We start from the raw sequence: 112,717 nt of genomic DNA, 5'->3' as shown, positions 1-112,717 counted from the left end.
CGCCATCGACATGGTCGGCCCCGCACGCGGTGTGCTGGCCGAGCTCATGATGTACGGCCGACGTTGACCTGAGAATACACATAGGGGGTACCTTGCGCGCTCCCTTCGACGAAGCCTTCTATTTCCGCCCTCTCGTTCCCATTCGTTTTCTCTATTTTCTTCTGAGATTCGCAGACAGCCGAACGCAGATAAGAATCAAGAAAAATAGAAGGGAATAGAGAGCCGGAATAGTATCGTTCCCAGAAGGGCCGTGCAGATACCCCCCCCATACATATACCCTGCGCCGTTCCAGGCTCAGGTACGCGTGATCGAAGCGCCGCCATCGACCAGCGAGGCGGTGCCGGTAACGAACGACGAATCGTCCGAAGCCAGATACAGCACCGAGCGCGCCAACTCCTCCGGCTGCGCCACGCGCTTCAGCGCATGCAGGTTGGTGACAAACGAAGCCGCCTCCGGCGTGTTGTTCATATCGCGATACATCGCCGTATCGACCGCGCCCGGCAACACCGAATTTACCCGCACGCCCTGCGCGCCATACTCCGAAGCCAGCGCCTGCGTCAGGCCGATCAGGCCCGCCTTGCTGGCCGCATACGCCGCCACGCCGGGGAAGGCAAAGCTGTAGCCGACGAAGGTCGAAGTGAAGATCACCGAACCGCCGCCATGCTTGATCATTTGAGGAATCTGATGCTTCGCGCCGAGGAAGGCGCTGGTCAGGTTGGCGGCGATGGTCTCGTTCCAGCCCTGCTCCGAAACGCCGGTGGACTCGCCCATCTCGCCCAGCGTACCGGCGTTGTTGTAAGCGATATCCAGCCGCCCGAACGCCTCGACGGCGGCGGCGACCAGTTGTGCATTGAACGATTCGGAAGTGACATCGCCAGCCAGCGCGATGGCGGTGCCGCCATCGGCGGCGATCTCCGCCACCAGCGTATCGAGTTCGGCGCGGCGGCGCGCCGCAACGACAACGCGCGCGCCCTCAGCTGCAAACAGTTTGGCGGTAGCGCGGCCGATGCCCGACGATGCGCCGGTAACGATGGCGACTTTGTTTTGTAAGCGGTTCATGGTGAATCTCCTTGAGGTGGGTTGATGTAGCCATCGTATGCCCCATCAATCCCACCATCAATCGGCTAAAAGCCAATGAACCGTTCACAAAAGATGAATCAAACTTACTCCACGGCCTTGACCATGTCCTCGATGACCTTCTTCGCATCACCGAACACCATCATCGTATTGGCCTGATAGAACAGCTCATTATCCAGCCCCGCATAACCGGAAGCCATCGAACGCTTGTTGACGATGATGCTCTTGGCCTTGTACGCCTCCAGGATCGGCATGCCGGCGATCGGCGACTTCGGATCCTTGGCGGCCGGGTTGACCACGTCGTTGGCGCCCAGGATCAGCACCACGTCGGTCTGGCCGAATTCGCCGTTGATATCCTCCATCTCGAACACCTGGTCGTACGGCACCTCGGCCTCCGCCAGCAGCACGTTCATGTGGCCCGGCATGCGGCCCGCCACCGGGTGGATCGCATACTTCACGGTCACGCCCTTGTGGGTCAGCTTCTCGACCAGCTCCTTGAGCGAGTGCTGCGCGCGCGCCACCGCCAGGCCGTAGCCCGGCACGATGATCACGCTTTCCGCATTGGCCATGATGAAGGCCGCGTCGTCGGCCGAACCGGATTTGACCGGACGCTGCTCCTTCGCGCCGCCCGCACCCGCCTCCGCCGGAGCGCCGCCGAAGCCGCCCAGGATCACGTTGAAGAACGAACGGTTCATCGCCTTGCACATGATGTACGACAGGATCGCGCCGGACGAGCCGACCAGCGAACCGGCGATGATCAGCATCGCGTTATTCAGCGAGAAGCCAATGCCCGCCGCAGCCCAGCCGGAGTAGGAGTTCAGCATCGACACCACCACCGGCATGTCCGCACCGCCGATCGGGATGATGATCAACACGCCCAGCACGAAGGCGATCACGGTCATGATCAGGAACGGCATCCACGCCGGCTCGGTGCCGCCGGCGAAGCAGAACGCCAGGCCCAGGCCCACCATGACGATGGCCAGGATCAGGTTCAGCATGTGCTGGCCTGCGAAGCTGACCGGCGCGCCCTGGAACAAGCGGAACTTGTACTTGCCCGACAGCTTGCCAAACGCGATCACAGAACCGGAGAACGTGATGGCGCCGACGAAGGTGCCGATGAACAGCTCGATGCGATTCCCGAACGGCAGCGCCTCGCCCACGGCGGCGATGCCGAAGGCGTGCGGCTCCGACACCGCCGCCACCGCGATACACACGGCGGCCAGGCCGATCAGCGAGTGCATCGCCGCGACCAGTTCCGGCATCTTGGTCATCTCGACCTTCTTGGCCAGCACCGCGCCGATGCCGCCGCCGACGATCACGCCCAGCGCCACCAGGCCCAGGCCCATGCCGCCGGACGCGCCGGCGGTCGCCGCCGCAGCGGCTTCCGCCTTGAGCTTGAGGATCAGCGCGATGGTGGTCACGGCGGCAATCGCCATGCCGGACATGCCGAACGCATTACCGGTGCGCGCCGTGGCCGGCGACGACAGTCCTTTCAACGCCTGGATGAAGCACACCGATGCGATCAGGTACATCATCGTCACCAGGTTCATGGAGATGAAATTCATGCGTGATCTCCCTTCTTCGCTTTAGGCTCTTTTTTCTTGAACATCTCCAGCATGCGCTGCGTGACCAAAAAACCGCCGAACACATTGACGGCGGCCAGCGCCACCGCGACGGTGCCGGCGACCTGGCCGATGACGCCCTCGGTCAGCGAGGCCGCCAGCATGGCGCCGACGATGATGATCGCCGAGACGGCGTTGGTGACCGCCATCAGCGGCGTATGCAGCGCCGGCGTCACGGTCCAGACCACGTGGTAGCCGACATAAATGGCGAGCACGAAGATGATCAGATTGATGATGGTGTGGCTGACTTCCATGTAGTTTCCCCTATTATTTTCTAAGCAGCTCGCCGCCGCTGCACAACAGCGTGGCCTTGATGATTTCGTCTTCGCGATCGATCACCAGCTTGTCTTCCTTGTCGATGATCAGCTTGAGGAAGTCCAGCACGTTGCGCGCGTACAGCGCCGACGCGTCGGCCGCCACCAGCGTCGCCAGATCCGGCTCGCCGACGATGTGCACGCCGTGCTTGACGACGGTCTTGTTCAGCTCCGACAGCGGGCAGTTGCCGCCCTGCGACACGGCCAGGTCGACGATCACCGAGCCCGGCTTCATGGCCTTCACGGTCTCCTCGGAGATCAGCACCGGCGCCGGCCGGCCGGGGATCAGCGCGGTGGTGATGATAATGTCGGCCAGCTTGGCGCGCTCGTGCACCAGCTCCGCCTGACGGCGCATCCAGTCCGCCGGCATCGGCCGCGCGTAGCCGCCCACGCCCTTGGCGATTTCCTTCTCCTCGTCGGTCAGGAAGGGCACGTCGATGAACTTGGCGCCCAGCGACTCGACCTGCTCCTTGACCGGCGGGCGCACGTCGGACGCCTCGATCACCGCGCCCAGCCGCTTGGCCGTGGCGATCGCCTGCAGCCCGGCCACGCCCACGCCCATGATCAGCACCCGCGCCGCCTTGACCGTGCCAGCCGCCGTCATCAGCATCGGCATGAAGCGCTGGTAGGTGTTGGCCGCCACCATCACCGCCTTGTAGCCGGCGATGTTGGCCTGCGACGACAGCACGTCCATCGACTGCGCGCGCGTGATGCGCGGCACCGCCTCCAGCGCGAACGCCTGCAGGCCGGCCGCCGCCATCGCCGCGTTGTTGTCCGCGTCGAAGGGATTCAACATGCCGATCACCACCGTGCCGGCCGGGATCAACGCGCGCTCCTCGGCGTTGGGGGCACGCACTTTCAACACCACCTCCGCCGCAAAGGCTTGCGCCGCGCTGCCGATCTGTGCGCCGGCGGCCGCGTAGGCCTCGTCGGTGACCGAGGCCGATAACCCGGCGCCGGCCTGCACGATCACTTGATGCTTGGCTGCGAGTTTCTTGACTGTCTCGGGCGTTGCCGCCACCCGGGTTTCTCCCGGCCGCGTCTCGGCCGGTATGCCTACTCTCATGGTGCCTCCAAATGATTAATAAACTGACTAGAATCTAACACGGAATGCCGGGACAGCAACGCCCCTCGTTGGCCCCATCATACTTAATATATATTTATCAATAAATAGCGCATTTATCACATCATTTATTACTATTTATCACGAATTGCCGTTAAAACACTGAATTTTTCGCAAGGCAGTCAGTCAAACACGGATTAACACAACAAACCTTGCGAAATTTCAATACGAACCCACCTTTCCGTGCAGGCGGGCTCAAACCAAATGGCCGGAACAGGCTAAAATGTCGGCTCTTTCAAGGATGACTCATGCCGCGTATCTGGAAACCCTCTGTTACTGTTGCCGCCATCGTCGAAAAAGATGGCAAATTCTTGCTGATCGAAGAAGAGACCAGCGATGGCATCCGCATCAACCAGCCTGCCGGCCACCTGGACCCGCACGAATCGCTGGAGCAGGCCGTCATCCGCGAAACGCTGGAGGAAACCGCGCACGACTTCACGCCGACCGCGCTGGTGGGCATGTACATGTCGCGCTACACCTCCAACCGCACCGGCGAGGAAGTGACGTATTTGCGCTTCACCTTCTGCGGCGTGCCGGGCGCCAAGCACGACCGTCCGCTGGACGAAGGCATCCTGCGCACCATGTGGCTCACGCGCGACGAACTGGCCGCCTGCGCCGACCGTCACCGCAGCCCGACGGTGCTGCAATGCGTGGACGAATACCTGGCCGGGCGCCGCGCCCCGCTGGAACTGATACAAACCCACACCTCGGTGTACAAGGAAGCGGCCAACGCCGCGAATGGATGAAAGTAAGATGAGCAAGAAAAAGGTCGTGATCGGCATGTCGGGCGGGGTGGACTCCTCGGTCGCGGCGTGGATGCTCAAGGAACAGGGCTACGACGTGGTCGGCCTGTTCATGAAGAACTGGGAAGACGACGACGACTCCGAGTACTGCTCCACGCGCCAGGACTGGATCGACGCGGCCAGCGTGGCCGACGTGATCGGCGTCGACATCGAGGCGGTCAACTTCGCCTCCGAATACAAGGACCGCGTGTTCGCCGACTTCCTGCGCGAATACCAGGCCGGCCGCACGCCCAACCCGGACGTGCTATGCAACGCCGAAATCAAGTTCAAGGCCTTCCTCGACCACGCGATGCACCTGGGCGCCGACCTGATCGCCACCGGCCACTACGCGCGCGTGCGCCGGAACGGCGACCGCCACGAGCTGCTCAAGGCGGTCGACCACACCAAGGACCAGAGCTACTTCCTGCACCGCCTCAACCAGGCGCAGTTGTCCAAGACCCTGTTCCCGCTGGGCGAGATCCCCAAGACCGAGGTGCGCGAGATCGCCGCGAAGCTGGCCCTGCCCAACGCCGCCAAGAAGGATTCGACCGGCATCTGCTTCATCGGCGAGCGGCCGTTCCGCGAATTCCTCAACCGCTACCTGTCGTACAAGCCGGGCCCGATGAAGACGCCGGACGGCAAGGTGGTGGGCGAGCACGTGGGCCTGAGCTTCTACACGCTGGGCCAGCGCAAGGGCATCGGCGTGGGCGGCATGAAGGCGTACAAGAACCCGGACGGCAGCAGCGACGCCTGGTACGTGGCGCGCAAGGACGTGGCCGAGAACACGCTGTACATCGTGCAGGGCCACGACCATCCGTGGCTGCTGTCGTCGACCCTGCGCGCCGACCAGGCCAGCTGGATCGCCGGCGAGGCGCCGGCCGCGCGCGCGCTGTCGGCCAAGACCCGCTACCGCCAGGCCGACGTGGCGTGCGAGATCGCTCCGGAAGGCGATTCCGATTTCGCGTTGAAGTTCATGGAAGCCCAGTGGGCGGTGACGCCGGGCCAGTCGGCCGTGCTGTACGACGGCGACGTCTGCCTCGGCGGCGGCATCATCGCCGGCTCGACCTTCGCCGCCTGATCACGCCTCGCCGGATTCGCCGGCGTCGGGCGGGGCCTCGGCGCTGTCCTTGGCCAATGCCGCGCGCTGGCGCTTGACCATGGCGATCACCGTATTGCGTATCGTGTTGAGCACGGTGTCTGCCTTGAACGGCTTGACGATGAAGCCGTTCACGCCCATGGCGTGGGCGGCCTGGATGGTGGCGGCGTCGAATTCGCTCGAGACCATGAAGATCAGCGTCTTCGGCCAGTTGGTCTTGATCTCGCGCACAACGTCCTCGCCGTTCTCGATCTGCTCGCGGGCGATGCAGACGATGTGGGGATGATGCTTGATCAGCAGCGCCAGGCCGCTGGCGCAGGTGTGGCTCTGGCCCACCACGTCGTAGCCGCCATCGAGCAGGACCGTGTTGAGCAGGCCGCGCGCGATCGCGCTGGTGTCGATAATGACCGCTTTTAACATCTTGCAAACCTTGTCTTAGTGGGCGCGCTCAGTTCCGGTCCCACGCCAGCATATTCCAGCTCACGCCGACCCGCACGTCCGTTTTTAATTGCACCAATTGTTTCGAAAGATACAGCATTTCGCGTTCTTTTCGTAGAGTTTCGCCCAGCGTGTCCTTCAGAATGCCCGCCCCGGCCATGATCCCGTCCAGAGTGCCGTATGTACGCAACAGTCGCGCCGCCTTCTTGACGCCGACTTTTGACACGCCGGGAATGGAGTCGGTGGGGTCGCCCATCAACGCCAGCAGGTCCGGCAGCTGCTCGGGCGGCACGCCCCACTTGCGCTCGACCCAGGCGTGGTCGTGCCACTCGCCCTTGAAGTGGTCCCACACGCGCGCGCCCTGCGCGATCAGGCCGTGCAGGTCCTTGTCGGTGGTGGCCACGGTGGCCTCGCCGCGGCCGTCGGCCAGCCAGCGCAGCACCACGGTGCCGATCACGTCGTCGGCCTCGACCTCGGGCAGCGACACCACGTGCAGGCCGATGCCGCGCAGCTTGTCGTAGAAGGCCGGCAGCGCCTCGCGCAGCGGCGTGGGCATCGGCGCGCGGCCCTCGCGGTAGCCGGCGTACAGCGCGTGGCGCCAGGTGGGGCCGCCGAAATCGAAGGCCGGCAGCACGTGGGTCGGTTCGTGGTCGTTGACCAGTTTGCGGAACGAGGACAGCGCGTGGCGCAGCGCGATCTCGGCCTTCTCGGCGCTATCGGGTTCGGGGCTGGCTTCGTAGACGCGGCGCACGATATTGAGGCCGTCGATGGCAAGGAGTCTACCCATGTTCAACATCATCCGGGCTTGTTCAATCCATCATTTTACCCGACCGGACCGCGCTGTCGGCCTGATATGACGCAAAGCCGGCACGAACGCCGCTTGCGGCAGCCGATAAGCGGCGTAAGCTGGGAGGTTGGATAAGCCAAGGAGACAGCCATGTGGCCGACAATTCCTCTTGAAAAATTCCTGGAAAATCCCCTCGCGGTCATCCGTGAAATTGCCGCGTCCGAGAAGATTTTCTTTATCACCGAAAACGGCAAGCCGATCCTGGATGTTCGTCCATACCGCTCGGTGCCGATTGAAAAGCTGCGTGGCAGCGTCATCTACTCCGGCGATATCGTCTCTGCATTGGAACCAGCAGGATACGAGCCGTCGCCATGATACTGCTGGATACACACGCATTCATCTGGTGGCACGAGGCCGACTACTTCAGCAGCTCGTACGGCCCGCCGCGCTCGAGCGCGCGCTGGAAGGCCGGGCGGCTGTGGATGCGCTTGAGGAAGGCCATCAGGTTGGGCCGGCGCGCGTCCAGCCCGGCGCGCGCGGCGGCCGCCTCCAGCGGAAAACTCATCTGGATATCGGCCGCGCTGAACTCGGCCCCGGCGAACCACGGGCACTTGTTCAACTCGGCCTCCAGGTAGTCCAGGTGGGCGGCGATCTGCGGCTCGATGTAGCCGGCCTTGACCTTCCGCGCGATGCCGCGCGCGATCGGCTTGACGAAGAACGGCGCCGGGCTGTTCTCCACCCGGTCGAAGATCAGCTTCATCAGCAGCGGCGCCATCGCCGAGCCTTCCGCGTAGTGCAGGAAGTAGGTCCAGCGGCGGCGCTCCTCGGTGCCGGCCGGCGGCACCAGCCGGCCATGGCCGTAGGTCTCCACCAGATACTCGATGATCGCGCCCGACTCCGCCACGACCACGTCGCCGTCGCTGATCACCGGCGACTTGCCCAGCGGGTGGATGGCGCGCAGCTCGGGCGGCGCCAGCATGGTCTTCGGATCGCGCTGGTAGCGCACGATCTCGTAGTCCAGCCCCAGCTCCTCGAGCAGCCAGAGCACGCGCTGCGAGCGCGAATTGTTCAGATGATGGACCACGATCATGGCGAGCTTCCCGCGAAAAAGCGGCATGGCGCCGCGACCCCGCTACTGTAGCATCGTTGTCCATCTTGCGCCCCCGGCCACAGACCGATGGATTCCAGAAAGGAACAGCAGTACACTGCGCCATCAGCCGCCCACCGGAGTGTCCATGAACCTGTTGTCCCCGCGTTACCTCGTCTTCACCGCCGCCATCGTCACGCTGGCCGCCTCGCTGGCCCTGGCCGCGCCCTGGTGGATCCCGCTGACGGCCGCCGCGCTGACCGTGGTCGGCATCACCGACCTGCTGCAGACCAAGCGCGCGCTGCGCCGCAACTACCCCATCCTGGCCCACTTCCGCTTCTTCTTCGAATCGATCCGCCCCGAGATCCGCCAGTACTTCCTGGAGGACGACACCGTGGCCGAGCCGTTCTCGCGCAACCAGCGCAGCATCGTCTACCAGCGCGCCAAGATGGACACCGACAAGCGCCCCTTCGGCACCCAGCTCGACGTCTACGCCCCCGGCTACGAATGGATCAACCACTCGATCAGCCCCGCGCCCGAGCAGCACCACGACTTCCGCATCGAGATCGGCAACCATCCCGACTGCCCGCGCGCCCAGCCCTACTCGGCCAGCGTGTTCAACATCTCGGCCATGAGCTTCGGCGCGTTGTCGGCCAACGCCATCCTGGCGCTCAACGGCGGCGCCAAGGCCGGCGGCTTCATGCACGACACCGGCGAGGGCAGCATCAGCCCCTACCACCGCCAGCACGGCGGCGACCTGGTGTGGGAGATCGGCTCCGGCTACTTCGGCTGCCGCAACCCCGACGGCACCTTCTCTGAGGCGAACTTCGTCGCCAACGCCACCACGCCGCAGGTCAAGATGATCGAGCTGAAGATGTCGCAAGGCGCCAAGCCCGGCCACGGCGGCGTGCTGCCCGGCGCCAAGGTCACGATCGAGATCGCCACCACGCGCGGCGTGGCCATGGGCCAGGACTGCATCTCGCCGTCCAAGCACTCGGCCTTCGGCACGCCGCTGGAGATGCTGGCCTTCATCGACCGCCTGCGCACGCTGTCGGGCGGCAAGCCGACCGGCTTCAAGCTGGCCATCGGCCACCCGTGGGAATTTTTCGGCATCGTCAAGGCCATGCTGGCCACCGGCATCACGCCCGACTTCATCGTGGTCGACGGCGGCGAGGGCGGCACCGGCGCCGCGCCGGTCGAGTTCACCGACCACGTCGGCACGCCGCTGCAGGAGGCGCTGCTACTGGTGCACAACACGCTGGTGGGCGCCAACCTGCGCGACAAGATCAAGATCGGCGCCTCGGGCAAGATCGTCACCGCCTTCGACATCGCCCGCATCCTGGCGCTGGGCGCGGACTGGTGCAACTCGGCGCGCGGCTTCATGTTCGCGCTGGGCTGCATCCAGTCGCAGAGCTGCCACACCGACCGCTGCCCGACCGGCGTGGCCACCCAGGACCACAGCCGCCAGCGCGCGCTGGTGGTGCCGGACAAGACCCGGCGCGTGGCCAACTTCCACGAGAATACCCTGAAGGCGCTGGCCCAGCTGATCGCCGCCGCCGGCCTGACGCACCCGTCGCAGCTGAAGGCGCACCACCTGGTGCGGCGCATCTCGCCCAACCAGGTCAAGCTGGCGTCGGCGCTGCTGCCCTACCTGGAGCCGGGCGAACTGCTCGACCCCAGCCAGCTGTCGCGCCTGCCGCCGGTGTTCGGCCTGTACTGGCCGATGGCGCAGGCGGAGTCGTTCAATCCGGTTTGCTAGGATCGCCGGCGTGCGCGAGGCGATAGGCATCGCCCAGCGTGTCGGCCACGTAACCGCGCTTGACCGCCCATTCGCGCAGCACGGCGTTGATGCCCTGCTGCCAGTCGTCGCCCTGCCGCTTGAAGGCCTCGATGGTGTCGCGGTCGAACTCCATGCTCAGCGTCACTGTCGGAGAGCCGGGCGGCGCCAGAAACCGGGTCCGCCAGGGACGAAATTGTGCCAGCTCCTCCTCAGTCGGCGGAAACGCATCCGGGTCCGACAAAGCGGCGGCCATGATGCGGGCATCCTCCTCCGGTGTTACAAATATGATTTTACGTTTGTCCACCATACAGTCTCCCCCCCTTGCGCTGGTTGAGCTTGTCTTTCTTGGGATCGAAGGTGATCACCATGTTTCATCTTATCCGCAAAGATTAAGAAATCAATCACTATGCGGATAGATTAAACAGGCTGTGGCCGGCGCGTTTGCGCCGGCGCAGAGGGGGGAAGGATCAGCGCTGCACGCGCAGCATGATCACGCGCTTGAGCGGCGCGGAGCCGGACGATGCCGGCGGCGTGGTTTCACAGGAACCGCAGCTGGCGCAGCCGTCGCCGCAGCTCGATTTCGTGTTAAACAGTTTAGCCAGTTTATTCTGGTCGAAGCCGCGCCGCGACAGCACATAGACGATCTGCTTGCGCAACGCCGCCGGCAAATACTTGGTGCAGAAATGCGCCAAGGCCGCCACCACGATCAACACCACGATCACTTGCTGCCACATGCTCAGCCTCCGATGAAGAACAAGGAAATACGATACGTCAGGAACGACGCCGTGTACGCCAGCGCGAACATATAACCGGCCATCATCAGCGGATAGCGGATGCTGTTGGTCTCGCGCCGCACCACGCTCAGCGTCGACATGCACTGCGGCGCGAACACATACCACGCCAGCAGCGACAAGGCGGTCGGCAAGGTCCACGAGCTGGCGATGATCGGCGTGAGCGACTGCGCCAATTCCTCGCCGCTCTGCGACAGCGCGTACACCGTGCCCAGCGCGCCCACCGCCACCTCGCGCGCGGCCAGGCCCGGCACCAGCGCGATGCAGATCTGCCAGTTGAAGCCGATCGGCGCGAACACATATTCCAGCCCGCGCCCCAGCATGCCGGCCATGCTGTAATAGATGGCCGGATGCGTCGCCCCCTCGGGCGCGCCGGGGAAGGAACTGAGGAACCACAGCAGCACCATCAGGGTCAAAATGATCGTCCCCACGCGCGACAGGAAGATCTTGCAGCGCTCCCACAGGCCCAGCGCCAGGTTCTGCAGATGCGGCCAGTGATAGGCCGGCAGCTCCAGCATCAGCGGCTGCTTGTGGTTCGCGCCCATGGTGCGCTTCATGAAGTAGGCCACCGCCATCGCCGACGCGATGCCGGCGAAGTACAGCGCGAACAGCACCAGCCCCTGCAGGCTCATGAAGCCGCCCACTTCGCGTTCCGGGATAAAGGCCGCGATGATCAGCGCATACACCGGCAAGCGCGCCGAGCACGTCATCAGCGGCGCGATCATGATCGTCACCAGCCGGTCGCGCGGATTCTGGATGGTGCGCGCCGCCATGATGCCCGGAATCGCGCACGCAAAGCTCGACAGCAGCGGAATGAAGGCGCGCCCCGACAGGCCGACGCCGCCCATCAGCCGGTCGAGCAGGAAGGCGGCGCGCGGCAGGTAGCCGCAGTCCTCCAGGATCAGGATGAAGAAGAACAGAATCAGAATCTGCGGCAGGAACACCAGCACGCTGCCGGCCCCGCCCAGGATGCCCTCCACCAGCAGGCTGCGCAGCAAGCCGTCCGCCATCGCACCCTTGATCATGGCGCCGACGCCGTCGACGCCGGCCTTGATCATGTCCATCGGCACATTGGCCCAGCTGAACACCGCCTGGAACACCAGGAACATCAGCACCGCCAGGATCACCGGGCCCAGCACCGGATGCAGCACCACGTTGTCGATCTTCTCGGTCAGGTTGCCGGTGTCGCGCGCGTCGCTGCTGACCAGCGCCAGGATGCGGCGCACCTCGCGCTGCGTCTCCTCCACGCCGACCGCGTCGATCGCCGACAGCGGCTCGGGCTTGACCTCGCGCAGCGGCCACATGCCGTCGAGCGCGCGCAGCAGCGACTTCTCGCCGCCGGCCTGCACCGCCACCGTCTCCACCACCGGCATGCCCAGCTCCTGCGCCAGGCGCGCGGCGTCGATCTCGATGCCGCGCTTCTTGGCCACGTCGACCATGTTCAGCGCCAGGATCATCGGCAGGCCGAGGCGCTTGATCTCCAGCACCAGCCGCAGGTTCAGGCGCAGGTTGGTGGCGTTGACCACGCACACCACCACGTCCGGCGACTGCTCGCCCGCGCGCAGGCCGGCCACCACGTCGCGCGTGATGGCCTCGTCCGGCGTGTGGGCCGACAGGCTGTAGGCGCCCGGCAGGTCCAGCACGCGGAATGCGCGGCCCTCCGGCGACGTGAACGAGCCTTCCTTGCGCTCGATGGTCACGCCGGCGTAGTTGGCCACCTTCTGGCGCGCGCCGGTCAGGCGGTTGAACAGCGCGGTCTTGCCGCAATTCGGATTGCCCAGCAAGGCCACCATCGGCGTCTTCGACAGGACCGGCGCCAGCGGCGCCGCGATATCAGCTGCACCCATGGCTTATTCCGGCTGGATCGATGGTTGAACCGACACCAGCGCCGCCTCGAAGCGGCGCAGCGCGAAGGTGGAGTTGCCGACCTTGATCGCCAGCGGCTCGCCGCCCGGCATGCCGCGCTTGAGCATGCGGATTTTTTCGCCCGGCACGAAGCCCAGCTCCATCAGGCGGCGCGCCAGCATGGCGCCGTCGTGCGCCGCGTCGCCGGGGGCGATGTGCACCACGGTGGCGCTGTCGCCGACCGTCAGGGTATCGAGGGTGATCAGGGGAGCTGCATGCGTCATGGCAAAGTCCGTTCAAATCGCCGCCCGGCCAAAGCCGCGGCGGCTTGCCGGCGAACTGCAAGATCGCGTTCTGGCCGGAAATAAGATAGTAGCATTATAAACGGTAATGCGAATTACTTCTATTTGCGCTTGCATCCCGCTCAAACTTGAGGCAGTATACGATTAATGATAATGATTCGCATTAAGTAGCCAAATGCCAATCATGTCCTTTTTTTATAAAGCCTAGCCAGAAGGTGTATCGATGATTGTATGTGTCTGCAACAACATATCTGATCGTGAAATCCGTCAAGCCGTGGAATTGGGATTGACCTCGATGGACGAACTGCGCCGCGACCTGGGCGTGTCCACCTGCTGCGGCCAGTGCTTCGCCTGCGCCGAGGAAATCCTCAACGAGCACCTGGCGGCCACCGCCGAAATCCAGGAAACCGTCCTGAAGCGGCCCGTCTTCAGCAACTAAGCGCAGTAACCAAGAATACTCCGATGAACACACTGAGCTATGGCCGCGCGGCGACGCCGGCGGCGCACGACAGCGGCCTGGCCGCCCTCCTCAAGCAACATTGGCAGGCGCGCGGGCGCAAGTTCGCGCCGCTGGCCGCCATCGTCATGGTGCACACGTTCGGGTTCTACATGTTCCAGTCGGGAATGATGCGCCAGGTGTCGCACGCCATCCTGCCGCAAGTGGTCAACGTGACCTTTGTCGCGTCGCCGGAGCCGCTCAAGCCAGCCCCGCCGCCGCCCAAGACCGTGCCGGTGGTGCGCCAGGCGCCCGCCTTCATTCCGCCGATTCCGCTGGTGAGCGTGGTCCAGACCGAGCCGACCATCACCGTGCCGCCGCCGCAGGCGCGCCCGAGCGAACCGGCCGCCGTGGCCGCGCCGCCCGCCCCGCCGGCGCCCGCCCACGTGGCCGCGCCGTCCGCGCCGAAAACCGTGTCCGGCGTCGAATACATCCGCGCGCCGCAGCCGGTCTACCCCAGCATCTCGCGCCGCATGGGCGAAAGCGGCACCGTCATACTGCGCGTGCTGATCGGCGACAAAGGCCAGGCCGAGCAAGTGGTGATCCACAAGTCGTCCGGCTCCAGCAACCTCGACGAGGCCGGCCGCCAGGCCGTGCTGCGCGCCCTGTACAAGCCCTACATGGAGGACGGCAAGTCCGTGCCCGTGTACGCGCTGGTGCCGATCAACTTCCAGCTGGGCTGATCCTTCAGACGTCCAGCCTGCCCTCGACCGAGTCGTCGAGGGGCTTGCCGAGCACGGCGCCGAGCAGCATCTTGACGCTGGCCACCGCACGGCCATGCCGGGTATCCCAATAGTAGCCGTAGGTCGGCGCGAACTTGATCAAGGTGATGCGCGGATCGTCCTCGCCGCCGGCGAACCAGGTCTTCATCGTAAAACTCCACAACTCCTTCAGCTTGACCGGATCGCGCAGCACCGTGGCGATGCCCTCCAGATGCATGTACTCGGCGTTGCCGGCGCCCTGGAAATACAGCGTGGCCGACGGCTCGGCCGCCAGCTCCAGGTTCTTCAGGCTGTCGCTGGCGCTGACGAACCACAGGTTGCCCAGCGTATCGACCTGCAAGGCGGTCATCGGCCGCGCGTCGCCGGGGCCGCCGTCCACGTCGCTGGTGCAGAAGAAGCAGCCCGGCGAACTGTCGACAAAATCGCGGATCTTCCTGACGGCGTCCTCGCCGACCAGGTCCTGATGGTGGTGCTCGGTGCTGGAGTCCATGATGGTGCCCTTCGTTAAAAACGGAATCCCCATCCTATCCCTGACACCGCCACGCCTCAGTGGGTTTCCTCACACTTCGGCCCACATGCGCAGCAGGTTGTGATAATGGCCGGTCAGGTCCACCGCGATGGCATCGTCGCCGTGGGCGGCGCGCAGCTTCTGGATGTTCTGGTCCAGCTCGAACAACATGCCCCGCTTGGCATCGTCGCGCACCATGCTCTGGCTCCACAGGAAAGCCGCCACCCGCTCGCCGCGCGTGACCGGCGCCACCCGGTGCACGCTGCTGGACGGATAGACGATCAAATCGCCCGCCGCCAGCTTGACCTCGTGCGTGCCGTAGGCGTCGCTGACGATGAGCTCACCGCCGTCGTATTCCTCCGGCTCGCTGAGGAACAAGGTCGACGACACGTCGGCCCGCATCGCGTTGGCCGTGCCGGGCCGCATGCGGATGGCGCCGTCGATATGCATCCCGTAATGCTCGCCGCCGGCGTAGCTGTTGAAATAAGGCGGCAGTATGCGCAGCGGCAGCACCGCCGCGAAGAACAGCGGATGGCTGGCCAGCGCCTGCGTGATGAAGCCGCCCAGCTCCTGCGCCAGCGGCGACAGCTCCGGCAACTGGCGGTTGTGCTTGACCTGCGTGCTCTGCGCGCCGGCCGTGGCGCGGCCGTCCACCCACTCGGCCTGCGCCAGGCGGTGGCGGAATTCCTGCACCTGCGGCTTGGTCAACACGGCGGGGATATGCAACATCATGGGGACATCCTTTCATCACGGCGATATGGGAATGTTAATTGTTTTCATTTGCCCCAACAATCTCACTCCGCCTATATTGGTACACTTTGCACGCATTGCGCCACGCGAGCACGGCGTTCGTGGCAAAATGTCAGTATTCCACCACCATTTTAGAAAGCATCCCATGAAGGGTGACCCAGAAGTTATTCGCCTGCTGAACGCTCAGCTGACCAACGAACTCACCGCCATCAACCAGTACTTCCTGCACTCGCGCATGTACCGTCACTGGGGTTTCGAGAAGATCGCGAAGAAGGAATACGAAGAATCGATCGGCGAAATGAAGCACGCCGACAAACTGATCGACCGCATCCTGATGCTGGACGGCCTGCCCAACCTGCAAGCCATGCACAAGATCATGATCGGCGAGAACACCGAAGAAATGCTCGGCTGCGACCTGAAGCTGGAAAAGGGCGCGCAGATCACCGTCAAGGAAGGCATCGCCGCCGCCGAGAAGGCCGCCGACTACGTGTCGCGCGACCTGCTGCTGATGATTTTGGAAGACACCGAAGAACACATCGACTGGCTCGAAACGCAGCTGGACCTGATCGGCAAGGTCGGCATCCAGAACTACCTGCAAAGCCAGATGAACGATTAAGCCGTCCTGGCCTCTTCAACAAGCCGCAGCTCCGCCTGCGGCTTTTTTATTTTCACCGCCAGCACGGCCAGCGCGCCGCACAGCATCAGCCCTCCGGCCAGGCGGATCACGTTCTCCGGATTCCCGCCCAGCAGGCTGCGATAGTACAGCGGCAGCGTGAAGATCTGGATGATCATCGGGATCACGATGAACATATTGAAGATGCCCATGTAGACGCCGGTGCGCTCCGGCGGTATGCAACCCGCCAGCATCACATACGGATTGCCCATGATGCTGGCCCACGCCAGCCCGATGCCCACCATCGGCACGAACAGCAGCGCCGGCGTATGAATCATCGGTATCGACAGCATGCCGATGCCGGCCAGCGCCAGGCAAACACTGTGCGTGATCTTGGGACCATGGCGGCGCGTGAACGGCACCAGCGCCAGCGCGCCCACGAACGCGATGAAGTTGTAGAACGCCCCCACCTGCCCCGCCAGCAGGCCGGCGTCGCGGAAGCCCTGCGAGGCCTGGTCGGTGGTGCCGTAGATGGTGGTCGACAGCGACAGCATGATGTACTGCCAATAGCAGAACATCGCATACCACTGGAACAGCTTGACCCAGGCCAGCTGCTTCATCGTCGGAGGCATCTCGCGGATCGCGCTGGCGACATCGCCCAGCGTGTGCCGCCAGCCGGCCGGCCGCGCGCGGATCTGCGCCAGCTCCTCGCCGGTCAACGGATATTCGGGCGTGGTCTTCAAGGTCCACAGCACCGACGAAATCGAGAACACCGCGCCGATCAGGAAGGCCACGATGACGATGTGCGGAATATGGCTGCCGTTGACGGCGTCCTTGTTCATGCCCACCCACACCAGCAGCGACGGCGTCAGGTAGGCCAGCGTCTGTCCCAGGCCCGTGAAGGCGCTCTGCGTCAGGAAGCCGACCGAATGCTGCGCGGGATCGAGCTTGTCGCTGACGAAGGCGCGGTATGGCTCCATCGTCACGTTGTTGGCCGCGTCCAGTATCCACAGCAGGCTGGCCGCCATCCACAGCGTGGGGCTGAACGGCATCGCCAGCAGGCCAAGGCTGCACAGGATGGCGCCGATCAGGAAGTACGGCGTGCGCCGCCCCCAGCGCGTGACCGTGCGGTCGCTCATGGCGCCGATCAGCGGCTGCACCAGCAGGCCGGTCATCGGCCCGGCCAGCCACAGGTAAGGCAGGCTGGCCTCGTCCGCGCCCAGGTATTTGTAGATCGGGCTCATGCTGCTCTGCTGCAGGCCGAAACTGAACTGGATGCCGAAGAAGCCGATGTTCATGTTCACGATCTGCCAGAACGACAGCCGCGGCTTCATGCGACGGCTCCGGGCATGACCGCGTCGCCGCGCCAGGCCGCGATCCACGGCTGGTAGAACGCGATATCGGCCGGCACCGCGCCGGAAATGCCGCAGATGGCGCCGGCGAAGGCGTTGGCGCGCGCCAGCGTCAGGCTGACCGGCCAGCCCTGCGACTGCCCGAACAGGAACACGGCGGAGAAGGCATCGCCCGCGCCCACCGTGTCGACGATGCGTACCGGCGCGTGGCAATCCTGGTTGGCGATGACCGCGCCGTCGGCACCGAAGTACAGCGCGCCGCGCTCGCCCAGCGTGACGATCAATCCCTTCAGCGTGAAGCTGCGCATCAGCGCCTGGCAGGCCTCCACCATCTCGGCGCTGTCGATCGCCTTGGTGCCTGGCTTGGTGTGGGTGTACCAGCTAAACAGGTCCTTCAGCTCGTCCTCGTTGACCTTGACGATGTCCGCCAGGTGCAGCGACTCGAAGGCGCAGCGCTCCGTCACCTGGCCGTCGCGCACATTCAGGTCCAGGTAGCGCTGGACGTTGAACGCGCCGGACGCATCGAGCATCGCCCGCAGCGCCGCGCGCGAACGCTCGTGCCGCTGCGCCATGGTGCCGAAGTAGATCGTGCCCGGCGCGGCCTGCGCCAGCGCCGTCAACGCAGGCGCGGTTTCCACGTAATCGTAGGCCTGGTCGGGAAGGATGATGAAGCGGTGGCCCTCCGCGTTGCGCTCGACCACCACGCGGCCGGTGGCCTCTTGCGGATCGAGCTGCAGGCCAGCCTCGCTCATGTCGAAGCGTTCGAACTCGTTGCGCACCAGGGCGCCGTTCTTGTCCGTGCCGATGCGGGTGACCATCAGCGTCGCGACGCCGAAGGCGGCCAGATTGCGCGCAACGTTGAACGGCGCACCGCCGACAACCTGCTCGGTGATGAAATCGTCAACCAGCGCTTCGCCGAATACGGCAATGGTTTGTTGGGTCATGCTTGTCTCCACGCCCTGTTTGGGCGATTCTATATTATTCGCGTTCCAGCCAGTACATCGCATACGGCTCCAGCACCAACGTGCCGCCCGTCGCCTGCTCCGCGATGCAATCGCGCCACGCGCCTTGCAGCGCATAGCTTTGCGGCAGGCCGGAGAAATTCATCAGCGTCAGGAAGCGGTCGCCGCGCGCCAGCGCCAGCATGCCGTCCGGCGCATCGGCCAGCAGCGTGCGGGGCGCGTTGGCCGCCAGCGCGTCGTGCCGGCGGCGTATGCGCACCAGCCTTGCCAGCGCCTGATGCATCAGGCCCGGCACGGTCGATACGTCGTAGCGGTGCTTCCAGCGCTGCTGGTCGAACACCGGCCGTTGCAGCCAGCGGCTGTCCATCGCGTGCTGCGGGCGTTGCAGGTAGCTGTAGTCGTTCTCCATCGCCAGCTCGTCGCCCATGTACAGCACCGGCAGCGCGCCGAAGCTCAGGGCCAGGCCGTGCAGCAGCAGCATGCGGCGCAGCGCCAGTGCGCGTTCCTCGTCGCTGCCCGCAGACTGCAGACCCGCCAGCGACGCGGCCATGCCGTTGCTGCCGTGCGCCGCGTTTGGATCGGTGCTCTGGAAGGCCGCGCCGACGGCGTAGCTGCCTTCCGCGCCGCTGAAGAAGCGCGCCACGCGCGCCAGCCGCGCCGCGCTGTCGCTGCCGTCGGCCGTAGCCTCGGCGCGCAGCACGTTCCAGCCGATGTCGTCGTGGCAGCGCACGTAGCTGAGCCACGTCGCGGCGGCCGGTAGCGCCGGTGTGTTGCGTATCACTTCGCGCAGCACGCCGGTGCCCTGCTCCGCCAGCGCCACCCAGCCGGCCGCCATCAGGCTGCTGTGATAGGCGATATGGCACTCGGGCGCCTGTGCGCTGCCCAGGTAGGCCGGCAGCTCGCGCGTCGGCACGATGGCCTCGGCCTTCAGCAGCACGCCAGGCGCGACGATATCGACTATCGCCCGCAAGGCTTGCAACAACTGATGCGCCTCCGGCTGGTTCATGCTGTTGGTGCCCTCGCGCTTCCATAGGAAGGCGGTGGAATCAAGGCGGAACACCTCGATTCCGCGATTGGCCAGGCGCAGCATCGCGGCGGCCATCTCGGCGAACACCGCCGGGTTGGCGTAGTTCAGGTCCCACTGGTACGGATAGAACGTGGTCCACACCCAGCCGCCCATCGCTTCCACATGGGTGAAATTGCCCGGAGCGACCTGCGGGAACACCTGGCCCAGCGTGCGCTCGTGGCGGTCCGGCATGTCGCGGTCGGGGAACACATGGAACATCGCGCGCGCCGCCGCGTCGCCGGCCTTGGCCGCCTGCGCCCAGGCGTGATCGTCGGCCACGTGGTTCAGGATGAAGTCCGAGCACAGGCTGACGCCGGCCGCGCGCAGCTGCGTGGTCAGCGCATCCAGATCGGCATTGCTGCCCAGCGCGGGATCGACTTCGTCGAAACTGGAGACGGCGAAACCGCCGTCGTTCTCGCCCGCGCGCGGACGCAGGAACGGCAGCAGGTGCAGATAGCTGACGCCCAATTCCCGCAGATACGGGATACGCGCCGCCACGCCATTCAAATCGCCGCCGAAGTTCTGCACGTAGGCACAGTAGCCCAACATGCGCTGGCTGAGGAACCACTCCGGCTGCGCGGCGCGTTGCGCGTCGAGCGCCCGCAGCTCCGGCGGCCGCGCCGAATACAGCGCACCCAGCGACTCCATCAGATCACCCAGCCACGCATCGAAATCGGCGCGCTCGCCATACAGGCCGGCCAGCAGCCGGCGCAGCACCGGCTCCGCCGCCGCCAGCCGCTGCGCGGCTTGCGGGCGCAGGTCGTCGGGCAGGACCGCCAGCAGGCGGTCCGACATTACTTTAGAAGGCATAGGACAGGCTGACTTTCGCGGCGCGGCCGGAGATGGAGCGGGCGGCATGGCCGTCGCCTTCGACTTCGGTGTAGCCGATCTTGTTGAACAGGTTGTTCACGCTCAGCGACAGCGTGGCTTTCTCCGTCACCCGGTAGTTGACGAAGGCGTTCACCACTTCATACGCCGGCAGCACGATGGTGTGCGCGTCATCGCCCCACGACTTGCCGGTGCCGATCAAGCTGGCGCCAACGGTGGCCTGGCCGAAGGTGTAGGTCGGCGCGATCTGGTACACCACCTTGGCCTGGCGGCGCGGCGTGTTGCCGATCACCGCCACATCGCCGGGCGCGGTGCCGGTGATCTTGGCGTCGGTGTAGGTCATGCCGCCGGTGACGCGGAAGTCGTTCAAGGCATACGCGCCTTCCAGCTCCACGCCCTTGGCGTCGTACTTGTTGGAGGTGCTGCGCTGCGTGGTCGCCTCGTAGTTGCTCTCGTCGGTCTTGGCCTGGAACAGCGTCACGAAGGTGCTCACGCCGCCGCTGCGCCATTTCACACCGCCCTCGATCTGCTTGACGGTGTTGATGTTGATCGGCGCGCTGCCGTCCAGCGGAGTGCCGAACAGGATGCGGTCCGCATTGAAGGCCACGCCATCGCTCACACGCGCAAACGCCGCCAGGCTGCTGGTGATGCGGTAGTTGCCGCCGACCGAGTACGAGTTGTGGTTGATCTTGTAGTCCACCAGCTGCTGCGTGGCCGGATCGTAGCGCAACGCGCCGCCGCTCATGGTCGCGATGTTGGCCGTGCCGCTGGCGCGCTGGCGGTCCTGGCGCACGCTGGCGTCGATGTTCAGCGGACCGGTTTCATAGCCCACGTTCAGGTAAGGCGAGGTCAGTTTGTATTCCATGTCGACCGCGCGCGAGCAGCAGCCGCCGAAGGCCGGTCCCACCAGGCCTGGCGTGGCGCTGGCCGTCTGCAGCAGCGCGGGCTTGTCTCCGCTGGCCTGCATCAGGTACTCGTTGAAGTTCCAGGTCAGCGCCAGCTTCTGCGTCGACAGGTACAGGCCGGCGGTGGTGGTCAGCTTGGAGCCGTCGGCCAGCTTGAAGGTCTTGGCCAGCTTGGTGTCGTTCAGCGTATTGCCGGCATCGTCGATCGAGGTGTTGAACACCACGGCGGAGAAGGCGCGGCCATTGTAGGCCTGGCCCTTGTTCGGCCCCGTCGCGAACACATAGCTGCCCACCGTGCCGTTGTTGCCCGCGAAGACGCCGGTGAAGCGCCCGCTGTTGCTGGAGGTGCGGAACTTGTCGCTCAGGTTCCAGCCGTCGCCCAGGTCGAACGAGCCTTCCAGGCCGACCGTGTCGCTCTTCACTTTCAGGCCGTCGTTGACGTTGGTCGACACCGGCGTGTTGTTCTTGCCCAGCGTGACATCGCGCACCCAGTACGGCGAGTAGAACGTCACCTTGCGCGGATCGATGCCGGGGATTTCCTGGATCTGCTGGTTCACCACCTGCACCGGCACAGGCAGCGCGGTCGGCGACTTGTCGTCCACGTGCTTGAACGATACGCGGATAAAGCCGTTGTCCAGATCATGCGTCAGGTTGCCGCGAATCTGGCCGCCATCCTCGGTGCTCATGCCGGTGTTGCGCACGCCTTCGCCGGTGCGGTAGTTCCCGCCGATGAAGAAGCGCGTCTTGTCCGAGATCGGCGCGCCGTAGTCGAAGTCCAGGCGGGTCTCGTCGTAGCCCAGGCCGTGGCTGATGCCAACATGGCCGCCCTTTTCCTCACCGGTCTTGGTGATGAAGTTGATGATGCCGCCCGGCGCGTTGGTCGCCAGCGTGGAGGCCGAACCGCCGCGCACCACTTCCAGATGGTCCAGCGTGCCGTCGATCTTGACGAAGCTGTCCGGCGTGATGAAGTTGAAGTCGCCCGATTGCAGCACCGGCAGGCCGTCTTCCTGGATCTGCACGTAGCGCGCGCCGCCGGCCGAAATCGGCACGCCGCGCACGGTGATGTTGGCGTTGCCCTCGCCGCCCGACGATTCCGAGCGCACGCCCGGCACCGAGCGCAGCACCTCGGCCGCGCTCAACGGCGCGCTGTTCTTGATGGTGTCGCCTTCCAGGGTGCTGATCGACACGCTGGTCTTCATCTTGGTGGAGCCGCCGGAGGTGCCGGTGACGACCACGCGCTCCATGTTCAGGCCATCGGCCGGGGCGGCCGGTGCGGCCTGCTGCGCCGAGGCGCTACCCATGTGCAGGACAGCCGTTGCAACAGCGGCAGCGATGCCGCCCATTTTGAATGTGCGTTGTTCCATTGTCGTCTCCAGATATTGTCGTTTTGATCTGCCGTTTAATTGAGCAGGTACGCCATTATTCCTCGGTTTTCGATTTAATGCAATCGATTGCATAACGATGCAAAAATATATTTGCAGTGCTTACTGGTGAGCCTATGCAATCGGTTGCATAAATCAGACAGAACTGTTGCGGACGATCAATTGGGTGGGAATTTGCAGCGAAGCCGCCGGACGGCCGTCGACCAGCTCCAGCAGCTGGGACACCAGCGCGCGGCCAGCCTCGCGTATCGGTTGCTGCACGGTGGTCAGCGGCGGATGGAAGTAGCCGGCCAGCTCGATATCGTCGTAGCCGACCACGGCGACCTGGCCCGGCACGTCGTAGCCGTGATGGCGCAGCGTGTTAATCGAGGTCATGGCCATCAGGTCGCTGCCGGCGAACACCGCGTCGAACGGCACGCCGCGGCGCAGCAGTTCCTGCACCGCCTCACGGCCGCCCTCCGGCAGGAAGGACACCGACACCTGCAGCGCCGGATCGACTTTCATGCCGGCCTTGCGCAGCGCGCGGCACTGGCCCTCGTAGCGCTGGCCCACCTCGGGCAGGTTGATGTCGCCGAAAAAGGCGATGTGCTTGCGGCCCTGCGCGATCAGGTGCGCGGCCGCCAGCTCGCCGCCGGTGACGTTGTCGCCGCCGACGGTGCAGTACAGCTGCTGCGGCAGCTGCGCGCCCCACACCACGATGGGTACATGGCGCGCGGCCAGCTGGTTCAGTTGTTCATGGTGGCGCCACTGGCCGATCAGGATGATGCCGATCACGCGGCCCGTGTCGAACGGCGCGGCGGCCGCATCGAGCTCCTCGGCGTCCACGCGTGAGACCAGCATGTCGAAACCGAGTTCGGTGAGCGCGTCGGCCAGGCTGCCCAGCATCGACAGGAAGAACGGGTCGGACAAATGCTGGCGCGTGGCCGAGTCGTACGGGATCACCACGCCGACGGTGCGGTTCTGCTTCATGCGCAGGTTCTGCGCGCCGATGTTGATGGTGTACTTGAGCGAGCGCGCCAACTCCATGATACGCACCCGCGTCTCCTCGCTCACCAGCTTGCTGCCGGCCAGCGCGCGCGACACCGTCGACGTCGACACGCCGGCCAGCCGCGCGATGTCGGCCATCTGCAGGCGCCGCTGCTGGGCGGAGTTGTCCGCGTCGGGCGGCGTGGTCTTGGGCATGGCTTACTGAGGGACCGTGTCCTTGAACGACTGGCGTTCGGACAGCTTGTCGAACAGGCGGGCCAGGTTGGGGTGGTCGTCGCGCCAGGTGATTTCCGGGAAGCGGAACGACAGCCAGCCCAGCGTGCAGCCGACCGCCACGTCGGCCAGCGAGTAATGGATGCCGGCGCAGTAGGGCGACTCGCCCAGCTTTTCCGACAGCGACTCCAGGCCCAGCTGCACCTTGCGCATCTGGCGCGCCATCCATGCCTCGCTTTGCTGCTCGGGCGGCCGATGCAGGCGTTCCAGGCGCACGATGATGGCGGCGTCCAGCATGCCGTCGGCCAGCGCTTCCCAGCACTTGACGTCGGCGCGGTCGCGGCCGTTCGGCGGCAGCAGCTTGCAGACCGGGGTCAGCGTATCGAGGTATTCGACCATGACGCGCGAATCGATCATGACGGTGCCGTCTTCCATGATCAGGCTGGGCACCTTGCCGAGCGGGTTCAGCTTGTCGATGGTGGTGTCCTTGGCCCACACATCTTCCAATTCAAACTGATAGTCGAGCTTCTTTTCGGCCAGGACAACACGAACTTTGCGTACATAAGGACTGGCGAGGGAACCGATGAGTTTCATAGAGGCTTAGAGTGGAAGATCAGACAACAGTATAACATCGGAGGCCTGATGCCCGGCCAATGGTAAAATCTACCTTTGCGCAATTTTAACCCTGCCTCCTTCCCATCATGACCACTACTCCTTACTCCACGCTGTCGGCGCTGTCGCCTCTGGACGGCCGCTACGCCGGTAAAACCGACCTGCTGCGTCCCATCCTGTCCGAATCGGGCTTCATGCACCACCGCGTCAAAGTAGAAATCTCCTGGCTGCAAGCGTTGTCGCTGGCCGGTTTCGCTGAAATCAAGCCGTTCTCGGCCGCGGGCACCGCCCTGCTGGACAAGATCGCCAACGAGTTCACCGAACAGGACGCCGCCCGCATCAAGGAAATCGAAGCCGTCACCAACCACGACGTCAAGGCTGTGGAGTACTGGTTGAAGGAGCAGGTCAAGGACGTGCCGGAGCTGGTGGCCGCGTCGGAGTTCATCCACTTCGCCTGCACCTCGGAAGACATCAACAACACCTCGCACGGCATGATGCTCAAGGCGGCCCGCGACAGCGTCATGCTGCCGTCGCTGAACAAGGTCATCGCCCGCCTGAAGGAAATCGCCATCGACAACGCCGACGTGCCGATGCTCTCGCGCACCCACGGCCAGACCGCCAGCCCGACCACCCTGGGCAAGGAAATGGCCAACGTCGTGGCCCGCCTGCAGCGCGCCATCAAGCGCATCGAACAAGTCGAGATCCTGGGCAAGATGAACGGCGCGGTCGGCAACTACAACGCCCACCTGTCGGCTTATCCATCGTTCGACTGGGCTTCGTTCTCCAAGAACGTCATCGAGCAGCGCCTGGGCCTGGTGTTCAATCCGTACACCATCCAGATCGAGCCGCACGACTACATGGCCGAGCTGTTCGACGCCTTCGCCCGCGTCAACACCATCCTGCTGGACCTGAACCGCGACATCTGGAGCTACGTCTCGCTGGGCTACTTCAAGCAGAAGACCAAGGCCGGCGAGATCGGCTCGTCGACGATGCCGCACAAGGTCAACCCGATCGACTTCGAAAACTCCGAGGGCAACCTGGGCCTGGCCAACGCCGTGCTCAAGCACCTGTCCGAGAAGCTGCCGGTCTCGCGCATGCAGCGCGACCTGACCGATTCGACCGTGCTGCGCAACATCGGCGTCGGCCTGGGCTACACCTTGCTGGCCTACGACAGCTGCCTGCGCGGCCTGAACAAGCTGGAAGTGAACCACACCCGCCTGGCCGCCGACCTGGACGCCAACTGGGAAGTGCTGGCCGAGCCGGTGCAGACCGTGATGCGCCGCTACGGCATCGAGAATCCGTACGAGCAGCTGAAAGAGCTGACGCGCGGCAAAGGCATCTCGAAGGACGCGCTGCGCGACTTCATCACCGGCCTGGCGATTCCGCAGGACGCCAAGGACCTGCTGCTGGCCATGACCCCGGCCAACTACATCGGCATCGCGACGGCTCTGGCTAAAGCCATCTAAGCAAACCAGCCAAACTGTTTTACACTAGCCCCCGCCGACCATAGTCCCGGGGGCTTTTTTTCGCCTGTCCAGCGCGCATCGCATTTCTTTGGTATATTAGTCCTAACACGTACTATTTTCTGGAGTTCAAGCTTATGCAACGCTACACCAAAACGGCCATGTTGCTGCACTGGCTGACCGCCCTGCTGATCATCGCCGCCTTCTTCCTCGGCCTGACCATGGTGGACATCCACGGCATCACGCCGACCAAGCTCAAGTACTACTCCTGGCACAAATGGCTGGGTGTGACGGTGCTGGGCGTGGCCGCCATCCGCCTGCTGTGGCGCAAGGCCAATACCCCGCCGCCGCCGCTGGCCAGCATCCCTGCGTGGCAGCACAAGGTGGCCGACGGCATGCACTACCTGCTGTACTTCTTCATCTTCGCCGTGCCCATTTCCGGCTACCTGTACTCGTACGCGGCCGGCGTGCCGGTGGTGTACCTGGGCCTGTTCCAGCTGCCGGCCGTCATCGAGCCGAACGCCGAGCTTAAGCCGATCTTAAAAACCGTTCACTATGTTCTGACCATGACGATGGCCGCCGCCGTCGTGGCGCACGCGCTCGCCGCACTCAAGCATCACTTCATCGACCGCGACGCCACGCTCAAACGCATGCTGCCGTAATCCCCACCCACATCACCGGAGCTTCTATGAAAACCATGAAAAAACTCGCCCTCGTCTCGATGATGGGTATCGCCCTGGCCGCCAGCGCCGCCGCGCTGAAGACCGATCCGTCCAAGTCCACCGTATCGGCCGTGTTCAAGCAAATGAACGTGCCGGTCGAATCCAAGTTCAAGAAGTACACCGTCGCCATCGACTACGACGCGGCCAAGCCGGACGCCTCCAAGGCCACCGTCGAAGTCGAGACCGCCAGCCTGGACGTCGGCGACGCCGACATGAACAAGGAAGTGGCGAAGAAGGAATGGTTCAACTCGGCCCAGTTCCCGAAAGCGACCTTCGTCTCGACCGCGATCAAGAGCACCGGCGCGGGCAAGCTCAACGTCACCGGCAAGCTGACCATCAAGGGCAAGACCGCCGACATCAGCTTCCCGCTGACGGTCAAGGCCGACGGCGGCAAGCAAGTGTTTGAAGGCGCGCTGCCGATCAAACGCCTGGCCTACAACATCGGCGAAGGCGAATGGAAAGACACCGGCATGGTGGCCGATGAAGTAACCATCAAGTTCCACGTCGTAGCCCAATAAATTCGGAGACCGTTAAATGAAACTGCAAATCCTGATCGCCACCTTGCTGGCCGCCTCGGCCACGTCCGCCATCGCCGCCACCTACAACATCGACCCGACGCACACCTACCCGAGCTTCGAAGCCGACCACATGGGCCTGTCGGTCTGGCGCGGCAAGTTCGACAAGACCAGCGGCACCGTGACGATGGACCGCGCCGCCAAGACCGGCGCGCTGGACATCGCCATCGCCGCCGACTCGATCGACTTCGGCATGGACAAGATGAACAGCCACGCCAAGACGGCCGACATGTTCAACGTCGAGAAATTCCCGACCATCACCTACAAGAGCAAGTCGTTCAAGTTCGAGGGTGACAAGCTGGTCGGCGTGGATGGCGAGCTGACCTTGCTGGGCGTGACCAAGCCGGTGGCGCTGAAGGTGGACAAGTTCAACTGCATCATGCACCCGCGCTACAAGCGCGAAGTATGCGGCGCCAACGCCGTGGCCGAGTTCAAGCGCACCGATTTCGGCCTGAACTACGGCACCCCTGCCTTCGCCCCGGAGGTCAAGCTGGCGATCCAAATCGAAGCCATCAAGGCCGATTAACTTTCGTAAACTTTGGGGTCAAGTCTGACATTCGGACACGAGCTCTGCCGTAGTGCGCGCACTACGGCAGAGCTCGTGTCCGAATGTCAGACTTGACCCCAATTTTTGTTGCTATACTCGCGTCGTTGTTCCCTTTCCCATCACTTCAACAACGACAAAAATGCATAAATCACTGATCGCGCTCGCCATCCTGAGCACCGCAGCCCACGCCGATGAAGGCATGTGGATGCCGCAACAGCTGCCACAAGTAGCCAAGCAACTGAAGGCCGCCGGCCTGAAACTCGACCCCGCCAACCTTACCAAACTGACCGAGTTCCCAATGGGCGCCATCGTCAGCCTGGGCGGCTGCTCGGCCTCCTTCGTGTCGCCGCAAGGCCTGGTCGCCACCAACCACCACTGCGTCTACGGCAGCGTGGCGCACAACTCCACGCCGGAACGCGACCTGCTGGCCAATGGCTTCCTGGCCCACAGCTTCGCCGAGGAATTGCCGGCCGCCCCGGGCAGCCGCATCTTCGTGACCAAGGCCGTCACCAATGTCAGCAAGCAGGTGGTCACCGCCGATGTCGCCAAACTGAGCGGCAAGAAGCGCAGCGACGCCATCGAGAAGAACCAGAAGGCCATCCAGGCCGAGTGCGAAAAAGACGAAGGCCATCGCTGCACCGTGTCGTCCTACTACGGCGGCCTGGAGTACTACCTGATCAAGCAACTGGAGATCCGCGACGTGCGCCTGGTCCATGCGCCACCGGCCGGCGTCGGCAAGTTCGGCGGCGATACCGACAACTGGATGTGGCCGCGCCACACCGGCGACTACGGCTTCTACCGCGCCTACGTCAGCAAGGACGGCAAGGCCGCCGACTTCAGCAAGGACAACGTCCCCTACATTCCGCAACACTACCTGAAGCTGGCCAAGGAAGGCGTGAAGGAAGGCGACTTCGTCATGGTGCTGGGCTACCCCGGCCGCACCAACCGCCACCGCCTGCCGTCGGAAGTGGCCTACACCTTCGACTGGAGCTACCCGGCCTTCGTCAAGACCTCGGCGGAAAACCTGGCCATCATCGCCGACGCCACCAAGGACAACAAGGACACCGCGCTGAAATACGCGTCGCAGGTCGCCGGCATCAACAACTACTACAAGAACCGCCAGGGCATGCTGGACTCCTACGCCGGCAGCGATATGCTGCAGCGTAAAACCGCCGAGCACGAGGCGCTGAAGACCTGGATCAACGCCACGCCTGCCCGCAAGGCCGAATACGCCGGCGACATCGAGCTGGTGGAAAAGCTGATCGCCCAGCGCGACGCCGAAACCAAGCGCGACTACTTCCTGGCCTCGTCCAAGCCGCGCCTGCTCAACACCGCGCGCATGCTGTACCGCCTGGCCAACGAGAACACCAAGCCCGACGCCGAACGCAAGTCCGGCTACCAGGTCCGCGACGTGCCGCGCATCAAATCGTCGGTCGCCGCGCTGGTGCGCAACTACGACGAGAAGGTCGACAAGGCGCTGGTGATCAACAGCCTGTCGAAGTACGCGGCCCAGCCGGCGGCCCAGCGCAACGCCAGCTTCGACGCCATCTTCGGCATCAAGGACGGCATGGGCAAGGCTGACCTGCAAGCCGTGCTGGACGCGATGTACGCCGGCAGCAAGCTGGGCGACGCCGCCGAGCGCACCAGCTGGATCGGCAAGACCCCGGCCGAGTTCAAGGCCAGCAACGACGCCTTCATCAAGACCGCCGTCGCCATGTACGACATGGACATGAAGGACGAGGCCGACGAGGAAGAACTGGGCGGCAAGCTGCAGCAAGCCTACGCCAACTACATGAAGGCCAAGATCGCCTTCATGCAGAGCAAGGGCCAGGCGGTCTACCCTGACGCAAACAGCACCCTGCGCGTGACATTCGGCCAGATCGCCGGCCGCGACCACGGCGCCGACGGCACCACGTGGAAGGCCTTCACCACGGTCGAAGGCGTGGCCGCCAAGGCCACCGGCGTGGGCGAGTTCAACGCACCGAAGGCCCAGCTGGCCGCGATCAAGGCCAAGGACTTCGGCAAGTACGTCGATCCGAAACTGAAGTCGGTGCCGGTCGCCTACCTGGCCACGCTGGACATCACCGGCGGCAACTCCGGCTCGGCCGCGCTGAACGCCAAGGGCGAGTGGATCGGCCTGGCCTTCGACGGCACGCTCGACTCCATCATCTCGGACTGGGACTTCAACAAGGCCAACACCCGCGACATCCAGGTCGACCTGCGCTACATCCTGTGGAACATGAAGCACGTCGACCACGCCGACAACCTGCTCAAGGAAATGCACGCGGAATAAGCCTTCCCGCGTCAACCACGAAACCACGCCCCGGCAACGCGGCGTGGTTTTTTTCATGGATCGGTTACATTAAGGACTTCCCACAACCGTCTTCAGGAGAAGTCATGGCCGCGAAAAAAGTCGCCGTAGTGATCGGCAGTCTGCGCAAGGATTCGCTCAACCGCAAGTTCGCCCACGAGCTGATCGCGCTGGCGCCGCCGTCGTTGCAGCTGGAGATCGTCGAGATCGGCGAACTGCCGCTGTACAACCAGGACCTGGAGGAGAACGGCGCCACCGCGCCGCAGACCTGGACCCACTTCCGCCAGCGCATGCAGGCCGCGCAGGCCGTGCTGTTCGTCACGCCGGAATACAACCGCTCGGTGCCGGCGCCGCTCAAGAACGCCATCGACGTCGGCTCCCGCCCCTACGGCAGCAGCATCTGGAGCGGCAAGCCGGCCGCCATCGTCAGCGTGTCGCCGGGCGCGACGGGCGGCTTCGGCTCCAACCACCACCTGCGCCAGTCCATGGTGTTCCTCGACATGCCGCTGCTGCAGCAGCCGGAAGCCTACATCGGCGGCGCCGCCAAGCTGCTCGGCGACGACGGCAAGTTGAACAACGACAGCACCCGCGAGTTCCTGCAAAAGTTCATGACCGCCTTCGCCGCCTGGGTAGACACCAACGCCAAGGCCTGATCAGCGCTTGATCGCCTTGAAGGCGTGGCCGGCCTCGGTCAGCGCGGCCGGCCTGACGGCGGCCCCGGCCGCCGCCGGCGCCGCGCGTTGCAGCGCCAGCAGCAGCGGCGCATTGCGGTCGGGCAGCAGCGCCAGGTCCGCGCCCGGCAGGCGTTGGGCCAGCACGCCCGCCGCGTCCGCGCCCACGGGCTCGCAACTGACGTACAGCCGGTACGACGACCAGCTGTTGCCCACCTCCAGCATGAAGCCCGCCACGTTCACCGAACCCGGCGGACCGGGCAGCGCCGTCACGCGCAGCCGCGTCTTGCCCTTGCGCAGATGCAGCGAGTCCCAGGTCTGCATCGGATAGAACTGCGGCGGCCGCAGCACCGACTTGGCCGACGCCAGCCCGGCGGCCACCGGCTCCACCACGATCACCGGCAGCTTGCCCAGCGACGCCAGCGGCGCCACCCCGCCGTAGTGGCCGGCGCTGGCCGGCGTCACCAGCAGCAGGTCGGCCGTCGGCCACTGGCGCGCCGCCTCGGCGCTATAGGCGTCGGCATCGGCGCCCACGGTCAGGATGGTCAGCCCCTGGAAGCGGATCATCGCCAGGCCCTTGCCCGCCAGCTGCACCCGCCCCGGCGCGGTCGGCGCCGCCTGCGCCGCCCCGTCCAGCTCGATCACATAGCGCGGCCCGATCTGCGCCAGCCCCACCCTGCACCCCAGCGCCAGCAGCGCCACCACGATCACCGCGCGCCATCCGTAACGGTTGCCCATCGCTTCCTCCCGGCCAAGTTCCAGTTCTCCAGTAGACCACCAGCCGCATAAGGTTCTCTTGAAGCAACTCAATACGCGCGCAGGACCGGGCTGGCGCCGCTCAAAAATCGGGCACGAATGATACAATTCCGCCCTCGGCAGCGCGCTGCAATGCTTACCAAGCGCGGCGTGCCCTCCCCCCAACTCCCTCTGAGATCCAGACTGCCATGCACCCAGACATGCCCACGCCTTACGAAAAAGGCAATCAAAACCAGACCACCCTGTGGAGCGAGTGCATCGCCTTCTACCAGGAGCTGGCGCAACGCTTCCCGCAGGTACTGCGTTTCGAGCAGATCGGCACGTCCGACGGCGGCATCCCGGTGCATGCGGGGGTGGTCAGCGCGGACGGCGTGTTCGACCGCGCGCAAATCAAGGCCGAAGGCCGCACCGTCTTCTTCAACAACAACGGCATCCACCCCGGCGAACCCGAAGGCGTGGACGCCTGCATGGCCATCGTGCGCGACCTGTGCTTCGATCCGGCCCGCCTCGCCGCGCTGGGCAAGACCGTGCTGCTGTTCGTCCCGCTGTACAACGTCGACGGCGCGCTCAACCGCGCCAACACCTCGCGCGTCAACCAGGACGGCCCGGAGCAGTTCGGCTTCCGTGGCAACAGCCGCCACCTGGACCTCAACCGCGACTTCATCAAGTGCGACACGCTCAACGCGCAGCTGTTCAACCAGCTCGTCACCAGCTGGGACCCGGACGTGATGGTAGACACCCACACCTCCAACGGCGCCGACTACCCGTACACGATGACGCTGATCCACACGCAGGCGGACAAGCTGGGCTACGGCCTCGGCCCCTTCCTACGCGAGACCATGCTGCCGCACATCTACGCGCAGATGGAAGCGAAAGGCTGGCCGACCTGCCCCTACGTCAACCCGGTGCAGGACACGCCGGACGACGGCATCGCCGAATTCCTGGAGGTGCCGCGCTTCTCGACCGGCTTCGCGGCGCTGCATCACGTGATCGGCTTCATGCCCGAGACGCACATGCTCAAGCCCTTCAAGGACCGCTACGAATCGATGCGCGCGCTGCTGGACGTGACGATGGTCTTCACCGTCACCCACGGTGAGCAAATCCAGAAGCTGCGCGCCGACGCGCACGAGCAGGCCGCCAACGCCAAGGAATGGACCGTGAACTGGAAGATGGACGAGGCGAACCCGTCGACCTTCCGCTTCAAGGGCTACGCGGCCAAGCGCAGTCCAAGCCTGCTGGGCGACTACATCCGCCTGTCCTACGATCGCAGCCAGCCATGGGAAAAGGACATCGCCTACTACAACAGCTTCGTGCCGTCGGCCACCGTGCGCGCGCCGAAAGGCTACGTGGTTCCGCAAGCCTGGCGCGAAGTCATCGAGCGCCTGCAATGGAACGGCGTGGAGATGGCGCGCTTCGACGAAGCCTCCACCTTCGAGGCGCAGTACTACCACATCGCCGCCGTCACCTCGCGCCCGAACGCCTACGAAGGCCATATGTACCACGACGTGGTGGAACTGGAAGCGCGCACCGGCAGCTTCACCGTGCAGCCGGGCGACTACTTCATCCCGCTCAAGCAGGCCAACGCCCGCTACGCCGTCGAGACGCTGGAACCGCAAGGCCACGACTCATTCTTCCGCTGGGGTTTCTTCAACAGCGTGCTGGAGAAAAAAGAAGCCTACTCCGACTACGTGTTCGAAGACCTGGCGATGGAGATGCTGGAAACCGAGCCTGAACTGAAGGCGAAATTCGAACAATGGAAGGCCGCCAATCCGGCGCTGCTGACCAGCCAGGACAAGGTCCTCGGCTTCATCTTCGAAAACGGCAAGCGCCACGCGGAGCCGGAATGGCGCCGCTACCCGGTGCTGTCCGTCCTCTAAAAAAATACCGCAACAACCAGCATCACCCCATGCGCGCGGCGGCGATCCCGCCCGCGCGCATGCTAGCTGCCCACAAGGCCATAGCCATGCATTACGCACTGAACCTGCGCACCTTTTTCTACAGCCATTACTTTTACCTGGGCCTGCGCTTCGCTGCGGGCCTGGTCGGCGTCACCCTGATCACGCTGCAATTCGCCGACCTGGCCACCGCCATGACGGTGTGCATCGGCGCGCTCTGCACCGCGCTGATGGACATGCCCAGCCCCCTGCGCCACAAGTTCAACGAGATGAGCGCCTCGGTCCTGCTGTGCAGCGCCGTCACGCTGTTGATCAGCCTATGCGCGCCGGTGCACTGGCTGCTGATGACGATGCTGGTGGCGATCAGCTTCCTGGCCTGCATGATGGTCGTCTATGGCAAGAAGTCGATGCCGCTGCAATTGGCCACGCTGTTCATCATGACCATGTCGATGGAACACGACATGACGGTGCGCCAGTCCTTCATCCACACCGGCCTGTTCACGCTGGGCGCGGTGGCCTACCTGGCCTACGCGATGGGCATCTCGTGGATACTGCGCCACCGCATCAAGCAGCAGGTGCTGGCCGAGGCGCTGTTCGAACTGGCGGCCTACATCGACATCAAGGCCGACTTCTACGACACGCGCTACAACCTCACCGAACAATTCAACAAACTGGTACGCCACCAAAGCCTGCTGGCCGACCGCCAGCAAGCCTCGCGCGACCTGATACTGCGCAGCCACCAGAACAGCAAGGACGCCATCGTCGTGCAGACCCACGTCTGCATGCTGGACCTGTATGAGCTGGTGCTGTCCACCCACACCGACTACGCGCAGCTACGCGTGCACCTGGCCGATTCGCCGGTGCTCAAGACGCTGCACGACCTGGCCTACAAGGCGGCGCGCGATATCGAATCGGTGGCCTACGACGTCACGCGCAAGAAGGCCTCCTACCCGGAGATCAGCTACGAGCCGGAACTGGCCGCCATCGAGGCGGAGCTGGCGGCGCTGCAGCGGCGCGTGGACGAGGACAAGCCGGCTCACGAAGCGCTGGCCGTGCTGCGCGCGCAGCGCAACAAGGTGCGCGCCATCATCAAGATGATCGGAGAGCTGCACCAGGCCAGCCAGAAGGCCTACGACACCACGCCGTTCTGGGTCGACGCCGACATGGGTCCCTTCTTGTCGCAGCAGAAGTACGAGCTGCGCATGATCCTGTCGCACCTGCGTTTCGATTCGCCGATCTTCCGCTTCTCGCTGCGGGTGGCGATGGCGATCTCGGTCGGCCTGGCGGTGGCCTCGTGGCTGCCGTATGCGGCGCACAGCTACTGGATCGTGCTCACCATCGTCATCATCCTCAAGCCCAGCTTCAGCATGACCAAGCAGCGCCGCAGCGACCGCATCGTCGGCACCATCATCGGTTGCGTTATCACGGCGCTGATCATCAAGTACCTGAACTATCCGGCCGCGATCCTGGGCTTCCTGATCTTATCGACGGTGGCCACGCCGACCTTCATCTATGTGCGCTATCGCTACGCGGCCATCGCGGTCAGCATCATGATCCTGCTGCAGATGCACCTGATCGCGCCGGGCAACCACGACCTGATCGTCGAGCGTTTGATCGACACCTTCATCGGCGCTGCGGTGGCGACCGCGTTCAGCTTCGTGCTGGCCACCTGGGAATACCAGACCCTCCCCCGCCTGATCCGCGAAGTGCTGGACGTGAACCTGCGCTACATGGAGGCCAGCTTCGATCTGTTGCAGGGCAAAGGCAAAGACGATTTCGCGTATCGCATCGAGCGTAAGCGCCTGATGGACAGCCTGGCCGCGCTCAGCTCCGCGCTGGTGCGTATGCTCGACGAGCCAACCAGCAAGCAGCGCGCGGTGGAGGACATCAACCTGTTCATCGTGCAGAACTACCTGCTGGTGGCGCACGTGGCCGCGCTGCGCGCCATCCTGCGCCGCCACGTGAAGGAGCTGCCGACGGAGCCGGTCAACGCCATGCTGCGCGAGAGCCACGAGCAGGTCATGCACACGCTGGCGCAGGCGTTGGCGCCGCAAGCCGCAGGCGCTACGGCTGCTGCGGCGGCCACTGCGCCCGTCGCTGCACTCGCCTCCGCGCCAGCCATCGCGCCGGTCGCCGGCGAAGGTGCCGCCATGCCGTGGTCCGGCTGGCCGCTGGTGCAACGGCGCATCCGCCTGCTGCAGGCGGACGCCCTCAAGATCATCGTCCACAGCGAAGCCATCGTCCGCAACGTGGCCTGATCCGGCCCAGCGCCAGCAGCCCTGGCGCAGGCCTGTTAAGATGAAGGGATGAGCGCCACCTCCCCGTCTTCCTTCAGCACCCGCGACCTGATCTCCGCCCTGTTCGTAGTCCTCATCTGGGGCACCAACTTCGTCGCGATGAAGGTCGGCCTCCGCCACCTCACACCGTTCCAAATGGGCGCCGCCCGCTACGTGTTCGCCGTGCTGCCGCTGATCCTGTTCATCCGCCCGCCCAAGCTGCCGGCGAAATGGATCATCGCCTACGGCTTGTGCCAGGGCGTCGGCCAATTCGGCCTGCTGTTCCTGTCGCTGCGGATCGGCATGTCGGCCGCGCTGGCCTCCGTGATCCTGCAAACGCAAGTCTTCTTCACCGCCTTCTTTGGTTTCGCGCTGCTGCACGAACGCGCCAGCCGCCAACTGCAAGCGGGCCTGCTGCTGGCCGCCGTGGGCCTGGTGTGCTTCGGCATGAACTACGTGCAGCCCGGCCACGCGGGCGGCACCACCGCCGGCGGCTTCGTGCTATGCCTGGCCGCCGCCGCGATGTGGGCGGCGTCGAACATCGTCGTGCGCCGCACGCAGCAGGCCACGCCGCAGTTCGATGTGGTGGGATTCATGGTCTGGTGCAGCCTGGTGCCGATACTGCCGTTCGTCGGCCTGTCGCTGGCCTTCGACGATCCGGCCACGCGCTGGAGCTGGACCAGCGCGCCATTGGACACGTGGATCTCGGCGGCCTACCTGGGCTGGATGGCGACCATCCTCGGCTACGCCATGTGGACACGCTTGCTGAAGCGCCATCCGGTCAACCGCGTGGCGCCGTTCAGCCTTGGCGTGCCGGTGGTTGGGATCAGCGCCGGCATGATCGCGCTGGGCGACGTCATCACCGGCTGGCAGTGGGCCGGCATCGCGCTGATCGTCGCCTCACTGATCTGCACCATGTTCGGCGGACGCTGGCTGGGCCGGCGCAGCTAATCAGGCGAAGCAAACCCGGTTGCGGCCCGTCTGCTTGGCGCGGTACAGCAGCGCGTCGGCCTTTTGCAGCATCGCTTCCGCCGTGCCTGCGGCCAGGTCGGCGTACACGCCCATGCTCATCGTGACCTTCAGGTCGGGATGCACCTCGTGCCACGGGAAGCCTTCGATCAGGTTGCGCAGCTTGTCGCACAGCGCGGCGGCTTGCGGCAGCTCGGTCTCCGGGAAGGCGATCACGAATTCCTCGCCGCCGTAGCGCGCCACCAGATCGCTCAGGCGCATATGGCTGCGCAGGATCTCGCCCACCTGGCGCAGCACCGCGTCGCCGGTGGCGTGCGAGAACTGGTCGTTGATGCGCTTGAAGAAATCGATATCGCCGATCACCACGCTCAATGGCCGCTTGTGGCGCACCGCATGGCTGAACAGCGTGGTCGCATGCTCGTCGAAGTGGCGGCGGTTGTGCAGCTTGGTCAGCGCGTCGCGCACACTCAGTTCGCGCATCTGCTCGGCCTGCGCCAGAATGGTCTGGTGCGATTCCTTCAGCTCCTCGTGCGAACGGGCCAATTGCTCGCTCATGTCGTTGAAGGCACTCGCCAGCGCCGCCACTTCATCCTTGCCCTCCACCGGCACCCGCTGCAGCAGCGAGCCGCCGTGCATGGCGCGCACCGCGCCGGTCAGGTGACTGAGCTTGCGGCTCAGGCCCCGGCTTAACAGTACGCCCAGCAGCACCGCCAGCGCCGCCGCAGCGGTCACGCCGGCCAGCAGCGCCTCGCGCATCGCGTCTATGTACTGCATTTCCTGTTTGCTGGGCGTGAACACCCCTTCCGGCGAAATGTAGGCGGCCACGCGGCCGTTCACCATGACGGCTCGCGCATCCTTGCGGGCCGACTCGGGCAGCAGCTCACCGTGCCGGTACGCGCCGCCGCCCAGCAGCACGCGGTAATCCTGATCGGCCGCGATGAAATGATACGGCGGCTCACCACCGCGTCGCGGCGGCGGCGGACGGTCGTCGCCGCGCGGAGATTCATCGCCCTGCGGCGGCCCTTGGCGCTCCTCTCCCTGCGGCGGGCCCGGGTGATCGTCACCTTGCCGTGCCCCCGGGCGCTCGCCCCCCTGCGGCGGCCCCGGACGCTCCTCGCCATCCTGCCCGGGCGGTGGCGGACGGTTGCCCTGCGCACCCCGCCGGCTGTGCATGAACTCATCAAAGGCCTCTTGGCCGCCGGCGGCCTGCCAGCTGCCGTACTTTTGCAAGTAAGCGCTCATGCCCTCGTAAAAGGTATCGGCGGCGTGCTGGCGGCGGATCACATCCACCTTCTTGGTCATGCCCACGTAGGCCAGGCCGCCCACCATTGCCACCGCCGCCAATCCGGTCAGCAGCAAAGCCAGCATGAATTTCGTGCGCAGGGACATCGGAGCTCCGTCAAATTATTGCCAGTTGGACAGTAATGATACCTGATGGACGCCCCGCCGTAAAAAATCCAGGCTTAAAAAGTTACTCTTAAGAACGCATTCTTCATAGGGAAACTCGTCAGTTATATAAAATATTTATGGCTAGTATCACAAATCAAAAGTTTGCTTATTACTGAAAGACGCGCATACTGCACTGCAACAAACAAACATTTAAAGGAGCTTGCCATGAGCGCATCGAACAACCTGACTTACACCGACTTCGCCACCCCTGGCTATGCCAGCAATGTTGCCGCCGCAGCGCGCCAGCTGGTTGCCGCACTGTTCGCCGTCAAGCCACGTCCAGCCGTTGTGGCGGACGAAGTTGTCTCGCCGCGCCAGAAGGCATCCTCCGCCGCCTGGCTGAACAGCATGGCCAATGACTGCGAACGTCATTCCCCTAGCCTGTCCGCCGAACTGCGCTTCCTGGCGTCGCGCGGCTAATTGAACCGAATTTAACTTCCTGGAGATCACCATGCTGACCATCATCGAAAACCTGCCTGCCGCCATCGCCCTGTCGGGCCTCGTACTGCGCCTCTACCTGGGCGCCAACCCAGGCAAAGACGAAGCATAAGCTGCCACACCAAAGTAAAAAGCCCCGGCAACGCGCAAGCGCCCGGGGCTTTTTTAACGTCGCGACGCTTTACGCGGCGTGATTCAATCGCGAATTGCGCATGCCGTACAGGAAGTAGGTCAGCACCGCCGCGCTCATCCAGATGACGAAGATGGTGTAGGTCGTCATCGACAGGCCGAACATCAGGTACAGGCAGGCGGCGATGCTCAGGCCCGGCACCACGTACGGGCCGAACGGCACACGGAAACCTTTGGTGCCCTTGCCGTTTTCCTTCCTGCGCATCACGGGCACCGCCAGCGACACCACGATGAAGGCCGTCAGCGTACCCATGCTGACCATATCCCACAGGAAGGTCGCGTCCACGAAACCGGCCACCAGGCCGACCACGACGCAGACGATCAGCGTGTTATGCACCGGCGACGCCGTGCGCGGGTTCACCTTCTGGAACGACTTGGAAATCAGGCCATCCTTCGAGATCGCGTACAGGATGCGGGTCTGGCCGTAGATCGTCACCAGCGTCACGCTGAACACCGAGATCACGGCGCCCGCCGCCAGCACCAGCGCCGGCCAGGTCTTGCCGGTGACGTTCTGCAGGATCACGGCCAGGCCGGCTTCCTGCCCGGCGAACTTGTAGGCCGGCTGCGCGCCCATCGCGGCCACGGCCACCAGCAGATAGAACAAGGTCACGATGCCCAGCGCCGACAGGATGCCGATCGGCACGTTGCGCTTCGGATCGCGCACTTCCTCGCCGGCGGTGGCCACGGTGTCCAGTCCGATGAAGGAGAAGAACACGGTGGCGGCGGCGGCCGTCACGCCGGTCATGCCGGTGATGTGGACGCCGTTGTCCGGGCTGAAAAATGGGTGGAAATTGTTTATATCAAATCCCGAGAACGCGATCGCGACGAAGAAGACCAGGATCGCCAGCTTGATCATCACCATGATGGCGTTGGTGGTGGCCGATTCCTTGGTGCCGCGTATCAGCAGCAGGCAGCACAGGCCGACCAGCAGCACCGGCGGCAGGTTGATATGCCCGGCGTGGATCTCCATGCCCTTGGGCGTGGACACGATCATCGGCGAGCGCAGCGCCTCGGGGATGTGCCAGCCGAAGGCGTTGTTGAGGAAGTTGTTCAGGTAGTCGGACCAGCCGATCGCCGTGGCGCTGGCCGCCAGCCCATATTCGAGCAGCAGGCAGGCCGCCATGATGAAGGCCAGGAACTCGCCGACGGTGGCGTACGCGAACGAGTACGACGAGCCGGACGCCGGAATGCGGAACGACAGCTCGGCGTAGCACAACGCGGTCAGGCCGGCGGTGATGGCGGCGAACAGGAAGGACAGGATCACGGAGGGCCCGGCTTTTGGCACGGCCTCCACCATCGTGAAGAAGATACCGGTGCCGATCGTGGCGCCGACACCAATCATCGTCAAGGGGAACAAGCCTATGGAGCGGTGCAGGCTGTTGCTACTGGTAGGAGCAGGTTCTACTCGGTTATCGACCGGCTTGGTACGGGTCAGTTTCTGGACCAACGTTTGGTTCACAGGTAATCCTTGTGGGAGATATGTACGGGCAAAAAAACTAAGCGATTATAGGGCCTTCCGGCCCATCGCAATACAGTAATTTTGTGTTAGAAAAACAACTCAGACCCCAGGCGGGGTAAGGGCTCCGTTACAGTTGCTTACTTTTGATACAGCGGGATGTATAGATTGGAAATTGTTGTCAAGCTACTCTAGGCCTAAGTGTTACATCCAGCCAAGAAGGAGACCAATATGCCTATCCAAAAAATCCCTACCGTATCCCGGCGCATCCATCCTGCCGTCGCGGGCGCCGCCGTTGTTTTGCTGGGCCTGGCGGGCACCTTGGCGACCTGGCTGGTGCGCGGTTAAGCGTACGGCCCGAGGTAATCGCGCTTGCCGACCGGGACGCCCTGGTTGCGCAGGATGTCGTGGGCGGTGGCGATGTGGAAGAAGAAGTTCGGCAACGCGAACGTCAGCAAGTAATCGTCCCCTTTGAACTCCGGCTGGAACGAACCAAAATTAAGTTTGATCGCGCGCCCCTCGCTGCCGGCGAAGTCGCTTTCGGCGACGCTGTCCAGGTAGGCGATGGTGTCGGCGATCCGCTGCTGCAATTGCGCGAACGAGGTTTCGTTGTCTTCGAACTTGGGGGCTGGCACGCCGCTCAGGCGCTCCACCGACAATTTCGACGTATCGCTGGCGCGCTGCACTTGGGCCGACAGCGGCAGCATATCGTCCGCCAGCCGCGCGGAGATCAGAGCATCCGGCACCGAGCCATGCTGCTCGGCATAGGCTTCCGCCTTCTTCAGCAACTCCGACAACACCTTCAACCCACGCACAAACACGGGCACAGACACCCGATGCATCGATAACGACATCGCGAACTCCAAACGGTAAGGTAGAGATGGTGAGTGTAACGCAAGCCTACTCGACCCGCAGCACGCCCGGAACTTTAGTGGCTTTTCGATCAAAGGTCGCTGTGTGGGAGCACCCAGCTCGCTTGGCGACGCTGAAGATTAAGCAGTCTATAAAATCTGCCGACGACGTATTGCAAAGCCGAAGCGCACGTTCGATACCGAAAGTGAGTTAACGAGCGCTTTGGCTTGAGCAGATTGACGAGCGTCGTCCTGCATAAAATATCGCACCAGCACATTTGTATCCAGGCCTATCATTTGGACGCCAAAGCCGCACGCTTCGCCGCAATTTCGATCATCTCCTCGACTGAACAATCTAGATCCGGCTTAGGCAAAATGCCCTCCATCATCTTGGGAGACAAATTCATTGCAATCATGACGACCTGTCCGTCGCCAAACGGCAGAAACTCAATGCGGCCGCCATTCTCAAGGCCAAGCGCTTTCCGCACTGATCGCGGGACAGTTACCGTTCCGTCCGGGGCCAAAAAAGCGATTGTCATGATTTACTCCTCAATGCATATGCCCTTTACTCTAGGCGTATGCGCGGAAAAATCAAGAAGACGCAGCGCTGCCTTTGCGAGGCCTCAATTCCCTTCGAATCAGGCCAACTGGTCGACGTTGTTGCCGATTTTGCTGGCGTCGGAGGTTTTGTCGGGATGGGCGATGCTGTAGACCAGTTGCTCCTGCGCGGAGACCGTGCCGTCTTTGTTGGTGTCGGCCGCTTCGTAGGTTTTGCTGGAGCTGCCGGAGCTGCTGACGCCACCCGCACCGCCGCCACCACCCGCGCCGCGCGCGCCTTCCGCATGTTGGCCGCCTTGCGGGCCGCCGGAGCCGCCCGCTTCGCCACCGCCATTGGGGCGCGGTGGCGCGAAGGAGCCGCTCTTGATCGCGGTCTCCAGGTCGGACTGGGTGATCGAACCGGTCTTCTGCGTATCGATCGCATCGAACTGCTTGGTGGCGTCATCGGCCGACACGCCCTTCGACTCCAGCCCCGATACGAATTCGTCCTTGTTGACCTTACCGTCCTTGTCGGCATCCAGGTCCTTGAACACCTTGGCCGCGAAGCGCGCCGCCCCCTTTGCGGGATCGAAGGTGGTGGCCTGGGTGCTGCCGCTTGAAACGCCGCTGATTGCTGTCGTCATGTCGATTACTCCGTAGTTAAGGAATGCTATTCCTGTTAACGAAACAATCCGTGTAACTATGACCCCGCAAAGTGTAAAGCGGCGTAAAGATCAGGAAACGCGCACCACCATCAGCCCCGCGCGCAAGCCGACACGCACGTCCGGGTTGGGGAACACCACCAGCTCCTCGGGATGCTGGACGGTGTAGACGGTATCGCCATCACGCGCGATTTCCTCGCCCTGCTTGAGCGCCGTGAAGTTGTGCGTCTCTTTGCCGAACGCCATCTGGAACTTGTCGCTCAACTTGATGATCTGGCGCGCCGTGTTGAACACGTGCGGCTGCTGCTTGGCCTCACGCCTGGCCGCGCCGCGCAGCAGGTCATCGAGCGCCAAGGAAGCATCGGCAAACTGCGACAGATCGTTCTGCCCCAGCGTGCCGATACGCCCCAGCTCCACGGTGGTGCCGGCCGCCGCGTGATGCTCGGCCGAGTAGTAGCTGTACGTCCCCACCGAAGCGGGATTCATGATGACCGCGCCAATGCCGGCCAACCCGAGCCACTCGATCAACTCGCGGCGCGGCTGATCGGGAATCAGCTCCGGCACGATGGCGAAGGTCGGATACACCGACGGCCGTATCGCCGTATGCAGATCCAGATGCCAACGCACCGGCCCCGCTCCCTCGAAGAAGGCCGCAGTCGCGGCGATCATCACATCGGCGCGCGCCGCTTCGGCAGTGCCTTCCAGCGAACCGCGCTCCTTGCGGAACATGCGGTTCAAGTCGGCGTCGATGAAACGCTTGCCAGCCCTGATCGCGCCGATATTGCCAACGCAAAGCATCAGGTTCACCGCGAGCGAGGAAGCCTGCTGCGACAAGGCCTCCAGCAGATACGCCACCACTTCGATCGGTCCGGTCTCGTCGCCGTGCACGCCGACCGAAACCAGCACGCTCGGACGTTCACCTTCGGCCTTAATGGTCAGGATACCGTCGGCCGGCTGCGTCACCGCAAACCCGGCCGCCGAAAAGCGCTGCGCGACCACGCTGAAATCCGCTTCAGCCAGAGCGCGTACCGACTCCGGCAAAGCCTTGGGTAAATCGTCGCTCATTACACCACCAGCATCGTGTTACCGGAATTGGTCGCCTCGGACAAAGCCCAAACGTCCAGCATCGCCTGTTCCAGATCGGCCGACGCCGCATAGCCGGACAGGCCCAGCGTGTTGGCGACGACTTCCACCGCTTCCGCCGCCGTATGGCCGCCGGTCGCATGCTGCAGCACCTGCGACAGCAGGCGTTGCTGCGTGCGGCGCAGCGCGTTCTGCGCATAGCTGCGCAGCTGCTCCTGCGAACGGCTGGTGGCCGGCAGCTTCAGGCCGCGCTCCAGCATGTCGATGCCGACCTGCGCGCGCAGCGCCAGGCCAACCTGCAGGAACGCCGGCAGGTCCATGCCTTCGGGACGCGATACCGACAGCGCCGCGAACACAAACGCCGCCACCGCGTCGATCGCATCGACAGCCTTCCAGGCCTGGACGAATTCGGCGCGCAGGCCGGACGTGATGTCCGCATCCGACTGGCCGTCGGCTGGCGTCAACTGCGCCAGCGTCTCAGGCTTGGCGAACAGCTTGGTCAGCTCGGCCACGCCGGCGCGCAGCTGGTCGGCAGGCACCGACAGCGCGCCTTCGATCACCGACTTTTGCAGCACGCGGGTACGCGCATCGACCTTGATCGACACGGCACGCGGCACCTTCAGTGCATCCGCATCCAGCGTCGTGAAGACCGGCGCCAGGTTCAGCGCGGACCATGCCTGGCCCCACGCCAGGATCACTTCCGATTCGTCCACGCCGTGTTCGCCGGCCAGTTGGCGCAGCATCAGCGGACCGCAGCGGTTCACCGATTCGTTGGCCAGCACGGTCGCCAGGATGGCGTTGGCCAGCGGGTGCGCCAGCGCTGGGCGGGTTGCCACCAGCAGGTCCGGGAAGTACGGCTTCAGCACCGACTCGGCCCAGCTCAGGTCCGTCAGCGGCAGCGCCGACAGGATGCGCTTGTAGCGGTTCTTCACGTTGGCGATCACCACCGCCAGTTCCGGCGTCGTCAGGCCACGGCCGTCGGCCTTGCGGCGCGCCAGCTCGGCCACCGACGGCAGCTGCTCCAGTTCACGCGACAGCGCGCCCTCTTCTTCCAGCGACGCGATCAGCGCGGCGTAGCCGTCCTGCACCGCCGCGTCGACCTGCGCCTGCGCCTCGCGCACCAGCAACTGCGTTTGCAGCGTGTTGTCGCGCAGGACCAGGCGTTCGATGTCGGCGGTCATTTCGTTCAGCACGCGGTTGCGGTCTGCCTCGCTCAATTGGCCGGCGTTCATTTCCACGTCCAGCCACATCTTCGCGTTCACTTCATGGTCCGAGCAATCCACGCCGGCCGAGTTGTCGATCGCATCGGTGAAGATGCGGCCACCCGCCAGCGCGAACTCGATGCGGCCGGCCTGGGTCGCGCCCAAGTTGCCGCCTTCGGCCACGACCTTGCAGCGCAGCTGGTTGCCGTCCACGCGGATGTTGTCGTTGGCGCGGTCCTTGACCTGCGCGTGCGATTCGGTCGACGCCTTGATGTAGGTGCCGATGCCGCCGTTGTAGAACAGGTCCACAGGCGCCAGCAGGATGCGGTGCATCAGTTCCTCAGGCGGCAGCGAGGTTTCCTCGATGTCCAGCGTGGCGCGGATCTGCGGCGACAGCTCGATGCTGCGGGCGCTGCGCGGGAACACGCCGCCGCCGGCCGAGATCAGCTCCTTGTTGTAGTCATCCCACGAGGAGCGCGGCAGCGCGAACATGCGCTCGCGTTCGACGAAGGATTTTTCCATGTCCGGATTCGGATCGAGGAAGATGTGGCGGTGGTCGAATGCCGCCACGATTTTCAGTTTGCGCGACAGCAGCGCGCCGTTGCCGAACACGTCGCCCGACATGTCGCCCACGCCGACCATCGTCACCGGGGTGGCGTGGATGTCGTGGTCCATTTCGTAGAAGTGGCGCTTGACCGCTTCGAACGCGCCCTTGGCGGTGATGCCCATCTTCTTGTGGTCGTAGCCGTTCGAACCGCCCGACGCGAACGCGTCGCCCAGCCAGAAGCCGCGCTGCACGGCGATGCCGTTGGCGATGTCGGAGAAGGTCGCGGTGCCCTTGTCGGCGGCCACCACCAGGTACGGATCGTTGCCGTCGTAGCACACGGTATCGGCCGGCGAAACGATCTTGCCCAGCACGCGGTTGTCGGTCATTTCCAGCAGGCTGGCGATGAACAGGCGATACACTGCTTCGCCTTCGGCCGCGATGGTTTCACGCACGGCGTCCTTCGGCATCTGCTTGCAGACGAAGCCGCCCTTGGCGCCGGCCGGCACGATGACGGCGTTCTTCACCATCTGCGCCTTCACCAGGCCGAGGACTTCGGTGCGGTAATCTTCCATGCGGTCCGACCAGCGCAGGCCACCACGGGCGACCGGGCCGCCGCGCAGGTGCACGCCTTCGAAGCGGCGCGAGAACACGAAGATCTCGCGGAACGGACGCGGTTCCGGCACCAGCGACAGATTGCTGGTGTCGAACTTGAAGATGATCTTGTCGCCCTTTTGATTGTTCTGGAAGTAGTTGGTGCGCAGCGTGGCGGACATCAGGTCCGTCATCGCGCCCAGCACTTCCTCGCTGTCGGCGTGGTTGATCGCCGGCAGGCGGCTCTTGATGCCGGCCAGCGTGTCCAGCGCGGCGGCGCGGGTGGCGTCGTCCAGCGCGGGGTCGAAGCGCTGCAGGAAGGCGTCCACCAGCTGCTTGACCACCACCGGCTGCTTGCGCAGCGTCTCGGCGATGTAGCGCACCGAGAAGCGGCTGCCGGTCTGGCGCCAGTAGCTCATGTAGGCGCGTACCAACTGCACCTGGCGCACACTCAGGCCGCCCTCGATGACCAGGCCATTCAGGCGGCCATCTTCGGCTTCGTTGTTGAACAATGCGGTGAACAGCTCCTGCGCGACCGGCACGATTTCCGTCTTGGCCAGGTTGGCGCCGCTGGCGGCATCGACCGACAGGCTGGTGACGAAATGGCGCTTGCCGTCCACGCGCAGCGAGTGCGCCTGTTCGCGGTCGATCGCCACGCCGGCGTTATGCAGCGCCGGCAGGATGGTCGACAGCGACGGTACGCGGTCGACGGAGTACAAACGGATGGTGGTGGCATCGGCCACGGTATCCACGCGCACGTCCACGCGCGACGGATCGGTGTTGCGCAGGATGGTGCCCAGGTCGTGGAAGGCGGCTTCCGGCGCGGTGGCGGCGACGTAGTCGGTCGGCAGCGTCGCGCACATCTTGCGCAGGCTGGCGCGCAGCGGCACGTCGGCCACGGCGTCGGCCAGTGCGGAGAACTGGTCGTGCCAGCCGTCCAGCACCGACAACAGCGGCTGCTGGATATCGGTTTCCAGGTCCAGCGGATAGCGCGCGCCGTGGGCGATCAGGTACACGCGGGCCAGCGGGCCGTCCGCCACAAGCGTCTGCGAGCTGACATGCTGGGCGCCGGAGCTGGCTTGCAGCGCCTTGGCCAGCGACGAAGCGACGCTTGCGCTGTAACGCTCGCGCGGCAGGTAGACCAGCACGTTCAGGTGGCGCGCGTACACGTCGCGGCGGGCGAACACCTTGGTGCGCGGCTGCTTGTACAGCGACACCACGGCGCCGCACACTTCGGCCAGCCATTCAGGTTCCGCTTCCAGCGCTTCGGTGCGCGGCAGCGATTCCAGGATCTCGATGAATTTCTCGGCGCGGAAGCCTTCCTGGCGCACGCCGGCGATGCTCAGCACCTTGGCCACGCGGCCGCGTGCGAACGGCAGGCGGTTCAGCGGCGTCGCGGTGGCGGCGCGGGTGAACAGACCCACGAAGCAGTATTCGCCCAGGATCGCGCCTTGCGCGTCGGTGTGGCGGATGCCGATGAAGTCCAGTTGCTGGTCACGGTGCAGCGTGCCTTCCACGTCGGCCTTGACGATGGACAGCGTGTGCACGCGCTTGGACAGCGTGTCGAAGTCGCCGGGGATATTGGCCAGGCAGGTGCCGTAGACCGGATGCGCCGTATCCTGCAGCACGCCGATGCGGCTCGGGATATCGCGTTCCAGTTCGCGCGCGCCCGGTTTGACTTGATAGTAGGCGTAGCCGAACGGCTCGAAGCCCTCGGTCTTGGCCCACTCCAGGAAGGCGGCGACCTCCTTGCCTTCTTCGCCATGCGCCGAGGCTTCGGCGCCGATGCGGCTGAAGTGATCCAGCATCGCGGCTTTATCGCGGCGCACCACGGCGGCGTCGCGCGACACCATTTCCAGGCGCTCGGCCAGCATGCCGATCTCGGCGTCGGCCAGGTCTTCGGACAGCAGGCACATGACATAGGATTCAAGCTTGGCGCCACTCTGGCCGACGGCGGTGACCACGCCGTCCGCGTTGCGCGTGACCGGCAGCACCGAGTTCAGGACACCACTGACGCCCACGCGCAGCTTGCGCATCGCCATGACGATCGAATCGACCAGGTAAGGCATGTCGTCGTTCAGGACCAGCAGCGCGGTGGCCATGCCGCCGCGGCCATCCGCGTAGCGCAGCTTGGCGATCTGCGCGCCGGAGCCGGAGCGCTTGGAGGCTTGCGTGAAACCGTCCCACAACACCGGGGCGAGGCTGCCGGGGGCGGTGCCCGCCAGGTCTTCATCGTCCAGGGATCCGAGCCAGGCGCTGATCAGCGCTGCGACCTGGCCGCTGTCGCTGGCCGGCTTGCTGGCGTTGACCAAATCCAGCGTCTGTGCGCGCAGGTCTTGTGGCATTTGTTTCATCGTGCTTCTCCAATACGTTATGTGTATTTTATGTTGCAGGGCCGCGCCGGCTTGTGGCTGCGCGGCGGTGGTCAAGTGTAATTAAACACGAAATCGTCATATGGGGGCGAAAACATGTTTTACAAATCGTACAGCCCTGGCAGGCCCAGAATGCGGCTCAGGTCTTCCAGCGCGGTGTGCACCTCGATCGCCAGCGCCGGATCGGCCAGGTCGGACGGTTCCAGCCGGTCGCGGTAATGCTTCTCCACCCACGCCACCAGCGTGTGGTACAGCGCCTCGGTCATCACCACGCCTTGATGCATCGCAGCCGCTTCGGCATCGGTCAGCGCCACGCGCAGGCGCAGGCACGCGGGGCCGCCGCCGTTGCGCATCGACTGGCGCAGGTCGAAGTGAATCAGTTCGTCGACCGCGTTGCCGCTGGCGACCAGGCCTTGCAGATAGGCCGCGACGGCGGCGTTTTCCTCGCACTCCTGCGGGATCACCAGCGCCATCTTGCCGTTGTCCTTGCTCAGCAGCTGGCTGTTGAACAGATAGCTGTGCACCGCGTCGGCCACCGACACCTTGGCCGTATCGACGCGGATCGCGTTCAGCTCCGCGCCCACGCCGCCCATCGCGCGGCGCAGCTGCTCCAGCGCGCCCGCCTCGTCGGCGAAGGCCTGCTCGTGGTAGAACAGCACATTGCCGTTGCCGACCGCGATCACGTCGTTGTGGAACACGCCCTGGTCGATCACATCTGGATTCTGCTGGATGTAGACGGTGCGCTCGGCTGATAGGCCATGCAGGCGCGCCACGGCCTGCGATGCTTCCAGCGTCTGGCGGGCCGGGTATTTTTTAGGCGCCGGCGCCGAGGCGTCGAACTCGGTGCGGCCGTAGACGAACATCTCGACGGCGGCGCTGCCGTGGTCCTTGCACAGGCGCGTGTGGTTGGCCGCGCCTTCGTCGCCGAACGCCGGCGTGCCTGGCAGCGCGTCGTGCACGGCGAAGTGCTTCTCGTCCTTGAAGATGGCGCGCAGCGAGCGCGCCGACTGCGCGTGCTCGAAGGCGCGATGCAGCTTGTTATTCAGGTTGGCGGCGGTGAAGTGCGTGCGGCCGTCGGCGCTGTCGGCGGACGGGCTGACCGTGGCCGCGTTGGCGGTCCACATCGGCGAGGCCGAATAAGCGCACGCCAGGATCACCGGCGACTCGTTGGCGGCCTTGGCCAGCACCTCGGCATCGCTACCGGTGAAACCGATGCTGCGCAGCAGGCGGAAATTCGGACGGTCCTGCGGCGGCAGCAGCGCCTGGCCGAAGCCGCGCGCGGCCAGCGCGCGCATCTTGGCCAGCCCTTGCAGCGCCGCCAGCTTCGGATTCGAAGCGCTCTTGACGTTGCTGAACGAGGCCACATTGCCGAACGACAGACCGGCGTAGTTGTGCGATGGGCCTACCAGGCCGTCGAAGTTGAATTCGCGTGCGCGCATCTCGGTTCCTTAGAAGTGCATGCCCGGCGACAGTTTCGCAGGCATTTCAAGTACATTGTTTTCGATGGAAGCGACCGGATAGGCGCAGTAATCCGCCGCGTAGTAGGCGCTCGGACGATGGTTGCCCGATTTGCCCACGCCGCCGAACGGCGCGCTGCTGGCCGCGCCGGTGGTCGGACGGTTCCAGTTGACGATGCCGGCGCGTGCGCGCACCTGATAGATCTTCCACAGGTTTTCATCGTTCGAGATCAGCGCCGAGGCCAGGCCGAATTCGGTGGCGTTGGCGGCCTTGATCGCGCTGTCGAAGTCCGCCACGCGGATCACCTGCAGCAGAGGACCGAACCATTCTTCGTCAGGGATGCCTTTGGCGTCGGTGACATCGACGATGCCGGCGCTGACAAAGCCGGTGTTGTCCACCAGCTGGCGCATCGACAGCAGGCTCTTGCCGCCCTTGGCGATCATGTCGGCCTGCGCCTGCACCAGGCGCTTGGCGATGGCCGCCGAAACGACTGGGCCCATGAACGGCGCAGGTTCGGCTGCGGAGGCGCCGATGGTCAGGCGGCTGGCCACGTCGACCAGGCGCGCGACGATCGCATCGCCTTCCGCGCCCTGCTTGACGATCAGGCGGCGCGCGCAGGTGCAGCGCTGGCCGGCCGAGATGAAGGCCGACGAAATCGCCATGAACACAGCGGCGTCGATATCCTTGACGTCCCACACCACCAGCGGATTGTTACCGCCCATTTCCAGCGCCAGCATCTTGCCCGGCTGGCCGCCGAACTGCTTGTGCAGCGCGGTGCCGGTCTGGCAGCTGCCGGTGAACAGTACGCCGTCCAGCAGTTCGTTCTGGCCCAGCGCGACGCCGGCGTCGCGGCCGCCGTTGACCAGGTTGATCACGCCCTTCGGCACGCCGGCCTTTTCCCACAGCTGCACGGTCTTGACGGCGGTGCGCGGCGCGTACTCGCTCGGCTTGAAGACCACGGTGTTACCGGCGATGAGCGCAGGGACGATATGACCGTTCGGCAGGTGGCCTGGGAAGTTGTAGGGACCGAACACGCCGAACACGCCGTGCGGACGGTGGCGCAGCACGGCCTCGCCGTCGGCGACCTTGTTCTGGGTTTCGCCGGTGCGCGCGCCGTAGGCCTGCACCGAGATGTCGATCTTGTTGGCCATGGTGGTCACTTCGGTGCGGGCTTCCCACATCGGCTTGCCCACCTCCTCGGCGATCAGCAGCGCCAGCTCCTCGGCGTCCTGCTTGAGCAGGTCGCGGAAACGGGTGCAGACGGCGATGCGCTCGGCCAGCGGCGTCAAGGCCCAGGCTTCGAACGCGCCGCGCGCGGCGGCGCAGGCGCTGGCCACGTCCTGCGCGGTCGATTCGTTGCTGGCCCAGGTCTGCTTGCCGTTCGACGGATCGATGGTGACCAGTTCAGCGCCGCTACCGGCGAGCCATTCGCCGTTGATGAAGTTACTCAAAGCTTTAGACATGTGGATTCTTCCTCAAATTAAGGGACAGCGTGCGCACCGTATCGCCGGTATGGCAGTGCAGGAGTTGTTGTTCGGCTTCCGGCAGCGCGATGGCGCCGTTGACCGGCACCGATTGCGACAGGATCATGCGGAAATCCTTCAGCGTGGTGTTCGACACCAGCATCGGTTCGGCGGGCGCGGATTCCGGCGCGCAGGCCGAGTCCCAGTCCGTCGTCAGGCCGATTTCGGCCAGCGTGCTCTCGCGCATGGCGCGCAGTTCCGACACGCGCGCCTGCAGCACCGGGCCTGCGTCGAAGATGTCGACGTAGCCTTCAAAGTACAGGCCTTCCTGCTCCAGCAGGCGGCGCGCCGGCGCGGTCGAGGTGTGGACCTTGCCGATCACCTGCTGCGCGTCCTCCGGCAGATAGGCCACGTACAGCGGCTGGCGCGGCATCAGCTCGGCGATGAAGGACTTCTTGCCGACGGCGGTCAGGTCGTCGACGTGGTCGAAGTCCATCTTGAAGAAGTGGCGGCCCAGGCCTTCGTAGAACGGCGAACGGCCGCCCTCCTCCTGGTAGCCGCGCATCTCGGCGATCAGCTTTTCGGTGAACAGGTGCGGGAACTGGGCGATGAACAGGAAGCGGCTCTTCGACAGCAGCTTGCCGTTGTTGCCGGTGCGGTAGTCCGGCGCCAGGAACAGCGAGCACAGTTCGGTGCTGCCGGTCAGGTCGTTCGACAGGTACAGCGTGTCCATGCGGGTGAACACGTCCAGCTCGCGGCTGGAGTGCACCAGGGTGCCGATGCGGTAGTTGTAGAACGGCTCCGTCAGGCCGACCGCGCCCTTGATCGCGCACACGCCGGCGATGCGGCCGTTGCTGGTGTCCTCCATGACGAACATGTAGTCGCGCTTTTCGGGCGGGATGGTTTCGGCGAACGAGGCGACCGCGATCGCCAGGCGGTCGCCCATCATCTTCATGTCCGGCTTGAGGGTGGTCATGCCGCTGCCGACCTGCGTGGCCATCACGTACAGGGCGTCGAGGTCGTTGGCTGTGATTGCGCGTACTACTAGCATAGTTGGTCCACTCTTAGATTCTGACGCAGATGACGGTATCGCCTTCGGCGATTTGAAGCGCTTCCTGCACGTCGGCAGGCAGCGCCACGTTGACTTGCGATTCCAGCGCGGCGCAATGCGTGATCACGGCGCGGAAGTTGTGCTCGGAGCCCGAGGCCACCGCGTAGCGCAGCTGCGGTTCGCGGCCGCGGTCCGGCGATTCGGCGGCGGTGGTCACGCGGCGCTGCAGCGCGCCGTTGAAGGTGCGCAGCGAATTCTTGTGCGCCTGCAGAATCGGGCCGCCGTCGAAGATGTCGATGTAGTCGTCGGCTTCGAAGCCTTCGGCCGTCAGCAGGTTGAACGCCAGCTCGCCCGACGGATGGATCTGGCCCATGGCCGCCTGCGCGTCGCCCGGCAGCAGCGGCACGTAGACCGGATAGTGCGGCATCAGCTCGACGATCAGCGTGCGGTTGCGGGCGCCGCCGATCACGCGTTCGGCGTCGAGGAAGTCCATCTTGAAGAACTTGCGGCCCAGCGCATCCCAGAACGGCGAACCGCCGTCGGCGTCGGTCACGCCGGCCAGCGGCACGAAGAAGCGGTCGGCGAAGCGGTGCGGTGCCAGCACGGCGAACATCAGCCGCGCGCGCGACAGCAGGGCCGCTTCCGGCGTGCCGTGTTCCTGCTCGCCGACGTAAAAGCTCGACAGCTGCGAATAGCCGGTCAGCTCGGAGCACAGCGTCAGCGCGTGCACGCTGTGGCTGATGTTCAGGTCGCGCGAGACCTGCTGGATCACGTCGTTACGGAAGGAGAAATAGGTGCCGTTGGAACCGGCCGCCGCGAAGATCGCGGCGGTGCCGACGATGGTCTTGTCCTTCGGCGACTCCAGCACCAGCACGTAGGATTCCTCGCTGGGGATGTCGACATGCGCGGCGAACGAGGCGATCGAACGTTCGATCATGTCGATGATCTTCTCGCGCGTTTTCGGCAAGGTGTGCACACCCGGCATGGTGACCGCGGCCAGCGCTTCAAGGGCAGCGATATCCGCAAGTTCGACCGGACGGACTACATACATGTGAACTCCTCAGATTAATGCACAAGCCCGCCGCAGAGCGCACCGGGCTGGAATGAAAGACGGCGGAACCAGGTCCGCCGCCGTAGGTGCTGTTTAGGCAGCCTTGAGCATGCCGTCCAGCGACAGGCGCAGGATACGGTCGGCTTCGGCGATCTGCGCGTCGGTGACGATCAGCGCGGGCGCCAGGCGCACCACGTCCATGCCGGCGATCAGCACCATCAGGCCATTGCCTTCGGCGGCGCGCTGGATGTCCTTCGAACGGCCCTTCCAGGCGTCGGTCACGACCAGGCCCAGCAGCAGGCCGGCGCCGCGCACCAGCGTGAACACCTGCGGATAGTCGGCCACCAGTTTTTCCAGCGTCGCGCGCAGCTTGGCGCTGGCTTCCTTGACGCGGGCCAGGAAGGCCGGCTGGTTGATCGTGTCCAGCACGGTCAGCGCCACGGTCGCGGCCAGCGGGTTGCCGCCGTAGGTGGTGCCGTGGGTGCCCACGCCCAGCGTCTTGGCCAGTTCTTCGGTGGTCAGCATGGCGCCGATCGGGTAGCCGTTGCCCAGCGCCTTGGCGGCGGTCAGGATGTCCGGGGTGATGCCGTAGGTCATGTAGTGGAACAGGTCGCCGGTGCGGCCCATGCCCGATTGCACTTCGTCGAAGATCAGCAGGGCGCCGGTCTTGGTGCACAGGTCGCGCAGCTCTTGCAGGAAGGCCTTGTCGCCCGGGACCACGCCGCCCTCGCCTTGCAGCGGTTCGACGATCACGGCGCAGACGTCGTCGCCGATGGCGGCGCGTGCGGATTCGATGTCGTTATAGGTGACGTGTTCGATCGCTGGCGGCAGCGGCTCGAAGCCTTCGGTGTACTTGGACTGGCCGCCGACCGAGACGGTGAACAGCGTGCGGCCGTGGAACGACTGGTAGCACGACACGATGCGCGACTTGTGCGGACCGAACTTGGTGTGGGCGTACTTGCGGGCCAGCTTCAGCGCCGCTTCGTTGGCTTCGGCGCCGGAGTTGCAGAAGAAGGCGCGGTCGGCGAAGGTCGCTTCGGTCAGCGCCAGGGCCAGACGCAGCACCGGTTCGTTGGTGTAGCCATTACCCAGGTGCCACAGGGTGTTGGCCTGGCGGGTCAGCGCCTCGACCACGATCGGGTTGCAGTGGCCCAGCGCGGCCACGGCGATGCCGGACGTGAAGTCCAGGTAGTGCTTGCCATTCTGGTCCCACAGGTCCAGGCCAGCGCCTCGGACCGGTACCATCGCTGCAGGTGCATAGGTTGGCACCAGAACTTCATCAAAAGTCTGACGAGTTACAGGACGGGTGGTTACGGTCGTATCGAGCTTGGCGTTCATGGCATTCCCTATCAATGTTGGGTAAGGCGCGGCACAGCACCGCGTGGACCCATTATAAAAAGCGGCATGCTAAAACTCTTTTCTAATGGCGACAAGGATTTTCACTTTTGGCCGCAAAGTAAGCTTGTCGGAACGACCAGTCTATACAGGTGGCGATAACTTGCGCTGGCGCTCCTCGCGGGGCGTGTTGCCGAACAGGGCGCCGAAGGCGGTCGAGAAGTGGGAGCCGGACGAGAAGCCGCACATCAGCCCCACCTGCACAATGGAGTGGTTGGTCTCCAACAGCAGCTGACGCGCGCGCTGCAGGCGCAGCTCCAGGTAGTAGCGCGACGGCAGGCTGCCCAGATATTGCTTGAACAAGCGCTCCAGCTGGCGGCGCGACAGGCCGACCAGGTTGGCGATGTCGTCGGTGGAGAGCGGCTCCTCGATATTGGTCTCCATCAGCGTCACCGCCTCGGACAGGCGCGGCTGCAGGGCGCCGAAGCGCGCCTGCAAGGCGACCCGCTGGCGCTCCTCGTGGCCGCGCACGCGCTCGATGCACAGGCTCTCCTTGACGGTGGCCTGCACGGTGGCGCCGAACAAATGCTCGATCATCGTCAGCGCGAAGTCGATGCTGGCGGCGCCGCCGCAACAGCTCAAGTGGCGGCCGTCCAGCTCGAACAGGTGAGGCGTGAGGATGGCGCGCTCGGAGATGCCCTCGGTGTCGGCGTACAGCGCCCACGGCAGCGCGATGCGCACGCCCGCCATCAGGCCGGCCGTGGCCAGCCACAGCACGCCGGCGCCGACGCCGCCCCAGTACTCGGCCGAACGGCAGCGCTCGATGACGGCGCGGGCCAGCTCGGGCGCCAGCGGCGACTGGCCCTCGTCCGCCACCAGCAGCGCGATATGCCAGCCCGGCTGGGCCAGCACCACTTGCGACGGCGTCATGGTCTCCAGGTGCAGCACGTCGCGGCCCAGCGCGGCGGCGGCCAGGCGCAGCGGTTGCACCAGGCCGGCCCAGGTGATCGATTCCGCCTCGCCCGCGTTCACCAGCAGCATGCGCAACGGCCGCTCTTGCGTGACGCGGGACAGATTATCAAAAGACATAAGACACTTACTCCGGTGCCAGCGCGGCGGCGGGCCGCTCGGTGCTCCACTGGCTGACGATCATGCCGCCGATGAGCAGCGTGGCGCCCAGCAGGCCGTTCCAGGCCAGCGTCTCGCCCAGCCAGAAGTACGCGAAGATGGCCGCACATGCCGGCTCGAAGGCGTAGATCACCGCCGCCTCGTTGGCGCTGCTGTGGCTCTGGCCCCAGGTCTGCAGCGAAATGATGGCCGCCGTGGCGACCACGCCCAGGTAGGCCAGGTTCAGGCCGTATATCCGCAAGCCCTTGCCGATGTAGCTCACATAGTCGGGCAGGTCCTGGCTGCGCTCGGCCAGGCCCAGCGGCACTTCGCGGATCAGCAGCCAGATCGCGGCGCACACGGCCACGGTCAGGATCTGCGAGGCGGTCAGCACCATCAATTTCTCGACCTTGCGGGTGGTGGACTCCATCAGCTTGACGTAGATGCCGAAGAACAGCGCGCACAGCAGCGCCAGCGTATCGCCGCGGCCCCAGGTGAAGCTGCCCTCCCAGCACAGCGCGAACAGGCCGGCCAGCGCCAGCACCAGCGCGACGACGATGCGGCGCTCCAGGCGCGCGCCCATCAGCACGCCCAGCAGCGGCGGCACCAGCACGTTCAGGCCGGTGACGAAGGCGTTGCGGTTGGAGCTGGTCAGGGCCAGGCCCTCGATCTGGAACACGTAGCACAGGAACAACACCGCGCCGGCCACGATGCCCCAGCGGACATCGTTCCATTTGGCGCGCCACATAAGCGGCGACAACAGCAGGCCGGCCAGCGCGAAGCGGCACAGCACGATCCAGCTGGCCGACAGGTAGCCGGTCATGTTCTTCATCGCAGGGAAAGTCGTGCCCCAAACCAGGGTCACGATCAGCAAAGCGGCAATGCCGCGCAAGTGTTGAGGCATGGCTTTTTTATTATGAATGTGCGTCCGCCATTATAGTCCCCGGCAAGATTGCAGGTGCGAACCGGCTATAATCACCGTCTATGGGTGAACGATTTTTGAAAAGTATCCGGCTGCTGGCCGATTGCTTACAGAGCTACGAACGGCTCTCTGGACAGTATGTGCGCCAGAGCGGCCTGACGCACGCCCAGTTCGACATCATCGCCACGCTGGGCAATACGCCCGGCATGTCCTATAAAGAACTGGGCGACAAGACGCTGATCACCAAGGGTACGCTGACCGGGGTGATCGAGCGATTGGAGCAAAAAGGTCTGGTGGAGCGTCAGCGCAATGACTGCGACAAACGTTCCTTCTTTGTCCGGCTGACGGCGGAGGGCGAGCAGGTGTTCTGCAAGGTCTTCCCGCAAGTCGTCAAGGAAAGCGGAAAAGTGTTCGCGCACTACAGCGAAGACGACTTCGCCGCCCTTGAAAAAACCCTGACCGATCTTAAAACTGTAATCATGGCCGGCCATACCGAATGCCCGTCCACCTGCGACTCAACCAAGGAAATCATTTGAAAACGACTCTGCTCGAAGGCAAAAAGCCTGCCAAATTCGACAAACACATCATCGGCAACCTGCTGCTGAACCAGTCCACGCCGGACGAAGTGCGCCAGGAAAAGCTGATCATCGGCGTGCGCAACGAGGACGGCGAGATCTACCGCCTGATCGGCGCGACCAAGCACAACAGCTTCATGAACGCGATCGAGGAACTGTTCGACCTGGGCCTGACCGACGAACTGCAAGACACCGACGCCACCCAGGACGGCTGCGACGCCATCTTCAGCGAGCAATAATCCCCGGCCGACGCAACCGCGTCGTAGCCAAGCCGCGCCGTTGCCCCATGGATTCCCGAAAACGAGGGGATCGATGCAGGGCGCGGCGCGCGCCTCATGTGCAGTAGCACAACTGTTGTAGGTCTGCTTGTAATCCTCCAGAGTCAGATTCCGCCCCCAAGCTGACATTTACGGGGTGACAGCATACTGTGTCGTCTACCTACCCCGAAGTTGTTTTTTAATTGGAGTTGACCGAACGATTCATTGCTATAACATCTTTGTGTGCGGGGGACGGCCCGAGTTTGCTGAATAGTTCAGGCAATTTATCGCGCTTTGCTACAGCCTGAATCGCCACGAGTCTTGTAGACGCTCTTGAGCCATAATTCTAGGCAAAAGGAGTGGTCATGAGTGGAAATCGGTACACCGAAGAATTTAAGATAGAAGCAGTCAAGCAGGTCACTGAACGCGGCCACGCGGTCGCTGAGGTCGCGGCAAGGCTCGGCGTCAGTGTTCACAGCATGTACCAATGGGTGAAGCGCTACAGCGTGCCAGCAGAGGAGCGCCTGGCTACGGACGCGCAGGCCGCAGAAATGAAACGCCTGAAGGCCGAATTGAAGCGCGTAACCGAGGAGCGCGATATTTTAAAAAAGGCCGCCGCGTACTTTGCCAAGATGTCCGGGTAAGGTACGCCTTGATCCAGGAGCTGTGTACTAGCCACGCCATACGCCATCTATGCAAAATGCTGGCGGTTCATCCGAGTGGCTATTACGCTTGGCGGTTGAATCCCGAGAGCCGGCGCACCTTGGAGGATCGACGCATCCTTGGCCACATCAAGGAATCCTGGCTGGAAAGCGGTTCTGTCTACGGTTACCGAAAAGTGTCGGACGATTTGCGCGACCTGGGCGAACACTGCGGAATTAATCGCGTTCATCGCATCATGCGTGCCGCCGGCCTGCGATCTCAAACAGGCTATGGCAAACGGCGTTACAAGCGTGGTGGTGCGCCTTCCGTGGTGGCGCCCAACCACTTGCAGCGACAGTTCGATGTGCAAGAGCCAAATCGAGTCTGGGTCACTGACATTACCTATATTCGGACTCATGAAGGCTGGTTGTATCTGGCCGCCGTAATTGATCTCTTTTCGAGACAGGTCATCGGCTGGTCTATGAACTCAAGGATGGATCGCGAACTGGCACTGAATGCTTTGTTGATGGCTGTGTGGCGTCGCCAGCCTAAACAAACTGTGCTGGTACATTCAGATCAAGGCAGTCAGTTCAGCAGCTATGACTGGAGAGATTTCTTGAAAGCTCATAATCTGGAGCAGAGTATGAGCAGACGAGGCAATTGCCACGACAACGCGGTCGCTGAAAGCTTTTTCCAGCTGCTGAAGCGCGAAAGAATACGACGCAGAATCTACAGTAGTCGGGACGAAGCAAGGCAGGATATCTTCGACTACATCGAGATGTTCTACAATCCGAAGCGCCGACATGGCTTCAACAACAAGCTGTCCCCGGTCAACTACGAAAAGCAGTATTTTGAGCGGCTCGCGAGCGTCTAGTGAACTCGTGGCGATTCAGCCGCGCCTTTGATTGCAGCCAACAATGCAGCACGCATTGTCTCTGCATCGTAATCGCAGCAGTAAGCCGGAGTGGAGGGCTGCTGTCGCCAAGACTCTTCTAGTGACCCAGCATCTACAGGGTCAAAGCCAACGTGGTTTACCAAAGTCATTGCAATTTCTTTTTTCTCCGCGACGTCACCCGCTACAGCAATCGCCAATCGGCCAGGCTTGCCGGTTGGCAGCCCTAAATTTGCCAAGGTGTAAGCTAGGGCGTTATTGAACGCTTTAACCACAGGGACGCCGAGTTGACTGGACACCCATACGCTTTCTGTCATCCCAGCATCAATTTCGGGAATCCGGCTATCTCGCAAGCCAGGGTAGTAGTTGCTCGTATCAATCACGGTCGCCTCAGGCGAAATTGAATCGAGAAAATCACGCGAGAGGGTCGCAATAGCGTTGCTGGGAATGGCGAGAATCACTGCGTCTGCACCAGTCGCCACATCGTCGATATTCGCTGCGACGGCCCCAATTTCGGTTGCAAATTGCTCAAGCGATTCACGTCCTTCGCTATTAGCAACGCTCACGATGTGCCCCGCTGCAACCAATTTCCGCGCCAACGTGCCACCGATGTTACCTGTTCCTACGACTGCGACCTTCATTTTGACTCCCGATGAAATAAACCACACCCAGTTTAGGAGGCTTATGCGAAAATTGGAAGTACAGACAAAAAAGTAAGTAACATACCAAGGAGAGCAGAAATGGAACGCAACTGGAATTGTGACGACCCAGAACGCCGTCAAGAATGGGCGGCCTCTACAACAGAAGCGCTCCGCGTCATCGAGGGAAAGTGGAAAATCATCATCATTACCCAACTGTTCGCAGCTAAGACCCCGCTAAGGTTCAGCGAATTGGAAAGGCTAGTTGATGGCGTAAATCAGAAGATGCTAATTCAACAATTAAAACAACTGGAACATGACGATATCGTAGTACGAACAATTTACGCACAGGTCCCTCCCAAAGTTGAATATTCACTGAGCGACTTGGGCCTGGCCCTAGGACCATCGTTGGAAGCCCTCATCAATTGGGCCGAGCTTAGGCGAAAGACTCGTTCTACACTCCAGTCCTGACGCAAGTTGGTGAAATAGCCCCCTGATTCACCGGACACAGCCTATGCGCTATTCTTACGGATAGGAATAGGACTGTGCATATGACTAGGAACAAGCAAACAATCGAGGTTGTAACGATAAGCCAGGAGCGCCGCAGGCGCTGGTCAGCCGATGAGAAGGCGGCGCTGGTGCGCGAGACATACGAACCGGGCATGACCGTCTCGCTGGTCGCCCGCAAGCACGGTGTCGGCGCTAGCCAGCTGTTCAACTGGCGCAAGCTGGAGCGCGAAGGCGCGCTCACGGCGGTCTCTGCTGGTGAATCGGTAGTGCCGGCAAGCGAACTGGCTGCGGCCCGCGCCCAGATCGCCCAGCTGCAACGTATGTTGGGCAAGAAGACGATGGAAGCGGAGATCCTGAAGGAGGCAGTCGAGTTCGCTCGCGAAAAAAAGTGGATTGCGCGCTCGCCCTTGTTGGACAAGGACGGCCAGTAAAGGCGGTCTGTTCGGCACTGGGCGTGGCGCGCTCGAATGTGTGCACCAGGGCGGCGCGCCCGACCGACTGGGTTGACGGCTGTACCGTGCAGACGTTCCACCAGCCGGCCGACGCCATCTTGGTCGACGCGGTGCGCGCCGAAATCACGGCACTGCCGACATACGGCTATCGCAGGGCGGGCGCCTTGGTGAATCGAACGCGTGCCTTGATGGGCCTGCAGTCGATCAACCACAAGCGGTTTTATCGGGTAATGAAGGAGCACCGCCTGTTGCTGCCGAAGGCGCCAAAACGCCGCGTCAGCAGCCGCGTTCACGACGGCGTCGTGGCCGTGGCCGAGCCGAATCAGCGCTGGTGTTCGGATGGATTCGAGATTGCTTGCGACAATGGAGAGGTTGTCACTGGCGTGTTCATGAAGGACTGCTGTGATCGCGAAATCATTGCGTGGCGTGCCTGGGCTGAACGTGGTTTGCCTGGTGAGCCAGTACGCGACATGCTGGTGGAAGCGGTCGAGGCTCGGTTTGGCCAGGCCAGCATCGGCTCTGCGAAGCTGGAGTTCTTGAGCGACAATGGCGGCGCCTACCGGGCCCATGAAACGCATGCTCTGGTTCGCGCATTGGGCTTGGAGCCGATTCATACGCCGGTGTGCAGCCCGCAGTCGAACGGGATCGCCGAGAGCTTCGTGAACACATTTAAACGGGACTACGTCAGCCTGATGGACCGCAGCAATGCCAAAGTCGTTCTCGCTCAACTGCCAGACGCTTTTTTGCATTTCAATGAGGTTCATCCGCACTCGTCGTTGAAGTTAAAATCGCCTCGCTTGTTCAGGAGGGAGCTGGCGCGCCGGGCTCAGGAAAGCGGCGCTAACTAAGCGATAAGCTGTGTCCGGTTATACGGGGGCAAGATCATTGGCGCCATTCATGAGCGCAATGAAGGGCTGCTAATGGATGAACGGCTGCGAATGGCCGGTAGCGGCCTCCTAGAACTTTAACTCATCTGGCAGTTGTAAGGTCAAGTCTGAGCTAGTACACACCTGTCGCTTCGATCTGAATCTGGCAACCGGCAAGAGCATCCCCGGCTCAACGTGCTAAACGCCACACCGCTTAAAGCCGAGCAAAAGACAGCGCGAAATCAAATCCATGAAACTTAACTTCGAAGCAAAGTTGCTGGGCCTTGCAAAAAAGTGCGGGCAAGGCCAGTTGAGTTTATTCCTTCTGATCTCCTTGTCCGCGACAATTGTGGCCATTGGCGTGGTAGGCTACGATGAATAACAATTCGACATAAAGGACGGGGGGCTGGTTTCCATTATCGTTCTGACCGCACTTCTCTGCTATGGAGCAATTGCCCTTTATGTCCGTCGATTGTTCACCAGAAATCCGTCCAAAAGCTAGTTGCCGCCCCTCGTCAACCTGGCGAAAAGTATTTTCAAGAAAAGTGCCCTGCGGCAATTTTCGGGAGTATAATTTTTTCCAATGGACAGACTCGACGCCTTCAAGACCATCGCTGCTCAGGCGAGCCGGGGGGAGCTTTCGTTCCCGGCCAACGTCAATGCCTCGCTGCGCTTGCAGCAGGCGCTGAGCGATCCCGATTGCCACTTCGAGGCGGCAGCCAAACTCATACAGGCTGACCCGTTGCTGGCGGCGCGCAGCGTCGCCATCGCCAACTCGGTGGCCTACAACCGTTCCGGTACTGAAATCTCCAGCGTGCGCGCGGCAGTGCAGCGGCTCGGTGTACGCACCCTGCAATCGCTGGTGGCGGCACTGATCGTGCGCCAGATCGGCAGCCAGGTCACTGAACCTTCCCTGCTGGCCAAGGTCAATCAACTGTGGGAACACACGGCGCACGTGGCGGCCCTGTCGCAGGTGATCGCGCGCCGCGTCACCCGCGTCGATCCCGACACGGCGCTGTTCGCCGGCATAGTGCACGAGGTGGCGGGCTTTTACATGCTGTCCTGCGCCGGCGATTTCCCGGAAGTGATGAACGGCGAGCCGGAAGACTGGGTCGAGCATGGCGAGGTGGAAATCGGCCGCGGCGTGCTGACCAAGCTGGGCGTACCGGACGGCGTCTACAAGGCGATCGAATCGATGTGGGTCGGCCTGCGCGCGCTGCCTCCGGAAACCCTGGGCGATACGCTGTTGTTGGCCAATGACTTGTCGCCGGTGCATTCACCGCTGTACCAGCGTCCGGGCGCGACCACGTTGCAGGGCGCGCGCACCATCGACTTCGTGGTCGGCGAGGGCACGCTGCACGCCATCATGAGCGAATCGGCGCAAGAGGTGCAGTCGCTGTATGCGGTGCTGATGCTCTAAGATAAAAAAAAGCCCGCTGGGGAGCGGGCAAAGTCCAAAACTAGGGATCTCCTCCAGAGGAGACAAATCCAGAATACCCTCCCTGCCCCGTCCGCTCTGTGCGCCAATTCACATATGGACGCACATTTCCTTCACCATACCGGCTCCGTTTGTTTCCACGCATCCAGCTGCTGGATGCGCCCCAGCCACGCCATCACTTTCGGATATTGAGTGACAGGCAATTTGGCTTGCTCGACATACATCAGCGACGAGGCCAGCGCGAAGTCCGCCAGGCTGAGCTTGTTGCCGACGATCCATTCACGTCCCGCCAGATGCTGCTCCAGCACGGCGGCGAATTGCGCCACCTGACGGCCGTAACGCTCCAGCTCCTGCGCGTCGGGGCCGCCGGCGCCGGTCAAGCCCTTCCAGATGTTTTCATAGACGATGCCGCCCAACGCCGGCGCGAAATGCTGCGACGACCACAGCAGCCAGCGGTTGATATCGGCCCGCACGACGATATTGTCAGGGTACAGCGTCTGCCCCAGCGTGCGGTCGGCGAGGTACTGCATGATGGCGCAGGATTCCCACAGGATGAAGTCGCCATCCTGCAGCACCGGCACCTTGCTGTTGGGGTTGAGCGCGACCAGGCGGCGGCGGTCTTCCGGGCTCATCAGGTTCACTTCGGTCAGTTCCAGCGGCGTGCCCATGTGCAGGGCGGCCAGCATCACACGGCGCGAGCTGGTGGAAGCGGGGTGGTGGTATAAGCGCATGACAGGTCTCCGATGAATGGGTTGAGGACTTCATCGTAGACCCACGCCGCGACAATTCCTGTCAGTAGTCTTCGCGCAGTTTCATTTCCGTGCGCCAGGTCTTGAGCAAGTCGCTGCGGCGGGCCGGGTAGCGCACGCCCAGCGACTCCACCTCGGCGATGCGGTCGATGCGGAAATGGCGGAAGGCCATGCGCAGCTCGCACCACGCGGCCAGCAGCCGCTTGCCCTCCAGGAAGGCCAGCGCGAACGGCCACACCACCCGCTCCGACGGCTTGCCGTGCTCGTCCTGGTAAGCCATGCGCAGCCGGTGCTGGTAGCGGATCGCCTCGCGCACCGGACGCACGTGGACGTCGCTGGCGGTGTCCTGGTCCTGGCCCAGCGGCACCCACAGGCTGGTCTCGGCCATGTCGTCGCGCAGGTCCTTGGGCGTGGCGGCGGCGATCTTGGCCAGCGCGTTGTTGGCGGCGGCGGCCAGCGCCTCGTCGCCCTGCCGGCGCACCCAGCGCGCGCCCAGCACCAGCGCCTCCAGCTCGTCGGCGCCGAACATCAGCGGCGGCAGGAAGAAGCCGGCCTTGAGCATGTAGCCGACCCCGGCCTCGCCCTCCAGCGGCGCGCCCAGGCCGGACAGGGTCTGGATGTCGCGGTAGATGGTGCGCTCGGAGACACCCAGCTGCTCGGCCAGGCGGGCGGCGGTGACGGGACGGCGGTAGCCGCGCATCGCATCCATCAGCATGAAAAGTCGGCCGGTACGGCTCATCGTCGGTCTCTCGCTAGTCGGTTGGGCGGGACGGCCGCCCGCCGACTAATCGAGGTCGAGCAGGAAGTTGCGTTGCGGCGCGTCCAGCGTGGTGTTGTCGGTGGCTGTTTCATCCTTCAGCGCGACGCCGGACAATTGCCGCTGACGCGATTCGGATAGCAGGTAGTGAAGCTTGAAGGCTGCGTCGTCGTAGGTCAAGCCCGCCGGACGCACATTCGAGATGCAATTGCGGGCGGCGTCGGTCAGGCCGGTGCGCGGCGCCCACGTCAGATACAGGCCCATGCTGTCCGGCGAGCTCAGGCCGGGACGTTCGCCGACCAGCACCACCACCGCACGCGCGCCCAGCAGCTCGCCCGCCTCGTCGCCCACCGCCACCCGCCCCTGCCGGACGATGGACAGCGGCGCCAGCGACCACGATTCGGCGGCCAGCCGCGCCATCAGCACCTTCAGGAAGGGCAAGGCGTTCTGCTCGATGGCCAGCGCCGACAGGCCGTCGGCGATGACGAAGGCCAGGTCGTAGCCGGCACCTTCGCGTGGACGTTCCAGCAGCACCTGGCGCGAGGTCTCGTCCAGGCGCCGGCCCAGGTCGGGGCGTTGCAGGTAAATGTCGCGGCTGGCGGCGGCGCTGTGCAGCGCCAGGCAGGGCAAGCCGGTCCCGGCCTGCAAGGCCTCGCCCAGCGCGGTGTGATCGAGCGCCAGATGCACGGCGTCGCGCGCGCGGGCGTGCGCGAGCTGGAACTCCAGCTGCGGCGCGGTCGGCTGGCTGACGCCGCTGCGCCCGAGCGCGATGCGCGCCGCCGTGAAGCGCCGCAGCGACAGCCAAGGATTGCTCGTCACCACGCCATCGTCGCCAGCGGGGCTGGCGGGCAGCAGGTGCTCGTCGTCGTTCATGCGGGCTCCCATCAGTTCAGTCTGGCCAGCGCCTGCTGGAAGGAGGCCGGCAGCGCTTTGCCCAGTGTAACGTAATCGTTGCGGGTGAAGATCTCCATCTCCTTCAGCCAGGCCTCGAATTCCGGCGCCGGCTTCAGGCCCAGCACGCGGCGCGCGTACAGCGCGTCGTGGAAGGACGTGGTCTGGTAGTTGAGCATGATGTCGTCCGAGCCGGGGATGCCCATGACGAAGGTGCAGCCGGCCGTGCCCAGCAGGGTCAGCAGGATGTCCATGTCGTCCTGGTCGGCCTCGGCGTGGTTGGTGTAGCAGACATCGCAGCCCATCGGCAGGCCCAGCAGCTTGGCGCAGAAGTGGTCCTCCAGCCCGGCGCGCACGATCTGCTTGCCGTCGTACAGGTACTCGGGGCCGATGAAGCCGACCACCGAATTGACCAGCAGCGGCTGGAACTTGCGCGCCACCGCGTAGGCGCGCGTCTCGCAGGTCTGCTGGTCGACGCCGTGATGCGCGTTGGCCGACAGCGCGCTGCCCTGCCCGGTCTCGAAATACATGACGTTGTTGCCCACCGTGCCGCGCTGCAGCGACAGCGCCGCCTGCTGCGCCTCGCCCAGCAGGGCCAGGTTGATGCCGAAGCTGGCGTTGGCCGCCTCGGTGCCGGCGATCGACTGGAACACCAGGTCGATCGGCGCGCCGCGCTCGATGGCGGCGATGGTGTTGGTGACGTGGGTCAGCACGCACGATTGCGTGGGGATGCCGTAGCGGTCGATGATCTCGTCGAGCATGGTGACGATCTTGATCACCTGCGGCACGTTGTCGGTGGCCGGGTTGATGCCGATCACCGCGTCGCCGCTGCCGTACAGCAGGCCGTCCAGCACGCTGGCGGCGATGCCGGTGGCGTCGTCGGTCGGATGGTTCGGCTGCAGTCGGGTCGACATGCGTCCCGCCAGGCCGATGGTGTTGCGGAAGCTGGTGACGACGCGGCATTTCTTCGCCACCAGGATCAGGTCCTGGATGCGCATGATCTTGGAAACGGCCGCCGCCATCTCCGGCGTGATGCCGGGGGCGACGGCGGCCAGCGCTGCTTCATCGGCCGCGTCGCCCAGCAGCCAGTTGCGGAAGTCGCCCACGGTCAGGTGGGCGATGCGGGCGAAGGCCACGCGGTCGTGATCATCGATGATCAGGCGCGTCACCTCGTCCTGCTCATACGGCACCACCATCTGGTTCAGGAACAGCGACAGCGGCAGCTCGGCCAGCGCCATCTGCGCGGCCACCCGTTCCTCGGCACTGGGCGCCGCCAGCCCCGCCAGGTAGTCGCCGGAACGCGCCGGCGTCGCCTTCGCCATCAAGTCCTTCAGGTCGCGGAACTGGTATGTCCTGCTGCCTACCGTATGTGCAAAGCTGCTCATCGCCGTTCCTCTAGAAATTGCGCGAGGCCGTCACCACCAGGCGCTTTTGTGCCACGTTCTTGCCGCTGCCGTCGGCGTTGAAGAAGGTCCACAAGGGCGTGCCGTTCTTGCTGGCGTCGCCGCTGTTGTAGGTGCCCGCCGCCGTGAACGCCCACACGTCCATCGTCTTGGTCACACCGACCTTGACGTCGAAGAAATTGAAGTCGCTCATGTTGCGCACCTGCTGGCGGCCCGCGTGCAGGTTCAGCGCCAGGCCCGGCATCAGTTCGGGATTCCAGTTCACCTCGGCGTAGGCGGTGCCGCGCGTGTTGGCCAGCTTGCCGCTGTCCGGCTGCACCGCGAAGCCGAACCAATACTGGCTCAGCGCCACCCACGCATAGGCATTGAAGGCGCCGACGTTCACGCCCAGCTTGGCCTCCTGCGTATGGTACTTGATGTCCTTGCCGCCCGCCGCGAAGTGCGCGCCGGGATACCAGTAGGTGACCAGGCCGGCGTCGATATTGCTGTCGGCGCTGAGCGGGTAGCGGTAGCCGCCGTAGAGGTCGATCTCCGAACCGCTGCCGTTGTTATAGGCCGCGTGCGAGACGCCGGAACCGAACAGGCCGACATAAAAGCCGCTGGCATGCGTAAAGTCCAGATTGGCCTGCACCGTCGGCTTGGCCTGCGTTTGCGAAATGCCGCGGAAGATGTAGTCGGACACCACCGTCACGTTGCCGGTGTTGGTCCAGGCCGGTGCGGGCGCGGCCGGTGCGGCGTCGGCGGCCAGCGCGCCGCCTGCCGCGCAAGCCAGGCATCCGGCCGCGGCCAGCAGGGAGAAAATGGATGGGGACATGGATAGTGCTCCGTTGATGTAGGTTAGACGGCGTCGTATGCCGCGTGTTGCTGGCGATTACCCTTGGTGGCCAGGAAGAATGCATAGCCGACGGCCATGAAGCCTACGAACACACCGAAGATCAGCAGGTTGTAATAGATCATCGTCACCAGGCAGACCAGCGCACCGATCAGCGCGACCGCCGGGAACAACGGGTAGAACGGTGCGCGGAAGGGACGCACCATGTTCGGCTCCTCGCGGCGCAGCTTGAACAGGCTGAGCATGCTGAGGATGTACATGGTGATCGCGCCGAACACCGACATGGTGACGATGTTGGCGGTCAGGGTCTGGCCGCCGATCTTGATCAGCTCGTCGCTATAGATGGCTGCGATGCCGATCACGCCGCCCGCAAGGATGGCGCGGTGCGGCGTCTTGAAGCGCGGGTGAATCTTGGCGAAGTAATGCGGCAGGTAAGCCTCGCGCGCCAGGGCGAAGATCTGACGCGAGTAGCCGAGGATGATGCCGTGGAAGGAAGCGATCAGACCGAACAGGCCCAGCCACACCAGCATGTGCAGCCAGTTACTGTGCTCGCCGACGATGATCTTCATGGCCTGCGGCAGCGGATCGTTGATGTTGGCCAGCTTGGTCCAGTCGCCCGCGCCGCCGGCGAACACCATCACGCCGATCGCCAGCAGCACCAGCGTGATGATGCCGGCGATGTAGGCGATGGGAATCGAACGTTTCGGATCCTTGGCTTCCTCGGCGGCCATGGCCACGCCCTCGATCGCCAGGAAGAACCAGATCGCAAATGGAATCGCAGCGAACATGCCGGGAATCGAAGCGATGCTGAAATGATCCTGCCCCGACCAGCCGCCCTTGACGAAGTTCACCACCGAGAAGCCCGGCGACACCACGCCCATAAACACCAGCAATTCAAAGATGGCCAGCAGCGTCATCAGCAGCTCGAAGGTCGCAGCCACCTGCACGCCGACGATGTTCAGCGTCATGAACACAATGTAGGCGCCGACCGCCGCCGTCTTCGGATCGACCGTGGGGAATTGCACATTCAGATACGCGCCGATCGCCAGCGCGATGGCCGGCGGCGCGAACACGAATTCGATCAGCGTGGCCGCGCCGGCCAGGTAGCCGCCGGTCGGGCCGAAGGCGCGCTTGCTGTAGGCGAACGGACCGCCCGCGTGCGGAATCGACGTGGTCAGCTCGGTGAAGCTGAAGATGAAAGTCGTGTACATGGCCGCGATGAACAGCGCCGTGATGGTAAAGCCCAGCGTCCCCGCCGAGGCCCAGCCGTAGCTCCAGCCGAAGTACTCGCCCGAGATCACCAGGCCTACCGCGATGCCCCACAACTGAAAGGTGCCTAGCGACTGTTGCAGCGCCGGTTGCCCGGCCGCCTGTTTTGCACTCATGAGTTTCTCCCTTTAGATAAAGCGTGTCTGGTATGGAAGTTGCAGCAGAATCGAGTATAGGAGCCAGCCAAACGCCAGCGTTATCGAAAATCGGCAAACTTGCGGGGGCTGGGCGCCAAGGGAAGAAATAACAACAGCGGGAGAAAAATAATATGCACCAGACTGCGACAGAGTTGTTACACAGTGCGCCAGATTTGCGCACTGTGATGGCGCACGACGCCGATGAACTGGCCAGCAAGCTCACCAACTGGCAACAAAGCTACGACCAGATCAGTTCCGGCCTGTTCCATGGCGCCCTCACCGAACTGCGCCTGCCGCAGCTGCAGGTGTTCCGCGAAAGCCTGAGCCAGTCGGTGCGCCAGTCCTGCCGCGTGTGGCCGGACGCCATATGGTTCGGCCTGCCCGACCACGGCGCCACCACGCGCATCAACGGCCGCCAGACGGCGTCCGACTGGATCATGGTGCAGCCAGGCAACGTAGAGTTCGAGCTGGTAACACCGAGCGCGTACAGCATCTTCGGCATCGTCGCCAGCCGCGAGCTGCTGGCCGAGACGGCGCGGCGCCACGGCTGCCAGGTCGACTGGGAGCGCGTGCAATCGGCCGAGCTGTTGCAGGTGGATGCGCAGGCCCAGGCCAAGTGCCTGCGCATCCTGTCGCAATTGCTGCCGGCCGACGGCGACACCACGGCCGACGGTGCGGCGCAATGGCAGGACACGGTGTTGTCCACCCTGCTCGACATGCTGGACCACAGCTGCGTGGAGCCGGCGCTGGCGGCCAGCCTGCAACGGCGCCGCCATGTGGTGGCGCTGGCGCGCGAGTACATCATGGCGCACCGCAGCGAATCGATCACCGTGCCGGAACTGTGCGAGCGCGTGCACGTGAGCCGCCGCACGCTGCAATACTGCTTCGAGGACGTGCTGGGCATGAGCCCCATGCTGTACCTGCGCATGGTGCGCCTGAACGGCGTGCGCCGGCAGTTGCAGGACGGCCGCGCCATCGGCGACGTGGCCGACTCGTGGGGCCTGAGTAACTTCAGCCAGTTCTCCAGCGACTACCGCAAGCTGTTCGGCCAATGCCCGTCGGCGTCGCTGCGGTCGCGTTCAATGGCGCGCGCTTAGATGAGGCCCAGCGCGCCGGCCAATGCACCGGCCGCGATCAACAGCACCGGATTGATTTTTGTACGCAGCAGCACCAGTGCGGCCAGCACCGTCAGCGCGTCGGCATGCCAGCTGACGTTCGAGATGCGGGTGAACAGCCACGCGGTGGCGGCCAGGAAGCCTATCGATATCGGCGCGAAGGCATCGCCCAGCGCCTGCGCCAGGCGCCCGCCTGCATGGCGCGCCTGCAGGCGTATCGCGGTGAGCGTCAGCAGCGTGGATGGCACCAGCACCGCCAGCGTGGTGAAGATGGCGCCCATCCAGCCCGCGATCAGCCAGCCCACCAGCGATATGAACAACAGGTTGGGGCCGGGCGCCGCCTGCGCGATGGCGTAGGCGGCGGAGAACTGCTCGTTGTTCAGCCACTGTTTGCCTTCGACGACGTAGTGGCCCACCTGCGGTCCAAGCAGCACCACGCCGCCGCCCACCGCCATCAGCGACATCAACGCGATGTGCAGCGACAGTTCCATCACAGGCGATTGCTCGTTCATTTTTCTTCTCCCAACAGGTAGGTCGCGGCGGTGCCCAGTGGCGCCAGCACGCAGAACACCAGCGCCAGCTGCCATTGCAGCAGACCCAGTCCGATAAAGGCCAGCGCCAGCAAGGCCACCTGCAGGCGCGCGCGGTTGGCGCGCCAGTCCGCCTTGGCGAACATGGACTTCGCCATCTTCACGGCGGTGGCCAGGATCAGCCCCGCCGCCACCGCCGCCATGCCGCGTATCGCGTGGCGGAACATGTCGATCTCGCCGAAGCGCTGATACACCACGCCCAATGCGATGACCACCATGAACGGTCCGGCGATCATGCCGGCCAGCGCGGCCAATGCGCCGCTGGTGCCGGCGTAGCGGTTACCCACCATCAGCGCGACGTTGCAGATGGTGGGGCCGGGCAGCATCTGGCTGGTGGCGAGATACTTCGCGAACTCCTCGGCCGTAAGCCACTTGTGCTGCTCGACCAGCGCGCGGTAGGCGAAGGGCATCACGCCACCGAAGCCCACCAGCGCCAGCCTGGAAAACACCAGGAAAATTGTTGATAGCGGCATGGTCTTCTCCTTCGATTTCAATGGGACGAATTTTCCGCCTCATAGAAATATAAGTACAATGAATTTATTTAGACCATATATTCATTTTTCTGATGAAAATCGACACACTCGGCGTACAGGCTTTTGTCGCCATCGCGGACTTCGGCGGCTTCCAGAAAGCGGCGGAGACGCTGCACATCACGCAGACCGCCGTCACGCAGCGGCTGCGCAACCTGGAGGACTTCCTAGGCGTGATGCTGATCGAGCGCACCACGCGCTCCATCGCGCTGACCGGCATCGGCAAGGATTTCCTGCCGCAGGCGCGGCGCCTGTTGGATGAGCTGTCGTCCACGCTGAACGAGATCCGCGAGACCGGCAAGGCGCAGCGCGGCGACGTCTCCCTCGCCTGCGTGCCGACGGTGGGCATTCAATATCTGCCGCAGATCATCCAGGCCTATTCGGCGCGCTTCCCGGAGAACCGCATCAAGATCCTCGACTACGCCTCGTCGCGCGTGGCGGAGGCGGTGCAGCGGCGCGAAGCGGAGTTTGGCATCGGCCTGGGAGGCGGCGTGCATCCCGAGCTGGTATCGGAGCCGCTGATGGAGGATGACTTCGTGCTGGTCTGCCGCGACGATCATCCGCTGGCAAAGCGGCGTTCGCTGACATGGACGCAGATCCAGCCCTACCCGCTGATCTTTTCGGGCGACGTGAACGGCAACCGCGCGCTGCTCGACAGCTATTTGGGCAGCAAGAGCGCGGAACTGAATCTGCATTTCCAGTACGACGTGCAGCGCAGCGCGACGGCGGTGGGGCTGGTGGCCTCGGGCATCGCGGCGGCCATCGTGCCAGGGCTGGCGATCCTCAAAGGCAGTTACCCGCGCCTGCGCGCCATCAAGCTGAAGGAGCCCACCATCTCGCGCCAGCTGGTGCTGATCACGCGCCGCGCCGGCCACCTGTCTCCAGCCGCACAAGCGCTGTACGACATGCTCAAAACGGGCCGCTAACCCAGTGGGGTCAAGTCTGACATTCGGACACGAGCACAACCGTAGCGCCCGCTACGGTTGTGCTCGTGTCCGAATGTCAGACTTGACCCCAATTTAAAACGGGGCGCTGATGCCGTATTCGCGGAACTTGGCCGACATCGTGCGGCGCTCCTGTTCCTCCGCCTCGCGCTGCGCCGGCTCGCGGCTGGTGATCTCGGCCGGCATGCGGCCGGCGGCGGTTTCAAACTGTCCGCGCGCTTCTTCCCGACGGCCCAGCGCCTCGTAGGCCAGTCCGCGCTGGAAGTAGGCCGGCGCGTAATTGGGCTGCGACTGCAGTCCCAGCGACAGCGCCTGCAAGGCCTCCTCGTATCGCTTCAGCGCGTGCAGGGTCAGGCCGAGGTGGTACTGCACCATCATCGACGGCTTGCTGAACAAGACGCGATTGAGTTCCTCCGCCTTGCGCACGATGCGCAGGCTCTCGCCGTACTTGCCTTCCTTGCGCGTTTGCGCGGCGTAGTTGATGTAGCTGTAGAAGGTGCGCGTCTGCCGCTTCTTGACCATCTCGCGCAGGTCGGCCAGATAGCGGCTGGTGTCGTCGCCGGCGTGGCGGGCGCAGTCCTCGTAGGCGTTCGCGCCGCCCCTGCCCCAGCTGCTGTACACGCGCCGCTCGCCAATGCGGCTCAACAGCCCCGCCATGGTCGCGTAGTCGCCAGCCTGGCAGGCGAAGTAGGCGTAGGCGTTCAGGTTCCACGGATCGGGATAGCGATCCACCAGCGCATCGAAGCTGGTCTTCATTTCGCTCCAGTCGGCGAGGCTCTTTTCGAACAGCTGATCGTCGTAGGCCATCTGGCTCATGTACCAGTAGACGCGCGCGTACATCGCGTCGGAATCGGCAGTCCGCATCGACTTGGCGCTGCGGGCGATTTCGTCCACCGCGTCCGGCGCGCTAGCCCACATTTCGGTCGAGAAGAAGGCGGCGGAGAAGTAGGTCTCGTGATAGTTCGGGAACTCCTTGCGGGCGTCGGCCAGCAGGTGCGTCACGCCGAGGAAGCTGTAGTGGTCCGTGTAGGGCAGCACCTGGAGCATGGCCTTGTAGAACTCGGGATCGCGCTCCTTCAGCATCGGCTTCTCAAGCGTATTGACGATGCCCATCGCTGCGCGCGTGTCCGCGAGCATGCGTGCGGCGTCCTCCTTGGGCACGTCCTTGAACTTGGCCGTGCCGCGGAAAGTGGTGGCGCGTCCAAGCAGCACGTAGACGTGATACATGCGCGCCACGCTCGATTTGGGGAACTGCTTCTCCCAAGCCTTGGCCTCGCTCTCCATGCGCGTCCAGAAGGCCGCGTCGCGCGTGCCCTGCGGACGCCAGCGCAGCTGGTTGTAGAAGATCGCCAACCTCCACACACCGCTGCCGGTGCGCTGGGTCGGGTCGAGCAAACGCTTGCGCAATGCCTCCAGGCTTTTGTAGTCGGCCTTTTGCAGGTAGCCCTGCACCTCGGCGATCAGCGCGTTGCGGGCATTCAGTTCGGTGTTGTCCTGCGCAGGGGCGACGGGCCTGGCTGCGGGGGCGGCCTCCGCGACCACAGCGCCTTCCATCGCGCGCGCCAGCGCCTGCTGCATGCGTCCCGCTTCCGGCCCGGCGGGCCGCGACTTGTCGAGCCATTCCGCCCACTCGTCGCCGCCGATGGGACGCTGCGACGCCACGCCATCCACGTACACGCTGACGTAACCAAAGTAATTGAGCAGCATCGGCTTGCCGGGGCCGAAGTAATCCTTCTCCGCCACCAGCCCGTCGCCGCGCGGCGGCCAGGGGTCGCTCATGTGCAGCACGTCGCGGATCGCCGCCTCGACACGCGCGGGATCGAGCTTCCTGCACGGATCGTTCATGCGCTTGGGATGGAAGCTGCACAGCTGCGCGCCGCTGCGTGTCTTGATGAACCACTGGGCGATCGGGTCGCCGGCGTGACCATCGGGCTGCTCGATCAGCATCGACGCTTCGATCGGCTCGCCCGCGTACTGCGCCAGCTTTTGATGGATGGGCCGCTGCGGATGCTGCTGCGGCCAGACGCGCATGAACTCATTCTCGGCGATCGGATGATCGCGCAGCGCGGAGGCGTAGCTCAAATCCCACGGCAGTTCGGCGCCATGCGCGGCGCAGCACACCAACAAGCTGGCTAAAAATCTGTACGACATAAAAAATCCCCCAAGGCCAAAAGCGCTGGGGGATTCTACTATCGATTCGATAACGTTATTTAAACTACAGCGCCATCGGTTTCGTCTTTTTCCTTGATAGGCTTGATCAGGTCTTCACGCTTCACGCCCAGCCACATGGCCACGGCCGCAGCCACGAACACCGACGAGTAAATACCGAAGCAGATACCGATGGTCAGCGCGACGGCGAAGTAGTGCAGCGTAGGACCGCCCAGGAACAGCATCGACAGCACCATCATCTGCGTGCAGCCGTGGGTGATGATGGTACGCGAGATGGTCGAGGTGATCGCGTTGTCGATCACTTCATGCACCGACGACTTGCGCTGCTTGCGGAAGTTTTCGCGGATACGGTCGAAGATAACCACCGACTCGTTGACCGAGTAACCCAGCACCGCCAGCACCGCCGCCAGCACCGTCAGCGAGAACTCCCACTGGAAGAAAGCGAAGAAGCCGAGAATGATGACCACGTCGTGCAAGTTGGCGATGATCGCCGCCACGGCGAACTTCCATTCGAAGCGCACGGCCAGGTAGATCATCACGCCGATGATCACCATCACCAGCGCGTTCAAGCCGTTCTGCGCCAGCTCGTCGCCCACCTGCGGGCCGACGAATTCGACTTTTTGCAGCGAGACGGTTTCGGCGCCGGCGGCGTCCATGCAGGCCGACTTGACCACGTGCTCGCCCTTGGCGGTCACGGTGTCGATCTGCTTGGGCGCGCCCTGCTCGGCCGCGCACAGCGTGGTGAACACCAGCTGCGACGCATCCTTGGAGGTGACCGACTTGATCACCGGCAGGCGCAGCATGACGTCGTGCGCGGTGCCGAAGCTGGTCACTTCCGGCTGCTCGTAGCCGATCTTCTCCAGCGAGTGGCGGATCTGCTCCAGCTTCGCAGGCTGCTGGTAGCGCAGTTCCATCACGGTGCCGCCGGTGAACTCCACCGAGAAGTGCAGCTTATTGTGGATCAGGAAGAACACGGCCGCGACGAAGGTCAACGCGGAAATCACGTTGAACACCAGCGCGTGGCGCATGAACGGTATGTCTTTTTTGATGCGGAAAAATTCCATGTGAACCCCTGAGTTATTTCAGACCCGGTACCCAAACGGTACCGATGGCGATCGATTGCAGCTTCTTCTTGCGGCCATACCAGAGGTTGACCACACCGCGCGAGATGAACACGGCGGAGAACATCGAGGTCAAAATACCCAGGCAGTGCACCACGGCGAAGCCGCGGATCGGACCGGAGCCGAACACCCACAGGGCGATACCGACGATCAGCGTGGTCACGTTGGAGTCGATGATGGTCGCCCATGCGCGGTCGAAGCCGGCGGAAATCGCCGCCTGCGGCGTGGCGCCGGAACGCAGCTCCTCGCGGATACGCTCGTTAATCAGCACGTTGGCGTCGATCGCCATACCCAGCGCCAGCGCGATAGCGGCGATACCAGGCAGGGTCAGGGTCGCCTGCATCAACGACAGCAGGGCCACCAGCAGCAACAGGTTGCAGGCCAGCGCCAGCACGCTGAAGAAGCCGAACATCATGTAGTAGACGATCATGAACAGGGCGATGGCGGCGAAGCCGTACATCGTCGAGTGCAGGCCCTTGCTGATGTTCTCTGCGCCCAGCTGCGGGCCGATGGTGCGTTCTTCGATCACGTCCATCGGCGCGGACAGCGCGCCGGAGCGCAGCAGCAGCGCCAGCTCGGCGGAGTTCTCCGCGTTGCCCATGCCGGTGATCTGGAAGCGACTACCCAGTTCGCTCTGGATGGTGGCCACCGACAGCACTTCCGGCTTGCCCTTTTCGAACAGCACGATGGCCATCTTCTTGCCCACGCGGTCGCGGGTGGCGTCGCGCATCTTGCGGCCGCCGTCGCCATTCAGGTCGATGCCGACCGCTGGCTGCTGGTTCTGGTCGAAGCTGGCGGTGGCGCTGGAGATGTAGTCGCCGGTCAGCACCACGTCCTTGGTCAACACGACCGGCACGCCTTTACCAACGGTGAACAGCTCGGAGTTGAACGGAATCGCGGCCGTCATCTCGGTGCCCGGGGTGACGGTTTCGTCGACCATGCGTACTTCCAGCGTCGCGGTGCGGCCGATCACGGCGCGCGCGCGGGCCACGTCCTGCACGCCCGGCAGCTGGACCACGATGCGGTCGGGGCCTTGCTGCTGCAGCACAGGCTCGGACACGCCCAGCTCATTCACACGCTTGGACAGCGTGGCGATGTTCTGCTTGACGCCATCGTCGATGGTCTGCTTGAGCGCGGCCGGCTTCAGGCTGACGGTGGTCTTCAGCGCATCGCCTTCGCCGGAATCGACGAACAGCAGGTCGGTCATCTGGCCTTGCAGCACGTCCTTGGCCTTCTGGCGGGTGGCGTCGTCGCGGAATTTGATTTCGATGGTGTCGCCCACGCGGTCGATGCCGGCGTGACGCACATTCTTATCACGCAGCAGGGTGCGGGACGCGGCCTGGATGCCTTGCACGCGCTTGGCCAGCACCGCCTTGGTGTCAACCTGCATCAGGAAGTGCACACCGCCGCGCAAGTCGAGGCCGAGGTACATCGGCAGCGCATGCAGCGCCTGCAGCCATTTCGGCGTGTCTTTTTGCAGGTTCAGCGCGACCAGGTAGGTCGGGTCGGCCGGATCGGCGTTCAAGCCTTTTTCCAGCACCGACTTGGCGCGGAACTGGGTGTCCGGATCGGCGAAGCGGGCGCGCACGGAAGCGTAGGTGCCGGTGCCGTCGAAGGCGATGCCGTTGGTGGCGATGCCGGCGCCCTTGAGCACCTCTTCCACCTTGGCGGTCATTTCGGACGACATCTTGACGGTCGATTTACCGCTCGTGACCTGGACCGCAGGCGATTCGCCATAGTAGTTGGGCGCGGTGTACAGCGCGCCCAGCAGGATGGCGACTACGATCAGTATGTATTTCCAGAGGGGATAGCGATTCATATTGTTCAACGTTCAGTGTTAGGCGTCGGATGCAATACGGCCCGCGCGCGGCGGGCCGGGGCCTGATTACAGCGCCTTGAGCGTGCCCTTAGGCAGCAGCATGGTGACCGAATTCTTCTGCACCGTCATTTCGGCGCCGCTGGAGATTTCGATGGTCACATACAGGTCGGTTACCTTGGAAACCTTGCCCAGCACGCCGCCGGCGGTCACGATTTCGTCGCCCTTGGCCAGGGCTTCCATCATGGCCTTCTGTTCCTTGGCGCGTTTTTGCTGAGGACGGATCATCAGGAAGTACATCGCCACGAACATCAGGATCAGCGGCAGGAAGCTGGTGAGGTTACCGCCCAGGCCGAGTGCGTCGAGTGGGGAAGCCGATTGGGCGTAAGCGTTGGAAATGAACACAGGTGACTCCGATAATAGTTTGAAAAAATAGCGCTGTATTCTAGCACTGGCCGGAAGCCGGGAGGACTTCCGGGTATCTGGGTAAGATAAATCTTTTTACAAGAGTTACAACAAAATTAAACGCCGCGCGCGCGGTCGGCGTGGAATTGCAGGGTCCAGGCGTGGAAACGGTCCTCATCCAGCGCCTCGCGCATCTGGCGCATGATGTCCAGGTAGTAGTGCAGGTTGTGGATGGTGTTCAGCCGTGCGCCCAGGATTTCCTGGGTGCGGTTCAGGTGGTGCAGGTAGGCGCGCGAGAAATTGCGGCAAGCATAGCAGGAGCAGCTGCTGTCCAGCGGTTCCTTGTCTTCCTTGTAACGCGCGTTCTTGATTTTCACGTCGCCGAAGCGGGTGAAGATCCAGCCATTGCGGGCGTTACGGGTCGGCATCACGCAGTCGAACATGTCGACGCCGTTGGACACGCCGTTGACCAGGTCTTCCGGCGTGCCCACGCCCATCAGGTAGTGCGGCTTGTTGGCCGGCATTTTCGGGCCGACGTGGGCCAGGATACGCATCATGTCCTCCTTCGGCTCGCCGACCGACAGGCCGCCGATGGCCAGGCCCGGGAAGTCGATCTCTTCCAGCTTGGCCAGCGATTCGTCGCGCAGGTTCTCGAACATGCCGCCCTGGACGATGCCGAACAGCGCGTTCGGGTTCTCGCCACGGTTGAACTCGTCCATCGAGCGCTGCGCCCAGCGCAGGGACATCCGCATCGACTTGGCCGCCTCGTCCAGCGTGGCCGGGCGATTGTCGATTTCATAAGGGGTGCATTCGTCGAACTGCATGACGATGTCCGAGTTCAGCACGCGCTGGATCTGCATCGACACTTCCGGCGACAGGAACAGCTTGTCGCCGTTGATCGGCGAGTTGAAGTGCACGCCCTCCTCGGTGATCTTGCGCATCGCGCCCAGCGAAAACACCTGGAAGCCGCCGGAATCGGTCAGGATGGGCTTGTCCCAGCCCATGAAGTCGTGCAGGCCGCCGAACTTGGCCATGACGTCGTTGCCCGGGCGCAGCCACAGGTGGAAGGTGTTGCCCAGGATGATCTGGGCGCCGATTTCCTTCAGCTCCAGCGGCGACATCGCCTTGACCGAGCCGTAGGTGCCGACCGGCATGAAGATCGGGGTCTGGACCACACCGTGGTTCAGTTTGACTTCGCCGCGGCGGGCCTTGGTCAGGCCGCTGCTGTCGGTCTTGTGCAGTTTAAATTCCAGCATGTTGTTCCTTATTTTGCTCGTGCTTGTGTCGTCAACAGCATGGCGTCGCCATAGCTGAAGAAACGGTATTCGTTGGCGATCGCGTGGGCGTAGGCCTTGCGGATCTCTTCAAAGCCGGCGAAGGCCGACACCAGCATCAGCAGGGTCGACTTCGGCAGGTGGAAATTGGTGATCAGGCGCGTGACCGTCTTGAACTGGTAGCCGGGAGTGATGAACAGCGCGGTATCGGCGCTGCCCGCCTCCAGCTGGCCGCTCTGCGAGGCCGATTCCAGCGCGCGCAGGCTGGTGGTGCCGACCGCCACCACGTCGCGGCCGGCGGCGCGGGTGGCGCGCACGGCGTCCACGGTCTCCTGCGGCATGGTGTACCACTCGGTGTGCATCTTGTGCTCGGCCAGCACCTCGGCGCGCACCGGCTGGAAGGTGCCGGCGCCCACATGCAGCGTGACGTAGGCGAAGTTGACGCCCTTGGCCTTCAGCTCGGCCAGCAGCTTCTCGTCGAAGTGCAGGCCGGCGGTCGGCGCGGCCACCGCGCCCGGCACCTTGTTGAACACCGTCTGGTAGCGGGTCTCGTCGAAGGAGTCGGCATCGTGCTCGATGTAGGGCGGCAGCGGCAGGCGGCCGTGGGCCTCGATCAGGTCGAACACGTCGGCGTCGAAATGCAGGGTGTAGAACTCGCCGGCGCGCTCGCCGACGGTGACGTCGAAGGCGTCGGCCAGGCGGATCTTGACGCCGGGGCCGGGCGACTTGGAGGCGCGCACCTGGGCCAGCACGGTGCGGTTGTCCAGCACGCGCTCGACCAGCGCCTCGATCTTGCCGCCGCTTTCCTTGACGCCGAAGAAGCGCGCCTTGAGCACGCGGGTATCGTTCATCACCAGCAGGTCGCCTGGCTGCAGCAGGCCGACGATGTCGGCGAACCGGCGGTCGATGATCTGCTCGCCGTCCAGGTGCAGCAGGCGGGAGGCGCTGCGGTCTGGCAGCGGGAATTGCGCAATACGCTCTTGCGGCAAGTTAAAATCGAAATCGGAAAGCGAGTACATTTGCGGACTTCTGGAAACTGTTGAAGAAAATTCGGATAGGCCCGAAGGCGGTGCAAGTCGTACAATACCGGCGTTGCTTTACTGCGGCCAACCCTCTATTTTACGCTAGTGCCCGAAAAACGCTCCAATATGCCTGTTTCAACCTCGAAAACCGTCAAAAAGACAGTCAGCCCTGAAGCCAAGCTGGCCAAGCTCGGCCTGCACACCGATATGGACCTGGTGCTGCACCTGCCCATGCGCTACGAGGACGAAACCCAGGTCATCACCATCGAAGAGGCGCGGCTGCACGGCGGCGAGACCTCGCAGGTCGAGGGCCTGGTGGTGAAAAATGAAATCACCTACAAGCCGCGCAAGCAGCTGCTGGTGCATATCGCCGACGAGACGGGCGATTTGCAGCTGCGCTTCATGAACTTCTACGGCAGCCAGGTCAAGCAGCTGGCCGAGGGCACGCGGGTGCGCGCGCGCGGCGAGTTGAAACACGGCTTCTTCGGCGCCGAGATGGTGCATCCGGCGTACAAGGTGGTCAACGAGGGCGCGCCGCTGCCCACTTCCCTGACGCCGGTGTATCCGTCGGGCGAAGGGCTGTCGCAGCCGATACTGCGGCGCGCCATCGGCGATGCGATGAAGCGGGTCGACTGGACCGACACGCTGCCGGAGCAGCTGCGCGCGCGGATGCAGCTGTCCGACTTCGAGCCGGCGGTGAAGCTGCTGCACTATCCGCCGCAGCAGGTGGACGAGCATGCGCTGCTCGACCGTTCGCATCCGGCGTGGACGCGCATGAAGTTCGACGAACTGCTGGCGCAGCAGCTGTCGTTGAAGCGCGCGCAGCGTGCGCGCCGTGCCAAGGGTGCGGCGGCGCTGACGGTGATCGGCGCCTTGTCGGCGAGCTTCCAGGCCGCGCTGCCGTTCAAGCTGACCGGCGCGCAGCAGCGCGTGCTCAACGAAATCCGCGCCGACCTGCGCCATCCGTATCCGATGCAGCGGCTGCTGCAGGGAGATGTCGGCAGTGGCAAGACGGTGGTGTCGGCGCTGGCCGCCGCGCAGGCCATCGACAGCGGCTACCAGGCCGCGCTGATGGCGCCGACCGAGATCCTCGCCGACCAGCACTTCCGCAAGATCGCCGCGTGGATGGAGCCCTTGGGCGTGAAGGTCGCGTGGCTGACGGGCAGCTTGAAGAAAAAAGAAAAGCTGGCCGCGTACGCGCTGATCGAATCGGGCGAGGCGCAACTGGTGATCGGCACGCACGCGCTGATCCAGGAGGCGGTGAACTTCGCCAATCTCGGGTTGGTGATCGTCGACGAGCAGCACCGCTTCGGCGTGGGGCAGCGGCTTACCTTGCGCAACAAGGGCGTCGAGGGCGCGGTGCCGCACCAGCTGATGATGTCGGCCACGCCGATCCCGCGCACGCTGGCGATGACCTACTACGCCGACCTGGAAGTGTCGGTGATCGACGAGCTGCCGCCGGGCCGCAGTCCCATCGTCACGCGCGCCATCGACCAGAACCGGCGCGACGAAGTGATCGAACGAGTGCATGCCGCCGCGCTGGAGGGACGGCAGATCTACTGGGTCTGTCCGCTGATCGAGGAATCGGAAGCGCTGCAACTGCAAACCGCCACCGACACGCACGCCCTGCTGGCTGAAGCGCTGCCGGACCTGAACGTGGGCCTGGTCCACGGCCGCCTCAAGCCGGCCGAGAAGCAGGCGGTGATGGACGCCTTCAGCGCCAACGAGATGCAGGTGCTGGTCGCCACCACGGTGATCGAGGTGGGCGTGGACGTGCCGAATGCATCGCTGATGGTGATCGAGCATGCGGAGCGTTTCGGTTTATCGCAGCTGCACCAGCTGCGCGGACGCGTGGGGCGGGGCTCGGCGGCGTCGGTGTGCCTGCTGCTGTACCAAAGCCCACTGGGAGGCGTCGCCAAGCAGCGCCTGATGACGATGCGCGAAACCACCGACGGCTTCGAAATCGCCCGCCGCGACCTGGAGATCCGAGGCCCCGGCGAATTCCTGGGCGCCCGCCAATCCGGCCAGGCGATGCTGCGCTTCGCCGACCTGGAGACGGACGGCTGGTTGGTCGACCAGGCGCGCGACGTCGCCCACGACCTCCTCCACGCCAACACCCCCGAAAAAGCCGCCACGGTCGAAGCCCACCTTGCCCGCTGGCTAGGCGGCCGCGAAGAATTTCTCAAAGTCTAGTTGGGGTCAAGTCTGACATTCGGACACGAGCTCTGCTGTAGCGCCCGCTACGGCAGAGCTCGTGTCCGAATGTCAGACTTGACCCCACCCTAAAAGCACAGGTAGAAGCGGTTGGCGAGGTCGAGCAGGAAGTCGGGCGTCAGGTAGGCCATGAACACCAGCGCCAGCACCACGGCGCCGGCTGAGCGCAGCAGCCAGGTTTTCATCGTCAGGCCGCTTTCAACACGCCACGTTCGATGGCGCGCTCGTTGATCGGCAAGTTGATCAGCCCCGCCATCACGCTCAGGCCGATGGCGATGCCCCAGACGATGTCGTAGCTGCCCAATTTTGCGAACAGGTAGCCGCCCAGCCATACGCCGATGAAGCTGCCCACCTGGTGCGAGAAGAACACCACGCCCGCCAGCATCGACATGTGCTTGACGCCGAAGATGCCGGCGATGATGCCGTTCGTCAGCGGCACCGTCGACAGCCAGATGAATCCTATCGCCGCCGCGAAGACGTACACCGAGTACGGCGTCAATGGCGCCAGCAGGAACAGGCCGATGACCACCGCCCGCGTGAAGTAGATCGACGACAGCAGGTAGCGCTTGGGGAAGCGCCCTCCCAGCTTGCCCGCGTAGTAGGAGCCGAAGATGTTGAACAATCCAATCAGCGCCAGCGCCATCACCGCCACGCCCGGACTGGCGATGCCCTTGTCCTTCAGGTACGCCGGCATGTGCACGCCGATGAACACCAGCTGGAAGCCGCACACGAAATAACCCGCCACCAGGAACAGGAAGGAGCGGTTGCCCACCGCCTCGCTCATCGCTTCGCGCACGCTTTGCTGCGGGCCGCCGCCATGCTCCACCGCCGGTTCGCGCAGATGGAAGGCCATCGGCACCATCAGCAGCACCACCAGCCCGGCCAGCAGATAGAAGGCGGTCTGCCAGCCCACCGCGGAAATCAGCTGCTGCTCGACCGGCATCATCAAAAACTGGCCGAAGGAGCTGGCCGCGCCGGAGATGCCGAATGCCCACGAGCGCTTCTCCACCGGCGCCACACGGCCGATGATGCCGCTGACCGCGCCGAACGCGGTACACGCCAGCGCCAGGCCGATGAACACGCCCGAGCCGATGACGAACATGGTCGGATCCTTCACCAGCGCCATCCACACCAGCCCCGCCATGTAGCTGAAGGCGCCCACCACCACCACGCGCATGGTGCCGTAACGGTCGGCCGCCATGCCGGCGAACGGGCCGAAGGCGCCCCACAACAGGTTCTGCAAGGCCAGCGCCAGCGAATAGGTTTCACGCGTCCAGCCGTTGGCCTGCGAGATGGGCTGCATCCAGAAGCCGAAGCCGTGGCGCACGCCCATGGCCAGCGTCAGGACGACGCCACTGGCCAGCAGGACGGTTTTCAGTGAGGGGGGACGAGCGGCGACGAACATGATAGGAACCTGATTGTAAAAACGATATCCGCCGATTCTAACCAGTTCCTGCCGCCCGCGCTTGAAGGCCCTAAAGGTCGGCGGGGTACTTCAAGCCGATTTGCGCGCGGATGCCGTCCAGCGTGCCCATGATGGAAAGCGTTTCCTCGTGCGGCATCACCGGGCTTTCGATCAAGCCGGCGCGGATGCAGCGGCCCACTTCCTGCGCTTCGTGCGTGTAGCCGTTGCCGCTGCGCGGAAGGTTGATGGTGCGTTCGCTGCGCGAGGCGCCATCCACCAGCGTGACGGTGATGGTCTCGGTGTTGTGGAAGCGGTCGTGCAGGCGCACGAAGCCCTTGGTGCCGGAGATCGTCAGCTCGGTCGGCGTGCGCGAACGCAGGCTGCACGCGCACGACGATACGCCGCCGCCCTTGTGCGTCAGCGTGAACGCGGTCTGCATGTCGACGCCGGTGGCGGTCATCTCGGCCTGCGCCTTCGTGCCCGTCACGGGGCCGAGGAAGAACGACGCCATCGACAAGGGATAGATGCCCAGGTCCAGCAGCGCTCCGCCGCCCAGCTCCGGCGCGAACAGGCGATGCTCCGGGCCCGCGTCCGAGGTAAAGCCGAAGTCCGCGCTGACGTTGGCCGGCACGCCGATCTCGCCGCTGTCGACGATGCGCTTGGCCTCCACCACGGCCGGCATGAAGCGCGTCCACATCGCCTCCATCACGAACAGCTTTTTCTGGCGCGCGAGGTTGATGATCTCCTCGGCCTGGCCGCGGTTCATGGTGAACGACTTCTCCACCAGCACGCCCTTGCCGCCGTGGAGGCACATCAGCGCGTTCTCGTGGTGCATGGGGTGCGGCGTGCCGATGTAGATCACATCGACTTCGGGATCGTCCGCCAACGCCTGGTAGCTGCCGTGGCAGCGTTCAACGCCGTATTCGGCGCCGAAGGTGGTAGCGCTATCTACGCTGCGCGAAGCAACGGCGGCCAGCTTGGCGCCCGGGGTCTCCTGCAAGGCGGTGGCGAAAGCCTTGGCGATCTTGCCGGTGCCGAGTATCCCCCAGCGAATTACCTGCGTCATGGCGTGCTCTTTCTGCCGCGTCGGCGGCGAAGTCGGTTAAAAAATCTATTCTACCGCCGCTGCGCGCTTGGGGCGGAACACCGTTGCATCGTTGTAGAAGGCGTCGTCCTGCTCCGGCCACCAGCCCGGCACGCCCAGCGCCTGCATCGGCGTGAAGTCGGCGGTGCTCAGGCCATGTTCGGACAGCTCCTGCGCCACCTTGGCGTCGATCCAGTGGCGGCGGGCGTCGTGATCCATGGCGAAGAAGTCGTCGCCGGCCACCACCACGCGGGTGTGCGCGGTGATCGCCTTGCGCGGCGCGACCAGCTTTTCCATCAGCGCGTGGCCGAACAGCCAGACTTGCGCCTCCGGCCCGAAGCTGGCGCGTTGCTCGACGAAGGCGGCGCGCCATTGATGGTCGCGCAGCGCGGCCGTCAGCGCGTGGCCGGCGGCGCTGTCGCGCACCACCAGCAGGGCGGCGTTTTCGTCGAAGATGGTAGCGCCGTCGCGCGCCGGGCCGCGCGATTTGCCGACGCCGTCGAGCGCGATCTGCGCAGCCTGCAAGGCGTTCAGCTGCACCTTGATGCGCGGGAAGCTAAGCCACACAAGGCCGTTGAAGAAGTCGTGCAGATTGTCGCGCGTGGGCACGCCGCCGGTGGCGCCGATGAAGGCTTCGTACGCAGTCCCTTCCGGCAGCGACTCTTGCGGCACGAAATGGACCGGCAAGCCCTGGTGGTTGCGCAGGCCCAGTGCGGCGGCTTGCGCGTTGAGCGTGTCGATGAATGGCACGTCCGCCGAGAGGTGGCCGGCCGCCGTACGTATCGAGTCGTACCAGGGACGCGGCCAGTCTATCGCTTGCAGCACTGCTTATACCATTTTCCAGTTGATGGTTTCGCCGGCGTTGAGCGGCACCACCTGCTGGTCCGCCAGCGGCAGGGTTTCCGGCAGCGTCCACTGCTCGCGCTTGAGCGTGATGGTGTCGGTATTGCGCGGCAGGCCGTAGAAGGCCGGGCCGTTGAAGCTGGCGAAGGCTTCCAGCTTGTCCAGCGCGCCGGCGCGTTCGAAGGCTTCGGCGTACAGCTCCATCGCGTGCAGCGCGGTGTAGCAGCCGGCGCAGCCGCAGGCGGCTTCCTTGGCGCCCTGCGCGTGCGGCGCGGAGTCGGTGCCAAGGAAGAAGCGCTCGTCGCCGCTGGTGGCGGCGGTGACCAGCGCCAGGCGGTGTTCTTCGCGCTTGAGCACCGGCAGGCAGTAGTAGTGCGGACGGATGCCGCCCTTGAAGATGTCGTTGCGGTTGTACAGCAGGTGATGCGCGGTGATGGTCGCGGCGATCGGACCTTCGGCTTCGGCCACGTACTGGGCGGCGTGCTTGGTGGTGATGTGTTCGAAGACGATGTTCAGCGCCGGGAAGTCGCGGCGCAGCGGGCGCATCACGCGCTCAATGAAGACGGCTTCGCGGTCGAACAGGTCGATGTCCTGGTCGGTGACTTCGCCGTGGACCAGGAAGGGCATGCCCACTTCCTGCATCATCTCCAGCGTCTTGTAGCAGTTGGACAGGTCGGTCACGCCGGCGTCCGAGTTGGTGGTGGCGCCGGCCGGGTACAGCTTGACCGCGTGGACGATGCCGCTTTCCTGCGCGCGCAGGATCTCGTCCGGCGGCGTGTTGTTGGTCAGGTAGAGCGTCATCAGCGGCTCGAATTTCATCCCAGCCGGCAGCGCGGCCATGATGCGGCTGCGATAGGCCTCGGCGGCGGCGGTGGTGGTCACCGGCGGTTTCAGGTTGGGCATCACGATGGCGCGGCCGAACTGGCGGGCGCTATGTGGCAGCACGCTGGCCAGGGTGGCGCCGTCGCGCAGGTGCAAGTGCCAGTCGTCGGGACGGGCGATGGTGATGCTGTCTGGGGTGTGTTCGAGGTCGGACATGGCGGCGGGCTTTCAGGCTATATGACGAATCCCGCCATTTTACCCTCTCGCGCCGTTCGCTTGACAGTGCCTGCGTGAAGGCATATGTTTTTGATGACGCCACAAAGGAGCAGTCATGGACACCATTTCCGCAAGTGATGCGCGCACATGCCTCTATGACCTAATTGACGAGACCGCGATCAGTCACATGCCGATAACTATAACTGGCAAGCGCCACAACGCGGTACTGCTCTCCGTCGACGACTGGCTTGCAATCCAGGAAACGCTGCACTTGTTGTCGGTGCCAGGAATGCTCGAGTCAATCATCGCCGCACGCGGGGAGCCGTTGAGTGACAGCGACAGGAAACTAATCTGGTTAGCTGGCGGCTAATGTAGTCCCACCAGGCGCAGAAAGGCGCTATAGAGGTAGCCGCCGCATCCTGCGCATGTGGACGCACTACGAGTAGCGCGTCCAGACTACTTAGAAGCGTATCACCGTCTTCCCTGCGCCGTGGCCGGTTTTGTTGCGCTCGATGGCGGCCGCCGCCTCCCCTGCCGCGACAAGCTCCGACACCACCACGGTCAACTCGCCGCTGGCAGCCTGCTTGGCGATCCTCGCCAGCAGCTCGCCGTCGGGGTGATTCGCATGCCACGTGCCACGGCGGCCGGCCGGCGTGCGCTGGACGATGTCCGGCGCGGCGATGCTGACGATGCGGCCTTGCGGCGACAGCACTTGCCACGACCGGTCCAGCGTTTCGCCGCCCACCAGATCGAACACCAGGTCGACATCCTTCGCCACGTCCTCGAAGCGGGTGGTTTTGTAGTCGATGACTTCATCGGCGCCAAGGCGGCGCAGCAGGTCGGCATTGCGGCCTTGCGCGGTGGCCAGCACACGGACACCGGCCTGCTTGGCAAACTGCACCGCGTAGCTGCCAACGCCGCCGGCCGCTCCATGGATCAGCACCGTCTCGCCGCGTTGCAACTGGCCGGTTTCAAACAACGCCTGCCATGCCGTCATCGAGGCGACAGGAATCGCCGCAGCGGTGGCATCTTCAATGGCGGCAGGTGTCGGCGCCAGCTTCGAGGCAGCAACCGCCACGTAGCTTGCGTAGGCACCCAGGCCGCCCAACGCGCCAAATACACGGTCGCCTGCCACGAAGCTGTCGACTCCCTCGCCAACCGCGACCACCTCGCCGGCCAATTCCAAACCCAGCGTGGCGGGCAGCGGCAGCTGGAAAACATCCTTGACCAATCCATCGCGGATTTTCCAATCGAGGCCATTGACGCCGGCGGCGGCACCCCGCACCAGCACTTCGCCCGGCCCTGGCTGCGGCATCGGCACCTCATCCCATTGCATCACCTCCACGCCGCCGTAGGCGTGGATGCGCAGCGCGCGATTGCTTGCGGCGTCGTCCAGCGCAGGATAGTCGATATAGCCCTGCGCCCCCGGCGCATAGAACAACGCCGGATTGGGCGTGTTGAGCGGCGCCTTCAACGCGAAGCGGCGTGGCAGGTCGGGATTGGCGAGGAAGGCACTGCCATAGGCCACCGCATCGGCCTCCCCGGCCGCGATGCGCTGTTCGCCGGACTCGCGGGTCTGGCCGCCGCCCAGGATGTAGGCGCCGTTGAACAAAGGCCGCAGCGCGCCGTGGTAGTCATATTCAGCCTGGAACTTGGCCACGTGCAGATAGGCCAGGCCCAGCGGAGCGAGCTGCCGCACCAGGTAGGTGTAGGTCTCCACCGGCGTGTCATCCTTGATGTCGTTGAACCCCATCTCCGGCGAGATCTTGATGCCGACACGATCGCCGCCCGCTTCCGCGATCATCGCGCCGAGCACCTCCAGGATGAAGCGCGCGCGGTTGGGAATCGAACCGCCGTACTGGTCGCTGCGCTGGTTGCTGCCCGACGCCAGGAACTGCTCCGGCAGATAGCCCGACGCCGCATGCAGCTCCACACCGTCAAAGCCCGCCTCCAGCGCGCGCCGTGTCGCCATGCGGTATTCGGCCACCACATCCGCCACCTCGGCGGTCTCCAATGCACGCGGCGTGACGTAATCCATCATGCCGCCGGCGGTAAAGGACTGCCCCGCAGGCTTGATCGCGGACGGTGCGACCGGCAGCACGCCGCCGGGCAGCATGCTGGGATGCGAGATGCGGCCGGTGTGCATCAGCTGCATGAAGATGCGGCCACCTTCGGCATGCACCGCCGCCGTCACCTTCTTCCATGCGGCCACCTGTTCGTCGCTGTAGATGCCCGGGGTACGCACATAGCCCTTGCCCATCGCGCTGGGGAAGACGCCTTCGGTGACGATCAAGCCCGCCGTGGCACGCTGGCGGTAGTAGGTCACGGCCAGTTCGGACTGCACGCCGTCCGCGTCGTTGGCGCGCGACCGGGTCATGGGCGCCATCACCATGCGGTTGCGCAGGGTGTAACGGCCGATTTGCACTGCTGTCGATAAGGTGTTCATTGGGAGCCTCGCTAAGTGAGTGAATGTGCAGCCATCATCCATTGATTCCCCTGCGGGATAAATAGCTTAAAATGAAATCACTGATCCACTGATGGAGCAATCACAATGTCACTTTTATCGAGCATGGAATTGTTCGTGGCGGTCGCCAACGCCAGGGGGTTCCGGCGCGCCGCCGAGACGCTCGACATGCCCAATTCCACACTGTCGCGCCGCATCTCGGAGCTGGAAAAAGAAATCGGCGTGCGCCTGTTCCATCGCTCCACCCGCAAGGTCGAGCTGACCGAGGCCGGGCAAGCCTATTTCCGCCGCTGCGAAAGCATCGTGCGCGAGGCGCGCCTCGCGCACGAATCGCTGCAGGAACTGGCCGAGCACCCCACCGGCACGCTGCGGGTATCGATGCCGGTGGACCTGGCGATTTCCTACCTGGCGCCGTCGCTGAAGGCGTTCAGCACGCAGTATCCGCAAATCGATTTCGAAATGGACCTGACGCCGCGCCGCGTCGACCTCGTGGCCGACGGCTTCGATTGTGCGATCCGCATAGGCACACCGCCGCCGACGCCATCGACGCTGATCGCCCGGCAGGTGGGCCTGCTGCCGCGTCACCTGTTCGCGTCGCCGGAATACCTGCGCGGCGCGCCGCCGCTGGAACATCCCGACGACCTGGTCAACCACCAGTGCATCATCCCGTTCCCGGTCGGAGGCAGGGCGCAATGGACGCTGTCCTCACGCAAGAAGACGGTCACCGTCGATGTCGGCGGTCGCTACGCCACCAACAACATCGGCATGTGCAGGAAACTGGCCTCGCTGGGCTTGGGCGTGGCGATTTCCGCCGGCCCCGAGGCGATCGGGGAACTGGAACGAGACCAGTTGCAACGGGTGCTGCCGGATTGGGACTTCGCGCCGGTACCGGTGTACGCGATCATCGAATCGCGCCTGATCCCGTCGCGGGTGCGGCTGTTCATCGATTTCGTGCAGGCCAGCCTGAGGGGATACTCCGCGCCTCTGTAGATAAAATATTAATGAATTATCCGGGCGAGAAAATCACGTGCCCGCTCCGAACGGGGCGCGGCGAAGAATTCATCCTTGGCGCTATCCTCCAGGATGCGGCCCTTGTCCATGAACACCACGCGGTTGGCCACCTTGCGGGCGAATCCCATTTCATGGGTGACCACCATCATGGTCATGCCCTCCTGCGCCAGGCCGACCATCACGTCCAGCACCTCGTTGACCATTTCCGGGTCCAGCGCGGAGGTGGGCTCGTCGAACAGCATGGCGATCGGGTCCATCGACAGCGCCCTGGCGATGGCCACGCGCTGCTGCTGGCCGCCGGAGAGCTGGCTGGGAAATTTGTCCTGCTGCGCCAGCAGGCCGACCCGGTCCAGGTAGCGCTGGCCGCGCTCGGTGGCCTCGTCCACGCTGCGGCCCAGCACCTTGACCTGGGCCAGGTTCAGGTTGTCGCGCACCGATAAATGGGGAAACAGCTCGAAATTCTGGAAAACCATGCCGATCCGCGCCCGCAGGGCCGGCAGATCGGTATTTTTGTCGCCGACCGAGACGCGGTCGACGGTGATTCGGCCGTGCTGGAACGGCTCCAGCCCGTTGACCGTCTTGATAAGCGTCGACTTGCCGGAGCCGGAAGGCCCGCAAATCACCATCACATCGCCCTTCACCACGCTGGTGGTGCACTCCGCCAGCACCTGAAACTGGCCGTACCACTTACTGACGTTATCGATTTCAATCATATACACGCTGAATAAAAAAGCCGGTCCGCACCCGTGCGGGTACGGCTCTACATGCGCTTGACAGCGCCTCTGCCCACAAGGATACTGCGGAACTTGCCCATAGTTTCATCAGCCGGACCATAACATACCGGTTGCAGCCAATGCAGAACACGCGCAGCGGCGGACACCCCGCCCTCTGCGCAGGCCCAGAGAGACACTACCACAGGAAGCTCATAACATGCATAAACAAAGCCGATTGACCACCTACATCCTCGTCGGACTGGCGCTGGGTATCTTCGCCGGTTACCTGGCCAATACCCAGCTGGCCAAGCCGACCGAGTTCGCCGACTACATGTCGCTGATCACCACGCTGTTCCTCCGCCTGATCAAGATGATCATCGCGCCGCTGGTGTTCTCGACGCTGGTCTGCGGCATCGCCAAGATGGGCGACGCCTCCGAGGTGGGCCGCATCGGCATCAAGACGCTGGGCTGGTTCTTCATCGCCTCGGTGATGTCGCTGAGCCTGGGCCTGGTGCTGGTCAACATGTTCCGCCCCGGCGACGCGCTGCTGGGCCACATGGCCGCCACCACCGCCAAGTCCGACCTGGTCGTGTCCGGCCTGACGCTGAAGGAATTCGTCACCCACCTGGTGCCGTCCTCCATCGTCGAGGGCATGAGCAAGAACGAGATCCTGCAGATCGTGATCTTCTCGCTGTTCTTCGGTTCGGCCGCCGCGGCGGTCGGCGAAAAGGCCAATGTCATGGTCGCCGCGCTGGATGGCGTGGCCCACGTGATGCTCAAGGTCACCGGCTACGTGATGCAGTTCGCGCCGTTCGCCGTGTTCGCGGCGGTGTCGGGCGTGATCGCTAAGAGCGGCCTGGGCGTGCTGTCGACCTACGGCGTGTTCATGGCCGAATTCTACTTCGGCATCGCGCTGTTGTGGCTGTTGCTGGTCGTGATCGGCTTCGCCTTCCTGAAGACCCGCATCTTCGGCCTGCTCAAAGAGCTGCGCAGCCCGGTGCTGCTGGCCTTCTCGACCGCGTCGAGCGAAGCGGCCTATCCTAAAACGCTGGAAGGCCTGGAGCGCTTCGGTGTCCGCAACCGCCTGGCCGCCTTCGTGCTGCCGATCGGCTACTCGTTCAACCTGGACGGCTCGATGATGTACTGCACCTTCGCCACCGTGTTCATCGCGCAGGCTTACGGCATCGAGATGTCGCTGGGCCAGCAGATGTCGATGATGATGGTGCTGATGCTGACCTCCAAGGGCATGGCCGGCGTGCCGCGCGCCTCGCTGGTGGTGATCGCCGCGACGCTGGGCCAGTTCAACATTCCGGAGGCGGGCATGCTGCTGTTGCTGGGCATCGACCACTTCCTCGACATGGCGCGCTCCGCGACCAACGTCATCGGCAACGGCGTGGCCACTGCGGTGGTCGCCAAATGGGAGGGCGAACTGGCCGCTCCCGGCGACGTCGAGCTGGTCAAGGCCGCGTAAGCAATACAGGCAACTGCAAAAAGCCACCATCGGCACTGAGCGCGATCTTGAGCGCGCTCAGGCTGATGGTGGCTTTTTTTCGTCACAGCCAGGTGCGCTTGCCCTCTGGCTTGGCGCCCATCTCCCGCAACCGGCGCCGCAAACGCGCGTTGTCCGCAAGGACGCACACCAGCATCACCAATGTGAGGATGCTGAAAGCCTCGTTGCCGAAAAATCTGAAGAATAGCGCTGCACCAGCCGCACAAACCAAGCCGGCAATCAATAGCATCAAACCATCTTTCATTGGATTCTCCTCTTCGTCCTTTATTCATGATGCGCCTGGTGCGGCCGCACAGCAAGCGTGTGCTGACACCGTTGGGCGGAATCGTTATCCGGCTTGGTCAGTTTCGTAATTGCATGTCCGCATCACTCGGGGCACCATGGGCCGCGAGAATATCTACATGCGGAGACACCATGAAATCAACACGGCGCACCGCGCTGAAAACACTGCTGTCGGGCGCCGCACTGGCTCCGCTGGCAGCCACCGCCAAACCCACCTGGGGGCGCGGCGTCGAAGGCCAGCGCAAGGCCGACCTGGGCAACGGCACCTACCTCAACCCCATCCTGTCCGGCGACCATCCCGATCCCACCATCCTCAAGGACGGCGACGATTACTACATGACGTTTTCGTCCTTCCTGTCCTACCCCGGCGCCGTGATCTGGCATTCGCGCGACCTGGTGAACTGGGAACCCATCGCCGCGGCCCTCACCAAGCCTATCGGCAGCGTATGGGCAATGGACCTCGTCAAGCACAATGGCCGCTACTTCATCTACATCCCCGCCGAAGGCAGCATCTACGTCATCTGGGCCGACAACATCCGTGGGCCGTGGAGCGATCCGGTCGACCTGCACATCGACGCGATCGATCCCGGCCACGCGGTCGGCGAGGACGGCAAACGCTACCTGTTCGTCAATGGCGTGCGCCGCATCGGCCTGACCGACGACGGCTTGGCGACGGTCGGCACGCTGGAAAAAGTCTACGAACCATGGCGCTATCCATCCGACTGGGTGGTGGAGATGTTCGCCCCCGAGGGCCCGAAGCTGTTGCGCCGCAATGGCTGGTACTACCTGGTGCTGGCGGTGGGCGGCACCTCCGGCCCGCCGACCAGCCATATGGTGATCGCCGCCCGCTCGCGCTCCATCCACGGCCCGTGGGAGAACTGCCCGCACAATCCGCTGGTGCGCACCCGCAGCGACAGCGAGATGTGGTGGTCGCGCGGCCACGCCACGCTGGTCGAAGGCCCTGCCGGCGACTGGTGGATGGTCTACCACGGCTACGAGAACGGCTACCGCACGCTGGGCCGCCAGGCCTTGCTGGAGCCGATCGAATGGACCAGCGACGGCTGGTTCAAGGCCAAGGGCGGCGACCTGTCGTCGCCGCTGCCGATGCCGAAGAAGGGCAGCGCGGTCCCGCACGGCCACGCGTGGTCGGACGACTTCACGCAGGACCGCTTCGGCATGCAGTGGAGCTTTTTCAATCCGGGACCGGACGAGATGCGGCGCGTACGCCGCGAAGCCGGCGGCCTCACGATCGCCGGCAAGGGAACATCACCGGCCGACTGCTCACCGCTCACCTGCACGGCCGGCGAGCGAAGTTACGAAGCCACCGTCACGCTCGACATTTCAGGTGCAGGCCATGGCGGCCTGCTGTTGCACTACAACGAACGCATGTTCGTCGGCATCGGCTTCAGCACCACCCACATGCGGACCTACCACTACGGCCAAGAGCAAAGCTGGATGCGCGAGAAGATGGCCGTGTCCACGGTACGCATCCGCGTGCGCAACGACCGCAACATCGTCACCTTCTGGTACGCGCTCGGAGCCGGCGAATGGATCCAGCATCCGTGGCAGATGGAGGTATCGGGCATGCACCACAACGTGTTCGGCGGCTTCCTCAGCCTCAAGCCGGGCGTCTACAGCGCCGGCGAGGGCGCTGTGCGTATGCGCGATTTCCGCTACCGCGCATTGACCTAGTTCTGGCCGGCGTAGACCTTCACAAGGTCGTACAGGAAGGTGCGGCCTTCCATCAGCGACTGCACGCCGATGTATTCGTTCAGGCCGTGGATGTTGCCCAGGTCCGGCGTCAGGAAGATGCCGCTGATGCCGTAGGTCGGAATGCCGGCGGCGTTGAGGAACTGGCCGTCGGTGGCGCCCGATTGCAGGATGGGCAGCACCGGCACGCCGGGCCACATCTTCGCGGTCAGCTTTTCGACCGGCTCCATGATGGCGCGCGTCAGTTCAGGCGGTGCCGAATTCTCGCCACGGATTTCCAGCGTCTCCACCTTCACGGCCGGATCGTTGATGGCCTTGACCAGCGCCTCGCGCACCGTCTCCTGCGTCACGCCGGGGAAGATGCGGCAGTTGATGTTGGCGCGTGCGCGCTGCGGCAGCGCGTTGGTGGCGTGGCCCGCGTCGAGCATGGTCGCCACGCAGGTGGTGTGCAGCATCGCTCCCCAGCTGCTGTTGCGCTCCGAGAGCAGCGCCACCGCCTTGGCATCGTTGGGATTCTTCACCACGGCCAGCATCGCCGCCGCCACGTCCTTGTGGCCTTCGTTCGACTGGATCTTCGACATGCCCTTCAGGTAGCCGCGGCTGCCGTCGGCCAGCTGGATCGGGAAGGTGTAGCCTTCGATCTTTTTCAGCGCGCCGGCCAGGCGGTAGATCGCGTTGTCCTTCTGCGGACGCGAACTGTGGCCGCCGCGATTGGTCACTTCCAGCCGGTAGTTCTGCGACACCTTCTCGCCCGCCTGCACCGTCATCGACACGCGCTTGCCCGCCGCATCAAGCTCGCCGCCCGCGCCTTCGTTGATGGCGAAGCCGGCGTCGATCAACTCGCGGCGGTTCTTGGTCAGCCACTCGGCGCCGTTGAAAGCGCCGCCGGTCTCCTCGCCGCAGGTCAGCGCCATCTTCAGCGTGTGGCGCGGCACGTAACCCTCGGTCTTGAAGCGCACCAGCGTATCGGCCCAGATGGCCGCCTGCGCCTTGTCGTCCAGCGCGCCGCGCGCGTAGAACTTGCCGTCTTCCTCGATCAGCGTGAACGGATCGCGCACCCAGTCCTCGCGCTTGGCCTCGACCACGTCGATGTGCGCCAGCAGCAGGATGGCTTTCGCCTTCGGATCGCTGCCCGGCATCACGGCCACCAGCCCGCCCTCCTTCGGGTGCGCCGGATCCGCGTACAGGTGCAGCTGCGAATCGGTGAAGCCCGCCGTTTTCAATCGCGCGGCGACGCGTTCGGCCGCCAGCGTGCAGCTGCCCGACGACAGCGTGGTGTTGGTCTCGACCAGCTCCTTGTAGAGGGCGCGGAACTTCTGCTCCGTGGGATCGGCGTGCGCGCTCTGCACGCAAGCCATCATGACAGACACCGCACCCAGCACAAAACGAGACTTCATCGTCGATTCCTTAGTTAGAGACTGCGTCCACGGCGTCATCGGGCGACGACACCAATTCTTCATCTGCCTTGGCTTGCTGCCGTTGCCACATCTGCGCGTACAAACCGTCCGCCGCCAGCAACGACTGGTGCGTGCCGCGTTCGACGATGCGGCCGTGGTCCAGCACCAGGATCTGCTGCGCGTCCGCCACCGTGGACAGGCGGTGCGCGATCACCATCGTCGTGCGGCTCTTGGCGATTTCCTTCAACTGCGCCTGGATCGCCTGCTCGGCCTTGGAGTCCAGCGCGGAAGTGGCCTCGTCGAAGATCAGGATGGCGGGATTCTTCAGCAGCGTGCGGGCGATGGCCACGCGCTGCTTCTCGCCGCCGGAGAGTTTCAGGCCACGCTCGCCGACCATGGTCGCGTAGCCGTCCGGCAGGCTGTCGATGAAGTCGTGGATCGATGCCGCGCGCGCCGCCGCCACGATCTGCTCTTTTGTCGCGCCGGGCTGGCCGTAGGCGATGTTGTATTCGATGGTGTCGTTGAACAGCACCGTATCCTGCGGCACGATGCCGATCGCGTGGCGCAGCGTGTCCTGCGTGACCGAGCGCAGGTCCTGGCCGTCGATGGTGATGCCGCCGGCGTTGACCTCATAGAAGCGGAACAGCAATCGCGACAAGGTCGACTTGCCCGAACCGCTGTGGCCCACCACCGCCGTCGTGGTGCCCGGCGCGATGGTGAAGTCCACGTCGAACAGGATCTGGCGCTTGGATTCGTAGCTGAAGTCCACGTGGTTGAAGCGCACCTGCGCGCCGTGCGTGAGCAGCGGCTGCGCGTCGGGCGCGTCGGCCACTTCGCGGTTCTGGTCCAGCAGCGCGAACAGCTTCTCCATGTCGGCCAGGCTTTGCTTGATCTCGCGGTAGATCACGCCGAGGAAGTTGAGCGGGATGTACAGCTGGATCATGAAGGCGTTCACCAGCACCAGGTCGCCCAAGGTCATCTTGCCGTCGATGACGCCTTGCGTGGCGCGCCACAGGATCAGCGTGACGGCGGTGGCGATGATCAGCGACTGCCCGGTGTTCAGCAGCGACAGCGACGTCTGCGATTTGACGGCGGCCGATTCGTAGCGCTGCAAGCCCTCGTCGTAGCGCTTCGCCTCGTAGTCCTCGTTGCCGAAGTATTTGACGGTCTCGTAGTTGATCAGCGAATCGATGGCCTTGGTGTTGGCCTTCGAATCCAGCTCGTTCATGGTGCGGCGGAAGTGCGTGCGCCAGTCGGTGATGAAGATGGTGAACGAGATGTAGGTCACCAGCGCGACGAAGGTGATCACCGAGAACCAGATGTCGTAATGCGTGACGAGGTAGCCCAGCACCAGCGTGATCTCCACCAGCGTCGGCAGGATGTTGAACAGCGTGTAGCTGATCAACGAACCGACGGCGCGCGTGCCGCGTTCGATATCGCGCGTCATGCCGCCGGTCTGGCGGTTCAGGTGGAAGCGCAGCGACAACGCGTGCAGGTGGCGGAACACCTGCAGCGCGATGGTCCGCACGGCGCGCTGCGTGACGCGCGCGAACAGGAACTCGCGCAGCTCGGTGAAGAAGGTAGTGGACACGCGCAGCACGCCGTACGCCACCAGCGCGCCGAGCGGCAGCACCAGCAGCGCCTGCGGGTGCGTCGGCGAAATGGTCAGGCTGTCGATCAGACGCTTCATCACCACCGGTACGCCGACGTTGGCCAGCTTGGCGCCGACCAGGCAACCCAGCGCCAGCAGCACGCGCCATTTGTAGACCCACAGGTAAGGGAAGAGTGTTTTCAGCGTCGCCGTGTCGCTGCGCTGGGGGGCGCTGCTGGCGTTGTTGGAGGGTTCGGGCGGGGAGTTCGGGTAACGGCGCATGGCGGATGTCGGCTTTTTATGGTTCAATCCCGGTAATTGTAGCCCTTCAAGAGAATTCACGATGACCTCCCCCGAAAATCCCACCACCATCAAAGTCGAAACCGTCAACCGCGGCCTGCCAGCGGGGAAAATGCCGGAATTGCGCATGATGCCGGCGCCGTCGGATGCCAACGTCTACGGCGACGTGTTCGGCGGCTGGATCATGGCGCAGGTCGACATCGCCGGCTCGCTGCCGGCCACCCGCCGCGCCAACGGCCGCGTCGCGACCATCTCGGTGAACTCCTTCGTGTTCAAGAACCCCGTGTTCGTGGGCGACCTGCTGTCGTTTTATGCTGATATTGTCAAGGTTGGCAATACGTCCATCACCGTCAACGTCGAGGTGTACGCGGAGCGCAACCGCCTGCAGGCGTGCACCGTCAAGGTCACCGAGGCCACGCTGACCTACGTCGCCACCGACTCCGACCGCAAGCCGCGCAAGGTGCCGCCGATCGAAACGCTGATCCGTTCCTGATCCGGCGCGACGTGCGGCCGGGGGGGCGCGATGCAAAACCTATGCAATAGGGAAATCCCTACAGCCAGATCAGGCTGGACCGATGTTATTGCGCGTGGTCCCTTGTTATTGTCGAAACATACGACAAGTCCCCCTCCAGGCCACTATGAAACTCCTACGCACCATGAGGCTCAGCATCAAGCTTCCGTTGACGATTGCGTCGTTGCTGTTCCTGATGGCAGGAGCAGCCATTACCGTTGAGTTGCAACTCGCTCGCGGACTCAATGCGTTTAAGACCGATGTGGCCGCGGTGAATCAGCAGGAACGGGAAATCAATGCAATTAACATTGCGTTTCGCGAGCAAGTCCAGGAGTGGAAAAATCTACTGTTGCGAGGTAAACAACCGGACAAGTTTCAGAAACACTGGTCCGCTTTCGAAAAGAATGAACAGGATGTCGCCATCGCCGTCGGGCACCTGCTGGATAGCCTGACCGAACCCGAGGCGCGCGGGCTGCTGATCCAATTCGCCGAGGCGCATCGTCTGATGGGACAGCGATACCGTGCGGGTATGGAGACATTCAAGGCTGCCGGTTTCGATCCCCATCAAGGCGACCTCAGCGTCGAGGGGATGGATCGCGGCCCCGTGAAGCTGCTGCGCGAGGCGTCCGGCGCGTTGGCAAAAAACAGTGCCCTTGTCAGCGCGTCGACGGTGGAAGCCAGCCACATCGCCGAAATTTTCAGCCTGGTTGTGATTTCGACGATGCTGCTGCTGGGCCTCCTGATCGGATTCCTTCTCAGTCGCTCAGTGCTCCGATTATTGGGGGCGAGCCGGCCGACGCCGCCGCGATCGCGCGCGCGATCGCGGGCGGGGCGACTTGTCGACGGCGGTCGCGCTGCGCGACGACGACGCAACGAGCATGATGGTTCGCGTTAAACAAATGCAGACCAGCCTGATCAAGATTGTCAGCGAAGTGCGCACCGGTACCGACGTGATCGCCGCCGCGTCGGTCCAGATTGCGAGCGGCAATCTGGACCTGTCCGCTCGCACCGAAGAACAAGCCAGCGCGCTGGAAGAAACCGCTTCTTCGATGGAGCAGTTGACCGCGACCGTCCGGCAAAATGCCGCACATCTTCTCCAGGCCAACCAACTGGCGCAGTCCGCATCCGAGATGGCCGTCAGAGGAGGCGCCGCAGTGTCGCAAGTCGTGGACACCATGGGGGAAATCAATGACTCGTCGAGAAAAATTGTCGACATCATCGGCGTGATTGACAGTATCGCCTTCCAGACCAATATCCTCGCGCTGAATGCCGCGGTAGAAGCCGCGCGCGCCGGCGAACAAGGGCGAGGGTTCGCCGTGGTCGCTGGGGAAGTCCGAAACCTCGCCCACCGTTCCGCAGCGGCAGCGAAGGAAATCAAGACCTTGATCGGCGATTCCGTCGACAAGGTCGATAGCGGCGCAAAACTGGTCGATCAAGCCGGAGCCACCATGAACGAGCTGGTCTCCGGCGTGCAGCGCTTGACCGACATACTCAGTGAAGTCACGATCGCCGGCAACGAGCAGACTTCAGGCATCGAGCAAATCAACCGGGCGATTATCCAGATGGACAGTGTCACGCAGCAAAATGCCGCGTTGGTGGAGGAAGCGGCCGCGGCTGCGCAAAGCATGCAAGAACAATCCGCAAAGCTGGCCGGCCTGGTGAGCATCTTCACGCTGCCGCAAGCCCGCCCTCTTCTCATGTCGCCGTCGCGCCGGGTTGCTTGAGCCGCCTTAGCGCTTGAATCGGGCACGGAGCGACCTATACTGGCTAGACCATCACCGCATGGAGGCGCTACATGTTGAAAGTCACGGAGAGTGAAATCGAGCAAGAGCTGGATAGCTATCTGCACCAGGCTCTGACGCAGACGATAGTTGTGGAACAGGTTGACCGCGACCCGGTGGTCGTGCTGTCACTGGCCGAGTTTGAGAGGCTGCAAGACGTCGACGACCAGCACTGGGCCGATTGCGCCCGCAAGGCCAACGTCGAAGGGTACGTCGACCACGATCATGAAGTGCGGCAGCGGCTGGCCGCCGCCATGAAGGAAAAACGGCTCGCTTGCATCAGGAAAGGGCCGCATTTCGAACACCACTAGATAAAAAAATCGCCTGTCTCAGCAGGCGATTTTTTCTTGTTACGCTGCGACCTTTTCGTCGCGCAGCTGGCGGCGCAGGATCTTGCCGACGTTGGTCTTCGGCAGCTCATCACGGAACTCGATGTACTTCGGCTTTTTGTAGGCGGTCAGCTCGTGCTTGCAGAAGTCCAGCAGCTGCTCGGCGGTCAGGTTCGGATCCTTGCGCACCACGAACAGTTTGACGGCCTCGCCGGAGTTCTTGTCCGGCACGCCGATGCAAGCCACTTCCAGCACGCCCGGATGCGAGGCCACCACGCCTTCCACTTCGTTCGGATACACGTTGAAGCCGGAGACGATGATCATGTCCTTCTTGCGGTCGACGATGCGCGTGAAACCCTGCTCGTTCATGATGCCGACGTCGCCGGTCTTGAAGAAGCCGTCGGGCGTCATCGATTTGGCGGTCTCGTCCGGACGGTTCCAGTAGCCGGCCATCACCTGCGGGCCGCGGATGGCGATCTCGCCGGTGCCGCCCAGCGGCAGCACGTTGCCGTCGTCGTCCAGGATGCACACTTCGGTCGATGGAATCGGCAGGCCGATGGTGCCGGTGAATTCCTTGATGTCCACACGGTTGGCGGTGGCCACCGGCGACGTTTCGGACATGCCGTAGCCTTCGATGATCGGCGTGCCGGTCAGCTTGAGCCAGCGGTCGGCGACGGCTTGTTGCACGGCCATGCCACCGCCGTTGCAGACCGAGTACGACGAGAAGTCCAGCTTGGCGAATTCGGCGTTGTTGAGCAGCGCGTTGTACAGCGTGTTCACTGCGGGGAACACGGCCACGCGGTACTTGGCCAGCTCCTTGACGAAGCCGGGAATGTCGCGCGGGTTCGGCACCAGCAGGTTCATGCCGCCCATACGCATGCCCATGAAGGCGCTGATGGTCAGCGAGTAGATGTGGTACAGCGGCAGCGCGCACACGAACACCAGCTGCTCGGCCTGCGGTTTGAATTGCAGCCAGGCTTCGTTCTGCAGCACGTTGGCGATGATGTTACGGTGCAGCAGCACGGCGCCCTTGGACACGCCGGTGGTGCCGCCCGTGTATTGCAGGAAGGCGATGTCGTCATGCCCCTGCTTGACCGGCTCCAGCGCCAGGCGCGAACCCTCGGCCAGCACCTGCTTGAACGAGACCGAGTTCGGCAGCGAGTACGACGGCACCATCTTCTTGACGTTGCGGACCACGAAGTTGACCAGCGCGCCCTTGAGCGTGCCCAGCATGTCGCCCATGGTGGCGACGATCACGTGCTTGACCTGGGTGTGCGCGACCACCTGCTCCACCGTGGTGGCGAAGTTCTCCAGCACGATGATCGCTTCCGAACCGGAGTCCGTCAGTTGATGCTGCAACTCGCGCGGCGTGTACAGCGGGTTGACGTTGACCACCGTGTAGCCGGCACGCAGGATGGCCGCCATCGCCACCGGATACTGCAGCACGTTTGGCAGCATGATCGCCACGCGCGCGCCCGGCTTCAGGCCCTTGCTTTGCAGCCAGGCGCCCATCTGCAGCGACAGCTTGTCCAGCTCGCCGTAGGTCAGGAACTTGTCCATGCAGACGTAGGCGTTGCGGTCGGCATACTTGCGGAACGATTCCTCCAGCAGGTGGGTGACCGAGCGGTACTGCGTGCTGTCGATCTCGGCGGGCACGCCTTCGGGGTAGGACTTGAGCCAAATCTTTTCCATGTCTTATGCAGCTTTCTTGTTCTGGCCGGGTGGTTCATCGCGCAGCATGCGCCGCAGGATTTTCCCGACGTTGGTTTTGGGTAGCTCCTCGCGGAACTCGATATATTTTGGCTTTTTATAGCCGGTAAATTGTTCTTTGCAATAGGCCATCAACTGCTCGACCGTCAGGTTCGGATCCCTGCGCACCACGAACACCTTGACCGCCTCGCCCGAGTGCTCGTCCGGCACGCCGATGCAGGCGCATTCGAGCACGCCCGGATGCGCCGCGATCACGCCCTCCAGCTCGTTCGGGTAGACGTTGAAGCCAGACACCAGGATCATGTCCTTCTTGCGGTCGACGATCTTCACGAAGCCGTTCTCGTCCATCACGCCGACGTCGCCGGATTTGAAATAGCCGTCGGCCGTCATGACCTTGGCGGTTTCGTCCGGCCGGTTCCAGTAGCCCGCCATCACCTGCGGGCCGCGGATAGCGATCTCGCCAGGCTGGCCCAGCGCCACTTCGTTGCCGTCGTCATCGAGGATAGCGATTTCGGTCGACGGCACCGGCAAACCGATGGTGCCGGTGAAGGCCGAGCTGTCGGCACGGTTGCAGGTAGCCACCGGCGACGTTTCAGACAGGCCGTAGCCTTCGATGATGGACACGCCCGTCACCTTCAGCCATTTGTCGTTGACGGCCTGCTGCACCGCCATGCCGCCGCCGTTGCAGATCTTCAGGCCCGAGAAGTCCAGGTTGCCGAATGACGGATGGTTCAGCAGCGCGTTGTACAGCGTGTTCACCGCCGGCAGCATGTTGAACTTGTACTTGCCCAGCTCCTTGATGAAGCCGCCGATGTCGCGCGGATTCGGGATCAGGATGTTCAGCGCGCCCACGCGCGTGCCCCACATGGCGCAGCAGGTCAGCGCGAAGATGTGGTACAGCGGCAGTGCGCAGACGATGGTGATCTGCTCGGTCACATTGCCCAGCGCCGGCTTGGACCAGGCCTCGTTCTGCAGCAGGTTGGCGACCAGGTTGCGGTGCGTCAGCGTGGCGCCCTTGGACACGCCGGTGGTGCCGCCCGTGTACTGCAGGAAGGCGGCGTCGGTCGGTTCCAGCGACACCGGCGTGAGCTTCATGCGGCCGCCCTGCGACAGCGCATCCTTGAAGCGCACCGCGTTCGGCAGCGAGAACGGCGGCACCATCTTCTTGACGCTGCGCACCACGAAGTTGACCAGCGCGCCCTTGAGGCCGCCGAGCATCTCGCCCATGCTGGCCACCACGATGTGCTTGACTTGCGTGCGGCCCAGCACCTGCTCCAGCGTGGTCGCGAAATTTTCCAGGATCAGGATGGCCTCGCAGCCCGAGTCGTTGAGCTGGTGCTCCAGTTCGCGCGGCGTGTACAGCGGGTTGATGTTGACCACGGTGTAGCCGGCGCGCAGGATGGCGGCGATGGCGATCGGGTACTGCAGCACGTTGGGCATCATCACGCCGACGCGCGCGCCCTTCTTCATGCCGCGGCTTTGCAGCCAGGCGCCCAGGCGCTTGGAGTAGGCGTCGACTTCGGCATAGGTGAGGAATTTATCCATACAGACGTAGGCGTTGCGGTCTGCGAACTTGTGGAAGGACTCTTCCAGCAGCTGGACCAGCGAGCGATACTGAGTCGTGTCTATCTCCGTCAGCATGCCGGGCGGGTACGACTTCAACCAGATTTTTTCCATCCTGTGCCTCGTGTCTCGAATTATCGTTGTAAGGTCCGGCGCACAGTGCCGGTTCAGGGTCGGTCATTCGTCTATGCGAACTTCGAGAGCCTACTTATCACGATGCTATCGGGCAGCAAGCTCGGACGCAAGCGCATTTAACCATATTTGAATGCAGCTTCTAACGGCTTTTTATGCTGCATCGCAGCATCAATGTGTGCCTTCCAGCGCGGCGTCCGGCTGCTGGGTGGCCTCCGCGTTGAGCAATACGGGGCGGCCCAGTTGCTGCAACTGCTGCTGGCGTTGAACTAGATCAAGAGAAGCTAATTTTTGCACTGCACCATAAAAACGCACGAACGTTCGTTCCTGCTTCAGCAAAGAACGGAAGGCGGGCAGATAATCGTGGTAAGTTCCCACAGCGCTGAGGTGGGCGTTGGTCAGCGGTTCGGCAAACCAGCGGTCGTAGCCCGCGTAGCCGCCCCAGCTGTCCTTCAACTTCTGGTAATCGGTTTTCAGGTGGGCGAAGATGCGCGCCTTCTCCGCGCGCTTGTGGCGGATGCTGGTTTTGGCGGCGTAGGTGTCGGCCAGCATTTTGCGGTGGCGTACCAGCAGTTCCAGGAAATCCTGGCGGCGCGCATTGTAGCGGGTGTAGGCCTCGCGCATCGGATCGGTGCCGTACAGCTCCAGCCAGCGCGCCACGCCGGCCTCCTCCACCGCCGTCGCGAAGCCCTCATTGAACTGGGAATCGCCCTGCACGTACACCACCTGGTGCGCCAGCTCGTGGAACACCATGCGCGCCAGCTCGGCGTCGGAATAGTTGATGAAGGTCGACAGCAGCGGATCGCTGAACCAGCCCAGCGTGGAATACGCCGGCACGCCGCCGACCTGCACGTCGTTGCGCTCCTTGCGCAGTTCGTCTGCGTAGGCCATCGCGTCTTCCTTGCTGTAGTAGCCGCGATAGCTGACGCAGCCGGCGATCGGGAAGCACCACTGGATCGGCCGCAGCGACAGCTCCGGCGTCGCCACCACGTTCCACAGCACGAAGGGGCGCGTGAGCGCGGCGTAGTTCTTGTAGCTGGCGTTGTCGGGCAGGCCCAGTTCCTTGACGGCGAAGCGACGTATCAACAACGCTTTTTCCAGGCGGGCCTTGAGCTGGGGATCGGTGCTGGGATCGCCCAGCCAGTCTTCAATCGGACGGGCGTCCGACCACAGCGCATACTGGCCCTGGGCGGCCTGCATGTAGTACTTGAATTGCGCGCAACCAGCCAGCATAAGTGCTGCGCAGCCCGCCGCCAGCCAGTACCTGGCGCGGACGATTCGGCGGGCTAAGTTGCGCATACATTACCTTCAAGCAGCGACTCTTTCGACTTGTACCAGTGTATCGTAAAAAGTTGGTGCGCGGCCCATATCGGTTAACTGTTGGCTGGTAACCTCATTGGCGTTTTTACCATCCCTGCCTAGCTTTTTCCACCACACTGACAAGCCTACAACAAGGCCCGCGCGCGCCTTGTCCGTGACCCGCGCCTTGGCGATGAAGGTGCCGCGGTCGTTGAAGACGCGCACCATGTCGCCGTCGGCGATGCCGCGCGCGGCGCTGTCGTCGGGATGGATGTCGAGGTGCGGCTCGCCCTCCGCCGAACGCAGGCTTTTCACGTTGACGAATGTGGAATTGAGGAAGTTGCGCGCCGGCGGAGAAATCATCGCCAGCGGATAGCGCTTGGCCAGCTCCGGGTTGCTGGCCGCCGATTCATACGGCGGCAGGTAGGCCGGCAGCGGATCTAGTCCGTCGGCCGCCATCGCGGCGGAATAGAACTCGCACTTGCCGGACGGCGTGGGGAAGCCGCCGTGCGCGAACGGCGCGTCGGGCACGTTGAGTTTCTGCCAGCCCTTGCGCTTCAGCGATTCCCAATCGAAGTTGACGGCGCGGACGTCCTGCGCGTTGAAGGCCATCGCCGCCAGCTGGTCGTCGCTGTCCTGGAAGCACGGGTCGTCGAAGCCCATGCGCGCGGCCAGCAGGCGGAAGATCTCGGTGTTGGCCTTGGCCTCGCCCATCGGCGCGATGGCCGCGTTGTTGGCCATCATGTACAGGTGGCCGTAGGCGGTGTGCGTGTCGATGTGCTCCAGCTGCGTGGTGGCCGGCAGCACGATGTCGGCATAGTCCACGGTGTCGGTCTGGAAGTGCTCCAGCACCACGGTGAACAAATCCTCGCGCGCGAAGCCGGCCATCACCTTGCCCGAATCGGGCGCGATCGCCAGCGGGTTGGCGTTGTAGACGATCACAGCCTCCACCGCCGGCCCGAACTCCGGCGAGCTCTCGCGCAGCAGGTCGTCGCCGATGGTGGTCATGTTGATGGTGCGCGGCTGCTTCGTCAGCAGGTCGGGCCGCTGCAGCGCCGCCTTGTTGGTCGGGAAGGAGCCGCCGGACGACAGCTGGATGCCGCCGGCCGGATGGCGCCACGCGCCCACCAGCGCCGGCAGGCAGGCGATGCTGCGCACCGACATGCCGCCGCCGCGCACGCGCTGCACCCCGTAGTTGGCGCGGATCGCCACCGGCTCGCCGGCGCGCGCCATGCCGCCGTACAACCGCGCCAGGTCGACCACCTCGGCCACGCTGATGCCGCAGGTTTCTGCGGTACGTTCCGGCGTCCATTCGGCGGCACGCTGCTTCAGTTGCTCGAAGCCCAGCGTGTGCTGCGCGATGTAGTCGTGGTCGAGCAGGTCTTCGGCGATCAGCACGTGCATCAGGCCCAGCGCCAGCGCGGCGTCGGTGCCGGGCAGCAGCGCGATGTGCTGGTGGCATTTCTCCGCCGTCAGCGAGCGGTAGGGATCGATGGCGATCAGCTTGGCGCCGTTGCGCTTGGCCTCCTGCGCGCGGGTCCAGAAGTGCAGGTTGGAGGCGATCGGATTGCCGCCCCAGATCACGATCAGTTTCGCGTTCTGGAACTGTTCAAGGTCAATACCGATCGAGGCGCCGATGGTGTACTTGTAACCGGTGGCGCCGGCGGTCGCGCAGATGGTGCGGTCCAGCAGCGAGGCGCCGATGCGGTTGAAGAAACGCATCGACATCGACTCGCCCTGCACCAGCCCCATGGTGCCGCAATAGCTGTACGGCAGGATCGCCTCCGGCGCGCGCTCGGCCAGCGGCTTGAGGCGGGCGGCGATGGTGTCGAGCGCCTCGTCCCAGCTGATGCGCTCGAACTTGCCCTCGCCCTTCTTGCCGATGCGGCGCAGCGGATGCAGCAGACGGTCCGCGTGGTAGGTGCGCTCGGTGTAGCGCGCCACCTTGGTGCACAGCACGCCGGCCGTGGTTGGATGGTCGGGGTCGCCCTTGACGGCGGTGGCCACGCCGTCCTCCACCGTCACCAGCAGCGCGCAGGTGTCGGGGCAATCGTGCGGGCAGGCCGCGCGGACTTGTGTCGTTGTCATGTCTTGGATCAAAAATCGTGGACGGAAAGCTGTATGGTAAACGAAATGGAGACGATTCCGTCCGCTCTGGATTTGTTCGGCTGACAAGGGCTACAATGGCTGTTCTCGCCGCCCAAAAGGCAGGCGAACCCGATCTTGGAGAAGCAGATGAAACTAGTTGATCCCATCATTGCATTTCAATCTGAAATACAGCAAATCCGGCGTGACCTGCACGCCCATCCCGAGCTGTGCTACGAAGAGCAACGCACCTCCGACATCATCGCCGACAAGCTGAGCGAATGGGGCATCCCGGTGATCCGCGGACTGGGCCTGACGGGCGTGGTCGGCATCATCAAGCACGGCAGCTCCAAGCGCGCGATCGGCCTGCGCGCCGACATGGACGCGTTGCCGATGCAGGAAGTGAACACCTTCGCCCACGCCTCGCGCCATCCCGGCAAGATGCACGCCTGCGGCCACGACGGCCACACCGCCATGCTGCTGGGCGCGGCCAAGCACCTGGCCGAGCACCGCAATTTCGACGGAACGGTTTACCTCGTTTTCCAGCCGGCCGAGGAAGGCGGCGCCGGCGCGCGCCGCATGATCGAGGACGGCCTGTTCGAGCAGTGCCCGATGGATGCGATCTACGGCATGCACAACTGGCCGGGCGCGCCGGCCGGCACGATGAGCGTGGTCGAGGGGCCGATGATGGCGTCCAGTAACGAGTTCTACGTCACGGTCAAAGGCAAGGGCGCGCACGCGGCCCAGCCGCACAAGGGCATCGATCCGGTGATGGTGGCGGTGCAGATCGCGCAGAGCTGGCAGACCATCATCAGCCGGCAGAAGAGCCCGCTGGACACGGCCGTGCTGTCGATCACGCAGATCCACGCCGGCAGCGCCACCAATGTGATTCCCGACGAGGCCGAACTGGTGGGTACGGTGCGTACCTTCACGCAGCCGGTGCTGGACATGATCGAGCAGCGCATGGGCGAGATCGCCCACCACACGGCGGCCGCGTTCGGCGCCGAGGTGGAGTTCAAGTTCCGCCGCAATTATCCGCCGCTGGTCAACCATCCGGCCGAGACGCGCTTCGCGGTCGAGGTGATGAAGTCGGTGGTGGGCGCCGACAAGGTCGACGACAACGTCGAGCCGACCATGGGCGCGGAAGACTTCGCGTTCTTCCTGCAGGCCAAGCCGGGCTGCTACGTCTTCATCGGCAACGGCGAAGGCGAGCACCGCGACGGCGGCCACGGCCTCGGCCCGTGCGTGCTGCACAACGGCAGCTACGACTTCAACGACAACCTGCTGCCGATCGGCGCCAGCTTCTGGGTGCGGCTGGCGGAAATGAGCCTGCCGGCGGCTTAGGCCAGCTTGTCCGGGGCGGTGCCGACGCGCTGTCCCGGGTTCAAGGCTTCCAGTCCCAGCAGGGCCGCCGAATGATCGGCCTGCGGGACAGTCTCCACCAGCGCCTGATAGCGTTCGGTCACCAACTGCGTCACCGGCAAGGTGATGCCGGCCGCTTGCGCCGCCGCCAGGATGTTGCGCTGATCCTTCAATTGCGTCTTCACCTGTCCGCCCGCGACAAAATTCCGGTCCAGCATGCGCTGGCCGTGTACATCAAGAATTTTGCTTTCGGCGAAGCCGCCGCGTATTGCCGCCCGCATCGCGGCCGGATCGGCGCCGGCCGCCTGCGCCAGCAGCAAAGCCTCGGCCACGATGTTGATGGTGGCGCCGACGATCAACTGATTGCACAGCTTGGCCACCTGGCCGCTGCCGGCCGGGCCCACCAGCGTCGGCCGGCCCATGACGGCCAGCACCGGCTGCAGCTCGGCGAAATCATCCGCACTGCCGCCGGCCATGATGGCCAGCGTGCCCGCCGCCGCGCCGCCCACGCCGCCGGACACCGGCGCATCGACAAAGCGCCGTCCCTGCGCGGCCAGCAGCGCGTGGAAGTCCTGCGCCTCGGATTGACGGGTCGAGCTCATGTCCACCCACAGCGCGCGCGGCGCCAGCGCCGGCAGCGCGGCGCGCATCACCTCGCCGACGATGGGACCGGCCTCCAGCATCGAGATGACGATGCCGGCGTCGCGCACCGCCTCGGCCAGTTCCGGCACCGCGTGCGCGCCGGCGTCGGCCAGCGCGGCGGCCTTGGCGAAGGTGCGGTTCCAGACCGAGACCTGGTGGCCGGCCGCCAGCAGGCGGCGCACCATCGGATCTCCCATCAAGCCAATACCGAGAAAGGCGATTCGCGTAGACAATTCCAACTCCTGAGATGGTCAAAAAAGCAGCCACGCCGGAATATTTTCAAGAACCCCGGTACAATCTGGGCAGCCGTATAAATTGAGATACAGCACTAACTATGCAAGGATACTATGTTCGCTAAAAAATTGATCGCAGCCGCCGCCGCACTGATCGCGATGCAGGGCGCCTACGCCGATGACAAGCTGGTCGACTCCGTCGCCATCGATTACGGCAATGCCGCCAAGGTCCAGATGGTGCGTTTCAGCGCCGCCAAGGACTGGAGCGCGCGCTGGTTCCAGTCGAACGGCACGCACCTGAGCGGCTACTGGGAAGCCAGCGCCGGTTTCTGGAAAGAGAGCCAGTACCAGAATATTTCGGGCAACACCGCCCACCTGTGGGATGTCGGCTTCACGCCGGTGTTCCGCTTCGAGAATGACAACAAAAAGGGCCTGTACTACGAAGGCGGCATCGGCGTGCACCGCCTGTCCAAGCTGTACGACAACGACACCTACCGCCTGTCGACCCACTTCCAGTTTGGCGACCACATCGGCATCGGCTACGTGTTCGACAACAACTGGGAAATCGGCGGCAAGATCCAGCACTTCTCGAACGGCGGCTACAAAAAGCCCAATACCGGCGTGAACTTCCTCGAAGTCAAAGCGGCCTACCACTTCTAAAAATTTGGGGTCAAGTCTGACATTCGGACACGGGCTCTACTGTAGCGCGGCGCTACGGTAGAGCCCGTGTCCGAATGTCAGACTTGACCCCAATGTCTTATACGTTCGTTTCGGCGACGATCTTCCAGCTTTTGCCTTCCTTGGCCCAGTACTGCTTCTTGCGCACCGCGTGGCGGAACTTGCCGACCACGATCTGCTGCGTGAAATTGCTGACGATGACTTCTTCCTGGCTCGGCTGGCGGAAATAGCTCGGCTCGGTCACGGTCACGCTGATCTTCTTGGCACCCGGCAGGAAGCGATTCTTGTCCAGCCAGGCGTTCACATCCTCGTCGGCCGCCGACTTGAAGCGCGGCGAATACAACGCCCGCAGGCCGGCATCGTCGCGGTTCTCGACGTCGCGGCGCCACGATTCCACCAGCGCGCTGGCGACACGCAGGTCGCGCTCCATCTGTTCCTTGCTGACGAACTCGACCTGGTCGCCGATCAGGATCGGCGTCTTGCCGATCTCCACCGTGCGGGTCAGCGTGTTCAGGTCGTCGTTGCTGACCACTACGCAGCCGTCGGTCGACAGCGGCGGACGGCTGAAGGTCTCCGGCGGCGTACCGTGCACCCAGATGCCGGAACCGCTGCGGCCCTGCGCCTTGTCCCAGTCGTTCGGATAGTCGAGCGGCAGCGCGCCCTTGCCGTACATGTCGGGCAGCTTGATGCCGGGCAGGCGGCCGATGATGTAGTACACGCCCACCGGCGTGCGCATGTCGCCTTCCTTGAGCTTGTTGATGCCCAGCTTGCCCTGGCTGACGTAGAAGTCGGACAGCAAACGGATCTGGTCGTTGCGGTTCTCGTACAGGTAGAGTCGCGAATGCTTGGCGTCGACAATCAGCGCGTGGCGCTGGTCCTTGCGCATCTGCAGCAGCGCGCGCGGCAGCAGCGCCGGCGACGGCCGGCCAGGTTCGGCCTGCAGGCGCACGGCCGCCTCGCGGCGCAGATCGGCCAGCTTGGAATCCTCGCCCGGCGGCACGGCAGCGCCCAGCACGTTCACCGCGCGGGTATGCATCAGCAGGATGTCGCCGCGCACCAAGTGGCCAAGGCGGAAGTTGGGATAGGCCTCCACCAGCGCATCGGCCTTTTGCTGGGCCTCACGCAGGTTGTGCTGGGCCAGCTCGCGGTAGATATCGGACAGCAGCTCTTCGGGATTGGCTTTACGAACGACCGGCGCCCGCGCAGGCTTTTTTGCGGCGTAGCTGGCCTCCCCTCCCAAGACACTGAGAAGTACCGCGCATAGCAAGCCACTGGCACGCCAGTGTTGTGTAAATCTAAAGTGTGACATCAGCTACCCGAAGCTTCCTGCTTGATCTGCCATTTTCCACCATTTTTGACGAGCACAAGCGTCTTTCGGCTTCTGGCCGTCAAGCGGTCCGATTCATAAGTCTGGCGGAAGGTCACTTTGGCAGTGTTGCCGTTCACGACCACTTCGGGCGCGCCCACATCGACGCGGATGCGGCCCTTGCCTTCAATGCGGGCGCGGCGCTCATCGGCCCATGCCTTGCGCGACAAGCCTTTGGGCGGTTCGAACTCCTGGCTGTAATAGCCGAGGTAGGAATCGACGTTCTGCGCGGTCCAGGCCTTGGCCCAGCCGTGGACTTGTGCCAGCACGGCGTCGCGGTCGGACGTGTCCGGCTTCGCGGCTTTTTCCGGCTCGTGCTTGGCAGGCTTCGGCGGCTCCACCTTAGCGGGCTTGGCTGGTTCGGCCTGGGCGACCACTACCGGTGCGGCTTTGGCCGGCGAAGGCGCTGGCGCAGGCACAGGTGTTGGCTTCGGCGGTTCTACTTTGGCCAGCACGGGCGCCGGGACTGGTGCGGCAGACTTGGCGGGCGCGGCGGTTGGCGCGGGCGCAGGCGGTTTGGCCGGTGCTGGTGCTGGTGCCGGTGCTGGCGTCGGCAATTTGGCCGGTGCTGGTGCGGGCGTCGGCACCGTCGCGGCAGCCACTTTGACGGCCGGCGCTGGCGGCGTAACGGATAAGGCTGGTATGCGCTGCAACGTGGTCGACTTGCCGGCATCGGCAGGAATTTGCGAAATCAGCGGCGGAGCCGCATTGGCTTGCGCACGCGGCGCGGTCGCCGCTTGGGCCACCTGCGGCGCCGGAGCAGGAACTGGCGCTGGCGCCGCAGCCTCGGGCGCGGCAAACTTAGCGCCCGTGCTGCTGGAGAAATTACGCAATAGCGTCAGCTTGGACTTGGCCGGCGGCGCATTGTTAGCCCCCAACGCCAGCGCCTTGTCATAAGCCTGGCTGGCCATCTTGCCATAGACATCGCCCAGGTTTTCATAGGCCGTCATATAGCTTGGATTGGTGCGTATCGCCTTTTCCAGCGCCACGCGCGCCTTGTCATACTGCCCGCTGGCGGCGTACAGCACGGCCAGGTTGTTGTATGGCTCCGGCAGATCTTTGTAATCTTCGGTCAGCTTGGTGAAGACAGCGATGGCCTCGTCCGACTTGTTTTGCTCGGTCAGCAGCACGCCTTTCATGAAGCGCATCTGCGGGTCGGACGGATGCCTGCTCAGGTATTCATTGGTCTTGTTAAGTGCTTCGACAACCTTACCAGCCTTGGCCAGTTTGCTGACGTCGGCCATCTCGTCGGCGCGCGCTGGCGCTGTCGCGAAGATGGTTGCCACGATGCCGGCGGACGCCAGGGCTCGGTACAGCATAGGATGGGCTGTCTTGTTTTTCATTGAGGTATAAAGCAAGCACGGAAGAGCACATGGTACACCTTTCGTTTCTTCAGATCAAAATCTAGCTTGTATCTTATATGCCTCTTTTTACGACAAAAAACTGTCGCCGAAAGCAAAAAACCCCACCAAGATCACTCGGTGGGGTTTTTCATATAACTAGCCTGACGATAACCTACTTTCACACTGGTTGCAGCACTATCATCGGCGCAGAGTTGTTTCACGGTCCTGTTCGGGATGGGAAGGGGTGGGACCAACTTGCTATGGTCATCAGGCATTGACTTGTACTAGCGTCGCGTCTTTTTCCGCGCCGCCAAGAATCTGGAGGAAGTATTATAAACGATTTATATCGTTTATGCAGTAAATATTTAGGTAATGAAGTTGTATCAACGAACGTTCCAACGCACTTCTCATTCACCACAACCTGCTAAGGTTATAGGA

101 protein-coding genes, 1 rRNA gene and 2 pseudogenes (1 of these 104 cut by a window edge) are annotated in these 112,717 nt (G+C 63.9%); 38 read left to right on the top strand and 66 right to left on the bottom strand.

Features of this window, described 5'->3' with window-relative positions; translation table 11 throughout:
* Positions 1–67: the final stretch of a UbiH/UbiF/VisC/COQ6 family ubiquinone biosynthesis hydroxylase gene (locus HUX88_RS26855; RefSeq protein ID WP_373886847.1), read on the top strand. It extends 1,115 nt beyond the left edge of the window; only the last 67 of its 1,182 coding nucleotides appear in the window; its start codon lies beyond the left edge, outside the window; the stop codon is at positions 65–67.
* A gap of 227 nt (positions 68–294) precedes the next feature.
* On the opposite strand, the gene HUX88_RS26850 is transcribed toward HUX88_RS26855, so the two are convergent.
* The 4 genes from HUX88_RS26850 to HUX88_RS26835 all read right to left on the bottom strand — a co-directional run bounded on the left by HUX88_RS26850 (position 295) and on the right by HUX88_RS26835 (position 4,079).
* Positions 295–1,059 (bottom strand): SDR family oxidoreductase, encoded by a 765-nt coding sequence (locus tag HUX88_RS26850; protein ID WP_176363738.1) that lies wholly within the window; start codon positions 1,057–1,059, stop codon positions 295–297.
* Between the two features lie 104 nt (positions 1,060–1,163).
* Positions 1,164–2,642: an NAD(P)(+) transhydrogenase (Re/Si-specific) subunit beta gene (locus HUX88_RS26845; protein ID WP_176363737.1), complete on the bottom strand. Its 1,479-nt coding sequence runs from the start codon at positions 2,640–2,642 to the stop codon at positions 1,164–1,166.
* Complete coding sequence (locus HUX88_RS26840) at positions 2,639–2,953, bottom strand: proton-translocating transhydrogenase family protein (protein ID WP_117014135.1); 315 nt, start codon at positions 2,951–2,953, stop codon at positions 2,639–2,641. The genes HUX88_RS26845 and HUX88_RS26840 overlap by 4 nt, the downstream gene beginning before the upstream one ends.
* Before the next feature lie 13 nt (positions 2,954–2,966).
* Complete coding sequence (locus HUX88_RS26835; protein WP_176363736.1) at positions 2,967–4,079, bottom strand: Re/Si-specific NAD(P)(+) transhydrogenase subunit alpha; 1,113 nt, start codon at positions 4,077–4,079, stop codon at positions 2,967–2,969.
* Between the two features lie 305 nt (positions 4,080–4,384).
* On the opposite strand from HUX88_RS26835, the gene HUX88_RS26830 reads away from it, so the two are divergent.
* Together HUX88_RS26830 and mnmA are read left to right on the top strand one after the other, a co-directional pair.
* The gene (locus HUX88_RS26830) at positions 4,385–4,882 is read left to right on the top strand and encodes an NUDIX hydrolase (protein ID WP_117014137.1); all 498 of its coding nucleotides are present in this window, start codon (positions 4,385–4,387) and stop codon (positions 4,880–4,882) included.
* A 7-nt stretch (positions 4,883–4,889) separates the two neighbouring features.
* The gene (gene mnmA, locus HUX88_RS26825) at positions 4,890–5,996 is read left to right on the top strand and encodes a tRNA 2-thiouridine(34) synthase MnmA (RefSeq protein ID WP_176363735.1); all 1,107 of its coding nucleotides are present in this window, start codon (positions 4,890–4,892) and stop codon (positions 5,994–5,996) included.
* On the opposite strand, the gene HUX88_RS26820 is transcribed toward mnmA, so the two are convergent.
* Both HUX88_RS26820 and HUX88_RS26815 read right to left on the bottom strand, forming a co-directional pair.
* Positions 5,997–6,434, bottom strand: coding sequence for a response regulator (locus HUX88_RS26820; RefSeq protein ID WP_176363734.1), 438 nt, complete (start codon positions 6,432–6,434; stop codon positions 5,997–5,999).
* Positions 6,435–6,462: 28 nt separating this feature from the next.
* Positions 6,463–7,239, bottom strand: coding sequence for a 5'-3' exonuclease H3TH domain-containing protein (locus HUX88_RS26815; RefSeq protein WP_176363733.1), 777 nt, complete (start codon positions 7,237–7,239; stop codon positions 6,463–6,465).
* A 150-nt stretch (positions 7,240–7,389) separates the two neighbouring features.
* Between HUX88_RS26815 and HUX88_RS26810 the strand changes: the two genes are divergently transcribed.
* Complete coding sequence (locus HUX88_RS26810; protein ID WP_117014140.1) at positions 7,390–7,614, top strand: hypothetical protein; 225 nt, start codon at positions 7,390–7,392, stop codon at positions 7,612–7,614.
* 43 nt (positions 7,615–7,657) lie between these two features.
* Here HUX88_RS26810 and HUX88_RS26805 read toward each other — a convergent pair whose 3' ends face one another.
* Positions 7,658–8,329, bottom strand: coding sequence for a glutathione S-transferase family protein (locus HUX88_RS26805; protein ID WP_176363732.1), 672 nt, complete (start codon positions 8,327–8,329; stop codon positions 7,658–7,660).
* Positions 8,330–8,474: 145 nt separating this feature from the next.
* On the opposite strand from HUX88_RS26805, the gene HUX88_RS26800 reads away from it, so the two are divergent.
* Complete coding sequence (locus tag HUX88_RS26800) at positions 8,475–10,085, top strand: FMN-binding glutamate synthase family protein (RefSeq protein WP_176363731.1); 1,611 nt, start codon at positions 8,475–8,477, stop codon at positions 10,083–10,085.
* Here HUX88_RS26800 and HUX88_RS26795 read toward each other — a convergent pair.
* The 4 genes from HUX88_RS26795 to HUX88_RS26780 all read right to left on the bottom strand — a co-directional run bounded on the left by HUX88_RS26795 (position 10,069) and on the right by HUX88_RS26780 (position 13,026).
* A complete protein-coding gene (locus HUX88_RS26795) occupies positions 10,069–10,413 on the bottom strand; it encodes a BrnA antitoxin family protein (protein WP_176363730.1) in 345 nt (114 codons plus the stop codon). The genes HUX88_RS26800 and HUX88_RS26795 overlap by 17 nt on opposite strands.
* 160 nt (positions 10,414–10,573) lie before the next feature.
* On the bottom strand, positions 10,574–10,840 hold the full coding sequence (locus HUX88_RS26790) for a DUF6587 family protein (protein ID WP_117014144.1): 267 nt from the start codon (positions 10,838–10,840) through the stop codon (positions 10,574–10,576).
* A 2-nt stretch (positions 10,841–10,842) separates the two neighbouring features.
* The gene (locus HUX88_RS26785; RefSeq protein WP_176363729.1) at positions 10,843–12,744 is read right to left on the bottom strand and encodes a ferrous iron transporter B; all 1,902 of its coding nucleotides are present in this window, start codon (positions 12,742–12,744) and stop codon (positions 10,843–10,845) included.
* Positions 12,745–12,747: 3 nt separating this feature from the next.
* Complete coding sequence (locus HUX88_RS26780; protein ID WP_117014146.1) at positions 12,748–13,026, bottom strand: FeoA family protein; 279 nt, start codon at positions 13,024–13,026, stop codon at positions 12,748–12,750.
* A 241-nt stretch (positions 13,027–13,267) separates the two neighbouring features.
* Here HUX88_RS26780 and HUX88_RS26775 point away from each other — a divergent pair, with 241 nt between their 5' ends.
* Positions 13,268–13,483: a bacterioferritin-associated ferredoxin gene (locus HUX88_RS26775; protein ID WP_117014147.1), complete on the top strand. Its 216-nt coding sequence runs from the start codon at positions 13,268–13,270 to the stop codon at positions 13,481–13,483.
* Positions 13,484–13,506: 23 nt separating this feature from the next.
* Positions 13,507–14,223, top strand: coding sequence for an energy transducer TonB (locus HUX88_RS26770; protein WP_176363728.1), 717 nt, complete (start codon positions 13,507–13,509; stop codon positions 14,221–14,223).
* A 4-nt stretch (positions 14,224–14,227) separates the two neighbouring features.
* On the opposite strand, the gene HUX88_RS26765 is transcribed toward HUX88_RS26770, so the two are convergent.
* The gene (locus HUX88_RS26765) at positions 14,228–14,752 is read right to left on the bottom strand and encodes a pyridoxamine 5'-phosphate oxidase family protein (protein ID WP_176363727.1); all 525 of its coding nucleotides are present in this window, start codon (positions 14,750–14,752) and stop codon (positions 14,228–14,230) included.
* A gap of 69 nt (positions 14,753–14,821) precedes the next feature.
* The gene (locus tag HUX88_RS26760; protein ID WP_117014149.1) at positions 14,822–15,502 is read right to left on the bottom strand and encodes a Fe2+-dependent dioxygenase; all 681 of its coding nucleotides are present in this window, start codon (positions 15,500–15,502) and stop codon (positions 14,822–14,824) included.
* A gap of 163 nt (positions 15,503–15,665) precedes the next feature.
* Here HUX88_RS26760 and bfr point away from each other — a divergent pair, with 163 nt between their 5' ends.
* Entirely contained in the window at positions 15,666–16,136 is a 471-nt protein-coding gene (gene bfr, locus HUX88_RS26755; RefSeq protein WP_176363726.1) for a bacterioferritin, read from the top strand.
* Here the strand turns inward: bfr and HUX88_RS26750 are convergent.
* The 6 genes from HUX88_RS26750 to HUX88_RS26725 all read right to left on the bottom strand — a co-directional run bounded on the left by HUX88_RS26750 (position 16,133) and on the right by HUX88_RS26725 (position 24,422).
* Positions 16,133–17,467 (bottom strand): MFS transporter, encoded by a 1,335-nt coding sequence (locus tag HUX88_RS26750; RefSeq protein ID WP_117014151.1) that lies wholly within the window; start codon positions 17,465–17,467, stop codon positions 16,133–16,135. The two genes, bfr and HUX88_RS26750, sit on opposite strands and share 4 nt — an antisense overlap.
* Positions 17,464–18,429: a PfkB family carbohydrate kinase gene (locus HUX88_RS26745; RefSeq protein ID WP_117014152.1), complete on the bottom strand. Its 966-nt coding sequence runs from the start codon at positions 18,427–18,429 to the stop codon at positions 17,464–17,466. Before HUX88_RS26745 ends, HUX88_RS26750 begins: the two co-directional genes overlap by 4 nt.
* A 34-nt stretch (positions 18,430–18,463) precedes the next feature.
* Complete coding sequence (locus HUX88_RS26740) at positions 18,464–20,323, bottom strand: alpha-amylase family protein (RefSeq protein WP_176363725.1); 1,860 nt, start codon at positions 20,321–20,323, stop codon at positions 18,464–18,466.
* Positions 20,313–22,610: a TonB-dependent siderophore receptor gene (locus HUX88_RS26735; protein WP_176363724.1), complete on the bottom strand. Its 2,298-nt coding sequence runs from the start codon at positions 22,608–22,610 to the stop codon at positions 20,313–20,315. The genes HUX88_RS26740 and HUX88_RS26735 overlap by 11 nt, the downstream gene beginning before the upstream one ends.
* 153 nt (positions 22,611–22,763) lie before the next feature.
* Positions 22,764–23,810 (bottom strand): LacI family DNA-binding transcriptional regulator, encoded by a 1,047-nt coding sequence (locus HUX88_RS26730; RefSeq protein ID WP_176363723.1) that lies wholly within the window; start codon positions 23,808–23,810, stop codon positions 22,764–22,766.
* Positions 23,811–23,813: 3 nt separating this feature from the next.
* On the bottom strand, positions 23,814–24,422 hold the full coding sequence (locus tag HUX88_RS26725; protein WP_117014156.1) for a glutathione S-transferase family protein: 609 nt from the start codon (positions 24,420–24,422) through the stop codon (positions 23,814–23,816).
* Positions 24,423–24,529: 107 nt separating this feature from the next.
* Between HUX88_RS26725 and purB the strand changes: the two genes are divergently transcribed.
* From purB to HUX88_RS26695, 6 genes are all read left to right on the top strand, one after another.
* Positions 24,530–25,906, top strand: a complete 1,377-nt coding sequence (gene purB, locus HUX88_RS26720; protein WP_176363722.1) for an adenylosuccinate lyase — start codon at positions 24,530–24,532, stop codon at positions 25,904–25,906.
* A 134-nt stretch (positions 25,907–26,040) separates the two neighbouring features.
* The gene (locus HUX88_RS26715; protein WP_117014158.1) at positions 26,041–26,565 is read left to right on the top strand and encodes a cytochrome b; all 525 of its coding nucleotides are present in this window, start codon (positions 26,041–26,043) and stop codon (positions 26,563–26,565) included.
* Between the two features lie 26 nt (positions 26,566–26,591).
* Positions 26,592–27,143 (top strand): YceI family protein, encoded by a 552-nt coding sequence (locus HUX88_RS26710; RefSeq protein ID WP_176363721.1) that lies wholly within the window; start codon positions 26,592–26,594, stop codon positions 27,141–27,143.
* A gap of 16 nt (positions 27,144–27,159) precedes the next feature.
* Complete coding sequence (locus HUX88_RS26705) at positions 27,160–27,726, top strand: YceI family protein (RefSeq protein WP_117014160.1); 567 nt, start codon at positions 27,160–27,162, stop codon at positions 27,724–27,726.
* A gap of 160 nt (positions 27,727–27,886) precedes the next feature.
* Complete coding sequence (locus HUX88_RS26700; protein ID WP_176363720.1) at positions 27,887–30,040, top strand: S46 family peptidase; 2,154 nt, start codon at positions 27,887–27,889, stop codon at positions 30,038–30,040.
* Between the two features lie 104 nt (positions 30,041–30,144).
* Complete coding sequence (locus tag HUX88_RS26695) at positions 30,145–30,711, top strand: NADPH-dependent FMN reductase (protein ID WP_117014162.1); 567 nt, start codon at positions 30,145–30,147, stop codon at positions 30,709–30,711.
* Here HUX88_RS26695 and HUX88_RS26690 read toward each other — a convergent pair whose 3' ends face one another.
* Complete coding sequence (locus HUX88_RS26690) at positions 30,712–31,467, bottom strand: hypothetical protein (RefSeq protein WP_176363719.1); 756 nt, start codon at positions 31,465–31,467, stop codon at positions 30,712–30,714.
* A gap of 206 nt (positions 31,468–31,673) precedes the next feature.
* Between HUX88_RS26690 and HUX88_RS26685 the strand changes: the two genes are divergently transcribed.
* From HUX88_RS26685 to HUX88_RS26675, 3 genes are all read left to right on the top strand, one after another.
* Entirely contained in the window at positions 31,674–33,362 is a 1,689-nt protein-coding gene (locus HUX88_RS26685) for a M14 family zinc carboxypeptidase (protein WP_176363718.1), read from the top strand.
* Positions 33,363–33,448: 86 nt separating this feature from the next.
* The gene (locus HUX88_RS26680; RefSeq protein WP_176363717.1) at positions 33,449–35,638 is read left to right on the top strand and encodes an FUSC family membrane protein; all 2,190 of its coding nucleotides are present in this window, start codon (positions 33,449–33,451) and stop codon (positions 35,636–35,638) included.
* Between the two features lie 48 nt (positions 35,639–35,686).
* Complete coding sequence (locus tag HUX88_RS26675; protein ID WP_176363716.1) at positions 35,687–36,607, top strand: EamA family transporter; 921 nt, start codon at positions 35,687–35,689, stop codon at positions 36,605–36,607.
* Here HUX88_RS26675 and HUX88_RS26670 read toward each other — a convergent pair whose 3' ends face one another.
* Entirely contained in the window at positions 36,608–38,014 is a 1,407-nt protein-coding gene (locus tag HUX88_RS26670) for a diguanylate cyclase (protein WP_176363715.1), read from the bottom strand.
* A 225-nt stretch (positions 38,015–38,239) separates the two neighbouring features.
* On the opposite strand from HUX88_RS26670, the gene HUX88_RS26665 reads away from it, so the two are divergent.
* Positions 38,240–38,494, top strand: coding sequence for a hypothetical protein (locus tag HUX88_RS26665; RefSeq protein ID WP_161090130.1), 255 nt, complete (start codon positions 38,240–38,242; stop codon positions 38,492–38,494).
* A 199-nt stretch (positions 38,495–38,693) separates the two neighbouring features.
* Here the strand turns inward: HUX88_RS26665 and HUX88_RS26660 are convergent, their stop codons facing one another.
* From HUX88_RS26660 to HUX88_RS26600, 13 genes are all read right to left on the bottom strand, one after another.
* On the bottom strand, positions 38,694–40,160 hold the full coding sequence (locus HUX88_RS26660; RefSeq protein ID WP_176363714.1) for an amino acid permease: 1,467 nt from the start codon (positions 40,158–40,160) through the stop codon (positions 38,694–38,696).
* A gap of 341 nt (positions 40,161–40,501) precedes the next feature.
* Positions 40,502–41,011: a DUF1993 family protein gene (locus HUX88_RS26655; protein WP_176363713.1), complete on the bottom strand. Its 510-nt coding sequence runs from the start codon at positions 41,009–41,011 to the stop codon at positions 40,502–40,504.
* A 290-nt stretch (positions 41,012–41,301) separates the two neighbouring features.
* The gene (locus HUX88_RS26650; RefSeq protein WP_117014169.1) at positions 41,302–41,547 is read right to left on the bottom strand and encodes an AbrB/MazE/SpoVT family DNA-binding domain-containing protein; all 246 of its coding nucleotides are present in this window, start codon (positions 41,545–41,547) and stop codon (positions 41,302–41,304) included.
* Positions 41,548–41,646: 99 nt separating this feature from the next.
* A complete protein-coding gene (locus tag HUX88_RS26645; protein WP_117014170.1) occupies positions 41,647–42,189 on the bottom strand; it encodes an EF-hand domain-containing protein in 543 nt (180 codons plus the stop codon).
* Between the two features lie 90 nt (positions 42,190–42,279).
* Entirely contained in the window at positions 42,280–43,272 is a 993-nt protein-coding gene (locus HUX88_RS26640; protein ID WP_117014171.1) for a succinylglutamate desuccinylase, read from the bottom strand.
* Entirely contained in the window at positions 43,272–47,984 is a 4,713-nt protein-coding gene (locus tag HUX88_RS26635; RefSeq protein ID WP_176363712.1) for an NAD-glutamate dehydrogenase domain-containing protein, read from the bottom strand. The genes HUX88_RS26640 and HUX88_RS26635 overlap by 1 nt, the downstream gene beginning before the upstream one ends.
* A 119-nt stretch (positions 47,985–48,103) precedes the next feature.
* The gene (gene astB / locus HUX88_RS26630; protein WP_176363711.1) at positions 48,104–49,441 is read right to left on the bottom strand and encodes an N-succinylarginine dihydrolase; all 1,338 of its coding nucleotides are present in this window, start codon (positions 49,439–49,441) and stop codon (positions 48,104–48,106) included.
* A gap of 9 nt (positions 49,442–49,450) precedes the next feature.
* Entirely contained in the window at positions 49,451–50,923 is a 1,473-nt protein-coding gene (gene astD, locus HUX88_RS26625; protein WP_176363710.1) for a succinylglutamate-semialdehyde dehydrogenase, read from the bottom strand.
* Positions 50,916–51,974: an arginine N-succinyltransferase gene (gene astA, locus HUX88_RS26620; protein WP_176363709.1), complete on the bottom strand. Its 1,059-nt coding sequence runs from the start codon at positions 51,972–51,974 to the stop codon at positions 50,916–50,918. Before astA ends, astD begins: the two co-directional genes overlap by 8 nt.
* A gap of 13 nt (positions 51,975–51,987) precedes the next feature.
* The gene (locus tag HUX88_RS26615) at positions 51,988–53,025 is read right to left on the bottom strand and encodes an arginine N-succinyltransferase (RefSeq protein ID WP_176363708.1); all 1,038 of its coding nucleotides are present in this window, start codon (positions 53,023–53,025) and stop codon (positions 51,988–51,990) included.
* Between the two features lie 93 nt (positions 53,026–53,118).
* Positions 53,119–54,363: an acetylornithine/succinylornithine family transaminase gene (astC, locus tag HUX88_RS26610; RefSeq protein ID WP_176363707.1), complete on the bottom strand. Its 1,245-nt coding sequence runs from the start codon at positions 54,361–54,363 to the stop codon at positions 53,119–53,121.
* 141 nt (positions 54,364–54,504) lie between these two features.
* On the bottom strand, positions 54,505–55,449 hold the full coding sequence (locus tag HUX88_RS26605) for a GlxA family transcriptional regulator (protein WP_176363706.1): 945 nt from the start codon (positions 55,447–55,449) through the stop codon (positions 54,505–54,507).
* Positions 55,450–55,456: 7 nt separating this feature from the next.
* The gene (locus HUX88_RS26600; RefSeq protein ID WP_176363705.1) at positions 55,457–56,371 is read right to left on the bottom strand and encodes a DMT family transporter; all 915 of its coding nucleotides are present in this window, start codon (positions 56,369–56,371) and stop codon (positions 55,457–55,459) included.
* An 80-nt stretch (positions 56,372–56,451) separates the two neighbouring features.
* Here HUX88_RS26600 and HUX88_RS26595 point away from each other — a divergent pair, with 80 nt between their 5' ends.
* The 3 genes from HUX88_RS26595 to HUX88_RS26585 all read left to right on the top strand — a co-directional run bounded on the left by HUX88_RS26595 (position 56,452) and on the right by HUX88_RS26585 (position 58,737).
* Complete coding sequence (locus HUX88_RS26595) at positions 56,452–56,925, top strand: MarR family winged helix-turn-helix transcriptional regulator (RefSeq protein ID WP_117014180.1); 474 nt, start codon at positions 56,452–56,454, stop codon at positions 56,923–56,925.
* Positions 56,922–57,203: a hypothetical protein gene (locus HUX88_RS26590; protein ID WP_020700711.1), complete on the top strand. Its 282-nt coding sequence runs from the start codon at positions 56,922–56,924 to the stop codon at positions 57,201–57,203. The genes HUX88_RS26595 and HUX88_RS26590 overlap by 4 nt, the downstream gene beginning before the upstream one ends.
* A gap of 383 nt (positions 57,204–57,586) precedes the next feature.
* Positions 57,587–58,737, top strand: a protein-coding gene (locus HUX88_RS26585) for an IS3 family transposase (RefSeq protein WP_176363704.1) whose coding sequence is annotated in 2 segments (ribosomal slippage) — positions 57,587–57,824 and positions 57,824–58,737 — 1,152 coding nt in all. Because the reading frame shifts where the segments join, the coding sequence is not laid out codon by codon here.
* Here HUX88_RS26585 and HUX88_RS26580 read toward each other — a convergent pair.
* The gene (locus HUX88_RS26580; protein ID WP_176363703.1) at positions 58,734–59,396 is read right to left on the bottom strand and encodes an NADPH-dependent F420 reductase; all 663 of its coding nucleotides are present in this window, start codon (positions 59,394–59,396) and stop codon (positions 58,734–58,736) included. The two genes, HUX88_RS26585 and HUX88_RS26580, sit on opposite strands and share 4 nt — an antisense overlap.
* Positions 59,397–59,495: 99 nt before the next feature.
* Between HUX88_RS26580 and HUX88_RS26575 the strand changes: the two genes are divergently transcribed.
* From HUX88_RS26575 to HUX88_RS26565, 3 genes are all read left to right on the top strand, one after another.
* A complete protein-coding gene (locus HUX88_RS26575; RefSeq protein WP_176363702.1) occupies positions 59,496–59,864 on the top strand; it encodes a helix-turn-helix domain-containing protein in 369 nt (122 codons plus the stop codon).
* 80 nt (positions 59,865–59,944) lie between these two features.
* Positions 59,945–61,203, top strand: a protein-coding gene (locus HUX88_RS26570) for an IS3 family transposase (protein WP_373886846.1) whose coding sequence is annotated in 2 segments (ribosomal slippage) — positions 59,945–60,293 and positions 60,293–61,203 — 1,260 coding nt in all. Because the reading frame shifts where the segments join, the coding sequence is not laid out codon by codon here.
* A 601-nt stretch (positions 61,204–61,804) separates the two neighbouring features.
* The gene (locus HUX88_RS26565) at positions 61,805–62,641 is read left to right on the top strand and encodes an HDOD domain-containing protein (protein ID WP_117014182.1); all 837 of its coding nucleotides are present in this window, start codon (positions 61,805–61,807) and stop codon (positions 62,639–62,641) included.
* A gap of 131 nt (positions 62,642–62,772) precedes the next feature.
* Here the strand turns inward: HUX88_RS26565 and HUX88_RS26560 are convergent, their stop codons facing one another.
* From HUX88_RS26560 to eat, 6 genes are all read right to left on the bottom strand, one after another.
* Complete coding sequence (locus HUX88_RS26560) at positions 62,773–63,390, bottom strand: glutathione S-transferase family protein (protein ID WP_117014183.1); 618 nt, start codon at positions 63,388–63,390, stop codon at positions 62,773–62,775.
* 61 nt (positions 63,391–63,451) lie between these two features.
* The gene (locus HUX88_RS26555) at positions 63,452–64,147 is read right to left on the bottom strand and encodes a YafY family protein (protein ID WP_176363701.1); all 696 of its coding nucleotides are present in this window, start codon (positions 64,145–64,147) and stop codon (positions 63,452–63,454) included.
* A 45-nt stretch (positions 64,148–64,192) separates the two neighbouring features.
* On the bottom strand, positions 64,193–65,038 hold the full coding sequence (eutC, locus tag HUX88_RS26550; protein ID WP_176363700.1) for an ethanolamine ammonia-lyase subunit EutC: 846 nt from the start codon (positions 65,036–65,038) through the stop codon (positions 64,193–64,195).
* An 11-nt stretch (positions 65,039–65,049) separates the two neighbouring features.
* Positions 65,050–66,441: an ethanolamine ammonia-lyase subunit EutB gene (locus HUX88_RS26545; RefSeq protein WP_176363699.1), complete on the bottom strand. Its 1,392-nt coding sequence runs from the start codon at positions 66,439–66,441 to the stop codon at positions 65,050–65,052.
* Positions 66,442–66,451: 10 nt separating this feature from the next.
* Positions 66,452–67,273 carry a TorF family putative porin gene (locus HUX88_RS26540; RefSeq protein WP_117014186.1) on the bottom strand — a complete coding sequence of 274 codons (822 nt, stop codon included), beginning with the start codon at positions 67,271–67,273 and terminating at the stop codon, positions 66,452–66,454.
* A 23-nt stretch (positions 67,274–67,296) separates the two neighbouring features.
* Complete coding sequence (gene eat / locus HUX88_RS26535; protein ID WP_176363698.1) at positions 67,297–68,676, bottom strand: ethanolamine permease; 1,380 nt, start codon at positions 68,674–68,676, stop codon at positions 67,297–67,299.
* A gap of 206 nt (positions 68,677–68,882) precedes the next feature.
* On the opposite strand from eat, the gene HUX88_RS26530 reads away from it, so the two are divergent.
* A complete protein-coding gene (locus tag HUX88_RS26530; protein ID WP_229219562.1) occupies positions 68,883–69,794 on the top strand; it encodes a helix-turn-helix domain-containing protein in 912 nt (303 codons plus the stop codon).
* On the opposite strand, the gene HUX88_RS26525 is transcribed toward HUX88_RS26530, so the two are convergent.
* Together HUX88_RS26525 and HUX88_RS26520 are read right to left on the bottom strand one after the other, a co-directional pair.
* Positions 69,791–70,324, bottom strand: coding sequence for a chromate transporter (locus tag HUX88_RS26525; RefSeq protein WP_117014189.1), 534 nt, complete (start codon positions 70,322–70,324; stop codon positions 69,791–69,793). The genes HUX88_RS26530 and HUX88_RS26525 overlap by 4 nt on opposite strands.
* A complete protein-coding gene (locus HUX88_RS26520; protein WP_176363696.1) occupies positions 70,321–70,875 on the bottom strand; it encodes a chromate transporter in 555 nt (184 codons plus the stop codon). The genes HUX88_RS26525 and HUX88_RS26520 overlap by 4 nt, the downstream gene beginning before the upstream one ends.
* 92 nt (positions 70,876–70,967) lie before the next feature.
* Here HUX88_RS26520 and HUX88_RS26515 point away from each other — a divergent pair, with 92 nt between their 5' ends.
* Positions 70,968–71,858, top strand: coding sequence for a LysR family transcriptional regulator (locus HUX88_RS26515; RefSeq protein WP_161096041.1), 891 nt, complete (start codon positions 70,968–70,970; stop codon positions 71,856–71,858).
* A 93-nt stretch (positions 71,859–71,951) separates the two neighbouring features.
* Here HUX88_RS26515 and HUX88_RS26510 read toward each other — a convergent pair whose 3' ends face one another.
* The 6 genes from HUX88_RS26510 to queA form a co-directional block, all read right to left on the bottom strand.
* On the bottom strand, positions 71,952–74,027 hold the full coding sequence (locus HUX88_RS26510; protein WP_176363695.1) for a tetratricopeptide repeat protein: 2,076 nt from the start codon (positions 74,025–74,027) through the stop codon (positions 71,952–71,954).
* A gap of 59 nt (positions 74,028–74,086) precedes the next feature.
* Positions 74,087–75,109, bottom strand: coding sequence for a protein translocase subunit SecF (gene secF / locus HUX88_RS26505; protein ID WP_117014192.1), 1,023 nt, complete (start codon positions 75,107–75,109; stop codon positions 74,087–74,089).
* 13 nt (positions 75,110–75,122) lie between these two features.
* Complete coding sequence (gene secD, locus HUX88_RS26500; protein WP_117014193.1) at positions 75,123–76,985, bottom strand: protein translocase subunit SecD; 1,863 nt, start codon at positions 76,983–76,985, stop codon at positions 75,123–75,125.
* Between the two features lie 66 nt (positions 76,986–77,051).
* Positions 77,052–77,387 (bottom strand): preprotein translocase subunit YajC, encoded by a 336-nt coding sequence (gene yajC / locus HUX88_RS26495; RefSeq protein WP_176363694.1) that lies wholly within the window; start codon positions 77,385–77,387, stop codon positions 77,052–77,054.
* 116 nt (positions 77,388–77,503) lie between these two features.
* The gene (gene tgt, locus HUX88_RS26490; protein ID WP_117014195.1) at positions 77,504–78,643 is read right to left on the bottom strand and encodes a tRNA guanosine(34) transglycosylase Tgt; all 1,140 of its coding nucleotides are present in this window, start codon (positions 78,641–78,643) and stop codon (positions 77,504–77,506) included.
* 8 nt (positions 78,644–78,651) lie between these two features.
* The gene (gene queA, locus HUX88_RS26485; protein WP_176363693.1) at positions 78,652–79,680 is read right to left on the bottom strand and encodes a tRNA preQ1(34) S-adenosylmethionine ribosyltransferase-isomerase QueA; all 1,029 of its coding nucleotides are present in this window, start codon (positions 79,678–79,680) and stop codon (positions 78,652–78,654) included.
* Positions 79,681–79,809: 129 nt separating this feature from the next.
* On the opposite strand from queA, the gene recG reads away from it, so the two are divergent.
* The gene (recG, locus tag HUX88_RS26480) at positions 79,810–81,876 is read left to right on the top strand and encodes an ATP-dependent DNA helicase RecG (RefSeq protein ID WP_117014197.1); all 2,067 of its coding nucleotides are present in this window, start codon (positions 79,810–79,812) and stop codon (positions 81,874–81,876) included.
* Positions 81,877–82,084: 208 nt separating this feature from the next.
* On the opposite strand, the gene HUX88_RS26475 is transcribed toward recG, so the two are convergent.
* From HUX88_RS26475 to pyrC, 4 genes are all read right to left on the bottom strand, one after another.
* Positions 82,085–83,302, bottom strand: coding sequence for an MFS transporter (locus tag HUX88_RS26475; RefSeq protein ID WP_176363692.1), 1,218 nt, complete (start codon positions 83,300–83,302; stop codon positions 82,085–82,087).
* 70 nt (positions 83,303–83,372) lie between these two features.
* Positions 83,373–84,368: a Gfo/Idh/MocA family protein gene (locus HUX88_RS26470; RefSeq protein ID WP_176363691.1), complete on the bottom strand. Its 996-nt coding sequence runs from the start codon at positions 84,366–84,368 to the stop codon at positions 83,373–83,375.
* Positions 84,369–84,413: 45 nt separating this feature from the next.
* A complete protein-coding gene (locus tag HUX88_RS26465; protein ID WP_117014200.1) occupies positions 84,414–85,211 on the bottom strand; it encodes a DUF3025 domain-containing protein in 798 nt (265 codons plus the stop codon).
* A gap of 3 nt (positions 85,212–85,214) precedes the next feature.
* Positions 85,215–86,267 (bottom strand): dihydroorotase, encoded by a 1,053-nt coding sequence (gene pyrC / locus HUX88_RS26460; RefSeq protein WP_117014201.1) that lies wholly within the window; start codon positions 86,265–86,267, stop codon positions 85,215–85,217.
* Between the two features lie 115 nt (positions 86,268–86,382).
* Between pyrC and HUX88_RS26455 the strand changes: the two genes are divergently transcribed.
* Positions 86,383–86,637, top strand: a complete 255-nt coding sequence (locus HUX88_RS26455) for a type II toxin-antitoxin system Phd/YefM family antitoxin (protein ID WP_117014202.1) — start codon at positions 86,383–86,385, stop codon at positions 86,635–86,637.
* Between the two features lie 90 nt (positions 86,638–86,727).
* Here HUX88_RS26455 and HUX88_RS33175 read toward each other — a convergent pair whose 3' ends face one another.
* Positions 86,728–88,713 carry a zinc-binding dehydrogenase gene (locus tag HUX88_RS33175; RefSeq protein WP_176363690.1) on the bottom strand — a complete coding sequence of 662 codons (1,986 nt, stop codon included), beginning with the start codon at positions 88,711–88,713 and terminating at the stop codon, positions 86,728–86,730.
* A gap of 105 nt (positions 88,714–88,818) precedes the next feature.
* Here HUX88_RS33175 and HUX88_RS26445 point away from each other — a divergent pair, with 105 nt between their 5' ends.
* Positions 88,819–89,721 carry a LysR family transcriptional regulator gene (locus HUX88_RS26445; RefSeq protein WP_117014204.1) on the top strand — a complete coding sequence of 301 codons (903 nt, stop codon included), beginning with the start codon at positions 88,819–88,821 and terminating at the stop codon, positions 89,719–89,721.
* Between the two features lie 8 nt (positions 89,722–89,729).
* Here the strand turns inward: HUX88_RS26445 and HUX88_RS26440 are convergent, their stop codons facing one another.
* A complete protein-coding gene (locus HUX88_RS26440) occupies positions 89,730–90,455 on the bottom strand; it encodes an amino acid ABC transporter ATP-binding protein (protein ID WP_176363689.1) in 726 nt (241 codons plus the stop codon).
* Positions 90,456–90,672: 217 nt separating this feature from the next.
* Here HUX88_RS26440 and HUX88_RS26435 point away from each other — a divergent pair, with 217 nt between their 5' ends.
* Positions 90,673–91,926: a dicarboxylate/amino acid:cation symporter gene (locus HUX88_RS26435; protein ID WP_176363688.1), complete on the top strand. Its 1,254-nt coding sequence runs from the start codon at positions 90,673–90,675 to the stop codon at positions 91,924–91,926.
* An 82-nt stretch (positions 91,927–92,008) separates the two neighbouring features.
* On the opposite strand, the gene HUX88_RS26430 is transcribed toward HUX88_RS26435, so the two are convergent.
* Complete coding sequence (locus HUX88_RS26430; RefSeq protein WP_176363687.1) at positions 92,009–92,209, bottom strand: hypothetical protein; 201 nt, start codon at positions 92,207–92,209, stop codon at positions 92,009–92,011.
* Between the two features lie 170 nt (positions 92,210–92,379).
* On the opposite strand from HUX88_RS26430, the gene HUX88_RS26425 reads away from it, so the two are divergent.
* Positions 92,380–93,939: a family 43 glycosylhydrolase gene (locus HUX88_RS26425; RefSeq protein ID WP_176363686.1), complete on the top strand. Its 1,560-nt coding sequence runs from the start codon at positions 92,380–92,382 to the stop codon at positions 93,937–93,939.
* On the opposite strand, the gene HUX88_RS26420 is transcribed toward HUX88_RS26425, so the two are convergent.
* Positions 93,936–95,354 carry a M20/M25/M40 family metallo-hydrolase gene (locus HUX88_RS26420; RefSeq protein ID WP_117014209.1) on the bottom strand — a complete coding sequence of 473 codons (1,419 nt, stop codon included), beginning with the start codon at positions 95,352–95,354 and terminating at the stop codon, positions 93,936–93,938. The genes HUX88_RS26425 and HUX88_RS26420 overlap by 4 nt on opposite strands.
* Between HUX88_RS26420 and HUX88_RS33405 the strand changes: the two are divergent.
* Positions 95,317–95,760 (top strand): annotated as a pseudogene (locus HUX88_RS33405) (hypothetical protein); the annotation flags it as partial. The gene HUX88_RS26420 and the pseudogene HUX88_RS33405 overlap by 38 nt on opposite strands.
* On the opposite strand, the pseudogene HUX88_RS26415 reads toward HUX88_RS33405, so the two are convergent.
* Positions 95,653–97,227: pseudogene (locus HUX88_RS26415) on the bottom strand (ABC transporter ATP-binding protein/permease); the annotation flags it as partial. The pseudogenes HUX88_RS33405 and HUX88_RS26415 overlap by 108 nt on opposite strands.
* 61 nt (positions 97,228–97,288) lie before the next feature.
* Between HUX88_RS26415 and HUX88_RS26410 the strand changes: the two are divergent.
* The 4 genes from HUX88_RS26410 to HUX88_RS26395 all read left to right on the top strand — a co-directional run bounded on the left by HUX88_RS26410 (position 97,289) and on the right by HUX88_RS26395 (position 99,848).
* Positions 97,289–97,738, top strand: coding sequence for an acyl-CoA thioesterase (locus tag HUX88_RS26410; protein WP_117014211.1), 450 nt, complete (start codon positions 97,289–97,291; stop codon positions 97,736–97,738).
* 163 nt (positions 97,739–97,901) lie between these two features.
* Complete coding sequence (locus HUX88_RS33170) at positions 97,902–98,651, top strand: hypothetical protein (protein ID WP_217916462.1); 750 nt, start codon at positions 97,902–97,904, stop codon at positions 98,649–98,651.
* A complete protein-coding gene (locus tag HUX88_RS33165; RefSeq protein ID WP_308937146.1) occupies positions 98,593–99,480 on the top strand; it encodes a methyl-accepting chemotaxis protein in 888 nt (295 codons plus the stop codon). Before HUX88_RS33170 ends, HUX88_RS33165 begins: the two co-directional genes overlap by 59 nt.
* A gap of 71 nt (positions 99,481–99,551) precedes the next feature.
* Positions 99,552–99,848, top strand: a complete 297-nt coding sequence (locus HUX88_RS26395) for a hypothetical protein (protein WP_176363684.1) — start codon at positions 99,552–99,554, stop codon at positions 99,846–99,848.
* Between the two features lie 39 nt (positions 99,849–99,887).
* Here the strand turns inward: HUX88_RS26395 and HUX88_RS26390 are convergent, their stop codons facing one another.
* The 4 genes from HUX88_RS26390 to HUX88_RS26375 all read right to left on the bottom strand — a co-directional run bounded on the left by HUX88_RS26390 (position 99,888) and on the right by HUX88_RS26375 (position 106,658).
* Positions 99,888–101,558, bottom strand: coding sequence for a long-chain-fatty-acid--CoA ligase (locus HUX88_RS26390; protein WP_176363683.1), 1,671 nt, complete (start codon positions 101,556–101,558; stop codon positions 99,888–99,890).
* A gap of 3 nt (positions 101,559–101,561) precedes the next feature.
* Entirely contained in the window at positions 101,562–103,253 is a 1,692-nt protein-coding gene (locus tag HUX88_RS26385; protein WP_176363682.1) for a long-chain-fatty-acid--CoA ligase, read from the bottom strand.
* Between the two features lie 189 nt (positions 103,254–103,442).
* Positions 103,443–104,570, bottom strand: coding sequence for an aminopeptidase (locus HUX88_RS26380; RefSeq protein ID WP_176363681.1), 1,128 nt, complete (start codon positions 104,568–104,570; stop codon positions 103,443–103,445).
* A 9-nt stretch (positions 104,571–104,579) separates the two neighbouring features.
* Entirely contained in the window at positions 104,580–106,658 is a 2,079-nt protein-coding gene (locus HUX88_RS26375) for a molybdopterin-dependent oxidoreductase (protein WP_176363680.1), read from the bottom strand.
* A 147-nt stretch (positions 106,659–106,805) separates the two neighbouring features.
* On the opposite strand from HUX88_RS26375, the gene HUX88_RS26370 reads away from it, so the two are divergent.
* Positions 106,806–107,999: a M20 aminoacylase family protein gene (locus tag HUX88_RS26370; RefSeq protein WP_176363679.1), complete on the top strand. Its 1,194-nt coding sequence runs from the start codon at positions 106,806–106,808 to the stop codon at positions 107,997–107,999.
* Here the strand turns inward: HUX88_RS26370 and HUX88_RS26365 are convergent.
* The gene (locus HUX88_RS26365) at positions 107,996–108,892 is read right to left on the bottom strand and encodes an NAD(P)-dependent oxidoreductase (protein WP_301549497.1); all 897 of its coding nucleotides are present in this window, start codon (positions 108,890–108,892) and stop codon (positions 107,996–107,998) included. The genes HUX88_RS26370 and HUX88_RS26365 overlap by 4 nt on opposite strands.
* Before the next feature lie 114 nt (positions 108,893–109,006).
* Here HUX88_RS26365 and HUX88_RS26360 point away from each other — a divergent pair, with 114 nt between their 5' ends.
* Positions 109,007–109,552, top strand: a complete 546-nt coding sequence (locus tag HUX88_RS26360) for an acyloxyacyl hydrolase (RefSeq protein ID WP_117014220.1) — start codon at positions 109,007–109,009, stop codon at positions 109,550–109,552.
* A 97-nt stretch (positions 109,553–109,649) separates the two neighbouring features.
* Here the strand turns inward: HUX88_RS26360 and HUX88_RS26355 are convergent, their stop codons facing one another.
* From HUX88_RS26355 to rrf, 3 genes are all read right to left on the bottom strand, one after another.
* Positions 109,650–110,810: a murein L,D-transpeptidase family protein gene (locus tag HUX88_RS26355; RefSeq protein WP_117014221.1), complete on the bottom strand. Its 1,161-nt coding sequence runs from the start codon at positions 110,808–110,810 to the stop codon at positions 109,650–109,652.
* Positions 110,811–110,878: 68 nt separating this feature from the next.
* Entirely contained in the window at positions 110,879–112,180 is a 1,302-nt protein-coding gene (locus HUX88_RS33040; RefSeq protein WP_301549496.1) for a tetratricopeptide repeat protein, read from the bottom strand.
* A 258-nt stretch (positions 112,181–112,438) separates the two neighbouring features.
* A 5S ribosomal RNA gene (rrf, locus tag HUX88_RS26345) occupies positions 112,439–112,551 on the bottom strand.
* Positions 112,552–112,717 lie beyond the last annotated feature (166 nt).

The sequence above is a fragment of the Duganella sp. BJB1802 genome (assembly GCF_013369445.1).
GTDB classification, from domain to species: domain Bacteria; phylum Pseudomonadota; class Gammaproteobacteria; order Burkholderiales; family Burkholderiaceae_D; genus Rugamonas; species Rugamonas vulcania_A.
This window is presented reverse-complemented; position numbering and strand designations above follow the sequence as displayed.

Excerpts from the sequence above, each read along its gene's own strand:
- HUX88_RS26850 (WP_176363738.1), bottom strand. The coding sequence starts at position 1,059 with ATGAACCGCTTACAAAACAAAGTCGCCATCGTTACCGGCGCATCGTCG.
- HUX88_RS26845 (WP_176363737.1), bottom strand. The coding sequence starts at position 2,642 with ATGAATTTCATCTCCATGAACCTGGTGACGATGATGTACCTGATCGCA.
- HUX88_RS26840 (WP_117014135.1), bottom strand. The coding sequence starts at position 2,953 with ATGGAAGTCAGCCACACCATCATCAATCTGATCATCTTCGTGCTCGCC.
- HUX88_RS26835 (WP_176363736.1), bottom strand. The coding sequence starts at position 4,079 with ATGAGAGTAGGCATACCGGCCGAGACGCGGCCGGGAGAAACCCGGGTG.
- HUX88_RS26830 (WP_117014137.1), top strand. The coding sequence starts at position 4,385 with ATGCCGCGTATCTGGAAACCCTCTGTTACTGTTGCCGCCATCGTCGAA.
- mnmA (WP_176363735.1), top strand. The coding sequence starts at position 4,890 with ATGAGCAAGAAAAAGGTCGTGATCGGCATGTCGGGCGGGGTGGACTCC.
- HUX88_RS26820 (WP_176363734.1), bottom strand. The coding sequence starts at position 6,434 with ATGTTAAAAGCGGTCATTATCGACACCAGCGCGATCGCGCGCGGCCTG.
- HUX88_RS26815 (WP_176363733.1), bottom strand. The coding sequence starts at position 7,239 with ATGGGTAGACTCCTTGCCATCGACGGCCTCAATATCGTGCGCCGCGTC.
- HUX88_RS26810 (WP_117014140.1), top strand. The coding sequence starts at position 7,390 with ATGTGGCCGACAATTCCTCTTGAAAAATTCCTGGAAAATCCCCTCGCG.
- HUX88_RS26805 (WP_176363732.1), bottom strand. The coding sequence starts at position 8,329 with ATGATCGTGGTCCATCATCTGAACAATTCGCGCTCGCAGCGCGTGCTC.
- HUX88_RS26800 (WP_176363731.1), top strand. The coding sequence starts at position 8,475 with ATGAACCTGTTGTCCCCGCGTTACCTCGTCTTCACCGCCGCCATCGTC.
- HUX88_RS26795 (WP_176363730.1), bottom strand. The coding sequence starts at position 10,413 with ATGGTGGACAAACGTAAAATCATATTTGTAACACCGGAGGAGGATGCC.
- HUX88_RS26790 (WP_117014144.1), bottom strand. The coding sequence starts at position 10,840 with ATGTGGCAGCAAGTGATCGTGGTGTTGATCGTGGTGGCGGCCTTGGCG.
- HUX88_RS26785 (WP_176363729.1), bottom strand. The coding sequence starts at position 12,744 with ATGGGTGCAGCTGATATCGCGGCGCCGCTGGCGCCGGTCCTGTCGAAG.
- HUX88_RS26780 (WP_117014146.1), bottom strand. The coding sequence starts at position 13,026 with ATGACGCATGCAGCTCCCCTGATCACCCTCGATACCCTGACGGTCGGC.
- HUX88_RS26775 (WP_117014147.1), top strand. The coding sequence starts at position 13,268 with ATGATTGTATGTGTCTGCAACAACATATCTGATCGTGAAATCCGTCAA.
- HUX88_RS26770 (WP_176363728.1), top strand. The coding sequence starts at position 13,507 with ATGAACACACTGAGCTATGGCCGCGCGGCGACGCCGGCGGCGCACGAC.
- HUX88_RS26765 (WP_176363727.1), bottom strand. The coding sequence starts at position 14,752 with ATGGACTCCAGCACCGAGCACCACCATCAGGACCTGGTCGGCGAGGAC.
- HUX88_RS26760 (WP_117014149.1), bottom strand. The coding sequence starts at position 15,502 with ATGATGTTGCATATCCCCGCCGTGTTGACCAAGCCGCAGGTGCAGGAA.
- bfr (WP_176363726.1), top strand. The coding sequence starts at position 15,666 with ATGAAGGGTGACCCAGAAGTTATTCGCCTGCTGAACGCTCAGCTGACC.
- HUX88_RS26750 (WP_117014151.1), bottom strand. The coding sequence starts at position 17,467 with ATGAAGCCGCGGCTGTCGTTCTGGCAGATCGTGAACATGAACATCGGC.
- HUX88_RS26745 (WP_117014152.1), bottom strand. The coding sequence starts at position 18,429 with ATGACCCAACAAACCATTGCCGTATTCGGCGAAGCGCTGGTTGACGAT.
- HUX88_RS26740 (WP_176363725.1), bottom strand. The coding sequence starts at position 20,323 with ATGCCTTCTAAAGTAATGTCGGACCGCCTGCTGGCGGTCCTGCCCGAC.
- HUX88_RS26735 (WP_176363724.1), bottom strand. The coding sequence starts at position 22,610 with ATGGAACAACGCACATTCAAAATGGGCGGCATCGCTGCCGCTGTTGCA.
- HUX88_RS26730 (WP_176363723.1), bottom strand. The coding sequence starts at position 23,810 with ATGCCCAAGACCACGCCGCCCGACGCGGACAACTCCGCCCAGCAGCGG.
- HUX88_RS26725 (WP_117014156.1), bottom strand. The coding sequence starts at position 24,422 with ATGAAACTCATCGGTTCCCTCGCCAGTCCTTATGTACGCAAAGTTCGT.
- purB (WP_176363722.1), top strand. The coding sequence starts at position 24,530 with ATGACCACTACTCCTTACTCCACGCTGTCGGCGCTGTCGCCTCTGGAC.
- HUX88_RS26715 (WP_117014158.1), top strand. The coding sequence starts at position 26,041 with ATGCAACGCTACACCAAAACGGCCATGTTGCTGCACTGGCTGACCGCC.
- HUX88_RS26710 (WP_176363721.1), top strand. The coding sequence starts at position 26,592 with ATGAAAACCATGAAAAAACTCGCCCTCGTCTCGATGATGGGTATCGCC.
- HUX88_RS26705 (WP_117014160.1), top strand. The coding sequence starts at position 27,160 with ATGAAACTGCAAATCCTGATCGCCACCTTGCTGGCCGCCTCGGCCACG.
- HUX88_RS26700 (WP_176363720.1), top strand. The coding sequence starts at position 27,887 with ATGCATAAATCACTGATCGCGCTCGCCATCCTGAGCACCGCAGCCCAC.
- HUX88_RS26695 (WP_117014162.1), top strand. The coding sequence starts at position 30,145 with ATGGCCGCGAAAAAAGTCGCCGTAGTGATCGGCAGTCTGCGCAAGGAT.
- HUX88_RS26690 (WP_176363719.1), bottom strand. The coding sequence starts at position 31,467 with ATGGGCAACCGTTACGGATGGCGCGCGGTGATCGTGGTGGCGCTGCTG.
- HUX88_RS26685 (WP_176363718.1), top strand. The coding sequence starts at position 31,674 with ATGCACCCAGACATGCCCACGCCTTACGAAAAAGGCAATCAAAACCAG.
- HUX88_RS26680 (WP_176363717.1), top strand. The coding sequence starts at position 33,449 with ATGCATTACGCACTGAACCTGCGCACCTTTTTCTACAGCCATTACTTT.
- HUX88_RS26675 (WP_176363716.1), top strand. The coding sequence starts at position 35,687 with ATGAGCGCCACCTCCCCGTCTTCCTTCAGCACCCGCGACCTGATCTCC.
- HUX88_RS26670 (WP_176363715.1), bottom strand. The coding sequence starts at position 38,014 with ATGTCCCTGCGCACGAAATTCATGCTGGCTTTGCTGCTGACCGGATTG.
- HUX88_RS26665 (WP_161090130.1), top strand. The coding sequence starts at position 38,240 with ATGAGCGCATCGAACAACCTGACTTACACCGACTTCGCCACCCCTGGC.
- HUX88_RS26655 (WP_176363713.1), bottom strand. The coding sequence starts at position 41,011 with ATGTCGTTATCGATGCATCGGGTGTCTGTGCCCGTGTTTGTGCGTGGG.
- HUX88_RS26650 (WP_117014169.1), bottom strand. The coding sequence starts at position 41,547 with ATGACAATCGCTTTTTTGGCCCCGGACGGAACGGTAACTGTCCCGCGA.
- HUX88_RS26645 (WP_117014170.1), bottom strand. The coding sequence starts at position 42,189 with ATGACGACAGCAATCAGCGGCGTTTCAAGCGGCAGCACCCAGGCCACC.
- HUX88_RS26640 (WP_117014171.1), bottom strand. The coding sequence starts at position 43,272 with ATGAGCGACGATTTACCCAAGGCTTTGCCGGAGTCGGTACGCGCTCTG.
- HUX88_RS26635 (WP_176363712.1), bottom strand. The coding sequence starts at position 47,984 with ATGAAACAAATGCCACAAGACCTGCGCGCACAGACGCTGGATTTGGTC.
- astB (WP_176363711.1), bottom strand. The coding sequence starts at position 49,441 with ATGCGCGCACGCGAATTCAACTTCGACGGCCTGGTAGGCCCATCGCAC.
- astD (WP_176363710.1), bottom strand. The coding sequence starts at position 50,923 with ATGTCTAAAGCTTTGAGTAACTTCATCAACGGCGAATGGCTCGCCGGT.
- astA (WP_176363709.1), bottom strand. The coding sequence starts at position 51,974 with ATGCTAGTAGTACGCGCAATCACAGCCAACGACCTCGACGCCCTGTAC.
- HUX88_RS26615 (WP_176363708.1), bottom strand. The coding sequence starts at position 53,025 with ATGTATGTAGTCCGTCCGGTCGAACTTGCGGATATCGCTGCCCTTGAA.
- astC (WP_176363707.1), bottom strand. The coding sequence starts at position 54,363 with ATGAACGCCAAGCTCGATACGACCGTAACCACCCGTCCTGTAACTCGT.
- HUX88_RS26605 (WP_176363706.1), bottom strand. The coding sequence starts at position 55,449 with ATGTCTTTTGATAATCTGTCCCGCGTCACGCAAGAGCGGCCGTTGCGC.
- HUX88_RS26600 (WP_176363705.1), bottom strand. The coding sequence starts at position 56,371 with ATGCCTCAACACTTGCGCGGCATTGCCGCTTTGCTGATCGTGACCCTG.
- HUX88_RS26595 (WP_117014180.1), top strand. The coding sequence starts at position 56,452 with ATGGGTGAACGATTTTTGAAAAGTATCCGGCTGCTGGCCGATTGCTTA.
- HUX88_RS26580 (WP_176363703.1), bottom strand. The coding sequence starts at position 59,396 with ATGAAGGTCGCAGTCGTAGGAACAGGTAACATCGGTGGCACGTTGGCG.
- HUX88_RS26575 (WP_176363702.1), top strand. The coding sequence starts at position 59,496 with ATGGAACGCAACTGGAATTGTGACGACCCAGAACGCCGTCAAGAATGG.
- HUX88_RS26565 (WP_117014182.1), top strand. The coding sequence starts at position 61,805 with ATGGACAGACTCGACGCCTTCAAGACCATCGCTGCTCAGGCGAGCCGG.
- HUX88_RS26560 (WP_117014183.1), bottom strand. The coding sequence starts at position 63,390 with ATGCGCTTATACCACCACCCCGCTTCCACCAGCTCGCGCCGTGTGATG.
- HUX88_RS26555 (WP_176363701.1), bottom strand. The coding sequence starts at position 64,147 with ATGAGCCGTACCGGCCGACTTTTCATGCTGATGGATGCGATGCGCGGC.
- eutC (WP_176363700.1), bottom strand. The coding sequence starts at position 65,038 with ATGAACGACGACGAGCACCTGCTGCCCGCCAGCCCCGCTGGCGACGAT.
- HUX88_RS26545 (WP_176363699.1), bottom strand. The coding sequence starts at position 66,441 with ATGAGCAGCTTTGCACATACGGTAGGCAGCAGGACATACCAGTTCCGC.
- HUX88_RS26540 (WP_117014186.1), bottom strand. The coding sequence starts at position 67,273 with ATGTCCCCATCCATTTTCTCCCTGCTGGCCGCGGCCGGATGCCTGGCT.
- eat (WP_176363698.1), bottom strand. The coding sequence starts at position 68,676 with ATGAGTGCAAAACAGGCGGCCGGGCAACCGGCGCTGCAACAGTCGCTA.
- HUX88_RS26530 (WP_229219562.1), top strand. The coding sequence starts at position 68,883 with ATGGCGCACGACGCCGATGAACTGGCCAGCAAGCTCACCAACTGGCAA.
- HUX88_RS26525 (WP_117014189.1), bottom strand. The coding sequence starts at position 70,324 with ATGAACGAGCAATCGCCTGTGATGGAACTGTCGCTGCACATCGCGTTG.
- HUX88_RS26520 (WP_176363696.1), bottom strand. The coding sequence starts at position 70,875 with ATGCCGCTATCAACAATTTTCCTGGTGTTTTCCAGGCTGGCGCTGGTG.
- HUX88_RS26515 (WP_161096041.1), top strand. The coding sequence starts at position 70,968 with ATGAAAATCGACACACTCGGCGTACAGGCTTTTGTCGCCATCGCGGAC.
- HUX88_RS26510 (WP_176363695.1), bottom strand. The coding sequence starts at position 74,027 with ATGTCGTACAGATTTTTAGCCAGCTTGTTGGTGTGCTGCGCCGCGCAT.
- secF (WP_117014192.1), bottom strand. The coding sequence starts at position 75,109 with ATGGAATTTTTCCGCATCAAAAAAGACATACCGTTCATGCGCCACGCG.
- secD (WP_117014193.1), bottom strand. The coding sequence starts at position 76,985 with ATGAATCGCTATCCCCTCTGGAAATACATACTGATCGTAGTCGCCATC.
- tgt (WP_117014195.1), bottom strand. The coding sequence starts at position 78,643 with ATGCTGGAATTTAAACTGCACAAGACCGACAGCAGCGGCCTGACCAAG.
- queA (WP_176363693.1), bottom strand. The coding sequence starts at position 79,680 with ATGTACTCGCTTTCCGATTTCGATTTTAACTTGCCGCAAGAGCGTATT.
- recG (WP_117014197.1), top strand. The coding sequence starts at position 79,810 with ATGCCTGTTTCAACCTCGAAAACCGTCAAAAAGACAGTCAGCCCTGAA.
- HUX88_RS26475 (WP_176363692.1), bottom strand. The coding sequence starts at position 83,302 with ATGTTCGTCGCCGCTCGTCCCCCCTCACTGAAAACCGTCCTGCTGGCC.
- HUX88_RS26470 (WP_176363691.1), bottom strand. The coding sequence starts at position 84,368 with ATGACGCAGGTAATTCGCTGGGGGATACTCGGCACCGGCAAGATCGCC.
- pyrC (WP_117014201.1), bottom strand. The coding sequence starts at position 86,267 with ATGTCCGACCTCGAACACACCCCAGACAGCATCACCATCGCCCGTCCC.
- HUX88_RS26455 (WP_117014202.1), top strand. The coding sequence starts at position 86,383 with ATGGACACCATTTCCGCAAGTGATGCGCGCACATGCCTCTATGACCTA.
- HUX88_RS33175 (WP_176363690.1), bottom strand. The coding sequence starts at position 88,713 with ATGAACACCTTATCGACAGCAGTGCAAATCGGCCGTTACACCCTGCGC.
- HUX88_RS26445 (WP_117014204.1), top strand. The coding sequence starts at position 88,819 with ATGTCACTTTTATCGAGCATGGAATTGTTCGTGGCGGTCGCCAACGCC.
- HUX88_RS26440 (WP_176363689.1), bottom strand. The coding sequence starts at position 90,455 with ATGATTGAAATCGATAACGTCAGTAAGTGGTACGGCCAGTTTCAGGTG.
- HUX88_RS26435 (WP_176363688.1), top strand. The coding sequence starts at position 90,673 with ATGCATAAACAAAGCCGATTGACCACCTACATCCTCGTCGGACTGGCG.
- HUX88_RS26430 (WP_176363687.1), bottom strand. The coding sequence starts at position 92,209 with ATGAAAGATGGTTTGATGCTATTGATTGCCGGCTTGGTTTGTGCGGCT.
- HUX88_RS26425 (WP_176363686.1), top strand. The coding sequence starts at position 92,380 with ATGAAATCAACACGGCGCACCGCGCTGAAAACACTGCTGTCGGGCGCC.
- HUX88_RS26420 (WP_117014209.1), bottom strand. The coding sequence starts at position 95,354 with ATGAAGTCTCGTTTTGTGCTGGGTGCGGTGTCTGTCATGATGGCTTGC.
- HUX88_RS26410 (WP_117014211.1), top strand. The coding sequence starts at position 97,289 with ATGACCTCCCCCGAAAATCCCACCACCATCAAAGTCGAAACCGTCAAC.
- HUX88_RS33170 (WP_217916462.1), top strand. The coding sequence starts at position 97,902 with ATGAGGCTCAGCATCAAGCTTCCGTTGACGATTGCGTCGTTGCTGTTC.
- HUX88_RS26395 (WP_176363684.1), top strand. The coding sequence starts at position 99,552 with ATGTTGAAAGTCACGGAGAGTGAAATCGAGCAAGAGCTGGATAGCTAT.
- HUX88_RS26390 (WP_176363683.1), bottom strand. The coding sequence starts at position 101,558 with ATGGAAAAGATTTGGCTCAAGTCCTACCCCGAAGGCGTGCCCGCCGAG.
- HUX88_RS26385 (WP_176363682.1), bottom strand. The coding sequence starts at position 103,253 with ATGGAAAAAATCTGGTTGAAGTCGTACCCGCCCGGCATGCTGACGGAG.
- HUX88_RS26380 (WP_176363681.1), bottom strand. The coding sequence starts at position 104,570 with ATGCGCAACTTAGCCCGCCGAATCGTCCGCGCCAGGTACTGGCTGGCG.
- HUX88_RS26375 (WP_176363680.1), bottom strand. The coding sequence starts at position 106,658 with ATGACAACGACACAAGTCCGCGCGGCCTGCCCGCACGATTGCCCCGAC.
- HUX88_RS26370 (WP_176363679.1), top strand. The coding sequence starts at position 106,806 with ATGAAACTAGTTGATCCCATCATTGCATTTCAATCTGAAATACAGCAA.
- HUX88_RS26360 (WP_117014220.1), top strand. The coding sequence starts at position 109,007 with ATGTTCGCTAAAAAATTGATCGCAGCCGCCGCCGCACTGATCGCGATG.
- HUX88_RS33040 (WP_301549496.1), bottom strand. The coding sequence starts at position 112,180 with ATGGCCGACGTCAGCAAACTGGCCAAGGCTGGTAAGGTTGTCGAAGCA.